The organism is Arthrobacter sp. SLBN-100 (assembly GCF_006715305.1).
In the GTDB taxonomy this organism is placed as follows: Bacteria; Actinomycetota; Actinomycetes; order Actinomycetales; family Micrococcaceae; genus Arthrobacter.
Genome location: NZ_VFMY01000002.1, coordinates 1 through 115,343, shown reverse-complemented (window position 1 = coordinate 115,343; position 115,343 = coordinate 1). Strand labels below are relative to the sequence as shown.

Here is a 115,343-nt window from a genome sequence, read left to right as displayed (position 1 = left end):
CGTTTTCCGAAGCGGCCATGAAGGAAGCCGTAAAGGTCTGACTTATAGTTGCAAGTGTGAACAAGCGCCTTCAGGAAATTGCGGAGTACACGGGACTCAGCGAGTCGACCGTTAGCCGGGTGCTTAACGACCGCAAAGGAGTGGCAACGGCCACTCGCGACGCAGTGCTTACCGCCGTTGATGTCCTGGGGTATGAGAGGCCTACCCAACTGCGGGCCCAAGAAGCAAGGCTGGTCGGTGTCATCATGCCTCAATTCGGAAACCCCATTTTTCCGGCCTTTGCGGAGGCAATTGGCGGGCACCTTACCCAGAGGGGGTATACCCCCCTTTTTGGTGTGACGGAAACGGGGGGGCCTTCCGAAGCGGAGTATGTTCAGACCATGCTTGGCAGGCAGGTAGCGGGCATGATCTTCATAAGCTGCCTGCATGCAGTAGGCCATTACGACCATGGCCACTACCAATTACTACTGGACCGAAAGTTGCCGGTCGTGGCCGTGGACGGCCTTGCACCCGACCTGGAACTTTCGTGTGTTTCCACCGACGACGTCCAGGCAGTGGAGCTGGCAGTCCGACACCTCGTGGACCTGGGTCATCGCAAAATCGGCCTGGCAATTTCAGATCAGGATCACGTCCCGGGCGCCCGCAAGGTAGCCGCCTTCAATGACTGTGTTGCCGGGATCAAAGGAGTTGAAGGGGTTGTGGATCAGTCGATCTACACCCTGGAAGGCGGTTCATCGGCTGCCGCACACCTGATTGGGTCGGGTGTAACCGGCATCGTATGTGCCAGTGACGTCATGGCTTTAGGGGCAGTCAAAGCAGCCCGGAGAATGGGGCTTAGGGTACCGGAGGACATTTCCGTTATTGGTTACGACGACTCCACCATGATGCCTCTGGTGGATCCCCCAATGACAACTGTTCGTCAGCCCGTGGAGGCGCTGAGCAAGGCAGCTGTCGGCCTGCTCATTTCCCAGATCGCCGGGCGCGGGAACCGTGCCGGGGAGATCTTTTTCGAACCGGAGCTTGTCGTGCGCAGCAGTACCGGGCCAGCACTTTCCTAACTCCAATCGTCGCGCCTGGGGCATCGCCTAATCGCTTCCTCGTGCGGCAGTGCCGCGTCAACTCTATCGCCACGCCCTTGAGCGCGCCCAGGTCGCATCTGCATAAATCTACGTCCTGCCCAATGTGCCAACCCTCCCCGGAGCGGGGCAAGAAAGGCACCCGTCTTCGTGGTGATCTGACTCCTTAGAGGCTAAGTTCCCCTTCAAGTTCAGACTCTGAAGGCCATCCCAAATGTTCGCCTTTGAGGAATCATCATGCCCGCTTCGAGGGCTGCCTCTATTTTGCAGGCCGCACGCGCGTTTCTTGCAAGGAGTGATTGACTTCACGTCATTAAGGGCGTACTTTTTTTCCAGCGGAAGTAGTGGCTTCTTCCAGGGACGGGCGAAAGCACGCTGTAGGCGCGGCTTTGCCTACCTGATTTCCAGCTGCCAGGACTGACATGCTTCCCGCCCGGGATTGCAGCCGTCCTTCCTTTTCAGGGAACGCCGTCACCAGTTCGAACACTTCGCGCCGACGCGAAGGAAAGGATCAACAATGAGGTATCCACGTTGGGCGGCAGTCTGCATCACTGCAGCTCTTGCCGCGCCTTTGATGGCCGCGTGCACCAGCGGCCAGCCACAGGGAGGCGGAGAAGCCAAGACAGAGATCGCTCTCTGGACCCCGCAAGCTGGCTCCCCCAAGGTCGAAGTCGAAAACATGCAGCGCATGATTGATGAGTTCACCGAGAAAAACCCCCAGTATTCCTTCACCTACAAGACCTACCCGTTCGATTCCTACGCAACATCGGTTCAGGGAGCCGCAGCGGCGGGGCAGCTGCCCTGCATGCTCGCCGTTGACGCTCCTGTTGCACCGAACTGGGCTTGGGCCCAGTACCTGCAGCCTCTGGATTTGCCCTCCAGCGTGACGGACCAGCTCATTCCCGGCGCCAAAGGCACGTACCGGGACAAGATCTATTCCGCAGGCTACTGGGATGCAGGGCTGTCCATATTTGCCAGGAAGTCTGTCCTGGAGAAGAACGGCATCCGCATCCCCACCGTGGACAAGCCGTGGACCGGCGAGGAATTCAACGCCGTACTCGAGACACTAAAGGGCAAGGACGGGTTCAAGTACCCGTTCTCCGTGGGAAACCCGACGGGCAGCGGCGCTTCCTATGCACTGTCCCCGTACTTGTGGAGCTTCGGAGGCGACCTGATCGACCGCAGCACACACCTCTCGGCAAAGGACAAGCTCAACGGACCGGAAGCTGTAAAATTCGGCAAATGGCTCCAGGGCCTTCGGGCTGACGGCCTGACTAATCCTGACGCAGCTGACGGTTCCCTCTTCGCCCAGGGCGCAGTTCCCCTTCAATGGGACGGCAACTGGGCCGCACAGGACAGCATCGACAAATACGGCGATGATGTGGTCTTCCTGCCGCCGCCGGACTTCGGAAATGGCATCAAGGTTGGAGCGGGCAGCTTCGGCTATGGCGCTTCGTCCTCCTGCACGCCAGAGCAAAAAAAGGGCGTGGAGGCATTCCTGCAGGACTCCCTCACCACTGAGAACATCGCCAAGATCAGCACCACGCAGAACGTCATCCCGGCATCAGCCGAGGCAGCAGCGAAGACCAAGGACTACGCCGCGGGCGGTCGCTTGGAAAACCTCGCCAAGCTCGAAGCGGAACATTCGGAGATCCGTCCTGCGACGCCCGCCTTCACGGTCATTGACAACATCTTCAATAAGGCCGTCGGCGACATCTTCGCCGGTGCCGACGTACAGAAGACCCTGGATCAGGCGGTCCAGGAAATCGACGCCAACATTGCCGCCAACGACGGCTACGGCTTCAAAAAATAACTAATCCGCTTTCTCCGGGGCGCCTCCCGCGCCCCGGAGAAAGCCGGAGGGTCGAGAGGACCAATAAGTGACACGCGTGGCAACGGCGAAGAAGCCGGAGAAGCTTCTGAGGCAGGCTGTGAACCGGCCGGCCGCCCCTTCAGCCGGGGACAGCAAAAGGACAGCCCGGAGATCAGGAATGTTGAGACGTGAAGGACGGACTGCCTGGCTGATGGCCAGCCCGGCCTTGATTCTGCTCATCATTTTCATGATCGTGCCCACCATTCTCGGGTTCGTGCTGGGCTTCACCAATGCGCGACTCGTTTCCCCGACTGCACCTCAGTTCATCGGACTGGAGAACTTTGTCCGGGCATTCACCCGGGACCCGGTCCTTCCCAAGTCCCTTATTAACACCCTGTACTTCGCCGGTGTCGTGGTTCCCATCCATTCAGCGCTTGCCCTTGCCCTGGCACTGCTGGTCAACACCAAACTTCGCGGCAGGAACCTGTTCCGCACCATTTACTTCATCCCTGTGGTCACCTCCATGGTGGCGGTGGCCGTGCTGTGGCGGTTCATGTATCAGCAGGAAGGCCTCTTCAACTCACTGCTGAGTACCTTCACCGGCTCCGCGATCCAAGGCATGGCCTGGCTGAACGAGCCCGGAACAGCCATGCCGGCCATCATGCTGATGTCCATCTGGCAGGCCGTCGGGTTCCACATGGTGGTGTGGCTCTCTGGTCTGCAGACAATCCCCGGGGAACTCTACGAGGCCGCCACCGTTGACGGCGCGAACGCGTGGCAGAAATTCCGCAACGTCACCTGGCCGGGCCTGCGCCCCACCCTGATCGTGGTGGTGGTCACCGAAACCATCGGCGCCCTAGGGGTGTTCGCACAGGTGAACGTCATGACCAACGGAGGGCCCCTGGACTCCACTTCAACCATCATCTTCCAGGCCGTCCGGGCCAGTGTGAAGCAGCAGGATGTAGGCTACGGAGCCGCGCTGTCACTGCTGTTCTTCCTCATGGTCCTGGTGATCTCTCTGATACAAAGCCGCTGGACCCGAGAAAAGAACTAGCAGACATGACTACCCAAACCACCCTCCCGGGCAAAGCCGCCACCGCGGCCCGCAAGCAGCCACGAACACAGCTTTCCGAAAAGTGGCTGTATGTCCCCATGGTCCTGCTGGCCCTCTTCTTCCTGTTCCCCATCGTTTTCATGCTGGTCTCCAGCTTTAAAACAGACGCCCAGATCTTCAGCGACATGCGCGGCGGCATCAGTGCCTTCTTGCCCACGGGGCCCTTGTCGCTGGAGAACTATGCGCAGGTTTTCCAAAAAGTCCCCGTGGGACGGTTCCTGCTTAACAGCCTTGTGGTTTCCACCGCCACGGTGGTGCTGGGTCTGGTGGTGAACAGCATGCTGGGATTCGCCCTGGCCCGGATGAGGTGGAAGGGCAAAGGATTCGTGTTCGCTGTCATCTTGGCAACGCTGATTGTTCCCTTTGACGCCATCGCGATCCCGCTGCTGTTCGAAGCGACTAAGCTGCCCAAGCTTGAGTTCCATGGCATGATGCCGGTCATCACCCTGAACTGGCTGAACACCTACTACGTGCAGATCATCCCGTTCATCGTTAACGCCTTCTCCGTGTTCCTTTTCCGACAGTACTTCTCCTCCATCCCGGCGGAACTGGACGAGGCTGCCCGCGTGGACGGGGCTAGCTGGTTCACCATCTACCGCAAGATTGCGATCCCCCTGGCAGGCCCGGCCTTCGCCACCGTGGCGATCCTGACATTCCTTCCCGCCTGGAACCAGTATCTCTGGCCGCTGATGGCCGTACAGTCCGAGGAACTTCGGCCCCTGAATGTCGGCATGGACTACTTCTTCCAGCTCAAGACGTCGTGGGGGCAGGTCATGGCCTACGCCTCCATCATCGTCACTCCGGTTGTACTGGTTTTCCTCTCTTTCCAGCGGGCCTTCGTCAGCAGCATCGCCTCGGCAGGAGTAAAAGGATGACCGCCCAAACGGATACATCACTGCTCACCACCGAGCCTGCCGAATGGTGGCGTTCCGCGGTGGTTTACCAGATCTACCCCCGGAGTTTCGCTGACTCCGACGGTGACGGCATCGGGGATCTCCGCGGCATCATCAATCACCTCGACCACATCGCCAACCTGGGCGTGGACGTTGTTTGGTTGTGCCCTATCTATTCCTCCCCGCAGGATGACAACGGCTATGACATCAGCGACTACACGGCGATCGATCCGATCTTCGGCAACCTTGAGGACTTCGACGAGCTGTTGGCCGGCCTCCATGCCCGGGGCATCAGATTGATTATGGACCTGGTGGTCAACCACACCTCGGATGAACATCCCTGGTTCGTGGAATCCCGTTCCAGTCGGGAGAACCCCAAGCGCGACTGGTACATCTGGCGGGACCCGAAAGACGGTAAGGAACCGAACAACTGGGGCTCGTTTTTCTCCGGCCCGGCATGGGAATACGACGAGGGCACCGGCCAGTACTACCTGCACCTTTTCTCCCGGAAGCAGCCTGACCTGAACTGGGACAACCCCGAGGTCCGGGACGCCGTCTACGGTGTCATGAACTGGTGGTTGGACCGGGGTGTGGATGGCTTCCGGATGGACGTCATCAACTTCATCTCCAAGGACCCGGCCTTTCCCGACGCAGCACCGGGTCCCACCGGCTTTGGCGATGGAATGTCTCACTTTTCCTATGGACCCCGGGTGCACGAGTACCTGGCGGAAATGCAGGCCCGTGTTTTCGCTGCCCGCACCGGTACTTACCTCACCGTCGGCGAGATGCCCGGTGTCACCGTCGAACAGGCCAGCCGTTTCACCGACAAAGACAGCGGCCAGCTGAACATGGTCTTCCAGTTCGAGCACATGGACCTTGACCACGTCGGCATCAGGTGGCACCCCCGGGAACTGCCACTGACCGATCTGAAGGCATCATTGGGACGCTGGCAGCAAGGCCTGCAGGCGTCGGGATGGAATAGCTTGTACTGGAACAACCACGACCAGCCCCGCGTGGTCTCCCGCTTCGGCAACGACTCGGAGTACCACTACGAATCAGCCACAGCCCTGGCGACGCTTCTGCACCTGCACCGCGGAACGCCGTTCATCTACCAAGGCGAAGAGCTGGGCATGACCAACGTCCCCTTCGATGACATCTCCGACTTCCGGGACATCGAAACCCTGAACTACTACCGCGAAGCCGTGGAACAAAACGGGAACCCGGCAGGACCGGTGCTGGAGGCATTCAGACGCAAGAGCCGGGACAACGCCCGCTCGCCGATGCAATGGAGCGCAGCCCCGCAAGCCGGGTTCACCACCGGCGAGCCTTGGATGCCGGTCAACCCGAACCACACCCGCATCAACGCCGAAGCCGAACGGGACAACCCCGCCTCCGTCTACGCCTACTACCAACAGCTGATCGCCTTCAGGCACGACGAACCGGTAGTTGTCCACGGCGACTTCACCCTGCTCGTCCCGGACGACCCACATCTCTATGCGTTCATCCGGCGTCTGGAATCTCAGTCCCTGCTCGTCGTGGTCAACGTCTCAGACAACGCGATCGAATGCCCGTCCGCCCTTCAGGCCGACACCGGCCACCAGGTCCTTGGCAACTACCCGCAGCAAAGTACCGTGCGAGGACAACTCCGTCCCTGGGAAGCCCTCGTCTACAAACTGGGCGAGGACTAACCGCCAGGCAAGAGGAAGCCGGCAGGGCCGCGGGGGCAGCAACCCGCTGTCCCCGCGGCCCTCGCTAAGCACTGTCATTTTTATGCAGCTAGGAAATCCCCCGCCCACAAACCAGCTCAAAAAACTCAAAAGGACCCGTGATGGACAAAGTCGTCCGTATTTTAGTGGCACTCGGTGCTCTGATTGCCGGCTTCATCGTCTGCTCCGCTCCCGCCCAAGGAGCAGACCCCGGATACATGGATGAGACATACCGGCCGCAGTACCACTACACGGCAGAGAAAAACATGATCAACGACCCCAACGGACTGGTCTATCTGGACGGTGAATATCACCTGTTCCATCAGTACAATCTGCACGACGCCTCCGTCGAATGGGGTCACGCCGTCAGCACCGACCTAGTGCACTGGACCCGCCTGAAGCCCGCACTGTTCCCCGATGCGATCGGGCAGATCTTCTCGGGCGCTGTCGTCATCGACGACAACAACACCTCGGGGTTTCAGACCGGTACGAACAAGGTCATGGTGGCCATGTTCAGTTATGGAGAGCACAACGGAGGTCCGCAATCGCAGGGACTGGCGTACTCCAATGACAAGGGCCGCACCTGGACGATGTATTCCGGCAACCCGATCATTCCGAATACCGGCCAGGCCGACTTCCGCGACCCGAAGGTTTTCTGGTACGCACCAACGAGCAAGTGGGTGATGGTGCTCACCGTCGGTAAGACCCTCAACGTCTACAACTCCACCGATCTGAAGACCTGGACGCTGGCATCAAACTGGGGAAGCACTGAAACCCACCCAGGCAATTTCGAATGCCCCGACATCTTCCCGATGACCATCGCCGGGACGAGCACAACCAAGTGGGTGCTCTCGGTCAGCCAAGATCAGGGCGCACCGAACGGCGGAGTCGGCATGCGCTACTTCACCGGCTCCTTCGACGGCACCACATTCACCAACGACAACGTCGGCGGCGCCGCGGTCTGGCAGAACTACGGCAAGGACTTCTACGCCGGGGTGACCTGGAACAATGTGTCCTCCACCGACGGCCGGCGTCTCATGATCGCCTGGAACGACAACTGGCAATACCGGTTCGACGCACCAACGACACCTTTCAACGGGCAACTCTCCCTGATCCGTGAACTTAAACTGCAGCAGTTCACTGACGGGCTGCGCCTGACCGAGAATCCGATCAGCGAATATCAGAATTTGCGCGGAACCCCGAGCTTGTGGGGAGCACAGACCCTCACCCCCGGGACGAACCTGCTCTCCGGAACCAGCGGCGAGGCCCTGGAGATCATTGCCAGCTACGACACCACGGGAGCTACGGCCACCGACTTCGGTATCAAAGTCCGCAAAGGACTGAATGAATCCACGCCCGTCGGCTACAACCTCGCCACGCACCAGATGTATGTCGACCGCACCAACTCCGGGGTCACACCAAATCCCACCGGCACGAACCCCAATCCGAACTGGGCCGGCCTCCACACGGCACCGCTGGATCCGGCTGGCAACACGGTGGCCCTCCACATCTATGTGGACCGCTCCAGCGTTGAGGCGTTCGGTAACGACAGGCAGCAGATATCCGATTTGATTTTCCCCGACCAATCCAGTCTCGGGCTGGAAACGTACGCCGTCGGCGGCAACATCAAGTTGAACTCACTCACCGTCTATCCCGTCGGCCGTGCCTGGCCAACGGCTTCGCCCATCCTCTCGAACATCGCAGGCTGGTCCACAGTCACCGGCGAATGGGCGGACACGCAAGACGGCCGCGAAGGATCTGCCACCGGACTCGGCGTCACGCTCAGCTCTTCCACGGGCAGTGACTTCACCTACTCCGCGGAGGCCACCATCCAGGGCGTGCTGCCCGGAAACCCGAAGCCCATCCTGCAGGAAGCCGCCGCAGGCCTCATCTTCCGCTCCGATGCGACAGCAACCCACGGGTATGTTGCCCTCCTGAACGCCAAAACCGATAGCGTCGACCTTCTGCGGATCGACGGCGATCAAACCACCACCCTTGCGAGCACCCCCATGTCGCTTGCCACGAATACGGGCTACACAATCGGTGTCGGGGCCAACGGGGGCACGTTGACCGTGTCCGTCAACGGAGCACAAAAGATCTCCGCTGTCGATAACACCTACCGGAGCGGTTTCGCCGGTCTTGCCCTGAAAGATTCCGACTCCTACCTGCAGGACATCACCTTCACACCGAGCACCAACTTCGCCACGAATGCGATCGGATGGGCCCCCACCAGCGGCACCTGGACGTACGGAGCGAACGGGCTCAGCGGCGCCGCCGCCGGCGACGGATACATGATGTCTAACGAAATCGTCGGCGACGCCACCTACCAGGGCGACATCACCGTCAACGCAACCGGAGGCGGCCGCGCCGGAACCCTCGTCTTCCGCGCCAACGACAACGCCACCCAGGGATACGGCCTAAACATCGACGCCGGCACCGACGTCGTCACCTTCTTCCGCTGGGGGAGCCCTGGCGCGACGATCGCCACCTACCCGACCACGATTAATACCGGGACGAAATACACGCTCAAAGTCGATGCTGTCGGCAACACCTTCACCATCTCGCTCAACGGAACGGTCCTCGGCGCTCCTACGGACAGCACCTACAGCAGTGGCAAACTCGGCCTCGACGTGTACAACGCATCAGCGGTGTTCCAGAACGTCACCGTCACCCGACACCCGGCAACGTGGGCCCCAACTGCCGGAAACTGGACCCCGGTCGCCGGCGGATGGCAGGGAACGAGCACTGGAGATGGATTCCTCCTCTCCAGCCAGCCCGCAACGAACTTCACCTACACCGCGAACGTCACCGTTTCCGCCACCGCCGGCGGGACGGCAGCAGCAGCGCTGATTTTCCGTGCAAACCCGACCGGGACCGCAGGCTACGTCGCCAACGTTGACGCCCTCAACAACGCTGTCACCTTGTTCCGGTTCAACGGCGATGGCAGTTCAACAACCATTGCCAGGTACGCGTACTCGATCGACGCCGCCCGCACCTACCAGCTCACCGCCCAGGCGATTGACAATCACCTCAGCGTCTACCTCGACGGACGCCGCGTGATCAACACCACCGACAACACTTTCACCAGCGGTGCTCTGGGGCTGAACACCTGGAACTCCAGCTCCACCTTCACCGGGGTTACTTGGACCCCGGATGCCAACCTTGTCACCAACAGCGGGTACGAGCGCGGCGACATCGGCAGCTGGACCGAATGGCGTCCCGCCGGGCAGGCTGCCGCCTATGGCGTCGACGGGAACGATGCCTACGCGGGCAAGGACAAGCTCTACTTCTACGCCGGCAACGCCTACCAGGAGTCCGTGCACCAGCTCATCACCGGCCTGCCGAACGGCACCTACCTCGCACGAGCGTGGGTGAAGCTCAACCAGGCAGCCACGATCGCCCGCATGGAAATCAGCAACAACGGCAACCCCGTGAACGTAAACATCAACCCCGGTACCAGCTATCAACAGATCAACACCCCGGTGACGATCACCAATGGTCAAGTGGACATCGGCTTCTACGTCAACGGGCCGGCGAACACGTCCTTACAGATCGACAACATCTCCCTAACGAAATCCTGACCCCCACAACCCATACCTATCTACCCAGAAGATGAGAACCATGACTTACACCATCCCGGCCACTGACCCGGCGACGCACGACCTGGCGCTGGATCCCGGTTACATGGACGAGCCGTTCCGGCCCCAGTACCACTACACGGCCGAGAAAAACATGATCAACGACCCGAACGGGCTGCTCTGGTACGACGGCGAGTACCACCTTTTTCACCAGTACAACCTGCACGACGCCATCCACTGGGGACACGCCGTCAGCACCGACCTGGTCCATTGGACGCACCTTCCGCCGGCCATCTTCCCGGACAGGATTGGCCAGATCTACTCAGGCACCGCCGTGGTTGATACAGCCAACACCAGCGGCTTCCAGCAGGGTGAGGAAGCGGTAATGGTGGCAGCCTTCACCTATGCCGAACACCAGGGTCCCCAGTCCCAGGGCATCGCCTACAGCAACGACCGCGGCCGCACGTGGACCATGTACGAAGGCAACCCGGTAATCCCCAACCCCGGCAAACCGGACTTCCGTGACCCGAAAATCCTGTGGCATGAACCCACCGACCGCTGGATCATGGTCCTCACTGCGGGCACCCACTTGGACTTCTACACCTCCCCGGACCTGAAGACCTGGACATTCAGCAGCGAATGGGGCCGTCTGGACGGATCACATGGCGGGGAATGGGAATGCCCGGACCTCTTCGAACTGCAAGTGGAGGGCACCGATGAGACACGGTGGGTGCTCTCGGTCAGCATCGGCCGCGGCGCCCCGGCTGGCGGCTCCGGCATGCAATATTTCGTGGGCCACTTTGACGGCGTGACGTTCCGCAACAGCAACACCCCGGACCTGGCACTCTGGCAAAACTATGGGCAGGACTACTACGCCGGCATCACCTGGGCCAATGTCCCTCCCTCCGACGGGCGCCGACTCATGATCGCGTGGGCTGACAACTGGATGTACCGCTTCGACGTGCCCACCACCCCCTTTAACGGCCAACTCTCGCTGGTACACGAACTGACGCTGAAGACCTTTCCGGAAGGAATCCGGCTGGTCCACAGCCCGGTGGCCGAACAGGACCTTCTGCGGGATCCCGGGTTCACGTGGGAGAACATTGGCGTTCCCGAAGGCAGGTCGGCGCTGCCCGGGCCGCAAGGGGAATGCCTGGAAATCATCGCCGAATTCGATCTGGCCGCCACCAGCGCACATCTCTTCGGCATCGACGTCCGTACGGGCTCGAGCCAGCTGACACGGATAGGTTTCGACGCCAACACCCGGGAGGTATTTGTTGACCGGCACCTTTCGGGGACCAAACCCAGTATGTACTGGATCGGTCGCAACAGCGTCCCTTTCCAGCCGGCAGCCGACACTCTGACGCTGCGAATCTTCGTGGACCGCTCCTCCGTGGAGGTCTTCGTAGACGGGCGCGAAGTAATCAGCCTGCTCATCCTTCCGGACGCCGGCAGCACCGGGACGGGCAGTTACTCCGAGGGCGGTACGGCCCTCCTGAAATCCCTGCAGGTCCATCCAGTCAGGCGGATCTGGCCCGAACGAAGCCCGGCCCAAACCCCAACAGCAGCCTGGTCAACCTTCTCCGGAGAATGGGCCGAAACCTGTGCCGGACGCCAGGGTTCGTCGCGAAGCACCGGCATGTGTCTCCGGATGGACGGGCGCAGCGCAGCCATCGAGACCAAAGTGACCATCATCGGGGCCAGGGACGGAAACCCGCAGTCCATCCTGGGGCAGCACGCCGCGGGCCTGATCGTTCGCGCGGACGAACAGGCCGGCACGGGCTACGCGGCAGTGATCAATGTGCGCGACAGCATACTGGAACTCCTCAAGATCAACTCCTCCGCCAGCACAGAGATCCTCGCCTCCGCCCGTATCAACGCAACCACCAATGAACCCGTGCATCTCCAGCTCACAACAACCGGCACAAAGATCGTTGCCGCCACCAACAACACCGTCATCACGGCCCAGGACACCAGCTTCGCCAGCGGCCGCAGTGGGCTCTATGTCCAAGACGCGGAAGCTCTTTACACTGCAGTGAAAACGTCATAAGTATGCAAACACAAATCCTGTTCTTGCAAGAAATGACGTAGATCTTGCAAGAACCGGTTGACTTAACGTCACAGGGCTGAATACGGTAGGTGGCAGACCACGTGTCCGACGGCGAACGAGCGGACACGTGGTCTTTCTTATGCCCCCGCACCCACAGGAGACATGCGTGAAAAGCGTGACCATGAACAGACGAGGAGGGCGAGGCGCTTTGGCAGCTCTTGCAGCAGCAGGCCTTGCCCTGACCCTCTCAGCCCCGGCCAATGCCGCGCCGGCAGCCCCTCAACCGGCGCCGGCCCAGGACCAGCAGTACAAGCCCACCGATAACTTCACCGCCAAGTGGACCCGGGCCGACGCGCTGAAAGTCCAAGCCAACGCCACCAACACCATCCCGGCGATCCCCCAGTCCGGCACACCGGTAACCAGTGATGAAGTGTTCCTCGGTGATGCATGGCCACTGACCAATCTGAACGGTGACGTGGTGAAGGTGGGCGAATGGAACGTCATGTTCTCCCTCACGAACACCAAGGCTCTGCCTTTCCATCACCCTGACGCCTGGGCGCACATCGGCTACTACTACTCCAAGGACGCCAAGAACTGGACCTACGGTGGCAACCTCTTCCCGGAGGGCACCTCGCTGGGATCCAGGACGTGGTCCGGCTCCACCACCATTGAGGGCACCAACGACATCACCGCCTACTACACCGCGGTGGGCGCAACCGGGGCCGCCCCGGACCACGCCGACGGCCAACAGCGCCTGGCCTCCGCGAAGGGCAAAATTCACGCGGACAAGGACGGTGTCCGCTTCACCGGGTTCGGTAAGAATGACCACCAGATCCTGGCGCAGCCGGACGGCGTGATGTACCAGACCTGGGACCAGTACAAAGCGGGCCAACCCAAGACGCAGTTCCCCGGTTTCCGTGACCCGTGGGTGTTCAAGGACCCCAAGGACGGCAACACCTACATGCTGTTCCACGGCAGCAAGGGTGGAAACCCTGACGCCAACACCTGCTCCAAGGAAGACATCGGGGACGTTCCGGCCGGACACGAGGTCCCCGAGGATTCGAAGTACTTCGTCGGTTCCGTAGGCATCGCCAAGGCAAAGAACAAGCAGCTGACCGAGTGGGAACTCCTTCCCCCGCTGCTGAGCGCCAACTGCGTGTCCCAGGAGCTCGAGCGTCCGCACTTCATCTTCAAGGACGGCAAGTACTACCTCTTCGTTGACGAGCACCGCCACAAGTTCGCCCCGGGTCTGACCGGGCCCGACGGCCTTTACGGCTTCGTCGGTTCATCCCTGCGCAGCGACTACAAGGGCCTGAACGGCAGCAGCCTGGTCCTGGCCAACCCGGCGGAGGCCAACAACCAGTCCTTCGCCTGGAACATCACCCCCAACGGGCTGGTGCAGAGCTTCCTCTTCGACCGTCCAGGTGGGGAGCCGGGCGGCAGCTTTGCCCCCACGGTGAAATTCGACATCACCGGCAACACCACTAAGTACGCCGGTGAACTCGACTATGGGTACGTGCCCGAGACCACCGCCCTGTCCCTGCACCCGCGGGCAGGGCAGCCCACCCCTTAACACACCCAGCGCGGCGTGTGGTTGCAGACAGACCAGCCCGCGCAAACAGTGAGAGGCTGCCCGCCACCTGCAGGCAGCCTCTCACTCGTACCGGGCTTGCATAAGTCCGACGGCAAGACCTAAGGAACCCCATGACACCAAATCCTGCACGTCGATCGGTCCTCCTCGCCGGGGCGGCACTCCTCACCGGCTGCTCCGTAGCCACGCCTTCCGATACAAAGGCTCCGCCCGCGCCGGCTGCGGCCCCTACCGCGCTGTTACGCGGCGATGAGGAGTTCCGGCCCCAGTATCACTACACGTCCGAGCTGCACCAGATCAACGATCCCAACGGCCTGCTCTGGTATGCCGGCGAGTACCACCTCTTCCACCAGTACAACATCGACGGCGCCGTGCACTGGGGCCACGCCATCAGCACTGACTTCCTCCACTGGGAACGGCTGGAACCAGCGCTGTACCCAGACGAGATCGGAAATATCTGGTCCGGATCCGCAGTCGTGGACGAGCGCAACACCAGCGGACTGCAGGACGGCGACGAAAAAGTGCTGGTAGCGATCTTCACATACAGCCAGCACCCCAACGGGAAGCAGTCCCAAGGCCTGGCCTACAGCAATGACAAGGGCCGCACCTGGACCAAGCACCCTGCCAACCCCATCGTGCCGAACACCGGACAAAAGGACTTCCGGGACCCTAAAGTGTTCTGGCACGAGGGCACGAGCAAGTGGATCATGGTGGTGTCCATGGGCGACCACCTGGAATTCCACACATCATCCAACCTGATCAATTGGACGCCGGCCGGCACCTTCGGCCGCGACCACGGCGCCCACGGCGGTGCCTGGGAATGCCCCGATCTCTTCGAACTCCCCGTGCAAGGCACACAGGAGCGCCGATGGGTTCTCAGCGTCAGCGTCACGGACGGCGCCCCCGCCGGCGGCAGCGGAATGCAGTACTTCATCGGCGATTTCGATGGACACACCTTCCACAACGAGAACAGCCCCGACACCACCCTGTGGCAGAACTTCGGGAAGGACTACTACGCCGGCGTAACCTGGGGTGACAGGCCCTTCCCCGACAACCGTCGCCTCATGATCGCCTGGACCGATAACTGGCAATACCGGGAAGTTGTCCCCACGGAACCCTTCAACGGCCAACTCTCACTTGTCCGCGAACTGCAGCTGCGCCGCTACAACGACGGGATCCGGCTGGTCCAGAACCCGGCCGCTGAATACACCCAGCTGCGTCAATGGCTGGGCACCTGGTCCGCTGAAACCGTCACCAAGGACAACAACCTCCTGCAACATATCAACGGCGACTGCCTAGAGATTTCAATGACAGTTGACGTTCGCAGCAGTACCTGTTCTGAAGTGGGGATCGATCTGCGAACGGGACCAGGTCAACGGACCCGGGTTGGATACAACGTCACAACAGAAAAGATGTTCGTCGACCGCGCCGAATCCGGCAAAGTACCTGAACGGGACGGCAAAGACATCGGCGGCACCTGGGACAACACCTACGAAGCCCCCCTTGCACCCGAGAACGGCAGGGTAACCCTCCGCATCCTGCTGGACCGCTCCAGCCTGGAACTATTCGGCAACGAGCGGGAACAGATTTCCGCCCTCATCCTCCCCTCCCGCGAAAACACAGGCCTCGCCACCTACACCGACGGCGAAGCGAAAATCGAACAACTCACCCTGCACAGGATGACCACCATCTTCCATAGCTAGCCCAAGCAAAGGAAAGAAAATGACCGAAGCCACTGATGCTTCCTACCTCCTGGAAGTCAGGGGGGACAAGCCACTTCAACTTCGCGAAGACCTGGACAAAGCAGTGGATAAAGCCATAGCTCATGCTGTAAAAATTGGTCGTCACGGAGTGCTGGTAACCCAATACAGCTACAGCTACTACACCGTCGCTCTCACCGAGGATGTCCCTTATGGGCAAATCCAAGAACGGCGACTTGCGTCAGCAGATACCGGGTCGTCGTCATCTCGCACGGCTTCAACTAGTCAATCAGATTGAAGTAACCCCAACCTGACGAAACGGAAACCCTTATGGGTACCTGCCGCCATGAAGCAGCTGGAGGCGAGGAAGTCCGTTGGACTGATGAGAGGGGCGATGAGCTTCCATTCACGGATGCCCAAAAAGCTGATGCCCGCGATTTGGCTTTGCTTTCGTTAGGAAAAACGCAGGTAGTCACCACCTCTCGACTGCCATCATTTTCGGATGCCAGAACCCCGTGATTTACACGTCCCTGCCGAAGGAATCAAGGAAGCTTCATCACGGTATGTCTTTCGAAGTCTTCGACTGGAACGGGATCAGACCCGGCGATGAAATTGAGGTGATCGATGACGGCCTAGTCATTGCACGTGGAGTAATCGATCACCTGTCTTCGGATCAAAGCGTCATCCGGCTCAAGCTCTCCTATGGGAGAGGTGGACGAACGTGCCGCCGGGAGGACGGTTGGCAGGTTCGTTCTATCCACCGGGCATCGTGACCCCAGCCGTGACGAAGCCATTAAGGGTGACGCACACCCAAACCTGACTGAGTGAGGGTTGGAGGTGCGGGCGGCTGGACACCGGATCGGGTACGTGCGCGTGTGCGTGAGCACGCTGGACCAGAACGATAAACGCCGGCTCGAGGGTCATATCCTGGACGGGGTCCTCACCGACAATGCCTCCGGCAGGGATGCAGCAGGCCACAGCTCACTGAACTGCTGCGGTTCGCCCGGAGGGGACACTGTGGTTGTGCACAGCATGGACCGGCTCGCCCGTAACCTCGATGACCTGCGTGCTCTCGTCCGGGGCCTCACCCACAAGGGTGGGCGAGTGGAGTTCGTCAAAGAGAGCCTGGTCAAAGGGAAGGCATTGCTTTGGCCAAGCAGCGCGGCGCCTATAAGGCGCATATAGAGGGCGGAAAAGACGCTCACCCCGGAACGGGCGACCAAGTGATTCAGCGCGCGGGCAGTCAAGGGATGGCACCCTGCCTGCACCGCTAGTGGATCAGCATCCCAATCGAGTCGGCTCGCACCGCGGCTTCGAGAGCGATGTCTTGGCAGAGGCCCACGTGGTTGAGCGGGTCGAGTAGGCCCTCAATTTCCAGCTGTGTTAGGTGGGCACTGACGGTCGGGTTCGCCCCTAGGACTTCTCCGAACTGCCGATGTGTCCTGATCGCCTCTTGAGCTGAATCGTAGACGACGTCATGCGCGTGCTGCCTGCCGATGGCGTGACCGAGGGAGAGCATGACAGCTTCGGAGGAAACGAGTCCGTGGGTGATTTCCAGGTTGGTCCGCATACGGTTCTCGTCAATTTCGAGCCCGGTGAGAATTAGTGTCAGCCGTGCCAGCAGGTCCCCGCTGAGGATGATGGCCCGGCTTAGGGCGTCGTCCATCATCGCGGTGTTAGCGCCGTTGACTTCCTGATCGTGCAGCATTGCTTCCATTGCCTGTGGTAGAAGGCTGCGGATTTGGGCGGAGATAGTGGTGCAGTCTTGGGAGAGCTGTGGATTTTGCTTGTGCGGCATGGTGGAACTGCCGACAGTACCTTGCGGGGAGGCTTCCCGGACTTCACCGATTTCGGGGCGCATGAGAGTGTATATTTCGCCTGCAATGCGGCCGCCGGTAGCGGCCAGCAAAGCCAGGACTGCTACGTATTCGGCAAACTGGTCTGCGATTCCTCGCGAGGGTATGCGCATACTGCCAAGTCCCAAATCCTGGGCGAGGAGCTGCTGGACTTCCGGGCCGTCATTGCCAAGTGATGCGAAGCTGCCAACGGCGCCGCCGGCCATTGCGTTGAACATCCGGGACTCCAGTTGTCGGAGCCGCTCGTGGTGACGGAGGAGCTCATCGATCCATACCGCAACTTTGAAGCCGAAGGTGATGGGAACCGCCTGCTGGCTATGTGTCCGGCCAGCCATCACTGCGGAGGCCCCACGCCGGGCGAGATGGGCGGCTGCAGCGAGGGTCTTTTCCAGCTGATCCAGCAGTATGAGGTGGGCCTTTTTGATCTGGAGGAGATCGCCGGTCTGAGTGATGTTCTGAGTGGTAGCTCCCCAGTGCACCCAGCCGCCGTGCTCCTCCCCGGTGGTTTGGCTCAGTTCGGTGATCAGCGCCATAAGGGGGTGGCTGGTGGCTGCGATGCCGCGGTGTATAGCCGGGATGTCAAGGGCCGCCAGCGTCGATTTGGCTGTAATGGCTTCTGCTGCTTCGGCTGGGAGGATGCCGAGCTTGGCTTGGGCGCGTGCGAGGGCAGCTTCTACCTGAAGCCAGCTTTCCCATCGGGCTTCGAGGTCAAAGAGGCTGCGGATTCCCGGGTCCGGGACCCTGTAATCGGTGAAGCGCAACGGGATCGGTGCTCCTGAGGGAGCCGTTCTTGCCTGGCCTGCGGTGTTGGTCATTTTTCGGATCCTGCGGTGAGGCCTTCTGCGAGGAGGCGTTCGCTGCCGAAGAACAGCAGAATGATGGGCAGCGTGAGGATGACTGAGCCGGCCATCAGGATTGTGGTGGGAACTTCGAGGCTCCCGGACAGTTGGGCCAGGCCCAGTGAGACGGTCCAGTTGTCTCGCTCTTCTACCAGGAACAACAGGGCGAAGAGGAATTCGTTCCAGGCGATCATGAACACGAACAGGGCGTTGGACATGATGGCGGGTCCTGCCAGGGGAAGGCTGATGCGCCACATGATGCCGAACCTGCCCAGCCCGTCCAGGGCCGCTGCCTCCTCGAGGCTTTCCGGAATGGTTTGAAAGTAGTTGCGCAGCATGAAGATGGAAACGGCGATGGTCTGGGAGACGTAGACGACCAGCAGCACACCGACGGCTCCGCGCAATCCCAGCCTGGTGAAGAAGACGAACAGGGGCACAGCAAGCAGGATGCTGGGGAACAGGTACACGGCCAGGAACAGTGCGCTGATCTGGCGGCGGCCGAAGAACTGGAGCCTGCTGACGGCGTAGGCTCCGGGAACGGCGATCAGGAGGGTCAGGACCACGGTACCGAGGGCAACCAGGCCACTGGTTAGGATGAACCCCGCGAATCCCTGGCCGCCGTCGGCGACGGAGGCGAGAACGTTGCTGTAGGTGTCGAAGCTGATCTCGGACAGGTTGGGCCAGACCCTGGCAGGGTCGGCAATGAGCGAACCGATATCCCTGACGGACAGCGTGACCATGTAATAGAAGGGGAAGACGGTGACGAGCAACAGTACGGCGATGACTACCCAGCGCAGCACGCGCAGCGTTTTGGTTTCAGCCGTGTCGCGTGACCATGTGCGGGGCCGCCGTTCCGGTGCTGTGTTCCGGGACCGGACGTCGTTCAGGGTTGTCATTACGCTACTTCCTCGTCCTTGACGGCGAATTTCATGTAGACCAGGACCATGACGGTCAGGATGGCTGCCAGCACCAGGGCCTGCGCGGAGGCCGAGCCGATGTCTCCACGTCCGATCAGGTAGTTGAAGACGCCTACGCTGACGACTTCGGTTCCGGCGCCGCCGCCGGTGAGCAGGTAGACGTCATCGAAGTTGTTGAAGGTCCAGATGAACCGCAGCACGCTGAGGACGGCGATGGTCGGCAGGAGCTGGGGCAGGAGGATGTGGCGGAACATCTGGGTGGGGACCGCACCGTCCATCCGGGCCGCTTCTTCGATCGATTTCGGTACGGCCTGCAGCCGTGCGGTGATGAACAGGAAGACGAAGGGGAACGTCCGCCAGATCTCAAAGGCAATGACTGTGAACAGGGCCGTCGGCACGGGGACCGTCAGGCCAAGGACCGACCAGTCGGTGGTTCGGGTGGTGAGGAAGGATATGGGCTGGTCCCAGCCGAGGAAGCCGGTGCCCCAGGCGTTGACCACCCCGAACTGGGGGTTGAGCATGGTCTTCCAGACGAACGCCGATGCGACGACAGGGGCCACATAGGGAAGCAGCATGGCGGCCCGGATCAAGGTGCGGCCCCGGAAGGCGTTCCGCAGTGCCAGTGCGGCGGCGAGACCGACAATGATGGCTCCCAACGTCCCTAGGACCGAGTACGCAAGTGTTGTTCCAAGGGATGACCACAGGGCTTCGGAGGTCAGGACGCCGATGAAGTTATCCAGCGTGTAGTTGCCGAAGAGGTTTGCCCGGCGGATCTGGATGAGCCGCACATCTTGGAAGGCCAGCATCACGGTCCACAGGATGGGCAGGACCACCAGGAACAGCACGATGATGAGGCTGGGTGAAACGAGGGCCAGTCCTGCCCGTGCTTGGCGCCGGCTGACGCCTCCGCCGGTGCGGAGACCTGACGGGGACGAATTGGTTTTCCTGGTGCGGGGGGTTTTTCCCAGGGTGGTGGTCATGGTTCCTCCGGTGACCTGAGTGTGGGGTATCGGGTGTTCACAGTGGGTCAGCCGGTCACTTCAGGGTGGACTGGATGGTCCGTACGGAGTCGGTCGCTGATTTGGCTGCGTCCTGCCCTGACGTTCCACCGGTGATCATCGAGTTGATGGCCTTCGCCACGGGCTTCTCAGCGAGCAGCGCGCCAGCCAGTGCGCCCTGGCCCTGTGGCACAGCCCAAAGGCTCATCTTCTCCGGTGAGGTGGACAGCTGCTCAATGACGGAATGCGGGTAGAAGTCGGACAGCGGTGCCTTGGTGCTGGTGCCCGAAGGCATGGCCTTCCAGGCATCGACGTATGCGGTCGGGTTGTCCTTGGTGCCCTGGCGTGAGGGGACCTTGCCCTCGGGAGCAAATGCAAGCCAACGCTCGTAACCGTCACTCATCATGTACTTGACGAAATCAGAGGCCGGGGAAGCGGCTTCCACCGGGATGGCCCAGTTCACCTGGGAGCCGAACTGTGCGGGTTCGGATCCGTCAGGGCCCTTGATCGCGGTAACCACTCCGCTGTTCTTCGCCAGGTAGGAGGGGTCGCCGGCGCACTCAGCGCAGGAGGGCAGCATGTCGCTGCGGAGCCCGGCCATCTCATCGAGGATGAATGAGGAGAACATGACCATGGCCGCCCGGCCGGAGAGGTAGTTGGACCGCGCCGTGTTGGTGTCCTGCTCGCCGGGTACCGAGTACTTGGTCATCAGCTCTTGGTAGAAGTTGAAGGCCGTGCTGCATTCGGGGCTGTCCAGGGTGATCTCCTTGGAGTCGCTGACCAGCTGGCAGCCGTTGCCCAGCGCCAGGTGCTCAAAAGTTTCCTGGTTGGTAGTAAATCCGGAGAATCCGACCTGGTTGCCTGTGGTCAGAGTCTGGGCGGCTTTGAGGATGTCGTCATAGGTCTCAGGGGCCTTCAGGCCCGCCTTATCGAACAGATCCTTGCGGTAGACGAGCAAGGATGCCCAGGAATCACTCGGGACGGCCAGCTGCTTCCCATGGATGCTGGCCAACTCAAGGGACCGCGGGGCGAAGGTGTCCTTTCCCAGCTCGTTCACCACACGTGAGGCCGCGTCGCCGTCGAGCAGGTCGTTGGCCTGGAGGGCGCCCACTCCAGGCAGCCCAAGCCCGCCGATCACATCGGGAAGTTCACCGGAGGCCGCAGATGACACGAGCAGCTGGTTGTACTGCGCTTCGTCCACGGCCACGATCTCGACATCAACGCCGGACTGCTTCGTGAAGTCAGCAGCAATCTGCTTTTGGATTTCGACCCGGTCAGGCTGGCGTTCAAGAGTCCAGACAGTCAGGGACTCGTCCTGGGCAGTCTCTTCACCCCCGGGGCTGCAGGAAGTAAGTGCCATGGCGCCGGCGAGGGCCACTGCAGCCGCAATCGTCCGCTTCTTTGCGTTCATTTAGATCTCCTGGGTAGATGTCTTGCTTAATCGATCTAGCAAAATGTAAGCACGTGCTCTGAATCACTGTCAAGCAGCAGCCGGTAGAGGATGGCGGGATCCTATGCGCTGTAGGCGTGGTAGAAGTGGACTTCGTGTGTTGAATGGTCCTTCAGTGATAGATCGGTATATCATTATTCCAGCAGCGGTCACTCTTGGTTACCCTGTGATGTGAACGATAGGGCTGGGAGGCTTGCATGTCCGGGACGGTAACCCTGCAGGATGTCGCCGACCACGCAGGCGTTTCCCGCGCTACGGCGTCGCTCGTGCTGCGGGAAACAGGACGGGTGTCGCAGCAAACCCGCCAACGGGTCGCCGAGTCCATGCAAAAGCTCGGATACGTCTACAACCGGGGTGCCGCATCTCTACGCACCCAGACGGCGAATACCATCGGCGTTGTTGTTACCAATATTGCAAGTCCCTTCTTCGGTGAGCTGATCCACGGCCTGGAGACCGGTCTAACCGACTCCGGGTACCTCCCGCTGCTCGTCAACACAGGTGACAATCCTGACCGTCAGCACGAGGCCATCCGGAAACTTCGGGAGCACCAGGTGGCCGGACTGGCACTCGTGCCCGCGACCGGAACCAGCCCATCCCTCGTCGACGAACTCAGAACGTGGGGGCTTGAGCACGTTCTGATGACCCGTTACATAAAAAATGTCGACGCGCCATACGTCGGCGCGGACGACGTCGTTGGCGGCCGGCTCGCTGCAACGCACCTGATAGAGGCTCACGGGTGCGAAACTATTGCCTACCTCGGCGGACTGCCCGCTATCCTGTCCCGCACGGACCGAACAAAGGGTGTGAAAGAGGCCCTCAAACGAAACGGACTTGACGGGTCTTCACTGATTGACATCCCAGGCGCCGTCAACAGCGTCAGCGGCCTCGACCTTGGTCAGCGGCTCATCGAAGCCGGACCCCTCCCCGACGGCATCATTTGCCATAGCGACAGCATTGCCTTCGGACTTTACCGGGCACTCCGCATCCACGGCCTAGGGACTTCCACCAGAGTCATCGGCTACGACAACATCGGCGGAGCAGCCCTCTGGGAACCACCCCTTACCAGCGTCGACACCAAAGGCGAAGCCCTCGGACGCCGCGCGGCGCGCATGCTGCTCGAGCGGATTCAAGAACCTGGCTCACCTGCCTCTATCGACAAAACCATCCCGCAGCTAGCTGTCAGACAATCCTGCGGCTGCGAGTAGGGCCAGCCGGCGCTACCGCTCCTCGTTCTGCCCCATGCTGCGACATGAAGCGCTGCAAATTTGCCGCCACTTATCGCCACTATTCACTGACCTGGCGCGCGGCGAGAGTCCGTCTAATTGGTGCACACCCCAGCCTGACGTCAGAAGGGCTTTGAAAAAACGTCAGGTTAGAGTCCACTTCGCCTTTTGGGCAGTCCCCCGCCAGGCAGTCTAAGATTCCAGTCTGACGGAGGCTCAAGTTCCTAACAAAGGTTGCTCTACAACCCAACGCTAATAGTTGGGGCTACCTAAAGCGTCTCGGTGTGTGGCCGAAGCGCTCCTGCGCAGTTCGAGCGGACGTGCCGAGGGCGGCGCCGATAACCTCCCAGGAGTCTCCGTTCGCGCGGGCGGCGGTAACGGCGGCTTCCAACTCGGCCTCTGCCTTCGCGGCAGCCGTACGGGCAGCCGTGATCCGGCGGAAGTCGAGGGCGTCCCTGTCAGTGTGAGGCGCCGGGCTCAGGCGAAGGAGCGTACCATCCACCCGCAACGGCGCGGCTAGGTGATCGATGTGCAGGACGTAACCTGCTTCTTCGGGCCCGCGCTGTACGTAGACGGTGAGGACGGTCTTTCCCTCGCCGTCCTCAAAGTCCACTTTCCCATAGCTCTCACTCGGGCCAACAGGCCATGGACGCGACCTCAACCGCCCCGAAGCTTCGTACTGCGCCAGCTCACTCTCCCCGACCCTATTCTCGGGAGCTTGTGCTTCGCGTGGGGTCATCCTGCGCACGAGTACTTGTACTCGATCCTCCCCGCCCTAGGCACAGTCCGGGACCTGGTCGACGAGGATATGGTCACAGGCGCATCTACGCTGGAGTCCTGCAGCGCCGACGCAGCTGATGTAGACGTCCGGGAGAACTTTGGAGACGCTGTTACTGGCGTGTGTCACCGATAAATGGCCCGGGAACTGTCGCCGAACACGATCCGCAACGGGCCGGAGCCTGATGGATGCCGAAACCGAGCGGGATGATGCCGTGGCGCCGTCCGGGCCGACGTCTCTTGGACAGAGTCGGAAGGGCGGCGCTTGGCATCAGCCGACAGATGACCCGAGAATGGCACTCGCTTCGAACCGCCTCCGGAACAAAGAGAACATTCCACGAACGGGTTGAACAGGTTGCCCGAAAAATTGCCCGATCGGGCGAGTCAACTATGGCGCTGGCAGACCAAGGGATTCGACCATCCGTTGCCGGGGGCGTATACCAGATCGTTCTGCTCAACGAGCTTGCGAGATACAATACGCCCGACTGACCGGACGCGCTCCGGGTTTCCATGCCTCTCCCTCAGAAAAGGGTGAGCTGTCCTTCGGAGACATCCCGCCAGTGCGCCGGCCGGTCACGTGCCACCCAGGCGCACTCGATGGAGCAGAACTTCCGACCCTTCGCTCCTTTCCCTCCCGGCAGCGTGAAGGTCTTCGCGCAGAGCGGGTTCAGGCAAACCTTGTCGACCGTCGTGCTAATGCGCGATTTGAACACACACTCCTGCGAGCAGTACTTACGCGTCCGAGCCACGTGGGCTCTGATCAAATCCGTTTTTCCGCACTGCGGACAGGTCCAATGGACCCGCGGCTGGCGCTCGGTAACCTCGTCGCGGGCGCTGCCTTCACGTGGTGAGGGATGCCGGAAGTTGGCCCGAAGCGACTCGGCCGGCAACGGCCAGGCGCCTCGTTTCGTCGTGTTGCACCTCTTGCAGATGGGGCGAAGGTTGGACAGGCAGTGGGACCCGCCCTTGGAGATGGGTTTGACGTGATCCTCTTCGGTGGCGTCGGCGATTCCGCACATCCAGCAGTGTCCGCCCCAGAGTGCGAACCGTGCTTCTTTCTGGGCTGGCGTGAAGTCGATCATGATCCCACCGGGCGCCGCCTGGTACTGGTAGCGGCGCCGCTGATAAGCGCCCTTGTTTTCCTCGTAGTAGGCCCGGCTGCAGTCCTTGCAGTCGTGGGAAAGCCCGTTGCGGTGCTTGCGTTCCTTGGTAAACCGCTCGGCCGGCAGAATGTGTTTACACCTGCGGCAGACCGCGAAAAGCTCACCGGTCTCGCGGGCGAGCTCCTCCAGTTGGGTGGTCAGCGCACACCGGTCCGAACAATGAGTGTCCCCCGCCATTCTGCGTTCTTCCGGCCGGATTTTCGAGCAAACCGCGCAGCCCCACTCTGCGAACATGCACTTGCGGCTGCAGAAGTGGCGGTCCGCTGCTTCGCTGGCTTTCCTGCTGAAAACCATTCCGCAGTGTTTGCAGGTGACGTCCCGGCGGCCGGATGCGGACCGACAGGCAACCGAGCAGAACCGCGCCTTCTTCTGCCGCGCCACGGTCTGGCGCCCCTTCATGGTGAACTGCTCGTTGCAGTGCTCACATGCCTTGTAGATGTATGTGTGCGCCATGGCCGCCCCTCCCCCTGGATTGAAAGAAACTACCACCTGTCAAATGTCTGACGGCACCCCCTCACAGGAGCTGAATTCCAACGGCTGCATCCCCCGCCAGTATTACCTTTCACAATCAGCCCGGGCCTACATCACGGCTTGGCTTTGAGGGTGCTTCTCAGCTCAGGGTGGATAAGTTCGAGGATTCGACGGGTTCCACTTTGAAGTTCTGCTTCGCACTCATCAAGGTCCTCGGAATCCAGGACACCTGAAAGCTCAAGCTTTGCCGTATAGCCTATTGCAAGCCCGGCCCTGTCAATCGCTTCCTGTAGCCCTCCCAGCACCGTATCTCGCACCAGGATCTGGAAACGGGCGAATTGAATCGCCCGCCAGGCCTTCTCTGGGTCAAGCATCCCCTCGGAGAAGGTGTTACGCCCTGCCCAGCCGATGGCTCTGGTTCGCATCAGCACGTGATCGTTGATCAGCTCACCATGTGCTTTGTAGTCGAATCCGGAATTGCGTCCGTGCTCCCCCGTAAGGAAATCAGTTGCCACGCTTATTTGACTGCCTACCTCACGCAGCAGGGAAACCATTCTCGATGAACGTCTTGCCCAAGGAGACGGAAGCGATACAACTACGAGATTCTTCGAATTAAGTGGCGCTGTAGACCTTTGCGCTGGTTCATCTAGAACTTCTGAATCGATGGCATAGGCCTGGCGATACTTCCCAAATATTTTGGAGACCGAGTCTCGGGGCAAGATGTGAATTTTGAAGGCAATTGGCTTACCGTCTTCTACACCGTCCTTGTAGAAGTATTCGATTTCCAAGTAGAGCTTTCCCCCGACGATGTCGAACGTTGCAGGAACGAGGAATTCACGGAAGGCTTCGGCCAGCCTTGCGTGCCCATAAAGATGGGCCGGTAACGCGTTGACGACAAGTTCTTGGACCGCAGGGTTCGCGGGTACTAGGGCTAATTGGAAACCCTCATCAAATCCCCGCCCATACGGCACCGACTTGGCCACATCTTCAAGAAACCAGTTCACATACATGCCCTCCTCGGGCACTGATCGTCTCCCAGTAAGTCGTGATCCGGAGACTGCATCAATGGGTGCCCCGCGGGGTGGCCGTGCACTTGTTAGGCCTTCGAAAAAATCATCCCCGTACATTGGACTGTCCTGGTTCCGGTTCTGAGCGCCGAGTGCTCTCCGAGCGATACCGACCGATTTGCTTTTGTAGTGATTCAACCCTGTGCCCGATGTCGGTTCCTTCAGGTAGGTGGCCAACTAGATACTCGGCGATAAAAAGGGTGTGAAGATCGTCGTGTATCCCGTAGGCAGATGGAACCAGGGCAGAGACGATCGGGCTTGGATGCGGCGGTTCACGCTTTCCAGCAAAGTTGTCCCAGCCATCCTTTCGGATCCCCCGCTGCTCGAACAGATCGTTCAAAACCGCTGATCTCCGGCTTCGCTCTAGTCCTCCGGCTGTCATAGCGAACGATTCGTCAATAAGGCTGGCCGCGGCCATGAGCATCTCGGGGGCCTGCTCGTTAGTGGCAAAGAGGTTATCCCAGCCTTGCTTGATAACCGGCCATATTCCTCTGCCATCAACCTCCTGCATCAGTAGTGCATAACCAGAGAGTTCCATGCACCCGATAAGTGGTTCAGCGGAATAGGTAACTCGAGACTGTGTATTTAGATTCTTTAAGTCCGATATCAGTCGTCTACGGGCATGCTCCATCTCCAAGAAGCATGCCTCATAAAGGGCAATGGCAGCCTCATCTTGACCCTCAAGTATCGCGTCGAAGGCGCCATTGAAGACGAATTGGTACGCCTGGCCGTAGAGGTCGGGCTCCTGCGAATCGAATTGATTACGGCGAAGAGCAGGTATCGCTATGGCTAGTTCTCGCAGTATGCGGCGGCGGTCCGAGGCAGGGTCAAGGGAATTCACCGTTTGCTCAGGCCACTGTTCGTTATCGGTATTGAGGTTCCGGTAGCTCGCCAGCTTTTGCTCTGCCGCTCGGACTGCTCCTCGATGAACCTCGATTTTGTGGAGCAGCTCCAGTGAAGCCATTCCGACTACAGCAGCAAGGTCTTCACGGCCTTCAGAGCGAAATTGCGCCAGCCGGTCGAAGGTCCGCGAATGAACCGCGTCGAGCAAGGCGGTCTCAGTTTGCAGCAGTGCTTCCGTCATGCTTCGGGCTGCGTAATGGCTTGTCCACCAACCCGGAGTTACGACGCGACCTTCTACGCGTTTCTCGCGTGCAATAGCAGCAGCGAACTGTTCAAGTAGGTGGCGAGTGGCCGTTGGGAGTTGTCCCTTGTAAAGGGCAGAAGGATCATCAAGCGCCAAGCTCCACTCATGAGGCAGGTCGCGCTGCTGCAGAGCTTCGGCCGCGTGGACGAGGCCAAGCCACATGTGAATTAGCGGAAGCACCAAGCGCTCAGCAGCTGCCATCTGGTTAAGCTTGACTGTCGATCCCGAGATGGCATCGCTGCCGGCCTCCTGCGAAGTAGCGATGCTAGCCACAGCTTTGCTCCAAGCGACTTCGACAGCCAAGGCCTCCTCGACTTGCAACCGAGCAGTTAGGTTTACGACAAGGGAAAGAACGGAGTCAGCCGTGGCAAGGGCATCCGCTCCACCTCTGGCACGGAAAGCAGCCCCCAGCGTAACCTGCAATAACTCCGCAATCTTTTTCTCGAGCCATAGATAATCGGGCTCAGTTTCAGGATCAAACCCGGTGGAAGTCCGGATAGCTATATCAAGTCTGGTGGGATCCATAGTGAGCCAGTTGTGATGCTTAGGCACTTGATTCCACCACTTGCTGTCAGTAGGAATGGCATCCTTAGTCACGGAGTACGCGGTCAGGATTGCTAGCAGTTGCTGTGTTATGGCCAAGGGAGCTCGAGCGTCTCGGAGGGTGGAACCTTCGATTAGATGCACGATGTCCACATATGTTGCCGGGCTCGTCTTTGCCTCGTACTGGGCACGGGTCTGGCGGACGTCATTGCCCCGTGATTTGGGGTCAGAAGCGGTACGCATCGCGTGCAGTAACTGACCAGATAGAGCACGACTGAGAAGTGAGGGATCGAAAAAGCCAAACAGCCGCTGACCAAGAATCATCAGCCACACGGACGTCATGACGGCCAATGCAGCCATGCCGAGTAGCGTCAATCCCGTGGCGTTGTAGCCGAGCGCACGCATCACCAGGAGGACAAGCCCGCCAGCGAGGGTGAGTACGAGCGAGCGTATATAGATTTCGCCATTTCGCTCCCTGACGAAGAGATCTCGTACTTCGCCAGAGACGTCCCGATAGATGGTCGAGGCCACAACGCCGACCGTTGCATAGTAGAGGCCAAGCAGAGTAGCGGCAATCGCAACGCCGGCCCCTACGAACGCCGATACGTTTCCGTCGCTCGATGAATCAAGGGCACTAAGGATTGGAAGTTTCTGATCCCCTACGACGTTACGAACGACACTTGCAGTGACTTCGAGTAAAGCGATCCCGCCGCCTACCAGCAGGAGCGATCCTAAGCTCGATACGAAGAGATGCCGTACAGCGGTGAAGGCCTTTTTTCGATCGGCCACCCGGTGCACAAACTCCGTCCAATAAATGGCCCTTCGACGTTTTCGACCGATTCGTCGTGCCCGTCGCGACCAAAATGCTGGAGTGTTGAAGCGCCGTGGACTTACTAGTCGGCGTATTTTCATTCTGCCCATTCCAAGGCTGCCACAATGTGTCCTTCATCGGGGAGGGCCTGCTGTTCCTCTGCGGGGAGCTTGTCGTAGGTGTATGCAGCGATTGCCATGGGTGACGTGGAGCGTCCGAGGCTGTACCTTACGCTGCGGTCGTTTTTCGTGCCGCAGATGAGAATGCCGATGGTTTCGTTGTGGTGTTCGCGGCGGAGGACGTCGTCGACGAGGGCGACGTAGAAGTTGAGTTTGCCGGCGTATTCAGGTTGGAACTTGCCGGTCTTCAGTTCGATGACGACATAGCGGGATTGTTCGATGTGGAAGAAGAGCAGGTCGACGTAGAAATCGTCACCGTCGACATCGAAGTGGACTTGCCTGCCGACGAAGGCGAAGCCCGGGCCCAGCTCGCGGAGGGTTTCGGTGATTCTGCTGGTGAGGGCGTTTTCAAGATCCCGCTCGGCCACTTCGCCTGAGAGACCGAGGAATTCAAAGCTGTAGGGGTCCTTGGCTACCTGCTGGGCGAGCTCTGAGTCCGGTCCAACAAGGCGTTGGACAAAGTTTGAGGGCGCGGCACCTGTGCGTTCCAGAGTCTTGTTCATGATCATGTTCATGAGGACGTTGCGGGACCAGCCATGCTCCACGGCAGCGGCGGCGTACGAGTCCCTTGCCTCCTCGTCGAGCCCTTTGTCGAGGATGGTGCGGATGTGGCCCCACGGCAAATGTCCCACAGGCTGTGGGACATTTGGATCGAATGCCGGCCAGGCGTCGGCGAAGCTGCGCATGTACTGCAGGTTCGACCGTGACAGGCCCTTCATGTCGGGAAACTCAGCTCCCAGGTCTTCGGCCAGTCTGCCGATGACCCCACTCCCCCACCCTTCAACAGCTTGCCGCTCAAGGATCGTTTTCCCGATGGACCAGTACAGTGCAATGAGCTGGGTGTTGACGGTGCGGATCGCCTGGGTACGGGCAGCCCGCACCCGCTTCTTGAGCTCGCTGAGGAGGTCGGTGTAGCCGTTGGGCAGGGCGAGGTCGCCGGCATCAGTCATGAGTTCGATCCTATCGACGGGCACCGACATGGCCCGGCCGTTCCCTCTCAGAGCCGGCTTAGCGACCGGGGCCGCCTTTACCTCGTTCTGCCCCCATCGATGCTCCCGCTCGGGCCTTCCTGGCTTTGGCTGCGCCTTTGCCCATGGTCACGGCTCCGCTGGGGTGTGTGCCCTCGCTGCGCTCTGCAGCGGCGCGGCCCCGGACCTGGGTTTCATTGGCGCCGGTAGTGGCCAGGGACGCGGCAAATGCTTCTTGGCGCTCCGCTGAGCCATAGTCCGCGGCCGATGTGCTTTCAGCCTTCAAACCCTGATCCTTGAGCCGGTTGGAATCGTTGGCGGTCACGCGATTCTCGATCTCACGGCCGACCCCTTCAAGGCGGGCAAAGAGTTCTTTCTCGGCCCGTTCGTACCGCTGCTCCAGCGACATCCATTGAGAGCCCTTGAAGCCCCCCTCGGCGAGGAGCTTCGCTTCATGCATCTCCTTGGCGGCCTTGACGAACTCGGGATCTTCGAAGTGGGACTCGTTGGCGCCGTTGACGCTGGCTGTGGTTTCGTTTCGCAGCTGGTCAAGGTCGGGACCGTTAATGCCGTCCTTGCCGATCAGGAACATCCGTTCCTTGATGTCCTCGTCGGCAGCGGCCACTGCCTTCGGGGTTTTCGCGTTGTGTGCCCTCCGCAGCGCCTGCGCCAGCTCAGTGTTGGCCAGGTACTCCACTGGCACCTGGTAGCGCTCCATTTCCGCGGCCAGTTTCTCTGCCTGAACGCGGAGTTCTTCAACCCGGGCCGCTGCGAGGAGCTGCATGGCCTTCTCGTGTTCGGCGGCTGCCTTGCGCGTCTCTTCCTGGCTCAGTGCCAGCGCCTCCAGCCGGGCCCTTTCTGCAGTGATGGTCTGGATACCAGACTCCAGGTAGGCGGCGTCGGCGCCGACGTCGTGGGTGTCGATTCCGTAGCGGCTCAGGACTTCGTGCCGGATTCGCTCCGCGGCCCCCAACGCGACCGGGTCATGGTCTTTCCACCCTTCCGCCACAGCATGGACGGTAGCAATGTCATGGGGCTGCGCTTTGTCCCACCACTGATCCTTCTCCACCGGCGACAGAGCTGCCTGTACGGCGCTGCGTTGGGCAGCAAGTTGTGCCCGCGCTTCATGCGCTGCCTGGGCATCCTGCTGTTCCTGTTGCCGCAGCAATTCCTGCCGCCGGCGGGCCAGGGTTTCGGCAATCCGCGAGGCGATCAACAGCGACTGGCGCATTCCGCCGTCCAGGACATCATCAATTCCATCTGATTCACTCATGGTATTCCCCCTTGCACTTGCTGTGATTCTTTATCGGTCGAGCACAGGGCCGGATTCGCCCCCCGTGGGTTGGTGAGTTTTCGCCGGTGTCGGAGTGGTCGGTACTGCAGAACCTGGGCGGATGGGGGCCATACCGCGGAGACCAAGTTCCACGGACTTCGGCACCGGCGTCTGTTCTGGTGCGGCTTGTTCCGGCGCGCCCACACCGACCGGCTTGGGCATTGTCGCCGCGAAGGATTTCAGTTGTTCGGTCACCACGGCGCGGATCCGCTGCGCCTCCCGTGTCCGTCCGGATTGTTGGTGCATCTCGTGGATGGCAAAAGCGGTGTTCACCAGCTGCAGCATCAGGGCGGCTTGGGCAGCTGTCTTGTTCTCGCTTGACGCCGCCATGAACAACATCGCTGTCCCGGCAATAGACGGGAGTGCTACGGGTTTGCTGTACTGGCGTGGTGCGCGCAGCTGTGCGGTCCGGGATAACTCGGCAGCGGTCGCTGCCAATGGTCCGGGCGCGGGTTCCAGCCGATGTGACCATGCCGCGAATGCCCCTGATACTTCCCGCGCTGCCTTCGCCCAGGTCGCGTGGTCATCCCGCGGCAGGACGCGCAGCTTTTCAACCAGCGCCGTTGCGTTGCGCGTGTACTCCACCCACACATCTTCTGACGGCGTTGCGTTCTCGGGACCGGTCTTGGAAACCTTGCGCTTGTTACGCGCGGCGGCGTTCCATTCCGCCGCAGCCTCGGTAGCAAGGTGCGGAGAATCCAGCCATTCCTCACGCAACACACCAAGCTTCAAGTCAGACGCCAGTGTGCCGCCGCCGAACCAGATCGGGCGGTCTCCCGGTCTGGGGCGCTCCGCGACGGAATAGCCGACGATGACGTCGGTGGTGTTCCTCGCGTAGCGCGGCCGGACCAGCAGCCCGGTGTCCCGGGCACGTCGAACGAACTCCGCTTCTGTCGCCGACGCGCTGGCGCTGGCACGCACCTTGCGGGCCAGCGATGCCCGGTGCATTTCGCGGTCGTCCCGGACGGCGGTGGCCCTCTCGGCCTGATCGTAGCCGCGGGTTGCGTGCACGCTGGAGAGCTCTTCGAGGCCGTACTTGGTTTCCAGTTCCCGGCAGCTCAGTTGGGCCTTCTTGTAGTCGCCGTGGGTGGAGGCTTTGGTACCGTCCTCGCGGACGAGGGACACGGCGATGTGGATGTGGTGGTTCCCGTTCTCACTGGTCCCGTGGTTGATCGCCACCCACCGGCACTGCGCCTTTCCGCTGGCCTCGGTGAAACCCATGGCATCGACGAAGTCGTTCGCGATGTCACCCCACTGCTGATCAGTCAGGGCGCCTTCCTCAGCACGGAGGCTCAGGGAGCAGTGCCACACATCGGCCTGCTTATGCCCGTTCGGCACCCGTTCCTTCTTGACCGGGTCCCAACGGAAATCCTTCTGCAGCACCTCCACGCCGAAGGCCTTGCGGGGCTGGTCCAAATGCTTCGCGATAGCCACCGCATCGTCCTTGTCCAGGACACCGTCGTCGTACCACGCCATAATCGCCGCGTCCCCCGCCACCAGGTGCGGGTCGGTGTGGGCATTCTTCGTCTTACCCGTATCCGTGGAGGCCAGGTACAGCATGAGCCCGGACATCCGGGAGCCGCGGGTGATGTTCGGAATCATCCCTACATCAACCCCTCGATCGTCCAGTCAATACGCATCGCAACCTCACGCACATACGCAAGCGCCGCCTTGGCATCCTGAGGGAACTCATCGCCCGCGTTCGCATGCCGGGCGATCTGGTTCACGTTGTTCGATACCCGCGCCAACAACGTATGGATCGCCATCAGTTCAGCCATCGCCGCCTTGCGCTCCGTCGGCGTCTCCGACGACTCCGACAAAGCAGCGGTCAGCAGCAGGTTCGGGACCGTGACCTTCTCCCTCGCAGCCCGTGCGACCAGGGCTGCTTCCTCTTCGGCGGTCACCCACACATCGCGGCGCTTCTTCGTCCCCGCCGGGGAATTCGCACGCCGCCGCTTCGCAAGACGGGACCGCGGCAGCTCATCTCCTTCAGACACGCGCTCCCCCCATCCCTCAAACGGCCCAGCGCAGCGACCCCGAAACCGGGGACCACACGAACAGTGTGCCAAGCAAACAACCACAGGGCCGGAAGCGACACGCCATTTACACCCGTGTAAATGTATAGCTTGCTCCGCTTCGGTTGCCTTACCCCTTCACCTGCGGAAAGTCGTCTCACGGAAGGGACGACGCGCTGGATTGCTTACCCAGCGCTCCAGCGTAGGACGCCTAGGCTGGAGACTTCAGAAGCGAAATGCCTAGGGGGAACCATGACGCATCAGGACTCAACCAACAACACACTGCGCGAAGGTCACGTGACCTACCAGCCCTCTCCCGAGGGCGGCGGTGGCCGCATAGTTGTTGACTTCAAAGTCGACCAGGGAGACCGCCGCGAGCGACTGCTCAACGACACCACAGAGCAACTCGGCGGCGACATCTACGACGCTGCCGCCAGCATCGATGCAATAGCGACCCGCCACCTACAAGAACTCACTCACACCAAGGCCCAGCTCGTGTGGGACGGAGACGTGGTCCGCATCGCCGTCGATGTGCCCAGTTCAACCGCCGACCAGCTGCAGCCGCTCACGCCGGCCCAAACATCCTTAATCCCCGACCTGGCGTCCACCATCGCCAAGGTGCTCCCTGCACAGAAACAGCACCATGCCCACGAACTGGCGCGGCAGGTCGCCGCGCAAATGCCCACCCCCGCGCAAGCCACCGCCGCTTATGGACGAACGACACTTAGCCAAGCCCTGGGCTACGCCCAGAACGGGACAGGGCCCTTCGTCGAACCGAGCCTCCCGCCGTCACTCAGAACAGCAGGGCTGTCCTTCCCAAGCCACGCCTCAGCAGCCCTCCAGAACAACCCGGCCCAACCACACACCCCACAACCAGCGCCTCCGATCTCATCGGCGAAGACCGCCAACACGATTGACCGCTAAACCACTCACCTGAAAGGCACCAGCCCACATGGCGAACCTCAACATCGAAGCCACAAAGAACCAGGCCCGCGCGCTTCTGGACTCGCGCATCAAGTCCGTCGAACAACTCGTCCAGTCACGCCAGCGCGTGACCGATCTGAAGGAGCAGCTTGCCGCCGCCGAGCGCGACGACAAGCGCGCATACGTCAAAGCCACCCGCGACGGCTGGAGCCCCGACGAACTCAAAAAACTCGGCCTGGAACCAGCCGCAGCCGGCCGCCGCCGCAAAGCCCAGGCCAAGCCCTCAGACACCCCCAGCCTGGCGCAAGCAAACGACGCCCAGGAGAACTAAGCCCCTCGCACAAATGGGCACGGCACAAGCTAAATCCTCCGGGCTTTTCCCGCACACATGTGCACGACGGGACCCAGCTGACCGGCTGCACACAGACGCCAGGTCACCGCAGGCAGGAACCTCACCACCGGGGACCGGCGAATGTGCGCAGCCTGGAAAGTAGCAGCGCAACAGCGGCAGCTTTCCCCATGGTCCAAGACCTGCGCTGCCGTGGCACCTGAAGGGACGGCTGGGTTTTCTTCAGCAGGGACGACACAGGACTACCCAGCGGGGCATTCTTGGGTGCATACTGAACCGCTCACTTGGTCTGGCTTTTATGGCACAGGGGGGCTTGCAGGGCCGGTACAGGGCGGTGACAACCACAAGCTGCAGGGCGGCGCTAACCGCCACCACCTTCCGCCGGCCCGCGTGATCCAAGCAATGGCACCAGCCGCAGCAAGAGGCTTCACAAGAAGTTGGTTGGGATAGAAACAGAGGAAGGGCGGCACCCGTCATAGGCGCCGCCCTTCCCTACCTCAAACGCGCGCGGGTTAGTCCTCCGCCTGAGCGTCGCCCTCGGGGAGTTGGCCCGAGGCAATCTGCTCCGCTGTCTTCGCGTAAGCGGCATCTATGTACGCGGCCAGGTCATCTTCCCGAATGCGCCAAATCCCGCGGGGCCCAAACTTTGCCGCCCTCAACTCGCCGCTTCGCACAAGCGCGTAGACCATCGGTTTACCGAGGTTCAGAATCTCCTGAACCTCGTCCATCGTCAGCATCTTCGGGAACGGCAGGGACGTCCGGACCCCGGTCTTGTTCGCTTCTTCAGTCCACTGACCCATCGCCTAAGCTTCCTCGTTTCGGTGCTGCATTTCATCCATCGTCCTCTGCCCCCGCCGCAGCTCCCCGGCCTGCACCGGAGGCCACGGCTTACCGCCGTTGTACTTGCGCTGCAGACGCTTCACCTCACGCATGGTCGCCCGCACGATAAAGTCCGAAACGCTCGCGTCGCCCTCCTGCAGGCCAGCTGCCTTGAACGCCGCCCGGACCTGCCCCGCCTGGTCCTCGGTGTAGTACGGCGTGAACGCGGGAAGCTTCTTTGCTTTCGCCATCAACGTGCTTTGCCTTAGACGGCACGCGACGCCAGCGGCCAAGGGTGCAGGCTGTCCAGGTGGCCCTTCCCCCGGGACATCGTTCCGTCCTCGTTGAAGCGGATATCCGAGTGCTGGTGACTGCCGCCGGCATGCGCGATCGCGGCCAGGGAGGCAGCCAGCATCAGGAAGCGGCGCTCCCCGCCCGAGAGCGGGCCGGCCTCTTCCTGGATCGCGGCGAAGTCAATCCAGGCGTGTTCCCGGTAACCCTCCTCGCTGGTGGTTGCGGCATGAACCCATGGATTACCGACCTCTGCGAAACGGCCTCCGAAGGCCTTCAGCAACAGCTCCGTTGCCGCCTCCGTGGTGTACGAACCTCTTGCCCAGGCACGGAGGTCATCTGCGTGCGTCATCGTTGTTTCCTTTGTTCGTGGTCTTGGGTTAGTAGCCGGCCCTGGCGGCCCGGTCGAGGGCTGCCTTTGCATCGCGGATGGCGCGGCGCGCGTCCCGCAGAGGTCAGCCTGCTCATGGTTCGGGCCAGCTCCCGGACGCCAGTCCGAGCGGAGTTCATCTTCGACGTCGCCCAGGAGTGCGAACGCCCGTGTACGCATATCTTCGAAGGTGGGCAAGTGCTCGGCCATTCTGGATCCCATCGTGGAAGTTAATGGGGGTGCCTGTCGGGGCCAGCGTATCTGCTGACCCCGACGGTTGTACTGCTTAGAAGGGGGGTTCGGAGTCGGGTCCGTTGCCCCATCCGCCGGCGGCGTTGCTGTTGGCCGGCACGGCCCAGGGATCATCCTGCGGGCCGGTCTGTGGCTGGTTGTTGCCGGTGCCCTGGAAGCCGTTCCCCTGGCCACCCTGGGTGCTGCGCTGCGTGCGGTTGACCTTGGCGTTGGCGTAGCGGAGTGAGGGGCCGATCTCGTCCACTTCGAGCTCGATCACGGTGCGCTTCTCGCCTTCCTTGGTTTCGTAGGACCGGGACTTCAGCCGCCCGGTGACGATGACGCGCATGCCCTTGGTCAGGGACTCTGCCACGTTCTCCGCTGCTTCCCGCCACACACTGGCCCGGAGGAAAAGAGTCTCGCCGTCCTTCCACTCATTAGACTGACGGTCGAAAGTCCTGGGCGTTGAAGCGATGGTGAAGTTCGCTACGGCCGACCCACTCGGAGTGAAGCGCAGCTCTGGATCTGATGTCAGGTTTCCAATGACAGTAATCGTGGTTTCGCCGGCCATGATGATTCCTTTTCCTCGTGTGCTGGTGATGTTCTCGGTGTCTGTTGTGGGTTCGCTCTGAGGTTCGGTCCCACCCGGCTCTTCGTGGGTGAGGTCGTTGAGTTGGTACTGGTTCGCAGTGTGTGCGTCCCAGAGCCCGCCTTCCCCGAGCGGGGCGCGGTTGATCGCCTCAAGGTACCGGTCATCCCCTGCCTTGTCTGGGACGGCGTAGAAGCCCTCGTACAGGTCCTCAATGCAGGGTTCCACGATGGCGGGTTTTACAACATAGGGTTCCACAATGTCGGGGTAGATCCTGCCGCTGGGGTTGACCTGCCGGAACAGGTCCACCTCCAACGGGATCCGTGGGCTGAGTTTGAACCCGATGACCGGGCGAAGTGTCGTCACGGTTCTCACGCCGCCTTGTGACTCATGGCCGCGTGGACGAGTTTGTCGCGGCGCAGGCCTGACCAGTGGTCCTGGTCGTCGGAGTTGTTCACGACGACGGGAGCCTGGGAGTAGCCGAGTTCGGCGGTGATGTACTCCAGCGCTGCCGGCACTTCGGTGATGTCCACGGTCGTGTAGGTGATGCCCTTGGAGTCGAAGTAGTCCTTCGTCTTCTCGCAGTTCGGGCAGTCGGGCTTGGTGTAGACCGTGTAAGCGGTGGGTGACGCAGTCATTTTCAGCACCTGGTTTCGTATCAAATGAGTTTCGTTCGTCTGGGTGACTTGCTACCTCAATTTTAGCAGTCATTCAACTGAATGAATAGGATTTTTACCCGCCCATTTAGGGGTTTTCATAAATGTTCTCCGAGTTTTTGATCAAGACAATTGTGCGCTCTATTCGCAAGACCTAGCGTCAGTCTCGGGGCCTTCCAAAAGGGTTGCAGCCACTCGTTCGCCGTTCGCATTACAAGAGAACAGGAGCTACTAGGTGACCCCATTCATCAAGACCGGGCTGAAGGTGGCAGGCGCCGTCGGCGCTCTGGTGCTGACGTTCGGCATCGGCGCCCAATCCACCTCCGCCAAGACCGTTGAGATCGAGAAGGTGGTGGAGAAGCCTGTCGATAGGGTCGTCACCAAGACCGTCGAGAAGGAGGTCACCCCTCAGACATGCCTTGACTTCATCCGACTGGCCGACGAGGCGTTTGGCTACGCCAGTGATGCGGAGGGCTACGGCAGGGAAGCCATCCAGGCAGCAGGGAAGCGGGACACGGCCGGCCTGCAGGCCTACATCGACCGCATGGACATCCTGACACCGAAGCTCACGGCGCTGGTTGGCCCCATCAATACCAACAGAATCGCGTGCAAATTAGGAGTCAAGTAAGTGACCGACACCGTCAAGACCCGGCAAACCCCCGCCGGAATGCAGTAGACGCTAAGACGAGTGACGCCGCCGGCGACTGTGGTCATTCCAGCAGGTTCGCCAGGATCTCAGCCCCCTGTGCCTTAGAAGCCAGCCCCCGAGAGTGGTTCCGTATTGGACCCAGCGGTGCCCCGCTGTGCATTCCTGTGTCGTCCCTGCTGAAGGAATGTCGACCATAGCGGTCCGGGTGCCGGCAGTGCATGGCGTGGACTATGGGAAAGGTGCCCGCACCGGGTTCTAGCGGTTCGTGATTTGAAAAGTAAGCAGGCTTGCTATTAGTTTGGTGTCAGCTTCTCCGCCTGCCCCCATCGGGCGGAGGGTGTCAGGAAGGCCTCGCGGTTCCAAGTGCTGCGGGGCTTTTCGCTATCCGCAGTTGCGCAGTAGATCCGAACGGCAGAGGGAGTGTGCAGTGGCTCAGGGCGATATCGAGACGTACTACGAAGACGGTTCATGGAAGAACAAGCGCGAGGGTACTGACCGCGCGTTCGGTGCCGGCTACGGCACCAAGGATGATGCGGTGACTGCCGGTCGGGCAGCGGCCCAGGCCGACAAGGTCGAGCACGTCATCAAGAACCAGGACGGCCAGATCAGCTCCAAGAACAGCTATGGCAACGATCCGAGGAATGTCCCGGGCTGAATTGACGCGGGGACTCGGGTTCCTGGTTAACCCGGAAAGGAGCCGGCATGTGCCGGCTCCTTTCGGGTTTCTCTGCAAGAAATCTGTGGTCAGTCTAGCTGACGTGGTGGCCGCGTTCCTGCACAGCGTCGTTGCTGCAGCGCGGCTCCTGTCCTAAATCCTGGGTGTTGCGATCACGGCGGTCCGCCGCTGGTGAGTGGGTACTGTGGTTCGCCCTGGGCGGCGGACCGCCCGACTTCTGGAAGGTTCCTGGCCTTCCTGTGGTGATCGGGTTGGGGCCTGTGCCGGGCGGGGTTCGGGAACCGCCACCCGGCACAGGCGCCGTGGTCTAACCGACCGACTCGGTCTTTTCGCCGCTGTCGATGATGATCTGCTCGACCTCGCTTGCCGTGTATCCCCAGAGGACCAGCTGGTTCAGGTAGTCCCGGTGGGTTTGGCTGGGTGAGCGCCACGAGTCTTTTTGGATGGTCTTTTCGTACCCGGCGCAGATCAGGGCAATCAGTGCGAAATCGGGTCGTGCGGTGGTTTTGGCAACGTGGTCTCTGAGCGGGTTCCATGCCCATTGGTTGGAGTCTTCGACCTTCACTCCGGCCATCTCGGCGGCGACCTTGCCCTCGTATCCGCTGGCGGTTTCGGCGTGGTGGGTGATCGCGTGAACGGTGAAGTACTGCCAGCCCTTGGGTGCCTGCTTCTTTGCCAGCAGGTTCTTGACCCATTCGCGGCGGACCACGGTAGCGGACTGCATCAGCTTGTTGTTCTCGATCAGGGTCTTCCGTTCGGCCTTCTGTTCCTCGGTCATGGGGCCTTTGGGAGCCGATGAGGTGCCGTAGCCGCTGTAATAGCGGAGCGTGAACCCGAGGTCTTTCCAGCCGGTGACGACGGCGACGGCGGAGTGCTCGCCGCGATAGTCCGTCTCGATGCAGACGGCGTTGCCGTCCTCGTCGGTGGCCGGTTCCCCGTCTGCCCTTTTCAGGGACGTGACGCGGAGTGTTTCGCTGTCCTCCCCGTACCCGCATTCGGGAACAACGATGGTTCCGGCTGCTTCGAGCTCGGCGGTGAGGGCGGCCAGTGCGGCGGCGCGGTCGCGCTTGTCGCGCAGCTGCTGGGTGACGTGCAGGAGCATGTCGGGTTCGTCCATGATGACGGACTCGAGCTCGGCAGTGGCTTCCTCGTCTGACTCAAATTCGGCCAGAATCAGGGCTTCTTCGATGGTGTATCCCTTGCCCAGGGCGGCGGCTCCGGTCTCGGTGGACTTGGCTTTCAGGGCGCTTTCGACAGTGGTCTTGGTCCGTCCGGTCTTCTTGGCGATCGCAGCCGCCGAGACGCCGATCAGGGACAGCTGGTGGTAGGCGTCGGCCTCGTCGGCTTCGGTCAGTTCGGCGCGCTGGATGTTCTCCACCACCTGCGTGACGATGCGTTCTGCTTCCTCGGGTGAGTCGATGATCATCACCGGGATCAGGGTCCGCTCTGCTTCGACGGCGGCCCGGGTTCGGCGCTGGCCCATCAGGACGTGCACGGTTCCGTCGTCCTTGCGGTGGGCGATCACGGGTTCCATCACGCCGTGTTCCTTGATGCTGGCGATGAAATCAGCAGTCAGGGCCGCGTCCTTGCGGACGTTGATATCGACGGTCAGGGTGGCGGGGTCGAGCATTTCGAGCGTGGGTGTTGCGGTCATGGTTTTTGTCCTTGCAGAGACGTGGGGGTGTCGGGGCGGCTCAGGTGACCGGCCAGCTTCCCTCTCCCCCCGTTGTTTTTTGGCTGCTGGCGAAGCTTGCGGAGCTGTGCCCGTGCAGGCCCGTCTACCCGTAAGGGCAAGACACGGAAAATCTTCGGAGGAAATCAGCGACGAAGGAGCGCCGGAGAAGACTTTTCCGGGGCGCAGGCCCCGGGAGGAACGACAGGGGCTAGAGGGGCCGGAACGGGCACGTACAATCCGAAGGACAGCAGCCAAAAAACGTCGTAGACACACAGGGCCGGGGGGTCCGGAGCTCTGCGACAGCACGCCCTGGACCCAACAGCCGGCCGCGCCAGCGGACGCCCGTCAACTGGTGGGAGCGCAGCGAAAACCAGGGCGAGCCCTGCGAGCATGCACTTCACTCCCTGGTCCACGGACAACCCAACCCGGCTCCCGCCCAGGCTTGCCGCCGGCGGCCGCCGCCGGGCACCTGGCCGTTGCGGGATTGGCGGTCCGCCGCCGGCAATCACCGACCCGGGCCAGCCACCTGCGGCGGACCGCCCGCCCACTCGAGGCGAACAGCACACCGCTACTTATGCGGCGCTGTCGGTCATTGCCAGGATCGCGCGGGTGGCTTCTTCCGTCTGTCGTTGCAGCTCCTTGATTTCCTGGTCTGCCGGGGCGGTTTCGCTCTTTTCGAACTGGACCTGCCATGTGTCCAGCGCTGAGAGCAGTTCGGGCGTGAAGGTCGAGTCTGCCCGGCCCTGCAGGCCGAAGTAGTAGATGGCATCCGTCATTCCCGGGCAGCCGATCGACGCTGCGGTGTCGGCCGCTTTGTCGCGTTGGCCTGCCTCGTAGTGGGCTTCGTAGTCGAAATCGCCGTCAGCATCCCAAAAATCAGTCATGGTCCTGTTTCCTTCTTCAAAAGCTGGGGCGGTGGCCGGGACGTTGGTCCCGGCCACCGGGTTGGGTCAGCTGGCGAGCAGTTCGGTCAGTTCGGCCGCGTCGGTGACCAGTGCCGCGCCTCCTTCTTTCAGGAGCCGGTGGCATCCTGCCGAGTTGGCGCTGTGGACGCTGCCGGGGACGGCGGCGACGTGCCGGGCAATGGTTTCGGCGTGGTGGGCCGTGTTCAGTGCCCCGGAGCGCCAGCGTGCTTCCACTACGCAGGTCACTCCGGCCAGCGCGGCGATGATGCGGTTTCTTTGGAGGAAGCGGTACCGGGTGGGTGCCGTTCCCGGGGGCAGCTCGGAGAGTGTGAGTCCGTTGGCGCGGATCGCGGCCGCGAGGTCTGCGTTCCCGGACGGGTAATCTCGGTCCAGTCCCCCCGCCAGGACGGCGATGGTGGCCGGACCGTTGCCGGCGCTTCCGGCCAGTGCCGCGCGGTGGGCGTGGGCATCGATGCCGTAGGCGAGTCCGGCGATGACGCAGATTCCACGCTGGGCGAGGCTGTAGGCGATGTCACCGGTGACGGCGGCGCCGTAGCTCGTGCAGTCCCGCGAGCCTGCCAGTGCCGCGCAGCTGGACGGGGCGGGGATCCCGTTGCCGATGTTGCCGCGGTACCAGAGGCCCAGGGGCGCGTCCGGGAGGTCATCCAGGCCGGTGGGCCAGTGCTCATCGCCGGGGATCAGGAAACCGCCGCCCAGGCGTTCGATGGTGGCCAGCTCCTTTTCCGGGTCCAGCTCCGGCACGCGGGGTGCCCAGTGCTTCAGCGCGTCGCCCAGTTCCTCAGGCGTCACGTCCGGGAGGGTGTGGTCGGGTTGGGCGCCGGTGGCGAGCCGCAGCGCGGCGTACGCGCCGAGCCTGCCGACAAGGCTCCGCCCAACCGTGTCGTTTGGTTCGAACAGGCGGGTCAGGGCTGCGCGTGCAATGCGATCGTTCATGGTTTTTGTCCTTGCAGAGACGTGGGGGGTGTCGGGGCGATCATGGTGACCGGCCAGCTTCCCTCTCCCCCGTTGTTTTTTGGCTGCTGGCGAAGCTTGCGGAGCTGTGCCCGTGGAGTCCCGTCTACCCGTAAGGGCAAGACACGGAAAATCTTCGGAGGAAATCAGCGACGCAGGAGCGCCGGAGAAGACTTTCCCGGGGCGCAGGCCCCGGGAGGAACGACAGGGGCTAGACGGGCCGGAACGGGCACGTACAATCCGAAGGACAGCAGCCAAAAAACGTCGAAGACGTAGAAAACAGGTGATGACGGGCAGGAGCTCTGCGACGGACCGGCAGCACCCAACAGCCGGCCGCGCCAGCGGACGCCCGATCTCATCTTTGGTGCTTTAGGCTGACTCTATGGATGACACCGGAAGAGCAACGCTCCTTTGGTCGCTGGGGGCCGCTGTTTTCTCTCTCATCGGCGTCTACACCGCACTGAGCTACAGCGGAGCCTGGTACTCCATCGTTTCGACCGTCCTGCTACTTCTTGCCGGCGCCGCCTTCGCTGCCCGGGCTGTTGTATCCCTGCGCGCCTCGGACACGTAGCTCGCCCGGAACATCAGAGGACCACCCATGAAGATCCTGGCCGTGGTGTTCACGGTTGCCGCCTGGGATCGCTGATGCTGGTTGCTGCGGACCTGCTCGTCGGGCGCCCGGCTGCCGGCGATGGTTTCATCGCCGTTCTTAACGGCTTTGTTGCCGTGATCCTATGGCGCCGGTTGTCGAAACAATCGCCGACATGACGAAGGGCCGGCCGCGTGCACGCCGCACGTGGCCGGCCCTTCCCTTGGTTTTGCCTCTGCAAAAGGAAGCTTGGCGCAGCGCCGGCGCTGCCGGTGTTTAGAAGTTGTGGTGTTCCTGGGCCCACTCAGTGTCCACAGGCCCGGTACTTTCGGGGCCCGCGGTGAGCAGGCTCAACTCGATGATGTCTTCGGCCAGGCTGGCGTTGGGGCCGGGCTTATCGTCCTCGGTCAGGATGTAGTCGGTTCCCATGATCGCGCTCCCCGGTCGGTGCCAGTGTTCTTGGTTTTCACTGTAACCGTGGTTTCTGCGCGTTCGCTGGGTTTGCTGGCTGCGCCCGCGCCAGCGTTAATGGGCGGCCGGGGGAGCGCAGCGGAGGAGGCCGCCCCGCCACAAGCGAAGGGGCCGGGCCGGGATCGTTTGGTGACCCGGCCCGGCCCCTTCCGCTGTTAGATAATACGGCGCCTGTAGGAGGTTTCGGCGTCGCGGACGACCTCGGCGACGGAGCCGCGGTTGATCAGTTCCCGGAGCAGCACAGCCAGCCGGAAACCGGGGACGTCCGCGGCCGCGTGCTTGAGGTAGCGGTCCGCCCGGGTGCCGTTGCCTTTGAGCCATTCCAGCCAGCCCATCAGGGTCAGCATCGGTGCGCGCTGCCCTGTCGGGACGACTTTCATCAACTCGAAGGCCAGGGCCTCGGCCCGGTCCACGCGGTTCCAGTCAGGCCGGGCGGTGAACTTGCCCAGCAGCACGTCGGCGAAGTTGCCGTTGTGGGTGGTGATGGTTTCGCGGAACAGGAAGTCCCGGACCATCTTGTGCTGGAACGCCGCCGCGATCTCCCGGGCCGTTTCCTGGTCAGGGTTTCCGGTGGAATCCAGCACCGTGGCCCACGCCGCGCACGCGGCCTCGATGTCCTCCTCGCTGCCTTCCGGCGCCTGGACCCGCAAGACCCAGGTGCCGAGCAGGGCGGGGTTGTAGACGTCGACGTCGGTGGCGGAACCGAAGTAGGTCAATGTTGCGTTGGCTTGGCTATCGGTGATCTGCGCCAGGGGGTTCTGCTCGTCGGTGCCGAACTCTGCCCAGTAGCCGGAGCTCACCAGCCAGACGTTGCGCACCGGCATCCGGGCGGCGGCCAACTCGTTCACCAGCGCCGCGACGTGCGCGGCGTAGGGGTAGCCGTAGCCCAGATCTTCGTCGGTGTAGACGATGACGTAGGCCGCGGTGGCCAGCTCATCGTTTGCGTGGCTGGTCAACCTCTGGGCGTAGGTGCCCGGCTCGACGTGTTCCGGTGCGTCCACCCGCAAGGTGGCGCCGAGGGACCCGGCGCGAGCGGTGAGGACCACGAACGATTCGACGGGCTTGACTCCGAGCAGGTGCGGGACGGTGGCGAGCAGGTCGGCGGGACCGGTGATGGTCAGTTTTTCAGTCATGGTTTTTGTCCTTGCAGAGACGTAGGGGTGTCGGGGCGATCATGGTGACCGGCCAGCTTCCCTCTCCCCCCGTTGTTTTTTGGCTGCTGGCGAAGCTTGCGGAGCTGTGCCCGTGCAGGCCCGTCTACCCGTAAGGGCAAGACACGGAAAATCTTCGGAGGAAATCAGCGACGAAGGAGCGCCGGAGAAGACTTTTCCGGGGCGCAGGCCCCGGGAGGAACGACAGGGGCTAGAGGGGCCGGAACGGGCACGTACAATCCGAAGGACAGCAGCCAAAAAACGTCGTAGACAAGAAGGGCCAGGGGGTCCGGAGCTCTGCGACGGCACGCCCTGGACCCAACAGCCGGCCGCGCCAGCGGACGCCCTTATCGGTGTGAGCCCTGGCGAACACCCTCCTCCCCCGCCACGAACAACCCAACGCGACTGCCAGCCAGGCTTGCCGCCGGCGGCCGCCGCCGCGCACCTGCTCCTGGCGCATGGCGGTCCGCCGCAGACGACCAGCAGTACGAGCCGGCCACGACGGCGGACCGCCCGCGATGACCGGCCCCGAAAGACCGGCCACCCCCGACCCTATTCGCGGCGGTCGTGGAGCGGGACGGCTCCGTAGTGTCCGGCTGCGCGGCGGAACCGGGCGTCACTGCTGAAGATGAACGTGCCGCCGAACATGTACCACGGGGCGGGTTCACCTGCCGCGGTGACCGGCTCGGCGTGGACCACGGTCTCACGATGGAAATGCTCATTTTTGACGAGTCGGACGGCGGGCCGTTCCTCGGTGGCCTCGAAAACCGGGTCGATGCCCTCGCCAATGACAGTTACTTCCATGACGCGGGCGGAGATGCCCAGGTTGGAGAAGTCCGTACCCAGGGCGTCGCGGTAGATCAGGGCGGTGATGCCCTTGGGGGCGGTGGTGTCGTTGCTCATGTGCTGGCTCCTTTGAAGTCGTTTGGGCTGTACTGCCCGGCTCGAGCCGGGCAGTACAGCGGTTGTCAGTGCTGGTTAGGCGGCATCCCGCACGACGTAGGGCATCCGGTACCGGCTGGGCAGTTCGGCGGCGGCCTCCGGCAGGTCTGCCGGGCCTCGGGCCTGCCCGTTCTTCCAGTGGAAGAATGCTTGCTCGGAGATCGCGTCCCACAGGCGGGCTTTCGTCCGGTAATAGGTGCATCTCACGTCACCCTCGCAGTAGGTGGCGATGCCGAACAGGTTGCCAATGCTGTCAGCGGTGCGGGTAACGGCGACCATGACGTAGGGCCACTGGCCCAGATCCCAGCCGTCACAGCCCCAGCTGGAGAGCACGGCCCAGCCGTGCTCTCCGATCAGTTCCATCCAGTCGTAGCCGCCGTTCATGTGGTAATCGCCCAGCACGGTCACGCCCTCGATGGTTTCCCCGGTGTCCGCGAGGATCACGGTCTTCTTGCTTACTGCGGTCATGGTTTTTGTCCTTGCAGAGACGTGGGGGTGTCGGGGCGGCTCAGGTGACCGGCCAGCTTCCCTTCTCCCCGTTGTTTTTTGGCTGCTGGCGAAGCTTGCGGAGCTGTGCCCGTGAAGTCCCGTCTACCCGTAAGGGCAAGACACGGAAAATCTTCGGAGGAAATCAGCGACGAAGGAGCGCCGGAAAAGACTTTTCCGGGACGCAGGCCCCGGGAGGAACGACAGGGGCTAGAGGGGCCGGAACGGGCACGTACAATCCGAAGGACAGCAGCCAAAAAACGTCGTAGACAAGATAGGGCCAGGGGGTCCGGAGCTCTGCGACAGCACGCCCTGGACCCAACAGCCGGCCGCGCCAGCGGACGCCCGTCAACTGGTGGGAGCGCAGCGGAAACCAGGGCGAGCCCTGCGAGCCTGCCTTCGTCCAGCAGGAGAGCTGCCTCTCGCGTAGGCTACGGCCTAGGCAATTTTTGGGGGAATCAATGAACGTCGGGCCGAGCTTTGGCATCCTGGCCGTGCTCTACATCATCGTGATGGCCGTGCTGATCGGTTTGGCGATCTACGTCCTGATTTTGGTCATCACGTTTCTCCGGCTGCGGATCGCGGAGCTGAAGCGGACCGCGCCGCCGAAGGGATCCTCAGGAGAACTATGACTGAGGCCCGGCGCGCAGCACCCGACCCGGGGTTTGTCCGGCAGTACCGGCAAGGTACGCCGGCATCGAAGATCGCGACCGCGGCCGGCGTCGCGGAAACTACTGTCCGTTACCACCTGCAGATCGCCGCGAGGGAAGATCCGCGCATCCGGGACGAACACCAGGCGGCGTTGGCCCCTGCAACCCCTCGGACAACCGAAGCTGGCCTGCGAAACCTGGCCGATGTGCTTGAGTTCCATGAGGCCCACGGCCGGCTGCCGGTCAGTCACGGGAAGACGGCGCGGGAGCGTGCGCTGGCGGCGTGGCTGGCAAACCGCCGCCGGCAGTCTGCCGAGGGAGGCCTCTCCCGCACCTACCGTGATGCCCTGGCGGTGATTCCCGGATGGGACAAGCCCTCGACCCGCAAGGCAGAGGACGATGAGCGGTGGCAGCAGCGGTTGGAGGAGCTCCAAAAGGTCAGGGCCGCCGGCGGTGACTGGCCCCGGCACCAGAAGACGGAGGACCCCCACGAACGCACGCTGGGTGTGTGGCTGCACGGGCAGCGCATCGACTACCGCGCCGGCAGGATGGACCCGGCCAAAGAGCAGAAGCTGAACAATCTCCTGCCCGGCTGGCGGGAAGGCAGAGGGCACCGAGGTGGCCGGAGACGGATACATCCCCAAACATAGGCCTGTCCAGTTCCCTGCGATCTAAGCGCCGGCTACAGGTAGATGACCCCGAAGGCAACGATCAGCGGTCTTGTATGGAGAGCAACCCAGCCACATGTAGGGCAGGAAAAGTCTCTTACAGGCCGCAGCGAAGCGCAGGACAGGTTCCTGGTTAATGGCGCTTTGTCCTGACCGTGCTGATTCGATCGGCACCGCAGTTGTTCCTGCGGCGGGTGTGGGATGATCGAAGCTGTAAGCAGCAGGATGTTTACATCCAGAGGGTCCGCGTTCTTTGAACGAGGGCCCTCTGCTGCTTCCCGAGCGTGTCTGAGAAACCCCTTTCCCGGCGTGGTGTCTAGGGTCGAGGCATGGAAAGGGACGTATCCGGGGAGCTGAAAGGGCAGACGTCGATCAACGAGCTGCTCGACGAGCCCGTGGGCGATGTCCCCGTCCAGCTTGCGCTGCCCATTCTGGTTCAGGTGAGGCCGGGCCACTTCCGGCGCGTGTCCTGATTCCGCTGCCCCGCCAGGACCGGCTGCCGTCTGTTTCGGAACCGGACCGGCCTACCCGCAGGTGGCCAGGATGCCCGCGATCGCGTCGTGCTCGGCCTGGGTGACCCACAGGTTGTACTTGGCTTTAACACCCACTTGCTTGGTGACGTATTCGCAGCGGAACGTCTTGTTCGGGGGCAGCCATGTGGCGGCGTCCTTATCCCCCTTGGCGCTGTTGGTTGCCCCGTCGGCGGCCATGAGGTTCAGGGGGTCGTTGGCGAGTTCTTTGCGCTGGTCAGCGCTGAATTGCTGGGCGCCCTTTTGCCAGGCGTCGGACAAAGGGACGATGTGGTCGATCTGCACCCCGGAGCTGGTGTCCTGGCCACGGACGAACTTGATGGTCGTCCCGGTGTACTTGTCAGCCAACGTGCCTGTAGTGACGGCGCAGTTGTTGGTGCCGGGCTTGAAGGTCTCGCCGATGAGGTCCCGAGCGAGGATGTCGTTGCGGGTGTCGCAGCCGTTGTGGTCCGTGTCGGACCAGGCCGGTCCGAACTCGTCCCGGCTGTAGCCGGTCTTCGGCGCCCGGCCCTTGACCGGGATGCTGCCCAGCACAGCGATGGCCTTTGCGGCGTCACCGGCAGCAACCGGGTCGGCCGGGCCAGGAGATCCGGACGCAATGCCGGGACCAGACTCCATGGCCTCAAGAGCCTGGGCGGCAGCGTCGCAGCCAGCCACGGATCCTGCCAGCAGCAGGGCGGTAACGGCGGCCAGGGTCTTGGTGGCAGTGTGAGTGATCTTCATGGTCCTTCATCGATACGTCGGTGAAGATTCACGCTACCGGCGCCTACCGACAGACAAGGGAAGCCACCGTGATGGTGCCTGTCACACCCTGCTGCCGCACGGCACGCACGTTCTGAGATGGCCGCCTGCGACATCAGCGGTTCACCGCAGTTGCCTTTCCTGCACCGTCTCGTTTTCGAATGGGCGGCTCCCCCGCTGCCCCGCACACAAGTCGCCCTTGGCCGCTGTCCATGATTGGGGGCAATTCGGGTTATCCACGGCTGGAAATGTTGGGAGCCAGTCGGGAAGCTCCCTTCGGCAGCCGTAGCGGTGGATAACGCGAACAGAATTGTCCCCGGTTGTGGGCAGCGGCCCCGCCCGAGACCTCCCGGTCATCCTGCGGCCAGTGCGACATGGTGGGAAATCCCATTGTCAGCCCTGACGCGTACACTGAACTAATCGAACATATTTTCGAATAAAGGTGTGTTGTGGGCATTATCGTGGGTCCCCGTGTGATAGATGCGGGCGTTTCATTGTTGTCGGTTCTGGTCTCTCCGGTGCCGGTCGCGGCGGGCTTCCCGTCGCCGGCACAGGACTACTTTGATGGCCGAATCGACCTCAACGCGCACCTGATCAAGGACGTCACCAGCACCTACGTCGTGCGGGTGTCCGGAGAGTCCATGGAGGGCGCCGGGATCAGCGACGGCGACGAGCTCATTGTGAACCGGGCGCTGGAACCGCACGACGGGTGTGTGGTCGTCGCGGTCCTGGACGGGGAACTGACCATCAAGCGGCTGCGCATCACCACCACGGGGGTGGTGCTGCAGGCGGAGAACCCCGCGTACCCGGACCTCGAAGTGCCGGCCCTGTCCGACCTGGTCATTTGGGGCGTCGCAACGCGATGCCTCCACCACGTTTAGGGCCAGCGATGTCTAAACCGGCGTTAATGCGGCACATGCCGCAGATCGCGCCACGTGGACGTGAACTGTTTCTACGCCTCCGCGGAGCGGGCGTTCAACCCTTCCCTGGAAGGCAAGCCCGTGATCGTGCTGTCCAACAACGACGGCTGCGCGGTCACCCGCTCCCCCGAAGCCAAAGCCCTCGGCATCGCGATGGGTGAATCCTGGTTCAAGCTCGCCCTCAGGGCCAAGGAATGGGGCCTCGTCGCACTCTCCAGCAACTACGAGCTCTACGGGGACATCAGCGCCCGAGTGATGGAGCTGCTGGGCCGGTACTCGGCCTGGCTGGAGGTCTACAGCATCGACGAAGCCTTCCTCGGCGTCAAAGGAACCCCTGCCGAGCTTTTAGCGCTGGGCCGGTCCATGAAATCCGCCGTCCGGCGGAACGTCGGCGTGCCGGTCTGTGTCGGGATCGCGCCGACGAAGACCCTGGCGAAGCTGGCCAACAAGTGGGCGAAGAACAACAAGGCCTTCGCTGGGGTGTGCCACTGGGACTCCATCCCCGCATCGGAGCGGGAGGCATTGCTGGGCCGGCTTTCCGTCGAGGAGGTGTGGGGCATCGCCGGACGGCTGACCAGGCGGCTGAACGTGATGGGCATCTTCACCATCGCCGATCTGGTCCGGGCCGACCCGGTCGCGATCCGCGACAAGTTCTCAGTCGTGCTGATGCGAACCGTCCTGGAACTGCAGGGAACCCCCTGCATCCCCATGGAAGAAGAACGGATCGGGCGGGACCAGTTGATTTTCTCCCGCTCGTTCGCCAAACCCATCACCACGGCCGCGGGGATCCGGCAGGTGATGAGCGTCTACGGGCAGCAGGCATCAGCACGTCTGGCCAAACGCGGGCTGCAGGCCAAGGTCCTCACCGCGTTCGCCGGCACCTCGCACTTCAATCCCAAAGACACCTCCTACCCCTCCGTCTGTGTGCCGTTGCCGATGCCGACCGCTGACCCGGTGATTCTCACCAAAGCCGGCCATGCTCTCCTGCCCCGGATTGTCGAGGGCGTCCGGTACGCCCGGGCCGGGATCATGGTCACCGACCTGCGCCCCACCGGGAACCAGGCACCCCTGTCCCTGTTCGAAAACCCGCACGAGGAACGCCACATCGGAACCCTGCTGGAGGACGTCACCCGACGGTACGGGCGTGGCTCCATCGGCCTGGGCCACGGCGGGATCCGGGGCGGGCCGGACTGGACCATGAAACGGGACATGCTCTCCCCCAGATACACCACCCACTGGGACGAACTCCCCCTCGTCAAAGCCGCCTAACCACCACACCCCAGCACCACCAGAAAGAATCACCTGCGATGACCGTCACCACTGAAGCCCCTACCCTCAACACCCCGGTTGACGTCCGGTTCGCCAAGGCCGGCACTCCCCTGGCCGTCCGCTACGACGGACGTATCTGGGCCGTCACCGAAGAACCGGTCCACTGGTTCGCCAGGGACTCATGGTGGGAAACCCGCCGAAGCGTCCCCGTAGGCGTCGGGAACGTCGTTGACATCGAACACTGGCGTGTTCAGGTTCGCCTGGGCGGGTCAGACTCGCCCCTGCGGACCTTTGAACTGCGCCGCGAACCCCTCGCTGAGCAGTGGCTGCTGGAGTCCATCAATGACGGCTCCTAAAGGCCCTGCTCCCGTCCTCCAGGACAGCCGTGCACTGTTGCGGCGGGCCTTGGACGGCTTGGGCCAAGCGGTAGGCGCCAGCCAGGTTCCCTGGCGGACACTCCCTCGTGGTGACCGCTTATTGCTCTTCCTGGGCTTGTGGCCGGCGTTCCTGGGTCTTCACCTCGCGGGCTTGGCTCAGTTCAGCGCGCAGCTGGTCGATTTGGTGGCTGTAGGTCTCGTGAAGGTCCTTGACGCGTTGTTCACCATGGGCGCGCTCACGCTCGACGTCGGCTCTGGCGGCCTCCCGCTCCGCCGTCAGGGTCGCCACGGTGCTGCGCATATCGGCTGCAGCTTCGCGGGTGGCCTCAAGGTCGGCGCGGACTGCCGCCAGCTGACGCCGGGCCTCTTCGGCTGCAGATTCCTCGCGGTCAGCGCGTGCCCGCTCCGCCTCGGTGCGGCTCTCGGCTATTCCGGTACGTTGCTCTGCCTCAATCCGGGCCCGTTCCTCTGTCGCGGCCCGTTCTGCGGCTGCGTCACGTGCCTGTTCAGCCAAAGTCAGTTGCCCACGGAGTGCTTCAAGGTCGGCCCGCAGCCCGGCATTCTCCGCTTGCGCCAGTTCCCGATCGCTGGCGGCCGAGGCATGGGCCTGCGCGAGTTCATCGGTGAGTTGCTGAGCCTGGGACAGGGCGGCGTCCAGATCCTGCTGGCGACCTGACAGCTCCAGGGCGAGGTCCTCGCTCGTTCGCGTTGCTTCTTCAGCTGCCGCGTCGGCTTCGGCTTTCTCGGCCTCGGCCCGGCGCTGAGCCTGCTCAGCACGGGTAGCTCTCGCGTTCGCGGCTGCAACCCGCTCGGCGGCTTCGCTGGCTACTGACTCAATCTGAGCTTCTGCCGCCTCGGGATCCCCCACGGTGCGAAGTTCCTCAAGAAGTGTCGCGAGCTGCCCGCCCAGGTGCTCGATCATCCCGCTAACCTGGCCCGTGATCTCACTGGCACGCTGACGCGCAGAGTCGACAGGGCGAGCCTCAACGCCCCGGGCAGCGTCCCCGTTGGGGCGCTGCCGTGCGCGCCAGGCCGAGGCGCGGTTATGCGCGGGGTCATCACAGTATTCGGGCGGCCGGCCTGTGCCGGCCTCCGCTGCCATGGCGGGCCGCTGGCAGCCCGGGTAGCGGCAAGTGCGTGCGTCCACTTCAACAATGCTGTCGCTCATAGCGTCATCTTATCGTCTTTCGTTCCTTTTAGGAAGACGTAACGAAAATACATAACGTAACTAAATACGGAACCGCTGCACGCCGGGCTCGATAGGTCTCCTGCAGCCCTCTGACGCGTAGCGTGGAGGTCATGGGACGCGTCCGCGACGAAGGCTGGAAGGGGCCTCGATGACGGTTAACAGGTCACTGGCTGGAGCCGGCCTGCCAGCGGGACTGGCGCCTCCGGTAACAGTGGCCTTGGCCCGGGCTGTCACAAAGATGCCGCGGGTCGGCGCAATCCCCGGGACTTTGCTCTATGAACCCAAGTGGGACGGCTATATTCACTGCACTCTGTCAATCGGCACGTCTAAGCGGAGCTGTCGCGGTGAGGGACCCCTCATTGGGACTGCGTTGAGGATTCCGGAACGATAACAGTGGTGCGACCGGGTAGTCGTATGGCGGAGCGTTCAATACTATGAGGCGTGGCCGCGCCAATTAAAGGTTCAGACTTGTGCAGGACCTTGACGGTTGTCCTGCTGGGTTTCTCTCTCTTTGCTACGTCGTGCGCCACCTCAGGGTCTACAGTCGCTGGAGGTGAAGGTGCCCCTGTCTCCAAAGAGCCGATACCCACTGCGGACTCACCGGTCACCCCTGAGATTTCGCCTGCGGACGGGGCGATTGCCTTTACGGCCAGCACGCTGAGTCAGGAGCTGGCAGGGAATTCTCGGTTTGCCTCGGTCGAAGTGAAGGAGGGAACCCGGATCATCGTTCATTGGCACGGTCCGACAGATTCGATGCAAAGGGACCTACGGGCCCGGTTTCCGAACGTCAACATTCAGGTCGAGTCCGCGACCTGCTCTCCTGGGAGACTTAGGGATTTTGCCAGCGAACTGCAGGCCTCAGACCCCGCCGTGAATATCACTTCGGTATCCCCTGATGGATCCCACTTGGCACTCACGCTCGACGAATCAATTGCGGCAACGGCGGACATTGCCGGACTCGAGCGCAAGTACTCGGCGGCAGCCGGCTGCCCGGTCAAAGTGCAGTTTGGGGACATCGCCCCTGCGGCGGGCTGATCCGTCTCATTGAAGGTTCCTCAAACGCGGCGTAGAAGCGTCGCGGCCAGCCACCGACTAACGGGACGGGTTGCGGGCGGGCCTCTTTCGGGATGTGCTCATGGCCGTCCCTCCGGCCCATCACAGTTTTCGGCGGCGCGTAGGATCCGCTGAAGGCGCGTCAGAACCATTTACAGTCTCCAGGAGGTAACGTTCTTGGCTAACTCCTTGCAGAAGACGGGCTGTGCTGTTTGTCTGGTACTCATCTGATTGATGGATGGGGGTCCAAGGTGGAAGCGTCAAAATTGTCAACGGCGACGATGCGTACCGGGATAGGTCTGGCTGTAATCGCTGCCTTATTGGTAGTGATGAGCCCGCTCATCATTGGTAATTTCGGCACCACTACATTCGTGGGGGACGCACCCGTGGCAATACTGGTCACGACGATTTACCTGCTAGCCCCAGTCGTGTGCCTCCTATTCTCTGCGGTCTTAGTTGCAGCTTCTCTCATCATGCGCCACGCTGAAGCGCTGAAAACAGACTCTCTAACTGGGCGTTAGAAGCGCGGTGAGGGATCATCACCGGTTGCAGCGGTGGAGCCGCGTTAGCAATTTACGGCGCCGTGACCGGTCCCCTCGTGGTACGTACTAAGAGTCCTAATCGTTCTATTCGGCGCGATCGCGTTGTGGACTGCAAGGTAAGAGAACTGAGCATAAAAAGGCGAAGCGCGTCCCTTCAAGCGTTGGGTCCGCATGTATCTAGAGTGTGCACTCACGGCTGGCGTCCCGTTCAGCGTTCCCCGAACAGGACGTCCCGCTGAAAAGCCCGAAGGCTCTCTGTTGGTAGGCACTAGTGCTGCGACAATGAGCAATCAGTTGGGAGGCACCGGGATCGCTGGGAGTCCCGTCTCTACTGGCGACAAACCGGGGCAAGGCCATGCCTCACCGGGACCGAGTGTCGCCGGAACTCCCGCGCATTCCCCAGGCGGCTCTCCAGAGATCCCGGAGGCCCCGCCGCCAGCGCTGATAACAAATTCGCCGACAACTGTCTTTCCGGTTGCGTCGTAGACGGGAATGACGAACGTTTTGCCCTTGATTGATTCCTGCCAGGCGAGAGCATCGGCTGGGCTCTTGAACGTCTTGCTGGCGGTGGTTCCATTAGCGTCATCGAGGTCGGTCCGATAGGCGTAGCCCTGTGTTCCGTTGGTTGCTATCACGGCGACCAGATCGGGGCTTCCGTTGTCGTTTTCTGCGCCGTAGGTATCTCCGTTGGCGTTTACTCCCCAGTCGGTGGTTTTGGCGTCAACGTATTGGGCTGTTAGTTTCCAGCGGGCCTCGGGGCTGGTGGTGATCGTGATGCTCTCATCTCCGGCCTTGAGAGGAATCGTATAGCCGCTCCAGTCCTGGCGTGTTCCCACGTCAGCTTGGCTGCAGATGATGTTGGCGCCGTCCTCAAGGGTGAAGCGCCCAGGGCTGAGGCAGTTCAGCTGCACATCGATGCCCGTAGCACCTTCCGGGGCCGGACCGAGCTGAACAGTGGCCGTTCCCGTGCGAGTCTCCGTCACAGGTGACGCCAACGGGGTTACCTGAGTTGAACCCGGAATGGAGAAGAGGCCTCCGGCGGTGGCGCCTACCCCGCCCAAGACACCGATGCCGGCGAAGACGGCAGCGCCGGCCCAGAGGCGGGTGCGTTTCCGTGTACGGGCGGGGGCAGCCTTTTCGACACGTGTCAGCAGTTCGGCCCGCAGTGCATCGCTGAAAACGTCGTCAACGTGGAGTTGCTTCATGGCCGTTCTCCTTCCAGAACCGGGGTTGGAGCGGTGGGCGGTTTAGTAGATGTGTCGCCGTCGAGGGCGGCTCTTAAGCGTTGACGAGCCCTGTGCATCCGTGATTTTGCTGCCGCAGGAGTGAGGTTCAGGACGGCGGCTGCCGCAGCAACCGTCCGCTCTTCGAAGACGATCAGGCTCACCAAATGCAGGTCTTCTGCCGTGAGTGTATTCAGCGCGGTTGTGAGGCCCTGATCGAGCTGGTTCTGGTATTTCCGATATGGATCTGCAGCGGGGTCGTTGGCCTCCTGGCTACGGGGAAGGGAATTCAGAAGCCGCTGGTAGCGGAGGGCAGCACGGACGCGGTTGCGTGCCATGTTCGTGGTCGTGACCAGCAGCCAAGGAAGAATGGATCCTTCCACGACCCGGACCTGCTCTCGGCGGCGCCAGAGTTCAAGGAACGAGGCTGCCATGATGTCTTCAGCATCGTGGTGGTTGCCGCACAACCGGTACGCGTGGCGGAAAACCCTGTCTCGGTGCCGGTCATAGAGGATGCCAAAGGCGTCGCCCTGGCCTAGTAGGCTTCGGTGCCACAGCTCCTCTTCCCCGCTTTCGTTGTTCCCCATGCCCCTTAGTGTCCGGCAAAGCCCAAAAGGTTTCACTGAAGCGGAGAAACTTCAAATTTTTCGGAAAAGACGGCGGCCGCTTCCCCGCAGAGCCAGGCGAGCTCTCAGGTCGGCTAGCGCTCTTGCATGTTGTGTGTCCCGAAAGGGTTCCTCAAACGGGACTTCGAATCCCAGGCGCAGTGCATCCGTTGCGTTCCTGTTGTCCGACCGGCTAACGGATGCACTGCCTCTGCATACGCTCTAGGCCCGGCCTTCCGGGCGATGTCGGCGTAACAAGGCACGATGCTTGTATGAGCAAGTTGAACCATGAATGGGCGATCAAAGAAATTGACCAGTTCCTACGCGTGACCGACCAAGTCGGCTACGACAATAGTGGCGGTGGAGTCGTAGTCCTTGGAACACACCTGCGCGGATCACAGACTGAAGCATCACAGCGTGCGCACGTGGTGGAGCAGATTCTTGATCGTGTTCTGCCTGGTTGGGGACAGGATCGGCCAGAGAAGGATATGAAATTTGTTTGGCTCCGGGACCAAGCCTCAAGAGCCAAGGCTGCGATGCAAAGGGCGGCGGAGCTTGCTGAGAATCTAGGGGATAACGCCCCAGATATGGATGCGGCCAATCTTCACCCCTGGGCTTGGGAAAACGGGCGATCCTACTGGAACACAGGGCATTATCATCAGGCCGTAATGCAGGCCGCTATCCGCGTCAACGCCGAGACGCAAGCGAAGCTGGAGCGCATGGATGTATCTGAGACAGCGCTTTTCAATGAGGCCTTCTCAATGGATGAGCCGAAGGAAGGTGCGCCGCGACTCAGGCTGACAGAAGACGACGGGGGCAAGACATATCAGAACCATCATCGGGGCGCTCGATCATTTGCGGATGGGCTTTATACAGCGATCCGCAATCCTGGCATGCATAAGCCGCAGGAAAGTCGCGGAGGCGAGGAGCAGCTTGCCCTAGAACAACTGGCAGCCTTCAGCTTGCTGGCCCGTTGGATCGACCAGGCCAAAGTCCACCGGATATAAGTTTCAGATCGCGATCCCCTTACGGACAGCAAGACCATCGCATAAGCCGACTTGATGTGGCTCCAAACCTCACTGCGGCGAGTTCAGGTTGTGAGACTCCACTCCAATCCGAGCAATTACACGTCACAAACAAATTGAGCGGCGCTCAGGTTCATCAGGGCAACCCTTTGAAATAGATTGCATCCTCACAAAGAGGCCTATTCTGAGGGCATGGCAGAGCCCAGTGAGGTGATTCCTCCGTCGCTTCACCCGCCGCTGGAGGTGGTCTTGGCGAAGGCTGTGAAGGGCGTTCCTCCGCCTGCAGCGTTGCCTGGCCAGATGCTTTTCGAGCCGAAGTTCGACGGCTACCGGGTCCTAATTTTTCGGGACCGCGACCAGGTGAGCATTTGGTCTCGCCAAGGCAAAGAGCTGACACGGTATTTTCCGGATCTAGCGGAGGCGGCAGCGTCCATGGTTCCGCCTGGTTGTGTGGTCGATGGCGAAGCTGTGGTGTGGTCCGACGGGAGGTTGAATTTTGAAGCCCTCCAGCGGAGGTTGTCCGCAGGTAGGGAGAGACTGCAGTCCATGGCCGCAGAGCGGCCGGCCCATTTTGTCGGCTTCGACATTCTCGGTGTAGCCGGGCAAGAGGTCAGGGACCTGGCGCTTGCGGATCGTCGGACCCTGTTGGAGGAGCTGGCAACGGTCTGGGCTCCCCCGCTCTCGTTATCCCCTCAAACGACTGACCGGGACCTCGCCCGGCAGTGGTTCGAAGGTCTTGCCGGGGTTGGTATGGAAGGACTGCTGGCGAAGAGCAGCAGTCAGGCTTATATGGGCGGGAAGCGAATCTGGCTTAAGGCCAAGCATGTCTCAGAGGTGGACGTCATTTGCGCTGCCGTCATCGGCCCCCTGGAGCGACCGACCGAGATCGTGGCCGGGCTGCCTATCGATGGCGAGTTGCGTATCGTCGGCCGCAGCTCCTCGTTGAAAGCTGCTGACAGCAGGGCACTTGCTCCCTGGTTGCGGCCGCCCGCAGGGACCCACCCCTGGCCATCGGTGGTGAAGGGCACGACCCTGGACCGTTTCAATCGTGACGCGTCGCCGACCGAGCTGACGCTCGTTGATCCCGTCGTCGTTGAGGTGCTTGCCGACGCTGCTTGGTCTGGCCAGTCGTTCCGGCATTCCCTGAGGTTCCGCAGGGTCCGTCCCGAGATCGACCCAGCAGACGTCGGCGTTCCGTCACGACTGAACGTCAGAAACACGGGCCGGTGAAGGTGAAGCTGCCACTTCATTGCGTCGGCGGCGAAGGTGCACGAGGCTTTCCTCCAGGGCTTTGACCTCTCCCAGCCACTGGTGCTTCCGGGCTTCGTCCAGGCGCGCTTCCGCATTCGCGGTCATATCCTCTATTCGCCCTGTCTCTGCGGGGTCGACCTGCAGGAACCGGCATTTGATGCAGGCGTGTTCGTGCACGCAGGGGGTGGCGTAGGGGCGATGACAGGTCCCCAGTGCGACCCGTCGTAGGAGAAAGTGCTGTTCAAACTCTTGCCATTCCTCGGACGATGCCGGGCGGAGTTCATGGCTGGGACGGGTATGCCGGCGGCGTTCAATAAAGGCGTGGTGGGCCTGGATGACGTGTTCGGGGAACACTGCTGTGTACCCGCGGGTGGTTTCCAGGTTCAGGTGTCCGAGGAGGGTCGAGACAATGTGCAGGGGTAATCCGGAACCAACGAGCTCGGTGGCGAAGAGTCTCCGGAAGTCGTGGGGTGTAAACGTCACGGGTATACCGCCGTCGCTGAGGCCTGCATAGGAAGCTATGCCGATGAGCAGCTTCCGAACGTAGTGGTAGGACAAGACGTTTTGGGTTGGCCCGACCAGACGGGCGAACAGGTGAGGCAACGGTTCGCTGAAGGTCTTGTCGTTGGGATCGTACCGGGTTGAAAGTGGCACCGCTTTGCCGGTCCCGCGGGCGCGCCGCTGGACTTCAACGAGGACTTTGACGAGTTCCGGAGACATCGGGATCAGGCGTTCCTGGTCGTTCTTGGACGGCACGATATGCAGGAGCGGCACGATGGTGTTGGTTGTGGGGGCCACATAGTGGCGAAGGGACAGCTGGGTCAGCTCCAGCAGTTCTTCTATTCGGACCCCCGTTTCCTTGAGGGTCGCTGCCACCGCCCAGCCCCAGAAGCAGTCAGCTTCGAATGCCGTGATGTCGGCCCGCTTTCCGACGGAAACAGGCGGCGTGGCATCTTCATCCGCTGCTATCACTTCAGCCCAAATTCGGGCGCGGGTGTTCGCCTTGGCGCGTACGGGCGGGTCGTGGCGCCGGTACGTGACCCCCTCGACGGTGTAGGTCTCCGTGTGGGCGGCGGCCAAGGTGCGTTCGAGCAGGGCGCTGCCCTTTTCCTTCAATGCCTCAGCGGAGCGCATGAACGCCGGCAGCAGAGGTGTCAGGGATCGGGTGCGTTGCTGCATCCGTGCAACGACCTGGCGGCGGCGCTTGGAAGAGGCCTTGGATTCGGCGCGTGGAAGTGGGATGGGCGCGACCCAGACGCCCCAGCGTTCGGGTTGCTCGTGCGACCACTCCGCGATGTCCCGGTAAAGGGCCCGGACGGCGAAAAAGGTTGATGCCGTTTCAGTGCGGGGCATGCCTCCAAGCGTCATCTTGACACGCTCGCGCCACTGAGCTGCAACCTCCGGGGCAAGGTGAAGGTTCTGCTGCGCAGGGTTAATGTCGAGCACCTCGGCCCAGAACAAACGGATCAGCCGGTAGGAAAGACTCTCGAGCGAGCTGTAGTCCATGTTGGGTTTGAGCTCTTCAAGGTAATCGATCAGCAGATCCCTGACTCCTGACTGCGGGATGCCGTAGCGCCGGACCAGGGTTTCGACAGTGTGCCGACGGTTGACTACGTTGGCGTGCCAGGCGGCCCGCAGCGTTGGAGGCTCTCCGGCCAACGGGCCAAGGGCGACAAGAAGTTCCCATGCCAGATGCTCCTTAGCGTGCCGCATGTTTATACGAGCGGTATGTGAGTACGCGAGAAGGTCTTCCCCGCTCAGCTGCCCCAGCCGTTTTCCTGTTCTCACCATTACCCTGGCGATAGCGTTCTCAGCATTCCGGCGCACGAGCTCATGCGCTGCCTGATATTGAGGAAGCCTGCGCATACGCGGCGTTTCCTCCGGTTCGGCAGCATCCAGGAACGTGACGGCCCCACGGCTGTTGTTCCACTGCTTCGACGAAAACATCCATTCATAGGAAGGTCGAACGAGCCGGGCACGGACAATGCTCGTCATACCCAGGCTGATCTCCCGCATCGGTCGTGCCAGTCGTGCGCTAAGTTCAGTGCGTCCCGTTCTCGGCGCCTGATCCAGACCAGACGCGAACCATCGTTCATCCCACGTCTCCCCCGGAAAACGCAACAACCATCCAAGGACGTCGCGTGTAGCGAGGCTGGTGCATTTTTGGCGTTCTCCGCTCCTTCCGTAGGCTCCATTACTGCGCTCAACCCATGCGAAGGCATCCTCTGCTCCAAGCCACTGAAGATGCCGAAACTCCCAGTGCTGGTCCTGGGGACCTAAAATTCCGGCGTCAAAAGCTTGCCGGGGCATTGCCTTATTGGCTGCAGTGACAGGACTGTCGGCCTGCAGCCGCAACTCCCTTGCACGGATATATGTTTGGGCCGCGGCGACCTGTGCCGCCAGCCGGAGATCCTGAATGGTAGTTTCACCCGTCATTCGCCCAGCCCCAGCAGTTCGCGCAGCGCCGCATCATCGTACTCTGGCTCGATTCCCGGCGCCTCCCGAGGAGGTCTGGCGTAGTGCTCCAGGACTTTCTGCAATACATCCTCCATGCGGGGCTGTGTGTAGATCGTTGTGGTCGTGACGTTGACGTGCCGCAACACCGTTTGCACGTCAACAAGGGTGAAAGCCGGGTCGGCGATCATCCGCTCTGCGGCCGTGTGCCGCAAATCGTGCAGGGTCCAATTAGAGCCGAGCTCTTTTTGGGCTCTGGCAAACATCTGACGCGCGGCCGGATACCCGAGTGGCCGGCGGTTTTTCTGGTGCAGGGTCCACCACACCCGGTCACCAGGCGAGGCCGGCTGGCCCTCACGCATGTACAGCGCCAACCACACGAAAGCATCAGGGCTGGCAGGCACGAGATCGCGGTTACGGGTTCCTTTGCTAGTCACGACGAGTGTGTGTTCACCGAAGTCGTAGTCCCCATGCCGTAGTCCAAGCAGTTCTTCCGCCCGGGCCCCGCTGCTAAGCCAAAAGGACAACAAGGCCCTATCGCGATGGTTCGTCAAGCCATTGAAGATAGCCGCCATGGCCGAGTCCGGGATCCCCCGCCACGCCGGCTTTGGAACACGTTGCCGGTAGGTCCCCCGCCGTGGCGGCCGAAACTGTTCCATCGGGTTGTGGTGGGCGTATGCCCGTGTCCCGACGCCCCGCTGCCGGGGCACCGGGTTCACTAGCGGACCCAGGTTCATCTCAAGCGCGAAATCGTAAAAGCTGGACAGAACCGTGAGCTGATGATTGATGGAATTGGCTGAAAACGTGGTTCCCAATCCTCGCTTACGAGTCACCGTGTTGACCGCGGTGACCTGGTCGCTCCCTTTCCGCAGGGTATTTGCAGTTGGGGATGCACGCATGTGTTCTACCAGAGCCCTGACATCCAGCCGCTCAGCACGCTCCCAGGGCACAAACCTCCCGTGCAGGAAGCGGAACCAGCGCAACATGTCGTAGGCGTAACTACGCAACGTGGCCGGCGAACAATCCGAGGCGGCAAGGTCACGCAGGAACGATGACACCACCACGTGTTCCGCCTCCGGGAAGATGAGGCGATACGGAAGACCAGTATTAGCTTTCAGGACCCTGCCGACGTTGCCAGTCACAGTCCCATCCTTCCAGCTGGTATTTCCCAAAAGACCAACTCAAGGTGCAGTTAACATGCCGGGCCGTCTGCATCCGTGACGATAACGGCGCCACGTTGTGGTCCCGGCAGCAGAAGGAATTGACGGGGTACTTCCCGGAACTCGTTGCAGCGATCGCCGCGGCCGTGCCACCGGGATGTGTGATCGACGGCGAAGCCGTGATCTGGAGCCAGGGACGATTGAACTTCACCGCCCTGCAGCAGCGCCTGAGTGCTGGGCCAAAGACTCTTCCCGGGCTGGTTGCTGCAACGCCGGCCAGCTACGCTGCGTTCGACGTCCTTGCCGTCGCCGGGCATGACGCCAGGAACCTGCCGCTGACCGACCGCCGGGCGCTCCTTGAAGAACTCGCCAGCAGCTGGGACCCGCCTCTGTCCCTCTCCCCCGCCACCACTGACCGGGAGGTAGCCGAAAAGTGGTTCGAAGACCTGCCACCCACAGGGATTGAAGGGCTGGTCATCAAAGATTTGAATCAGCCCTACACCCCGGGTGCACGCTCGTGGCTGAAGCTCAAACACAGAGAAACCGTAGACATCATCTGCGGCGCAGTGATTGGGCCGATCACCCAACCATCTGAAGTTGTTGCCGGCCTCGTCCTGGATGGGAAGCTGCGGATCGTGGGCCGGTCCACGCCACTGAAGGCGAGGGATAGTAGGGAGCTGGCGAGATGGCTTCACCCGCCTGTGGGTGAGCATCCCTGGCCAACCAGTGTGAAAGGTACGGCCCTGGACAGGTTCAACCGGGACAAGGAACCCGTGGCGCTGACGCTCGTGGAGCCCCTGGTTATTGAGGTCTCCGCAGATACCGCATGGTCAGGAAGATCCTTCCGGCACCCCTTGCGGATACTCCGGGCCAGGCCGGAGCTATCACCTGCCGACGTGACGTTGCCGGACCGGCTTCATGCGGGTTAGCGATCCGTGCGGATCACTAGGAGGTTTTGACCCTCTTCCAGAAGCGCGTAGAGGTTTTCCCGCGCTTCTTCATAGGTGTCGCCCTCGGCCTCGATGTGGTTGGAGCTGCCGTCCGGGTTAGTGATAGTGCCGCGAGTATCACCGCCTGAGTCTATCTATTTGCCTGCGGGCTCGGCGGGCTCGATGAGCTCCGGCCCGTTGTTGCGGACACTGTTGACCCGGGGGCTGACAATCCTTGGTGTCAGAGTCGGTTCTGGCAGGGAGTCCAGCAGGTGCTGGATGTCGTTCTTGTCGGTCAGGTCCGGGTCGAGCCATTCCGCGAAACGGTCCCGCGGGATGATCACCGGGGCGGTCATGGACGTGGCCCAGGGCGTCCTGGGTGGCTGGATATCTACTTGCGAAGGCAATTCTTGATCCCTGTGGAATCATCGCGTGACCCCCGTTGCGCGCGTACGACCGGACCTGGTACCCCGCAGACGTCCAGGTACATGACAAGACCCCCGCCATGTGAGCGAGGGCCTTGCCGTTCGGGACTCTTGGCTACCAACCTGAATGAACCGAAACACCAATCTACCTGCCCTCACTCAGCAACAGCTCAAGATTGGCTATCAGATACCCCAAGTATGTATGACACCCACGTGGCATCGTCCACGGGAAATTATGCGGACTGCGGAAACCCGGCGAACATGCGACGTCACAGTTCCAGTCGCGTCAGTTTTGGGCCGCCCCGCTTCGCGAGCTGCGCCCACCTTGGGGCGAGACTCCATCAGCGCCTCGTGGCAACCAGAGGTCTTGACCGGCGTGTGGCATGCTTCCAGCTATGGACGACTCGCAGGTCTGGGAGACGCTCGGATTGGCCCAAGCCGCCTATATTGCAGCTACCTCGCCGGCATACGACCAAGTGCTCACCGACGTCGCTGACCGAATTCAGGCGACCGGCAGCATCGGCAAGGCCGATATCGGGGCGTTGCTCTTCTGGAAGCGCCTCCGCGCGGATACGAGATGGGTTCCACGGCTGATGACCTTGGAAGAACCGGAAGTTCGGGCAGTAACGACGAATGCGGTAAAGGCCGTAACAGATGGATCGCTGACCGTACCGGAGGCGGCTTATGCGGGGCGGGGTGCGCTGACGCCGTTGCCTGGTTTCAGAACGGGAGATGCACTCGCGTCAGCTCTCCTGCTGGCAGCAGCGCCCGAACGCATGGCCGTATACGACCGACGAGCCCGAGCCGGATTGATGACTTTGGGCCGTACGCTCTCCGCGGCGCCCGGTAGGTACGGACGCTACATGGCGTTGGTGGAAGAACTGCGATTGTTGGCGCAGCGGAACGGGCACGTTTGGTCTGCGAGAAATGTCGACGTGGCGCTCTACTGTCTCGGTGGCCCGAACCAGCTGTCTGCATAGGGCGGGCTAAGGACGCGCCCGGGAACCAGCGGCATGTCGGATCTTTCTGTCGATGATCGGCAGCTGGCTGTCCACCGAGGATGGCCATACCCTCTCGGCATTTCCTCTCTAACGCAATGCGTACCTCACGTAGCGCTCAAGTAGTAAACGTTGACGATCCAGTTCCAACGCTTCGACGGGTATGCCAAAGAAGGAATCAACTTCCTTATCCAAGGCGAGGTGGGCTGCCAGCAAATCCTCTGGCATGGCGCTCGGGTCGTAGAGGCTCTCGAGTGAAGCCCCTGGGTGTTTGGCTCGCGCGGCCAGCACCCTTGAGCCGGCGTCAACTATTACTTTGCGTGGTCCAGGATCTGTATGTCCAAGGGGAAAGTTGTTCCAAACGATGGTGTTCGAGAAACGATAGTCGGATTTGAGCCTTCCTCCGACCAGGCGTTGCCAATCCATGAATATTGAGGACGAAATTAGTGCGAATAGGAAGCCATCCTCGTCCGGTGCGGTAAAAGCCAGGTTGCTCGTAATAACCTCTGGCTTCATGCGGGCCGTCGTCAAGTACGCTCGGTTCTCGCTGACGACAGACGGAATGCATAGGTAGGGACGTTTCGGCTGGCGTATCTCACTGAAAATGTGCGGAGTTGCTGCCTGAGTTCGGGTTGCGGCTTTGGTACTCGCAAGACGCATCTGTCGAACGCGTTCGACTCGTTCCAGGAGAATAGGTGAGGCCTCAATATCTGCCTCTGTTGCATCCACGAGCCATAGACACCATCGGTCAGTCCCACCGATCAGCTCATCGGCCCCGATGAACGAACGCAAATATTTGGCCGCGATGGGATCGGCCACCACATGGTCATATTCCGGCTTCTTGACCACCAGAAATCCACCATCCACTGGCTTAGATCCATAGTTCACCTCAGGCAACGAAGGCGTGAGTGGTTTGGATCGCTTCCGGACCAGGACGTTTGGACCGTCAACGAGGTAAGCGTTGATGAACGGAACTTCGTTGTGCTGGACTGCTCCCTTGCCTCCGCTGTAATCCCACAGCTGCGGCCGGGGGCCGCCCCTGTCGAAGCCAACGATCACACAATGGACAGCAGCTTTGCCCGAAGCCTCCGATTCCCAGGGGAACGTCCGGTGAGCGAACCGAATTCTCCATCCGTCCCTGAAGATCGGCCCAAAGAGGGCTGGAACTGGTTGCCCCTGGGCAATGGAGTTCGTCGTGACGTAGGCGAATCTGGCTCCCGTCGTCGAAGATAAGAAGGTAATGGCTTTAGCGTGCCATCCAGTGACGTAGTCCAGATACCCGTCATAGTCGTTACCCCAGGCGAGCTGCAGATCCGCAGTCTGCTCATCTGTCCGTAGTGACTGGCCTGCGTAGGGCGGATTGCCTGCAACGATCGTGTCGTCGTCGGGGCGAAAGAGGTCGGACCATTCGAACCGAAGGCTGTTTCCACGGCCTAGATTGTCTTCCGTTGCTGTAACGATGGTCGCTTGCCGCTGAATCGGCAACCTTTCAGGCGCATAGCCCAAGCGTTCGATCATTTGGAGATCGCATTGTCGGTCCATGAGGAACATGGCCGTCTCCGCAATCTTGGCCGGCCATTCGTCGATTTCGATTCCAAAGAAGTTGTCTAGGACAACCTTGGGGTCCAGAAACGTTGTCTTCCCGCGTCCCTGCCTGTTGTCCGCTGTTCCAATTGCAATTTCGAGTTGGCTGGCATCTACCTTGCTGTTGCGTTGGGATTCCTTGAGTTTGAGCCGTTCCAGGATCGCGATTTCAAGCAACCGCAGTTCTCGATAAGCGATGATAATGAAGTTCCCGCAGCCGCATGCCGGGTCCAGGAATCGGATGCGCGCCAGTCGCTCCCGTAGCTTGGTCAAAAGGGCAGTTTCTTCCCGATGATCGACCGCCTTGGCATACTCTTCCCGAAGCTCATCGAGGAATAGAGGGTTAAGGGTCCTGAGAATGTCCTTTTCCGACGTGTAGTGTTCGCCGAATTCACGCCGTGTCTTCGCATCGCGCACGGATTGGAACATCGAGCCGAAAATGGCTGGAGATATATCCGACCAGTCAGACGAAGTGGCGTCTAGGATCGCGGTACGCAGTTCCGGTCCAATCGGAGGAAGCGTAATCCGTTCTCGGAAGAGACCCCCGTTGACGTACTTAAACCCTGCGAGGTGCTTTGGCGTTGCGTCCCGGTCTTCCGGAGTGTCCAGGTAAATGAAAAGTTCGTTGAGACGATCAGCAAGATCTGAACCGTCCGGGCGCGTGTGATCAATGATGAATTTCTGGAACAGGTCCTTGTCCCACATGTCGGTGTCGTCTCCGAACATGAGGAACAGAGTGCGTGCGAGGGTTACGGAGATCCCGTGTTCGGGTGTTCCTGCTTTTTTTAGGGCGTCGAACATGGATGCCATGAGCTTGGAGGCCCGTTTGGTTTCCTTCTCCGTCTCTACGTCGAAGGCCCTCTTGACGCGTTCGATGACATCAGTTGCACTCAGGCTCTCCGTGATGCCCAGAGTGATCGCTTGAAGCCGCCTTAGCAGCTTGGGGTTTTCCATGCCTGTGACGTGCACGTGAGAAGTGAGTCTCGTAGTGACGCTACCGGCCTTAAGAGTTCGGACCGGCCAGCGCCAGACCTGCTTCGTTTCATCGTGAAAAATGAGCAGACGGTCCGTTGACGTCTTAGCAATGGCGCGGTCAACTGCGGCCTGGTCAGATGAGTTTGGCAGCTCGGGACAGACCCAGACGCGAAGCCCTTTATAACTGGACACATTGGCTATGTGATATTTTCCTCTGCCGTCCAGCGGCACGGTTATAGGTTGCTGGTCCGGCCTAGACCATCGCAGGTGCTCGAGGAAGAGTTTCTGGTAGTCATGTTTGTCAACGAGTCCGAGCAGTGTGGCAGCCATTAGTCCTGGATTCCTAGTGAGCAGACGACCCGTAGGGGGTCCTTGTCTATGGATTTGATGACGAGTTTGTCGTCGTCATGCAGCTGATTGAGGATAGCGACAAGGTCGTCGTCAGAGACCCGGATCCGCAGGGCGGCCCGGAGTTTCACTTCTGCTGCTTTCTGCAGGGGTCGTTCGTGCAAAGCGTTGAGGGCGTCTTCGCCACCGCGCATGAAGAGGGTGCCTGTAAATCGTTCCCAGATTCGTTTGCGAACGCCCTTTAGGTTGCCGGTAGCAACGCTGTCACTGGAAAGAGGGCCATGGACAAGATGCTGCAGCCTTTCGAAGTGGTCGTCTCTAAGCTGGGCGGTAGGGGTTTCCGGCTCAGCATGAAAGAGCTTGAACGCCTCGTAGGGGGTGATGAGTCTCTCCCGTTCCCGCAGACCAGCTTCTCCGCCGGTCGAGACAGCGAAAGCGTCTACACCGGAGGTTGTGTTGACGTAACAGACAACACAGCTCCGGGATTCGTTGATGAACCGGTTCCGGGTCGACTGGACCATGTCCGGCATGGCCAGAACGCGCTTGGCGATGTGTGGATGCTTTTCCAAGGCGTGCGACCAAACGAGCCAGGCCTCGCTGACCACGTCCGCTTCCTCATCCACAACCGAGTCGTCTTCCAGTGTTCCGTCGTAGAAGTTGTCGAGAATTCTGATTTCGTCATCACTGCCGAAGAACTGCTCGTCCGAGCCGAAAGCTTGTGCGGAGGACTCGAGCCGTTGCTTAATGCGCAGGCGCAGGCTGATCTGCTGCTCGACCTTTTCGTGTGAGATTAGGTAGACGTAGACGGTAAGTGACTTCTGGCCGATGCGATCCACTCGCCCGGCGCGCTGGATGAGTCGAATGATTGCCCAGGGCAGGTCGTAGTTGACGACAATGTGTGAGTCCTGGAGGTTCTGTCCTTCTGAAAGAACGTCAGTGGCAACCAACACATCGATGGGATCTGTAACTGCTGCGTCATCTGCTTTGGTCCCGGGGAGCTTATTGGAGGTTGGGGAGAAGCGGCGGGCGACGGACCCAAGATTGTCGGTGTTACCGGTAGCCAGACCGACGTTTTCGATGCCGGACTCCTGCAAGGCCTTGGCTATGTACTCGGCCGTGTCCTTGTACTCAGTGAAAACCAGAACCTTGTCTCCAGGATGGTTTTTGGTCAGCAGGTCGACGAGAGCGTTAATTTTCGAGTCCTTGGAAGGATCCCAGGTTCCGTACCTGTCTAGCAGCCAGGTGAGAGTGTCGTTGTCGCGCTCTAGGTCTGCCCTAAGTGCGTCCGTGAAGATGGTCGTGTTGAGCCACTTCGTGGATGCTGGGAGGTGCCCCCGGAGGTATTCATAACGGGAAGCGGAAGTTCCGTGTGTTCCTTCTGTCTCCTCAATGTCTTCGTCGGTCACCGCTCCGAACTGTTTATCGGCGAAGTTTCCTAACGGCACTGGAAGGCGGTTCTCGATAGCGTAAAGGTACAAGTCGTTCCGGGCCCGCTGACGCTGCAGCGACTGGATAAAGGAGTACCCGGAGGATGACAGCCGTTTGAACAGGCCGGTCCGCACAAATCCTGCAACGTTTCCGCGGCCCGTCCTGATGTCGTCGAGGATTTTTTTATCCTCTTCTGTATGCCGGTGTTTCAGAGAGTCGTAGGAAGCCAGAACATACCTCGGAAGCAGTAGAGACTTGATGGCATCCAAGGTTTCATCGTCCTCCATGAGCCGGGCCGGGTCGTCGGCGCCGAAATCATGGCTGACAGGCCGTGACACTCGGACTGGAAAGAAGAATGGTGTCCCGTCCGAGAACTCCAGGTATTCGCGCTCTACGGTTCGCCCGTCGGCCAGCATGACCGGTTTCTTCTTGGCTGTCCTCTTGATGAACGAACGCGTGCGGCGGACCAGGTGATCGCTCATCAGCCGCTTCCAGTCCTCCGATTCCTCCGAGAACCGAAACGCCGCCAGCGTATTCGTTTTCCCATCCACCTTGTCGGCCAGCGCCGGGTTCAACGCCAAGGCTGCCATTGGCTCAATACCCAGATCATCATCTTCGTCAAGGTACAGACCAATCTGATTTGCGACGTCCTCAAAGGCAAGGTTGTATGGCGTAGCGGTCAACAACAGGACCTTCGAGTCGTTCCCACGTACGTACTCTCTGATGGCCTCGTAGTCTTTTCGCGTGTTGGTGCGCAGGTTATGGGACTCGTCGCAGATCACCAGTTGGAAGCGTTTCAGCTCCGGAAGGACCTTGGCGGCCATCGAGTAAGGAACAACGCGGCCAGGGATGTCGTAGGCGTCTAGGTGTTTTTGCCACATCTCCTCAAGGTTCTTCGGGCACAGGACAAGAGTGGAGTAGTCCTCCGCGGCCTGCAGCAGCATGGCCGTGGCCACAGCGGTAAGGGTCTTGCCCAGGCCGACCACGTCCCCAAGCATTGTGCCGCCCCTACGGACTATCCGCCGCGCCAGGATTCGTACGGCGCTCTCTTGATAATCAAGGAGCAACTGATGCATTGAGGGGGGAAGTACGTAGCCGTAGCCGTCTCGGACGTCCTGGGACATGGAATGGCAGACCTTCAGGAATACCTCGAAAGGGGTGGGCTGTTCTTCTGCTGCCCAGGATTCCTCAATCAGTTCAATGATCTGTTCGGTGATCGGCAGCGAGAACGTGTCATTCCAATGGGTTATAAACCAATCGTCCAGCTTGTGCGCAGCGTCCTGTTCCAAGACGTCGACGTTAAGCTCGAGATTCCTATACAGTCCCGCCGCCGTCAGATTGGACGACCCGAGGTAGCCCATGATGGGCAGGGCATAGTGTCCTGGGTTGTGCAGGACGTAGGCTTTGCCGTGCAGAGGGCGCCGTGTGAAAACCTTGATTTCAACCAAACCAGACCGGAGCTGTCGCTTCAGTGCACGAAGCGAAGTCTGGCCTTCCTTAGTGGAAAGGCCTCTCATGAGCTGTTCCCGCAGGTGGTTTACCAGCTGGGCCTGCCGATTACGGGCAGACTCGAAATCGGCAATCCCTGCATGCGGGTCTGGCGGCTGAACCTGCTCCTGAAGATCATGCAACACGGATTCAGCGGCCGAGGGCGCAACCATCCCCACAAGGACTCGGGCAACCGGATCACCCGGGTGCCCCTCCGCTGGGTGCTTCATATCAACCAGATCGGAAAAGGTCCCCCAACCTCGCAGATCAAAGTATCCCGTTGCCACGTCTATCCGTTTATGCTCCGGGAACGTTTTGAGGAGGCTTCCTCCAAGAGTATTGGTCTCAGAGTTGTCGAAAATCGTTGGCATTTCCCCCCGCTATTTGGTCTTTTCCGGATCCGCAGACAAGTGGCTGCGCAATCGTGCAGATCATCAGTGCAATCCTAGGGCTCTCCCTAAGCCCTAGGCAGCAAATCTAGCGCGAGCCAGCTGGGTATGCGCCCCTCCTAAGTGGGATGGCCAAGCACGGTCGCCAGGCACCGGCGCTCTCGGTGGAGCCCCTGCCGAGCTGGGTCTTCGCTGGGCCATTTGTCAGCCAGCGTTTGGCATTATCTACGTCCTGGGAATGGTGGCCGAGTTTGAAGCGGACCTGATCCGGATGCGAACTCGCGAGAGCATGGCAGTCGCAAAAGCGAAGGGGAGGCTTAAAGGCAAGCACCATGCCCAGGCGCCGCAGCTCCATCGCGCCGATGACCATTTCAGCCGTCTTCCCGGCACCGACCTGGTGGAATAGGCCGACGGCAGGTTCGGACAGCATCCGTGCCACGGCGGAGCGCTGGTGGAGCCGGGGCGCGAAGTCCTTGGGCATGCCCGGCAGGGTGAGCCTGTCCCCTTCGGTGCTGTAGTCACGCAGGACGATGGAGTTGAAGCGCGGGTTGTACTCATCGATCAGACGTGTGGCTCGTTCGGGTTCCTCCCAGACCCACTCGCGGGCAGCGTCGTACTCGGAGATGGACAGCAGGCTGCGCAGGTGCTGGCGGTCAGGTTCGTACTCTTCCCTGCCCTCGTCGAAGATTTGAAAGACGCCCTGGGCTCCCCAACTCCCCCACCGACCAATCCGTGGCGTTGCCGTCTCCCCCGCCGTCGTGGCCGGGTTTCTTTCAGCCGGGACGACACACATCTACTATGCGGGGCCGGGTCTGGCAGGCACAGGAACCCTGAGCCAGTGAGGAGGTTCTAAGGCACTTGGGGGCTCCCAGCCGGTTACGCGCGATGACAACCAGAAGCTGCAGGGCGGCGACCAATCACCACACAAGAAAAGACACCCAAACACAACACCAAGCAGGACAACCCGCGCTGTTAGCATCATGAAATGGTCAATTTTGAGGCGGAGGTTAGGTCTCCGTCGGCGCTGCGGCAGTTTCTTCTTCTACTGAACATCAAGCAGTTGGCGGACGAGAACCGGCACCGTTCAGCGGAGATAACAGGGCTGTACGAGGAAGCGGAGAAGTTTGGCCTCGATTGGCGCGCTTTTCACGGCGATCTTGAGGCGCTCCTGGACAAGGAGTGGATCTTCTACGAGAAGGCCTCCGGACGAACAAACGATGTCACCATCACTCACCAGGGCGTCGACGCCGCCGACGATTTCCGGTCCTTCATAACTGACCCTCGGAAACGTAATATGGCCGCTCGCGATGCGGTGCTCCAATGGCTCTACGATGAGCACCTGCACGGGCGGTCATCGCCCAACATCGCCAGATTTACTATCAGTAAGTACGGCAAGTTCTATGGTGATGACTTCACCGAGACTGAGATAAGCCAAGCGACCCGTTTCCTCCGGGAACGGCAGTTCATCCGTGGTAAAGCTGCCATGGGCGGTGCCGTCATTCGGCCCGAAATCACAGCGTTGGGCATACAGAAGATCGAAGACCAAGACATGCCGCCAGCTGTGGCAGCAAGCGAAAGGGCACCAGTGATCCACATCAACAATTCGGGCAGCATGAACCTCACCACTGGGGGCAGCAACGTCTCTCAGTCGATCACACTGACGTCTAATCAAGTTGATGATGTTCGCAAGGTCGCCGCGGCACTCAGGGAGATGCTTCCCATCCTTGGTATCCCCGCCGAACGTCAGGCAGAAGTCGTAGAAGTTGCCACTGAGCTCGAACAGGAAACGAACGCTCCTGCACCAGCGCCGAGTCGGCTGAAGTCACTCCTTACCCGGATGATGGAAGTGCTCGCTCTCGGCACCGCTGAGAACGCCGTAGAAGCCCTGAACGGCTTGGCGGAGAAAGCACTTGAAAGCCTCTAGAAGGCTTCCCGTCTTTCTAGAGGACGGGAAGCCGAAACGACGTCGTGACGGCTGCGAATAGACAGGTGACATATGACCCGTTTACTAGAAGCTCTGGGACCAGTGAGCCATGGGGTCCGTGCTGCTCCCTGTGTAGCTTATTGCCTCGTCGTGTCGACGCAACACCTGGTCCACGTGTACCGATCTGTTCGTTCCGCTGACGGGTAGCTCGAGAGCCAAATGCAACAAGTCGGCATGAAAGATCTGCTTATGCTTCTCCCAGTCGAGGAACTCCGATCTGAACCGGACCCTCATCGTCCCAGGTCCGCTAACGATGAACCCATCAGTCCGCTCAACGACCCCTTCGTGACCAGGTATCACCTTTTGCTCGGGGATTCCCCATGGTGGAGAGCTAATTTTGAGGGCCATCGCGAGCGGCTCGATTTCCCCTGTGATGCGGTGACGAGGGAACATCACGCTTGACCTGCTGAAGGTGTGTTCAACGAAGATGTCAGCCCAACCGGTGAAATAAATGCCGCCATTATAGTCCGAATCTGGATCGGCGTCGCCATGATCTTCTTCTAAAGTGGCGCCGATCTTTAGAACGTCAACGTTGGGAATCTGTATGGCTGGAACGAGCATACGCAGTATTTCGTCTCTGGCAGCAGGGCGGGTGCCCGTTGCTTCACGAATCAGGATTTCTCTAGTTTGTCCAACCTTCAAAATGTAGGGGGCCCTGTCAGAGGATATTGCCAATGCGCGAATGGACTTACCACCTGCGATAACCATCGATCGATCGCGGACCAACTCAGGTAAGGCCTGATCAAAGTGCTTCTGGACGCTGGCCCACCAAGTACTCACCTCACGGCCGGTCCAAGGGAAGTGTTCCCCAGTCTTCTCGTCGACCCCAATGACCAACACGATGGTCTCTCCCGCAGCACGATTGAGGCTTCCCGCGAGCTGACGGACGAATCTCTCCTTGTCCGGTTCAGGCCACTCAGCCTTGAACTCGACCATGTCGTCCTCCCCCAGCCGGTGCTGCTTGATCGCTTCAATGGCGGCCAGCACGCGCATCTCTAGCTCTATGGACTGCATTTGGAAATGCCCTTCAGTCAGTGAACGCGCACAACAATATGGACAGCGAGGGACATCCCGACACTGAACGCTAACCCATAACGCCTCCAGGCGAACTGTTCCAATTCCTTGGAACTAGGACACCTCCGCGTGTACTCCCATGGTCGTCAGGGCTTGGCCTGCCCGCCGGCATCCCTTACGAGCACTCGGAGCCAGGGCGCCTGCCGGAGAGGCTTCAGCCAGGCTAGTCCTTGCGGATAGCTATGAGGTTTTTGCCGTCTTCCAGAAGCGCGTAGAGGTTTTCCCGCGCTTCCTCATAGGTGTTGCCTTCGGCCTCAATGTGGCCGTAACTGCCGTCCGGGTTAGTGATGGTCCCGATGAGTATCACCGCCTGGGCCTATGGGGCAGCAGGCTCGGCGGGCTCAATGAGCTCCGGGCCATTGTTGCGCACGCTGTTCACCCGGGGGCTGACGATCCGCGGTGTCAGGGTCGGTTCCGGCAAAGAGTCCAGCAGGTGCTGGATGCCGTCCTTGTCGGTCAGGTCCGGGTCCAGCCACTCAGCAAACCGGTCCCGCGGGATGATCACTGGGGAACGGTCATGGACGTGCCCCAAGGCGTCCTGCGTTGTGGTGGTAAGAACGGTGCAGGTGAGCAGCCAGCGACCAGGGTCGCCCTCGGGCAGCGACGGATCAGCCCACCACTCGTACAGACCGGCGAAACCCAGCAAAGGCTCGTTCTCGGAGTACAGATAGTTCGGGATCTTTTTCCCGTCCTCAGTCTTCTGCCACTCGTAATAACCCTCCGCAGGGACGATCGCACGCCGCTTCACCGCGGCCTTCCGGAAGGACGGCTTCTCCAAAATGCTCTCGCTGCGGGCGTTAATAAGCTTGGAGCCGATCTTGATGTCCTTCGCCCATGACGGCACCAGGCCCCAGCGGGCAATAAGCAGATGCCGGTCGATGGTGCCCTCATCCAAACGTTCGGCAACAATCGGCACACTTTGAGTGGGTGCCACATTCCAGCTCGGCGGGGGCGGACTCCCCTCAATCTCTTTAGCCTCAAAGTGACTCAAAAGGTCGCCGGTGGCCTTGGACATCACATATCTACCGCACATGAGGCCATTCTGCCCTGCAGCCGCGGCAGAAGTGCTTTAGGGTGCTTTACCCGAGGCTGCTAAACGCTCGGGCAGCGTGTCATTCAGCGAGAAGGGTCCCCATGCGGCCCCGCTCGGGCAAGGTCTCGTCGATTTCATGCCATCGCTCCGCCGCTTGGCCGCGTGACCCCGAGAAAAGAGTCGGCCATTTAGGCCGGCCCTCTGCTGGGTCCGTTGCTCTCGCGCCGATAGTCCCTGTTGATCACTTACCACTGAAAAATCGCATTAGATTCACTGCCGCCACGACTACGAGAAACCAGGCAAAGAACGTCAAGGCGTGCCCCAACGCGGTTGGCTCCTCACCCACGTAGTGAATCAGAGCGTCAGGACCGTTCTTGTCCCTTGTTACCGTCTGAGTCCCCGCGATCGTCAAACACACGGTGGCAAGTACCAGCCCCAAGCCAACCTGCCATAAGCGCGCCATTGTTCCCCCAACTAATAGGAGCACAGCTTATCCACGGACAAAGCCACCGGCACAGACCGGCAATGTGCCGTTAGTCCGTCCTCGTTTCCAGCACGGCCAGCACTTGCCTGGCCGCGTCCAGATGTTGCACCACCACGCCCACAGCGCTCCTACGAGCGCCGTCTCAGGAAACGATCCTTTATCAAGACTGGAGGCTCGCCCGTCCTCGGCTTGTCGATGTTTGGAATTGCAGTGTCTTCCCGGACATTGCTTCGTCCTATTAATGTGTCTCACACGCGTGATTCTCAACAAAAGCAAATTAAGCCTTTGATGAGCATTCGACATCTGGGCCGCCAATAACTGGTAAAACCAACCTCCGGGCGATCCCCGCTATCCTCTCCGCGCCCAGCGCGACCCTGGTCACCTCGAACACACGCGACATCGTGGACGGCACCGCGGCGTCCGGGCTGTTGAGGGCCCGGCGTGGGACTTTAATCCGCAAGCCGTCGGCTTGGAAGAACCTTCTTGGTGGTGGAACCCGCTGTCCTACGTCACCGACGAACCCGGCCACCCGCCTCGCTGACCCCTTCACCTCCGGCTCACGTGGGCCGGGAGCCCAGACAGACGCGTACTTCGACCCTGTCGGGCAGGGACCTGCTGGGGCCGGCCTGCTGCTCGCGGCCGCCCTGGCTGACCTTCCCATCACACAGGTGCACACTTGGCTGACTGACCCGACCGACGACGCGGCCGTGCCGATTCTCATGGACCACGGCTTCACCCAGACCGGCAAGGCGGTCAACCTCCCCCGCCCTCTCCCCCAGCGGTCTGCCGACGCCCTCACCGGTTAACTGGCGCGACTGTGTTAATTTAACCCCGGGCGATGGTGATCTCTGCGCCAGGCGCCCCGGTTAGCATGGTTGCAGAGCCGGCGGTCCCAGCCATGCTCCTTGCTGCACCATAGGTTATGGAATCCATGGCGCGACCAGCTATGGTTCATGCCATAAGTAATGCCATATCTCCCGTTTGACGATCAGCCAGAAGTCTCGTTAGAACACTGCCTAGGACTCCAGCCATTCGACGCGTGCAGCGTCTCACCTCTGGACAAGCAGACCGCCCAATACGTGACCAAATAGCCGGCCAGGCCTCACATAACGTTCTACGGCAGGTAGGCGTACAAGCTGTACGATCCATAGGAACAACCATCAGTCAAACAGTGAGGTCTCGTACAGGAAAAACGGCTACAACTCCAATGTGAGGCCATGTTTAAGCGCCAATGGGACATGTGGCTTGAGGACGCATAGGGAAGCGGGCACCATACCCAGCCGTATCTACTGCATTGCATGCCATGTACCGCCCTGCGCCGTGCACTGTTATACCTCCTATGCGTGTCACTACAAACAATCCCAGGGGACTGCACATAGCCTTAGCAGCAGGACAACATGCAACCCAGCAAGTAGGAGAGTCGCCGGCTAATGGCACGATCACTGGAAACCCCCGTACCCCCGAAACCCAAAGCAACACGGGCCATTGACCGTGTCATCTCTCTGGCGAACGGCAAAGGCGGAGTCGGCAAGACCACCACTGCAGCCAACGTTGGCGGGTACGTGGCGCTGGCCGGCTCCCGTGTGCTGCTGATCGACCTTGACCCTCAGGGCGATCTGGCCCGCGACCTCGGATACGAGCGGCAGACAGGGAAGGAATTCTTTCAGGCTCTGATCGCCGGTACACCACCGATGATCCTGCGCGACGTTCGGGAAAACCTTGACGTAATCCCGGGCGGCCAGGACCTCGAAGACATCCAAGGCCTCATGGTGTCCCGCTCCAGCCGCTCCGACGCCGGCGACTTCGGCGACATGCTCTATGCAGTCCTGGCCCCGTTGGCAGACGAGTACGACTTGATCCTGATCGACACCCCGCCAGGGGAGCGGATCCTCGTAGAAGGCGCCTTCGCGATCTCCAGTGCAGTCGTCGTTCCTACCCGATCCGATGATGCGAGCATTGACGGTGTCGAACGCATTGCACGCCGCTTCATGGCTGTACGTGACCGGAACCCGTCCCTGCAGTTGGCAGGCATTGTCTTGTTCGGTGTAGGACCGCGCTCCATGCGCCTGGAACGCAGCGTCCGAGACACCTTGGAACAAATGCTCGGCACAGTCGCCCCGGTTTTCGGAACCCGCATCAGGAACCTCGAGAGCGCAAGCGCGGACGCCCGCCGCAAGGGCCTGCTCTTCCACGAACTTGAAGGTGCCGTTACCGAAGCTCAGAAGAACCGCCTAAAGGCGCTCCGGGCGGGGGAGAAGCCGACGGACGGCTTCTTCTCGCGAAACGCCGGGGGACTCGCTGAAGAGTACGAGCAGCTGACCGGCGAGATCCTCGCCCGACTTAACGAGATCGAAAGCGGGAACGAAGCGTGAGCGGCCGACAGAGCCTTGCGGGCGCATTCGCACCTGTAGCGCCTGCCCGCGGTGCAGCACTCCAAGGACTGCTGGCTCCGAAGCGGGGGAGGAGCGCCCCTGCACCGGAACCCAAAGCCGGAGAGTCGGTGGAGGCGCCGGCCCAGGAACTTGTACAGGTCCAGCCAGCAGCAGCACCCGGTCCCGCACAGGCACCTACTGAGCAACCGCAGGCGGATGAGCGGCCAGCTGAACAGGCACCTGTTGAGGAGGCACCTCTTGAGGCGGCAGGAGAGCAGGAGGAGCCCGCGCCTACAGCCGTTAAGGCCCCAAAGGCCACCAGTCAGCGTCAACCTGCTGCCAAGAAGGCAGCTAACGTCACCAAAGCCTCCGAGCTGGTTCCCGGGGCACTGCGCAACGTCGGGGTGTACCTGCCGCCGGCGCTCCTGGCCCAGGTCAAGGATACGGTCTACCAGGAGCGGACCACATACGCGGACCTGTTAATTGACGCCTTCGAAGCCGTCGACGACATTCAGATCGCCAAGGAGTTCACTCCCGAAACCACCCTGACCCGCTCCGGCATTCCCCGCCGTGCACCGCGAAAACGCGGCGAGGCCGGCATCCAGATCCAGCTACGCCTCGACGGGCTGCAGGTCGCTTGGCTGGATGAAAAAGTCAACGAGTTCGACGCACCTTCACGCAGCGCGCTCGTCTCGGCCGTATTCAAGCTTCATATCCAGGCGGGGCCGACTGCGAAAGAGTGATCCAGAAGCTCCTTGAACTAGCATGGCTTGTCTTCCAGTAGTGCTTATGGCATGGCTTATGGCATGAGCACAAGACTGCCATAGCTACGCCGGGGAAGTGGATGCGGTGGCCGGCCGCATCGACACCCGTCAAGGTGTACAGGTCTGGGAAAAGCTCACAACTGACACGCCTTTGGCGCTGATCCTCATCCTGTTCTGTAGAAGGCCATGTCGGAGAGTAGCCATTCATCGGGTGGCCCCTCGAACATCTCCCAGGGATAGTCTTCGTCGGGGGAGAGCAGCTCCGGGACGGTATTGACGTTCTTGGCGAGCCATTCCCGCCAAATGATCCGGTCGTTGCGGTAGCGCTGTAACTGTGCGGCCACTGCCTCCAGAACGCCGAACTGTTCCGCGAGTTGCTTCAGGGACGTTGTGCTCACCACCGACCACGCCCGCCCGGCATCACGGGCAATAAGATTCCACGCCGCGAGGACTTCAAGAGCCTCATAGACTGCCGACCGGGAAAGCCTCGTAACTCGCACAATGTCTGACGTTTGCAGGGCGGGGGAGTGCTCCAACGCCTCATAGACAAACGCCGCCGGCAATCCGAGTTCGCGGAACACCGGCCGCAGGGCATGGATTTTCCCCTTCTGCCAGGTCGCATCCTCAGCCGCCGACTTCAACTCTTCAGGAACGGTCAGCATATAGAGATCACCCTTGGTTCCCCTAGCTTCTTCCACCAGCGTGACCAAGGGATCTTTTTCCGCCCGCAGTTCTCTTAGATGAAGACCGACCGTGGTGTGGTCCAGGCCAGTGGCCACGGCGATCGACCGGACGCCGAACTCAATGAAACGCGACGCCGTCATATGGGCCGCCTCCCCTATCGCCCTAAGCACCATTCGACGTGCCATGCCTGCCCTGGACTCCTGGTACTGGACCTCTCTGATCCTGATAGCACTGCGCCACGTGCGGATGTGCCGATGCTCTGCATCGGGATTTGAAATTGGATTTATAACCTTTGTCCCTCCCGCCTGTGTAATTGGCTGGCTTGTGGGGGAACTGCGGACGTTGTCATTCGGGTCGGTTTTGGTGGGCTTTTTGCTTAAGTAGCTGAGGGCGCTCATCCAGTCACGGCGCAAGGACGGAAGGCGGTGGCGGGCTGCGTAGCGGGCGTAGAAGGAAGCCAGCCCGGGCCAGGTTCCCTGGAGTATCCGGCGTTCAACATCCACCAGCTGCAGGCCCGCGGCCGCGGCACTGAGGATGACGGCCTGGCGGGCGTCCGAGTCTGAGGCGTACCTGTTGGAGTCGTACAAACCGGTCTGAGCCAGCACCTGCATCGTGCGCGACATGCGTCCGGCCGGCAGCTCGACCGCCGGCATATCCCCGGTCACCGGGGTGAAAGTTTCCTCGAGACGGAGCGCACGGACAGCCTTGATCTCCGCCGCCAGATCCTTGGTCATGGCATTCCACACTGTTGGAGTGTTGGGCCTGCGGGCCACGTCGTAGGCCATGGACAGGCTCATCGCCAGTTCCTGATGGCCGCCGCGCTTGTGCGGGGATCCTGGTGTTCGCATGCAGCCGTGGAGCAGGTTCTGGTGCGGGGTCTTGTCCAAGGTCCGGTATCGGGTGCCCAGCGCCTCGACAAGATCACGCGCTTCGGAGAAGGTGACCCGCCGTGCCAGCGGGACGTAAACGTGGCGGCCGCCGTTGGGGGAATAGTCCTCAATCCAGCGAGCTCCGACCGAGTGCAGCCAGGTCTGGACGGCTCGGACATCGGCCTGGACCCAGTCCAGATCCGCCACTGATGAGTCAAAGTCAAGGAAGATCGCCGCGCAGGTGCCGTCCTTACCGAAAATTCTCACGGCCGCGGGGAGCGAGGGGAGTGCTTTGGTCAGGTTCCGTTCGTGCTTCTGCGGGTACGTTTTACCTGCATCACGAGAGAGGCGAATTCTGGGCTGACCGGCTAGCAAGGGAGCTAGAGCTGACCAAACGGTTGCTGGGTCGTCTGGCTGCGTTGACACGCCAACAGCGGGGCGTGCTGGCAGCACGGAGACGTGCTGATGTACGATGTGGGTAATCCTTTCGGGGATTGAGGTACGAAAAAGGGCCGATCCTGCCAGATCGGTTTCATAGCAACACAAAGGATGGCCTGTTCAGGCTCTCCACGACTTACAATCTGATCCGCCGGCAAGCAATCCAGAGGGTAAGTCTCAAGCTTCGAAGGCCCGCCTAGTGCGGGCCTTCTTTTTGTTATGAGGCAATGCGGATGGGCAGCTCCTGCTGGTAGTCATCCTGGTCGAGTGCGGCCAGGTCCTCTTGCAGCTTTGGCTCTACAACGGACAGAACGTATTCAGTGACGGTTAGACCCTTGTGGGCGGCCACCTTGGCGATCCCGTCAGCGGTGTGTTCCTGTGTGCGGAAACCAATGAACTTACGCAGGCCTTTACTGGGGCGCCCGCCGCCTCGATTTACTGCTACTGCCGTCATGTGCTGTGTCCTTTGAATTTTGTAACCGCTAGAGCGGTTACAGCTTCATCGTTGTATTGCCTGCCGCTCAAACTGACTGGGTTGTCATTGCGACTGCTCTGAAGCTATCACCGGGCAATTGAAGGCCCGGGGATTTGTTTTCAGAAAACGGTAGCGTGTCGCGTTTGTGACTTTGGGCTCGCTCTTCGACTCTGAGGGGGACTGGGTTCCCAGCAGCGACCACTCAGCGCTAGGGGCGGCCCCAATGACTGGTCTGGCCCAAGGTTGACGATCGGTCACGTACCGGGCCGAAACCTTTAGTCCTCTCAACGTGTTCAGCACTCCAACTTCGCCCTCTCCTATGACAGGCAGCCCTGTCGATTTGATGCTAGAGCCACCCTTCATGCCATCTTTTAGTAGGAACTTGGAGGAGCAACGATAGAACACAGTCTAGTCACACATGCGTGACGCACGAGTGACGCATGCGTGTGTTTTCGTCAGTTTGGGAGAAAATGTCACCGATCATGATTGAGCACAGCGCAAACGGGAGCGGTCGTATAACACCTCGGAATGCCGTCTCCATGCTCGCTCTACCAAGGCACGTAACCTTCGAAGCCCTTCTTCAAGCCGTATCTTCAGCTCATGGTAAGCCGATATCTATTCGCGAGGTTCCTGGTCATGGGCTGTCTGGAGTGTCCGGGCTTTGGGTTGAATCTGCCAAACGTTCACTCGTGCTCGTTCGAAGCGGACTCTCAGAGCTACACAGGATGCATGTGATCTGCCACGAATTCGGCCATATCCTTCTCCGGCACCAAGGTTGTGAAGGGTTGGCTGCCTCTATGTCCTCCGTTTTCCATCATGTCGGCCAGGCACAAGGCCTCAGACGCATACTTGCGCGATCGCCACAGTGGAGTGACATGGAAAAGGCTGCCGAGGAAGTTGCGTACTTGCTTTCGTCCGCTACGCGGGAAAAGCCGTCGGTGCCAGCCAGTGACTTCGAAAAGGTCTTTGAATGAGACTCGTACAGCTACTGCCAGCTTTAATCCTCTGGGCCGTCGTCTTGGTACGGATTGTAGGATTGAGGTTCGGCTGGAAACAGGGCATTCTCAGGGCGATGCTCCTCGTGTCGATAGGCACAACGCTGAATATAGATCCCGTCTACCTAACCGTTGATGCTTGGATTGGTGACCGGAATCTGCTCAATCTCGTCGTCCATGTGGTCTTGGGTCTTGGCATGACGGAACTGAGTAGGCTGGTTGTGGCCGCCACCAATGCATCCACCGTGAGGTGGCGTCTTCTGGTTACGGTCGGCCTTGGCCTGGCGGCCGCTCAGGCAGCCCTATTGTTTTCGACGGCGACACCTGGATCAGCCACCAACTTCACGGACGTATTTGCCGGTATTCCCGCTATTGCCCTGTACCAGGGCCTCTTCTTCGCCTGGATTGGCATCATCACCGCCTACACCGGGTACGAATGCGTGCGCAGGAAACGAGCAGAGGAAACGGTTTCGTTCCGTATTGGCTTCGACATCATCGCAGGCGCTTGCTTGTCCGGAGTTACGGCAGTTGTTACCAAACTGCATCTGGTGATTCAAGAAGCCCAGGGAGTGGAGAGCCGGTCTACGGAAGTGGCCTATCTGGTCTATCGCGGGTTGATCGCTATTACTTTGCTTGGTTTTGCCGTGGGATTCGCACTTCCTGCGTTCAGCCGAGGCTTGCAACAATGGATTGACTGGAAGGCGCGTCGGGAGTCGCTGGTTAGCCTTCAGCCGATTGTGGAGAGGCTTCTTCAAACCGATGCCGGCGAACGGGCGCGCGAGGCTGCAGCGCTAAGCCTGCGGCGCTTTTCCAAAGATCAGCTCTACCGTTGGGTGATTTTTGTCGACGATATTCGTATTGAGAATCCGAACCTTTTGTCGACTGATGACATTGAGGTACTAGACAAAATTGAGGCGAGACTTGCACACAACGGCCCGAACCGCGCCCACCACTCTTCTTCCGCTGGCGGGTAACTTCTCCAAACTACTTATGCCAGCCGGCCTCCTGCTTGTCGTCATTGTTTTGGCAGGCGTCAAAGCTGGCTTGGGCTTCTGGGGCGTTGCGGTCTTAGCCGCCGGCATTGTCATTCTTCCGGGATTGGCGTACAAGAAATTTGCCGGGATTGCCCGAAAGTTCGGTTTGCCGAGCAGTGGGCGAACGATGGCTGTCACAACACTCACTATTGCTGGAGCATTAGCTTGTGTTCTTCTCAGTGTGCCGGCCCCAGTTCCCGCGACCGTGCTGGGCTTCGTAGCAGGAAATGCTCTACTGGCGCTGGCCAGACGCCGGATGAACGCTTCGGCTCACGTATCTGTCACGACATTCGCCGTACTTTGGGTGACTGATGTATTCGGATCGGTTCTTATTTGGCTGTTGGTACTATCACCGATGATGATGCTGAGCCGAACGGCACTGAGGGAGCATACTTGGCGAGAGGCAGTGGCAGGGGCATTGCTAGGCATCATCACTTATTGCTGTTTCGTTGGAACTAAAAATTGGAGCTGGATCAGTTGAGTGATTTTGATCTTTCGCCGCAGCGCGCGGCCGGGGCCTTGCGGGCGGAAACGCTCGCGCGGAAGATCAATCTCCTACTGGATGTGCTCGTCTCTGAGACTGGCAAACCCTTCGACTATCCGGCCATGCGCGATGGAGCCCAAAAGGCTGGCTACTACCTGTCTCGGACTCGATGGACACTACTAAAGGCAGGGAAGGAACAAGTCGTTCCTGACGAAGCCCTACGGGCAATAGCCACCGTATTCGACGTGGATCCCGAATACCTCCTCCAGGAGGGCGGTAAACTTCCGGAACGAGTCGAGGCGGAGTTGGAACTCATTCGAAGCATGAGGCGTGCGGAGGTTCGCAATTTTGCGACCCGTGCACTCGGCCCAGTTGATCCCGAGACGCTGAAGGCCATCGCCAAGATTTTGGATGAGGGCGTCTAGCCACCCCCAAGGCTCTCCTTCCGGTAGCCCTCGGTGGGGTTTGACAAGCTTCGTCACACTGCTATCGTCTTTTGTGTACTCACTCATGCGTGACGCGTGCGTGACTCTGCGTGGAAGCCAGCAAGTGAACGGAATGATGAACCGGTGATTAAGGCATGATCAACAGGAGCAGAGAAGACCTCCCGGCGCTTCCCAAGGCGTCAGCCTTAATTTCCCTCGACGTAGTCAAGGTACGTGCGCGCCAGACTTCGAATCCTTCTTGGTTGCACCGTATAAGTAACATCCCGGCCTTGGCGCACACCGCGCGGAGGATCCGTTTCGATCAGACCATCATCTTCAAGAGTTTCCAGATGCCGGTTCAGGCTCGGTCTGCCTATGTCCAGCTCGGCCTGGAGTTGCCCGATCGTCGAGGGACCAAGAATGGCCAACTGCCTCAAGACGTTCGCTTGAGCCCTGTTGCCCATGAATCTCACTGCGGCCTCGACATCTGGAGGAAGATTCGGTCGGATCAGTCGGGGCATGCGTCTATATTGCCCGACTTTCCATTGAATCATCACAATTTTCCATGCCTCACTCTATTGCTAAATAAAAGAGTCCGTGCCGCGGCTCTCTTCATGTGGAGTCGTGAAGTCAGCTGCCCGCAGCGTCTTGGCCTCATCTCCGATACCTTTTGCGCTTCCACCACTGACCTGGCGACGAAAACGGACGCCGCGGGCCTGTTGTTAGTCGGACCATACGGGGGTCTGCGCTGATGCAAGGCAGGTCATTTGCTCTGGTTACGCTCGCCGCCACCCCGGTACTGTTTTTTGGCCTGATATTCAGCATGCTCGTGCTGCTCACCCCTTCGAAATCTACCGCGGCCACCTGCGGCTCGTCCGTCTCTGTTGTCATCAAGGCCGATACGAAGGCCGAGGGTTACACCGAGGAGCAGTTGAAAAACGCCGCTGCGATCATGGGTGCCGGTAAGGCCCTGGACCTGTCCGTGAAGGGTCAGATGATCAGCGTCATGGTTTCCCTGGGGGAGTCGGGCCTGCGGGTCCTGGACCACGGCGACGGATCCGGAGCTGACTCCCGCGGGCTGTTCCAGCAACGCGACAATGGAGCGTGGGGCTCCTACGCGGACCGCATGGACCCGACCATCAGCACCACGAACTTCATCAAGGCCCTGCAGAAGGTCGAAGGTTGGGAGCTGTTGGAACCGACCATCGCCGGCAATAAAGCCCAGCGCAACGCGGACCCGTACCACTACCAGAAGTACTGGCCCGAGGCCGTCAAGCTCGTCCAGGCACTCTCGGACGGGAAGTTTTCACTGGGACGCAGTGACTGCGCCATTCCGGGGAAGTCCGGTGCCGGGGATGACTACCCGTGGAAAGACTCTCCTACCTGGATGCAGGTCGGGGCCGGAGCAGCCGCCGCGTCGCCGCTGGGCATGTTTCACCGCGAATGCGTGGACTTTGCCCTGTGGCGGGTGAACCAGCAGACGGGCTCCACGGGTGAACCGTTCAAATTCCTCAACGGCAACTTCCGCCCGGACGGGCAGGGCCTGGGATCGGCCCTTACGTGGAAGGCCGGCTGGGACGCCAAAGGCTGGCCCACCGGGTCCGTTCCCCGGGTTGGTGCGGTTGTCTGGTACGCACCAGGGGTCGGGGGAGCGGACCCGACCTTCGGTCACGTCGCCGTGGTGAAGGAAGTCAAAGACGACGGGACCTACGTCGAAGAGGGCTACAACGGCTACCTGCCCCCGGATGACCACAACTACTACACCCGGACCGTCAGCAGCGATGTCCCCTCAGCGTTCCTGTACCTGCCCACCCAAGAGGAGAAGTAATGAAAAAGCCCTGTGCCCTCATCGCAGTAGCCCTGCTCTGCACCGCGTGCGCACCGGCAGCAAACACCACGCCTGCCCCGGCAGAAACCACGACCGCCACGCCCTCCGCTCCCGTCTCGCTGAGCGCCAGCAGCGGCCCGCAGGCGCCCGGGGGAACGGTGCCGGCCACGATCGGTATCACCTGGGATCAGGCCAGCAAGGACGCGGCCATAGACGTGGCTGGGAAGGCCACGACTGATTTCGCCCGCCCGGCGGTGGAGGAAAAGCAGTGGGCCAACGATCTAGCCCGCTGGCTCACGCCACAGGCCACTGCCGACTACTCGGCTGTGGACCCGGCCAACATTCCCGCCAGCCGCGTCACCGGCCCGGCCACGCTAAGCGTCGATGAGACCAACGGCTACGGCGTGATGGCAGCAGTGCCCACCGACGCCGGAACCTACACGCTCCAGCTGCTCCGCACGGGCAAGGAAGCCCCGTGGAAGGTCAACCGCTTCACACCACCCTCGTCCTAAGCGCCGGAACTCCCCAACTCACACACCTAAGGAAGAAGCCCATGAGCACCACATCAACCGAGGTCCTCGCCTTTCCAAACATCAGTGCCATCGTCCGTGACAACGGGACCGCCGAGGTCATCGTCGCCGGTAACTCCCGCATCGTCCCGGCCGGGGAGTCCCTGCAGGATCTTCGCAACAACGCCCTGGCCCTCGTCTTGGGCGAGGCCCAGACCTTGAACCGTCCCGTCAGGGCCCAGATCGAGGATCCCGAGGGACACGGGGAACTGATCGTGCACCCGGACAACACGATCGAATCCGTCTCCTACGAGGTACGCCCCGCCCGCCGTCGGGCCGAAGCACCGAAACCCACACCTGAGGCCGTAGCTCCGGCCGTCATTGATACCGTCCCGGCTCCTGCGCCTGAGTCTGTGGATGCTCGGTTAGAGCCCACGGCTGCCGCCGTCGCCGCGGTGGACCGCCAGCCGTGGCCGCCCAATCCCGTCGCACCAGAGACGACAGCGCCGGCAGTTGCCACGGAGGAAACACCGCCGACCCGGCGCAGCTTGAAGGAAACCTCATTCCTGGTCAGCGCCCCGGTCCTGGAGCCGGCCACCCAGGGGTGGCGGGGTGCGCTCACACGCCTTGGCTTCCGGATGGACCCCTCCGCCGAAGAACTCTCAGAACGTGAGGATGTCCGCACGGTCAGCCAGCACTGGCCCGGTCCCCGGACCATTGCCGTGGTCAACCGCAAGGGCGGGGCGAACAAGACCCCCACGGTGGTCATGCTCTCGGCCATCCTCGCCCGCTACAGCGGTGCCGCGACCGTCGCCTGGGACAACAACGAGTCCCAAGGCACCCTGGGCTGGCGGACCGAAAAGGGAGCTCACGACCGGAGCGTCCTGGACCTGATTGATTCCTCGACCGAACTGCTTTCCCCGTCAACGAACGCCGCCGAGATTGCCAAGTTCGTCCACCACCAGACCGCAGATAAATTCGATGTCCTCCGATCGGACGAGAACGAAGAAGGCGACCACGAGGTCACGGCTGAGGAAGTCGACATCGCCCACCAGGTCCTTACCCGGTACTACCGGCTGGTGGTCATGGACTCGGGCAACACCGCCCGGGCAGCGAACTGGCGCAGGATGATCCACCACACGAACCAGCTCGTCGTGCCGGTGACGGCCATTGAGGACCGCGCCGAAGCTGCCCGGCTGGCGCTGCAGACCCTCGAATCCCGTGGTGGCCATGACGCCGAGCTGGCCCGCAACGCGGTCGTGATCGTCTCTGAATCCACCGATGCCAAGCGGGCCATGTCGGGGGATGCCTTGAAGCGGGCCAAGGACGAGGCCCAGCGGATCGCGGATGGTTTTGAACCGTTCGTCCGGGCCGTCGTCCGGATTCCCTACGACCCGGCCCTGGTCAACGGCCCCATTCGCTATCAAGCCCTCCAGCCCGCCACCCAGCGGGCATGGCTGGCGGCCGCAGCCGCCGTCGCGAAGGGCTTCTAAAACCACCTACCAACGGACTTTCGAAAGGAGGAACCATGCAACAGTCCCTGAACCCTTGGATCACCAGCCCCACCACCGACACCGCGGAGGTGGAAACACTGGATACGTACATGCCGCCGGCGGCAGTCATCAGTGCCCCTCTGAAGGGAATGGTTGAACCCGACACAGCCGACCGCCTGCCCAGCAGCACCATGACCGGTTCCGCCGCGCTATGGATCATCGGCGCTCACGGGGGAGCGGGCGAAAACAGAATCGCGGACCTCCTCGGTGCACGTGCCACCAATCACTGCTGGCCCGTCCTCCGGGACGGAAGCAACCCCCGGATCCTGCTGGTCTGCCGCGCCGACATGCGCGGCCTGACAGCCGCCAGAAGCGCGCTGACCCAATGGGCGTCAGGAGCCACACCGGAAGTAGACCTACTCGGCCTCGCCATCCTGGCGGACGCACGGGGGAAAACTCCCAAAGCGCTGCGTGACTTCGCCGCCATCGTCGGTGGGGGAGCGCCCCGGCTCTGGACCCTGCCCTGGGTAGAAGCTTGGCGACATGGGGACACGACGGCCCCGGTGTCCCGCGAATTTCAACGCTTCATCGCTGACATAGCCACCTTAGCTACCAACACCACATCAACCACCCACCGAAAGGCCTCACCATGAACTACTCCTCCGCACTTGCAACAGGCGTCATCCCCAACCCCACTCCGACCATCCCTGCAGAAGCAGACGGGCTGCTCCTGGTCCTGAACTGGGCCTCTGGCATCGGCCTGGTCCTCGGCGTCCTTGGCGTCATCATCGTTGGCATCGGCATGGTGATCCAACTCCAGCGCGGCGAAGGCGCACAGGCTATCGGCAAACTCGGCTGGGTCCTTCTGGGCTGCATCATCATCACCGGTGCCGCCGGCATCGTCCGCGCCTTCGTCTAAGCCAGCACCAACAACGGGAGGTTCACCATGAGCCAGTCAACAGAGAGCACCACCGCAAGCAATCCGTTCACCAAGCCCGGGTTCATCATTGCTGCCGCGCTGGTGGTCGCGCTGATCGCAGCAACCGTCATCATTTTTCTCCTCCCCAAGGGACAGGGAAACGCGCAGCCGGCCCCTGCCCCGGAAGAAACCAGCGGTTCAGCCACTGTCAGCCCCAGTGCTTCAGCTGGGGCGGACAAGAGCGTCTGCGGGCTTCCCGGTAGCAGCGAAACTGCGCTTGGAACCGCGCCTCATTCAAAGTGGGAGCTGCTAGGAACCATGGCTGTTCCCGCAGATCCGTCAACGGCAGGCCCTGGAACGGTTGCCCCGGACGGTCTGAGGTCATGCTTTGCCCAGTCCCCGACAGGAGCCCTCTACGCGACGGCGAACATCTGGGCATCGTCGTTCAATGGCTATGCCAAAGAGGTCTACCTGGACCTATCTGCGGACAGCCCGTCGCGGGACAAGGCTGTGCAGGCCATCCAGGAAGGCAAGGACGTCAGTGGAGGCACCTCACTGAAAGTTCAAATTGCCGGCTTCATCATCCATTCGTACACTCCTGATGCAGCAGTCGTTGAGCTGGCTTTCAAGACGAAAGATGGCGGATACGGCGCTCTCTCAACGTCACTGCTGTGGGAGGACGGTGACTGGAAAATGGATTTCCCAGCCGCCGGCGGCGGCGCAGTTCGGGAACTGAGTGATCTAAGCTCCTTTATCCCTTGGGCTGGCGTCTGACATGGCAGAAAAGGGATGCGAAGTTTGGAACGTCGTCTGTATGGGCGAACAGCGCCTCGGCAACGTTGCGGCAGGGATCGCGGACGACGCAATCAACAATCTGGCTAAAGCCATCACGGAGGGTATGAGCCAGATGGTGACGACTCTGTCTACCTTCTGGATTTCAATGCCCACGGTGAATCTGGCTAGCGAGGACGGCAGCACACCCAGCCCTGTTGTCTCTGCGGTCAACAGCGAATTGATGCCCTGGACGCTGACGCTGGCGGTTCTCGCCGTTATCCTCGGCGGTATTCGGATGATCTGGGAACAGCGCGGAGCGCCGCTGAAAGACCTGCTCCGTTCGTTGCTCACGCTGACTCTGGTTTCCGGCCTTGGACTGGGTGTTATCTCGATTCTGGTGATCGCGGCGGATGCGTTCTCGGCCGCCATCATTGAGCGTTCCACGGACGGTAAGGGCTTTGCACAGTCGCTGAGCGTCCTCGTGATGACTGGCCAGACGGGGGTCGCCAGGTTCATCCTCATCGTCCTGGGCCTGATCGGGCTGATCGCTTCACTGGTCCAGATCGTCCTGATGGTGGTCAGGAGCGGCATGTTGGTAATCCTGGCGGGCATTCTGCCCACCACTGCCGCGTTCACGAACACCGAGATGGGCAGGCAGTGGTTCCAGAAAGCAGTTGGCTGGACCATTGCTTTCATTCTTTACAAGCCTGCGGCGGCCATCGTGTACTCGGTCGCCTTCCTCTTGATGGGCAACAGCAGCGGGCAGGACGCCTTGGTCGGCTCGATCACGGGTTTCACGTTGATGATCGTTGCCCTATTCGCACTTCCGGCATTGATGCGGTTCGTCACGCCGATGGTTGGTGCCGTCGCCGCGGGCAGCGGTGCTGCAGCTGGGGCTGCCGTTGGTGCGGTGGCGACGGGTGCAGTGTCCCTGGGCCGCGGCGGCAGCGGAAGAGGCAATGCCGCGCCAATCCCCGCGACCACGAGCAGCGCCGCCAGTACACAGAGCTCTCATGTCGGTAGTTCGCCGAAGGGCAGCAATGGAACACCTGGCCCTCGGGGCGGGGGAGGACAGCCGACCCCCGGTGTTACGGGTCCGGGCGGAGCCGCTGGCGCTGCAACCGCAGGCAAAGCAGGCACCGCAGGAGCAGCGGCAGGGGCAAGCGGCGGGGCAGCAGCAGCTGGCCCGGCTGGCATGGCTCTAGCCGCCGGCGCGCAAGTGGCTACCAAGACGTCGCAGGCAATTGAAAAGACCGCGCAGGATTCAACCGGGGAGGGCCCCAGTGGCAGCAATTAACACCGAACACAAGGAAAGGTCTTACGGCAACTGGCGGGTGCCGAAGTCAGCGGGCCTGGCAAGTCTCAGTGCCATCAACACCGGCATAGCCTTCAGCGGTCTGCTGCTGACCATTATCAGCTTCATGATCTGGGGCCTCTGGATTGGCTTGGCTGTTTTCGTGGTCACCGGAATCCTGGTCCTGGCGCTTTCCCTCAAGGACAAACACGGCCAGTCCGCTATCGACCGGTTCGCTACCAAAATGACCTTCCGGATGTCCCGCTCGTCCGGAACGAACCTTTACCGTTCAGGCCCCTTGGGTGTGACCGAGTGGGGCATGTACCAGCTCCCGGGCTTGGCGGCCCAGTCCGCGCTGTACGAGTTCACTGACTCCTACAAGCGCCCTTTCGCCATGTTGCATGTGCCGGCCACCAGCCACTTCACCGTGATCTTCTCCACCGAACCCGACGGGGCCTCCCTGGTGGACCCTGAGCAGGTCGACGCGTGGGTCGCGAACTGGGGTGGCTGGCTCGCCGGCCTGGCCGACGAGGCTGGGCTGGACGCCGCGGCCGTTACCGTGGAGACCGCCCCGGACTCCGGGTACCGGCTGCGGAACGAAGTCGAGATGAATATCGACCCGAATGCACCCGAATTCGCTCAGGCCATCCTGCGCGAGGTCGTGGACACCTACCCGGAAGGATCAGCCACGGTCCGCGCCTGGGTGTCCCTGACCTTCAACTCATCCCTGCGGTCCGGGTCAAAGAAGCACACGCCCGAAGACGTGGCCCGCGACCTCGCCTCCCGGATCCCCGGCCTGTCCGCCCGCCTACAGTCCACAGGCGCCGGGATCGCGCGGCCCATGTCCGCACAGGAACTCTGCGAGGTCGTCCGCATCGCCTACGACCCGCCTGCAGCGTTGATCATCGACGAAGCCCACGCCGCCGGTTCCCCAGTCTCCCTGACTTGGGGTGAGGTCGGCCCCACCGCAACCCAGGCAAGCTGGGATGAGTACCGCCATGATTCAGCGTTCTCCGTCTCCTGGACCATGACCGGCGCACCCCGCGGCTCGGTGAACTCTTCGGTTCTGTCCCGGCTGCTGGCCCCGCACGGGGACATTGACCGCAAACGGGTATCCCTGCTCTACCGCCCGATGGACTCCGCGACGGCCGCAACCGTCGTCGAGCGGGACCAGAACAACGCCAACGTCGCCATCACCTCCGACACCCGGCCCAGCGCACGCGCCCTGGTCGATGCCCGCTCCGCCGTGCAGACCGCCCAGGAAGAAGCCCGCGGCGCCGGCCTGGTGAACTTCGGCATGGTCGTCACCGCCACCGTCACCGACCGGGACCGGCTGCCCGATGCCGTGGCCGCCATCGAACAGACCTCCGGCACAGCCCGGGTCCTCCTGCGCCGCGCGTACGGCGCACAGGACACCGCCTTCGCGGCGTCACTGCCGCTGGGACTCGTCCTGCCCAAGCACAGCATGGTGCCCTCGGAAATCAAGGCCGCTCTCTGATGGCCCTCAAAGACCTTTTGACGTCAATGACAGCAAAGACAGTAAAGCCAGCAAAAGCGGCAGCGCAGAACGCTGGTAAGAAGCATCGTCGTGGGGCAGTGCCGGGTGCCCGTGGCTGGTCTGGACGTGGCGGCGGCATGGCCCAGCTTGTCCCGTCGGTGAAGGAGTACAGGGGAACTACGGTCCAGGTCTGCGGCCTGTGGCCGTTCTCCTCCGGTGCCTCCTCGCCCATGATCGGCGTCCCACTCGGCCGGCACGAGGAAACCCAGGCCACGGTCTGCTGTGACCCGATCAGCTGGTTCCAGCGTGCACGGCTCATCTCCAACCCTTCCGCCTTCATCCTCGGCAAACCCGGTCTCGGAAAGTCCACCCTGGTCCGCCGCATGTTCCTGGGCCTTGCCGGCCAGGGCGTCAACCCGCTGGTTCTCGGTGACCTGAAAGGCGAGCACGTCAAAGCCGTCGAAGCCCTCGGCGGGCAGGTCATCAAGCTCGGCCGCGGAGTCGGATACCTGAACATTCTCGATCCCGGCCAGGCCGTTGAGGTCGCCCAGCTCCTCGAGGACCACGGCCACCACGAAGCAGCCACCCGGGTCCGGGCCGATGCGCACGGCCGCCGCCTGAACATGGTCGTCTCCCTGATCACCATCAGCCGCAATAAGCCGCCCACCGATCAGGAACAAACCATTCTGGACCGGGCACTGCGGGTCCTCGATGACCGGTTCGACGGTATCCCCGTATTGGAGGACCTCCTGGACGTCATCATCTCCGCGCCCGATGAGCTGCGCCAAGTCGCACTGGACCGTGGTGAAATGACCGTCTATCTGCAGGAGACCCGGGCGCTGGAAGCGACCCTGCTGGGTCTGACCGGGGGAGGGAAGCTGGGAGAAATCTTCTCCAGGCAGACCACCAACCCCATGAGACGGGACCGCGCCGTTGTCTTCGACGTCTCCAGCATCGACGAAACCGAAACTGACCTGCAGGCTGCCGTGCTGCTCGCCTGCTGGTCCTACGGCTTCGGCACAGTGAACGTCGCCAACGCCCTCGCCGACGCTGGTCTGGAACCGCGCCGGAACTACTTCGTGGTCCTTGATGAGCTGTGGCGTGCGCTGCGCTCCGGCAAGGGCATGGTGGACCGGGTGGATGCCCTGACCCGCCTGAACCGGTCCGTGGGCGTAGGGCAGATCATGATTTCCCACACCATGTCCGATCTGCTGGCACTGCCGGCAGAAGAGGACCGGATGAAGGCCCGCGGCTTCGTCGAACGCTCCGGCATGGTGATCTGCGGCGGCCTGCCCGCCTCAGAAATGCCGCTGCTGACCTCAGCGATTCCCCTCTCCCGGCAGGAACAACAGAAACTCAACTCCTGGCAGGACCCGCCCGCCTGGGACTCACGCGGCGTCGACGTCGAACCCCCGGGCCGGGGCAAGTTCCTGATCAAGGTCGGCGGCCGTCCCGGCATCCCCGTTCAGATCGGTCTGACCTCCATCGAAAAGAACGACGGACTGAACGACACCGACACCCGCTGGCACCCACCAGCCGAACCGCTCATGGACCCTGCAGCACCTACGCTGCCGACAGAAGGAGGCGCGCTGTGAGTGCACCAAACCGCAAAGGAATGGGCCTCGAAGATGCCCTGCTGGTCTGGCTCGCCATCGGCGCCATCGTCATCTTCGGCGGCGGCACCTACGCTGCCGTCCACCTCGGGTCCTGGATGGCAGGAATCGACGCACCCCCTGCCCACCCGATTGATTTGGTCGCCGGGCTCATCAAGGGCAAGGTGCCTTGGCCAACCCAAGCCAGGGTCGCGGCGAGCCTCATGGCCGGCGTGATCCTGGTGCTGGCTATTGTCGTGCTCGTGGCGTGGCGGAAGGGCGCGTCCAAGCGTGCCCGGGTCGACAAGGCCGCCCGCTACCTGGGCCGCGGCAAGTCCCTCGAAGCGTTCTCCGAAAAGGGCGCACGGGCCAAAGCCGAACGTCTCGGTATCAAGGACAACCCCGGCATCGTCGTCGGCAAGGTAGTCTCCACCGGCCAGAAATTCGTCCAGTCCTGGGAAGACCTCAGCCTCGACATCTGGGGACCCCGAACGGGTAAGTCCACGTCCCGCGTGATGCCCGCGATCCTGGACGCGCCCGGGGCCGTCGTCTCGACGTCGAACAAGCGAGACGTCGTGGACGGCACCCGCGGCGTCCGCGAGAACGTGGCCCCCGTGTGGATCTTCGATCCGCAGAAGATCGCCCAAGAGGAACCGAACTGGTGGTGGAACCCGCTGTCCTACGTCACCGACGAAGAAAAGGCCTACAAGCTCACCCAGCATTTCTCGGTTGGTTCCCGGGTCCCGGGATCCAAACCGGACGCCTACTTCGACCCCAAAGCCGAAGACATCCTGTCCTCGTACTTCCTCGCGGCCGCACTCGGCGGCCTGCCCATCACTGAGGTCTATCTATGGGTGACCGAGCAGGTCAACCGTCAACCGATCAACATCCTCAAACAGCACGACTACGAGCTGCAGTACAAGGGCCTGGAGTCCACGCTGGAACTGGCCGACAAACAGCGCGACGGCATCTTTGGCACCGCCGAGAAGATGATCCAGTGCCTCAAGAGCCGCAACACGCTCCGCTGGGTCGCACCCACGGGCGGCGCCAGCGTAGCCAGTGATACCCGCAGGCAGTTCAACCCACATGCCTTCGCCGCCTCACAGGAGACCATCTACATCCTCTCCAAGGAAGGCGCCGGCTCAGCCGCCCCGCTCACCACGGCGCTAACCGTCGCGATTGCAGAGGCGATGGAGGAACGGGCAGAGCGCAGCGGCGGCCGACTGCCCAGGCCCGCGCTGTTTGCCCTGGACGAGCTGGCCAACGTGGTCCGCTGGGCCGGCCTGCCGGACCAGTTCAGCCACTACGGCTCCAAAGGCCTGATCGTGATGGGCATCCTGCAGTCCTGGTCCCAGGGCGTGGAACTCTGGGGAGAGGCAAACATGCGGAAAATCTGGTCCGCCGCGAACGTCAAGGTCTACGGCGGCGGCGTGGCCGAAGAAGGGTTCCTCCGCGCCCTCTCCGACTTGATCGGGGACTACAGCTACATCAACGTCTCCATCTCCTCGGGAAAGTCAGGGTCCAGCCGCTCCCGCCAGGAGTCCAAGGAACGGATCTTCGATGTCTCCAACCTGGCGGAGCTGGACCGCGGCCGCGCCGTCGTCCTCTCCTCCGGCGCCCCCGCCACGCTGGTCCGCACCATGCCCTGGTACACCGGCCCGCACGAAGAAGCTGTTGAAGCATCCATCAAGACGTACAGCCCACAGCCCGAGGAAGAGGCGGTGCCGGTCGCGGCCGCACCTGTCGATAATCCCTGGGTCACGAAGTAAGAAGGCTGCTGCCATGACAGACGATTTTGGGCTGTTCGATACGGACACTCCGCCGACCAGCGCCGGCGGAAGCGAAGACGAAAGAGCCGAGAAAAAGCCAGAGCTCGTCTACGGCTCGCCCGAGGAGTTCCTTCATGAGCAGTTGCTGCCCACATATGTCCGCAGCGTGACCGGGAAGTCCGCGAAGTGGTGCATCGAGTGGTACTTCCACCCCGAAGCCGTGTCGCGTGTTGCTGCCATGTGGCGGGCCTGGGAGCACCTGCGCCTCGACGCTGCCACCGGCATGAGCGTCTGGTGGCGGGACCACGCTGACCACCACATGCGAGTCCTTTTGGACCCACAAGGCCCCTTCTACAACTGCGACATGAAAGAACACCGCGACCCCGAACACCTCGAACCCAGAAAAGCCCCGGCGGGATGGTTCCCGGACGTTCGGACTATTCCGGGCTGACAGGGTTAGCTACCGGACGGCATTCCACTTAAAGAGAAATCAGGGCTGGAACACTTTTATGTTTCAGCCCTGATTTTGCTTTTTCTAGTGAGCGGCTTCGTACTTCTCCACGACGTCCGCTTGGATACGACCGCGCGTGTTCACTTGGATGCCATTCTCGGCCGCCCACAGACGTACCGCCTTGGCATCCGGGCCACCACCCGAGGACTTTGTACGGGCTACGGCACGGCCACGTCCGCCGGATACTTTGCGGCCGGCGTTGGTGAAGCGTGCCAGGGCTTCACGGAGTTCGCTGGCGTGGTTCTCGTTGAGGTCAATTTCGTATTCACTGCCGTCGAGGGCGAAAGATAAAGTTTCGGTCGCTTTCGAGCCGTCAATATCATCTTCCAACACCACAACTGTCTTTTTTGCCATGAATTAAGGCTAGCAGCCCATTGTGCAACCGGATTCTCCAATTAGGAGGCGACGGTGAGCCACCTAATCCGCCGGACAATGAAAGCTTTTAGATCCGAACTGGGTTGGGCAACACCGAAGGGGAAGCGCGCGGGTGTGAGCAGTCCATGGTTGGGGTCAATCCGGGTTATCCACGGCTGGGATTTGGGAGCCAGTGGGGTAGCTCCCTTAGCAGCAGTAGCGGTGGATAACCCATCAGGATTGTCCCCGGCTGTGGGCAGCGGAACTGATCACCCAGACGGTAACTCCACGATTGCGCAACAGGCCGTTGCACAATTGCCGGACCTCCCCGCAAGCTGCTCAGCTCGCCCGGCTGTCAGGTTTGAATCTAGGACCGGCGGCTTTGGGAGTGTCAGAACCGTCCCAAGTACCCTATTCTGACGCTCTTTTGGTTACTGCCTGACGTCAGGTTGGGGTGTTGGTCACACTGACGGGTGAACGAGCGCCTGACCAATGAACTCTAATGGCAAAGTCTTCGGACCCGAAGCTTGCGGCAGTCTGCGTCCCTTGAGCCATACCGGCAGGAAGTCAGGAAGTAGAGTCCAAAACGACTTCACTGCGAGCCAGTTGGGCGGAAATTAGTGTTGTTCGAGGCGAAAACCGAGCTTGATGGTGACCTGCCAGTCAGCGATTTTGCCCTCTTCCAGGTGCCCCCGGATTTCCTTGACCTCAAACCAGTCAAGGTTGCGGAGGGTCTGGGATGCCTTGGCGATTCCGTTCCGGACGGCGTCGTCCACTCCCTGATTCGACGTGCCGACAATTTCAGAAATGCTGTACGTGTGGTTGGACAACTTGGCTCCTCGTGATTTCCTTGGGGCTCCCGGTTGCGGGCCGTCCTTGAAGAGTAGTAGCACTCCAAGAGCGTTGACCAGCCCACGTCCCGACGTTCTGCTCAGAACCGTCACATTGGATGATCTGACATTCCGAGGCGATTTGCCCCTAGGAAACGAGCTCGCTAACCCAGCGGCGCAGTTGAAGAAACTGCTCAAAGAGCAGTTCTCGACCCCGAAGCGGCGCAGTATTCGGCCATGGTGCCATCGCACCAGCGGACCGCGCATGGATGGGCCGTCACCCACTAACGTCCTCTGCTCAAAGCGACATGGCGGGGGAAATGCTTAGCTTTTACACTCGATGCAGTATGAGTGGCCGTTGCTCTGACGCTCCATTATGAGGGGGCGTCGAATTCGGCAAAAGCTCCATGACGGAAAGCGTGAGGTTAGCCATCGAGGAGTCCTCACCAGTAAAGGCTAGGCTCTCTTTGACGAACCCACCCCGCCAGCCGCCCCTAACAAGCACATGAGCAGGTTTCGGGTAACATCGGGACCAGCCAAGCCGAAGCCCGGCGTTAAGCAGCAGTGCCCGGCGCACGTTTGCGCCGGGCACTTTGGAAGGCTGGTTACGCGGCGGGCTGCGCAGCGGTGAGGGCGTCGAATACGCCCTTGATCTGCTCCACGACCTCTGCGTCATCCTTCGGGTGCAGTTCGGCGAAGCGCACCAGGGAACCCGGAACGGCGAGTTTGGCGTCCTCAATGATCTGGGCGCCGGCGATTCCTGCTGCCTTGCGGGCCTCGTCTTGCGCCCAGACGCCGCCGAACTGGCCAAAGGCGGTGCCGACGACGGCGGTGGGCTTGCCGGCGAGGGCGCCGGCACCGTAGGGGCGGGACAGCCAGTCGATGGCGTTCTTCAGCGCTGCGGGGACGGTGCCGTTGTGCTCGGGGGTAACCAGGAGGAGGGTGTCCGCGTCGTTGGCTGCGGCGCGCAGGGCGGCAGCAGCAGCCGGAACCTGGCCTTCGACGTCGATGTCCTCGTTGTAGAACGGGATGTTTCCCAGGTTCTCGTGGATAACAACCTCCACATGCTCCGGTGCATTCAACTGCATGGCTTCGGCCAGCTTCTGGTTGGTGGACTCGGCGCGGAGGCTGCCGACGAGGGTTAGTACGGTGCTCTTGGTCATGTGGACTCCTGGGGTAGGGGCGGCGGGAGGGGGCCGCCGCCCGGTGACAGCTGAGGCTTGTTTGCCTTCATGGTTCTAAACGGACTACGGTCCGCTTCTTATTCCCGGGTCAGAATTTGGAATTTGAATTCATCCCGATGCGCCCCGCGACAGCGCCACCACCCTTCTAGCGGTGACTGCATTTCAGCCCGCGACGGTTTCCGCTGCAATCAGAAGCGCCAGCCCGCTACCCACAGATGGGGACAATTTTCGACGGTTATCCACCGCTACGATGGCCAGGAGCTACCCGTATGGCTCCCCGATATCAGCCGTGGATACCTAAATTGGCCCCAACTGTGAACACTCTCCAGCAGCCAGGGCACCGTGTAGCCGACGGACCCTTTAAAGGCTGCAAACCCGTCAGCGGAGGCCACGCCACAAACAAGCTCAAACCCCTCCCATTGTGATCCTCCCCCCGAAGGGCGCTTCCGAAGCAGCAAGGGGCTGAAGAACTCTGACTATGTCCAACTCAAGGGCGTCCTACGAGCTGTCCACACCTGGGGTCAATACCGGTTATCCACGCCTGATATCGGGGAGCCGTTGGGTAGCTCCCCCCAGCAGCAGAAACGGCGGATAACTCAAGGATTGTCCCCGGCCGTGGGCAACGGGCCCTAACCTTTCCCAATGAACTCGTCATTCCCTTTGAGCTCGGCAGCAGCCAAAGCGGGTTTGCCGCCCGGTGTGTGGGGTTGTCCGTCAACCACACAACCCGGCGTAACAGTCTTCGACAGGGCCAGGCCAACACTCCTTGCCCTAAGCGGCTGCAACACGAACGAGAAAAATCCGACCCGACGCTTGACAAAGAACTAGGGACACCCCCAGCGGCGTCGAAACCGAGCCAGACGATCACGCCCTGGGCCCGGTCCCGGGGCGGGTGAACCACCTAGACGCACCTTGCCTGCGAGCAGGCCCGCAAGCCGCTGTCGATCGTGGTCATCGCCGAACAGCGCGGGGACAGTCCGCAGTTCACCGCGGTGCCCGCCGGCATCAAAGTCCCGCAACCCGTTTGTTGCCGACCGCGGACCCGTCCGGACCGGGTGCTTGCCGCCAAGGCATGCAGCAGCGCGGCGAACCGCGCTCACCTGGTCACCGCGGTGTCCGGGCACGGTCCCGGTCAAGGCCGACGAGGCGGTTTACCGCAAGCGCAAGGGATCGGCCGTTGCCGCTCAGCAACCTTCGCCCACGAATCCTACAAGCAACGTCACGCCGTCGAGTGCGGGATCAAGTTGCTCAAGCAGAACCGCGCCGTGGCCACCGGATACGGCAAGCCGTCTGTTACACCGCCACCATCCGCATCGCCGCGATCAACCTGTGGTCGCGAAGTGACCACTTTTGAAACACGCCGTAGCTAGCCACGTGTCCAAATTTCCGGCACCACCTTACCTCGCTCTACTTTGACGGCATACCGGCGGGCGAACGCTGTCCCTGCTCGAGAGTTGGTACCCGGAGCCCACCCTCGATGCGCGCCCTCCATCTGCATCAGCGCGCCAAGTAGCCACCATCGACCGGCAGGCTGACCCCGTTGATGTACGATGAATGATTTGACAGGAGCCAGCGGCAGGCTTCGGCGATGTCGATCGGCTGCCCGTGCCGGTCGATCGTGTGGCGAGCCGCGATATTTGCGACCTGTGGCCCGAAGGAAGGGTCATCCAACAAGCTCTCGATCAGCGGTGTGACGGTTAGCCCCGGCAGAACCGCGTTGACGCGAACGCGAGATTCACGATACTCCGTTGACGCCGACTTAGTGAGGCCGATCACGCCGTGCTTCGACGCATTATAGTCAGCCGCGTCAGGCCGTTCGATCAGCCCGTCAGCCGACGATATGTTGACGATGGCGCCGCCCCCAGTCTTCGTCATCGCACGGGATGCATACTTGGTGCAGAGGTATACGCCCGGTTAGGTTGACCCCGATGACGTGGTTCCAGCCTTCGAGCGGCAGTTCGCTGATCGGCGCACCGGTCATGGCGACGCCCGCGTTGTTCACGGCACCGTCGATCCGACCAAAGGCCTCGATGGTCTTGTCCACCATTGCAATGACGTCAGCCTCGACCGACATGTCGCCGCCAACGGCGCGCACATCACCACCCTTTGCGCGTATTTCGGCCGCGGTGGCTTCCGCATTGTCAAGCGACAGGTCATTTATCATGATCTTCGCGCCATCGTTTGCAAACAGTTCCGCGCAGGCTTTTCCGATCCCGCGTGCGCCGCCGGTGACGATGATTACTTTACCTTGAAGCATGCTGCCCTCCTTTGTTGCCCTTTATTCTCTTTACCAACAAAATCGCTCAATCCCTGCCCAGGACCAGCAATCCCTGCCGAAGCAGAATCGCCACCATTGCCGAGCCGCGTCGGCGGATCGAGGATTAGACAGCTCCTGTGAAAAATGGAGTTGAACTGTAGGAATGCCACGCTCGCTCATTCGCGAGCCGTTGTCTTGGCGTTACACGGTGTCCCGTTGCCTCCCGTTACCGGGGGTGTGCATCCTAGGGGGCACCAGCCGATGTTCGCTTGACCCAGCCTCGAGAACCACAAGCGCCACGCTAGTCAACTGTGGTCGAGCGGATAACGCTCCGACGCAGGCGAGCTCACCTGACCCTGACGAGAAACTTGGGTTGGCTCGCATCAGACCGACTCGCCGCGTTTGGGTGCTGTGTTGTCGACCGCGCTGTTGCGTCACGTCCGCTCATGCCGCCGGAGTGAGTCGTCGCGATCCCCCCAATGCAATCGAACTTGAGTCGTTAAGCTCGGCCCTGCACTTCGTTATGGGCTTCTCCTGATCAATCAGCGGTTGGGGAGGGGGTTCGCGAGCCGATCCAGCGCTAGCAGTTCCGCGTGGTCCCTGCTCGGCGCTGCTACTCGACAGGAACGAGCCCGAAGTCCTTATTGGCGGACTGCTCCATGTAGATCAGCTCGACGCTGAATCCGTCGGGATCGTCGACGTAGTTGGTGGCCGCAACCTCCGTCAGTGGAAGCTCGAGGTGGACCTTCGTACCTTCCGCGGCAGCGACGCGCCTACGGGTGTGCTCCCACGGCACCCGCTCACGAGCACCGAGAGCGATGTTGAGAACGCCTTGGTCGCTGAGTTGGTGGTCATCGGGTCGCACCGGCTTTCAAGAGACGAGCCAGGGTTCCGTCGAAGTCCCGCACGTGGACGAAGACCAGCGAGTACCCAATGTCACTGGGCCGAGCATCCTTGCGCTTGCTGCGCATGGTGGGGTAAAGGTACTGGATCGTGATGGGCTTCGGGCATTCGCAAGCCTTTGGCGCGCAACGGCGTTCTGGATGATTACGAGGAGAAAGCATCAGCATAAAACGACATCGAGTTTGTGCATCATTGACGCGGAATCTGCTTTAGCGCCTACTGCATGCAGCACTCCTGATGTGGGTGGCGTCGATATGTCGACTGCGGAAGCAACGATTGACGTCAACAAGGCGATCGTTGCCACAATTCTCGCGACCTTCCTTATCGCAGTCGCGAAGGCTGGCCTGGACGGGGAGACGTCTGCAGTGTTCAGCACCCAGTACTCGCATGAGGACTGCTACCAGCGGCTCGGCTCCGCGTTCTCACCGACGCGATTATGGACCGGATCATCTACAACACGATCTGGGCCGAGACAGGCAATTGCAACAGGCGCGAACACACAGCACTAGCAACCGCCTAGCAACTTTCACGGAGGGCGCCAGCGGCGCCAGGCCGCGCGACCGCTGGTGCTCTCTCGCACGACCCCCGGCGCTGAACCGCACGAACAGGGGGCGCTCATAGCTTCAAATACTTAGCTCGCAACTGCAGGTCGTCCACTCCCTACCAACAGGAATATCGAAACTGTCTACGCCAGGGCCACGGGGCTGAGCTCCGAATCGACCTTGGCGGCCAGGATGCCGGAACGGGACGTGGTGATGGAATTGCTGGCCGCGCAGATTTGTTCACCGTCCTCGAAGCTGGTTATCAGGTCTTGGTTCGCCGACACCACTCTCGGCCACGAATTGGGGCACATGAGTAGCGACGGCCGCTACCGAGCTCTATGCTCTCGGTGTGCGGGCAGGCCCGGCTCGAAAGATTGCTCGCCGACATTATCCCAAGGCTCCTCCGACCTGTTGGCCATGCCCACACCGAGACAGCACCAAGCCGTAGCTTTCGCCCACGACCCCATCAAAAATCCCAAAAAGCAGCCAGACACCGACATCAAAAGACAGGAAGATCCCGGAAACCCGGGGATTTTCCTGTCTCAACTCACGTAAGTTCCGATGAGGTTCCTTGCTGACGTGCGGATCCCGACAACGAAGATGAACCGGCAGCGGAAACCGGCAAGACTGCGGACACCGCCACCGCGAAAGTTTCAGCCGGCAGGGCAGGCCCTACCGGTTTTCTGTATCAGTGAAAGTACCGGATGATAACTTCTGCGACGCAGACAGGCTTGGTCCCGCCAGTACGCTCAATGATGACATTGACCGTGGCTTCCGCCCCGGCGGTGGTGGCCGCCACCGACCCGAGGGTGCCCTTGGCAGACAGCTCGGAACCGGTGGGGACCGCCGAGGGGAAACGCACCTTGTTCAGCCCGTAGTTGACGGCGGAGGACACCCCCTCGACTTCCAGCAAATCCTCGAGGAACGGGGCAACCAGCGAAAGCGTATAGAACCCGTGCGCAATGGTCGTGCCGAATGGCCCCTCCGCAGCGCGTTCCTGGTCTGTGTGTATCCATTGCCGATCCTCTGTGATGTCCGCGAAAGTATCGACACGGGGTTGGTCAAGGATGATAGTCCTTGAGCTGCCCAGATCCGATCCGGCCGCCGCCAACAGTTCCTCGAGGTTTCTGAATTTAGTCACGAAAACTCCTTCGTTTTTTAGGGTTGGCATCACGATCTAGACGAATCTGTTGGCCCGTCGACTGACAGGTCATAGCCAGTGATATAGGCGGATGGGGGGCACTACGGGTGTTGAGCTGGTTCTTCGCCCTTTTTCGCGGAATGTCCCCACCCATTTGTATAACTTCAACTAAAGCCTTCCGGGCTTAGAAAATCCGTACTCTACACACACTGCATCCGCAGAGGTACCAGTAAGGGCCAAAGAAGCCAGAAAATACCCCTCGGCAGACGGCTACCGGTAGCTGTAAGGCATCTAATTCCTTTCGGAGCTGAACGCTATGAGGAGACCATCAGTCGCTACTTGCATGGTCAGAAGTCTTTACTGTCTTGGCTGGTGTTTGTCGTGCGGTTTCCGCCGGCGCCTCCAGACAGACGCCAACGGATACTCCAAGGAGCCTCACTCCTGGCCGTGCTGCACCAACAGCTCGTGCCAGTGTTGGAGCAGGAACTCATGGCGGAAGTGGAGGCCGACCCCGGGGGATGCGCACAGGTCGTCGATGGTGATGGCCTGCCGGGCTGTCGGTGTTCCTCTGCGCGAGGAGCCCGCTCCAGCACGCCCGGGCACCTTGCCTTCTGGCCGATGTTATCGGTGACAACTCGGCGTCTCAGCATGGTCTGTTCTCTCGTTAAAACGCTTTGAGGATGTCTTCGACGCGGGCTTTGGCGTCGCCGAAGAGCATGTGTGAGTTCTCGCGGTAGAAGAGGGGGTTTTGGACACCGGCGTAGCCTGCGGCCATGGAGCGTTTGAAGACGATGACGTTGTCTGCTTCCCAGACTTTGAGGACTGGCATACCGGCGATGGGGCTGGAGGGGTCCTCGGCGGCGGCGGGGTTGACGGTGTCGTTCGCCCCGATCACTAGGACCACGGAGGTCCCGTCGAGGTCGTCGTTGATTTCGTCCATTTCCAGAACGATGTCGTACGGGACTTTAGCTTCGGCGAGGAGCACGTTCATGTGCCCGGGCAGCCGGCCGGCGACGGGGTGGATGCCGAAGCGCACGTCAACGCCGCGTTCGCGGAGCTGGTTAGCGAGTTCAGCGACGGGGTACTGGGCCTGGGCCACTGCCATCCCGTAGCCGGGGGTGATGACAACGGTGGAAGCGCTGGCCAGCATTTCCGCGGTGGCTTCGGCCGTGATTTCCCGGTGCTCGCCCTGGTTCGCGTCTCCCCCGGTAGTGGGGGCTGAGATGCCGAAGCCGCCGGCAATTACGGAGATGAAGGACCGGTTCATGGCTTTGCACATGATGTAGGACAGGTACGCACCCGAAGAACCGACCAGGGCGCCGGTGATGATGAGCAGGTCGTTGTTCAGCAGGAAGCCCGCCGCGGCGGCGGCCCAACCAGAGTAGCTGTTGAGCATGGACACGACCACGGGCATGTCGCCGCCGCCGATCGAGGCCACCAGGTGCCAGCCCAAACCCAGCGCCAGGACGGTAACCACGGCGAGGAGCCAGAGCTGGGAGTCGTTGACGTACCAGACGGTGAGCGCGATGAACCCCGCGAGGGCGCCGACGTTGATGCCGTTCTTGCCCGGCAGCATCAGGGGTGAGGATTTCATCTTCGCCGAGAGTTTCAGGAACGCCACGATCGAGCCGGTGAAAGTTACCGCGCCGATGAACACGCCGATGAACACCTCGGCATGGTGGACGGCCATCAAATCCGGGGCCAGGGCCGGGGCTTCAAGGTGGCCGTTCCAGCCGACCAGGACCGCTGCGAAGCCCACAAAGGAATGCAGCAGTGCGATGAGTTCGGGCATTCCGGTCATTTCGACGACGCGGGCGCGCCAGAGCCCGATCGCGCCGCCGACCAGGACAGCCATCACGAGCAGGACCAGGCCGGTCAGGGCGTGGCCGGTGCCCCAGACACCCTGCACGGTCAGCCAGACCGTAGCCGCGAGGGCGATGACCATGCCCGTGATGCCGTAGATGACCCCGGCCCGGGCCTTCTCGTGCCTGCTCAGCCCGGCGAGGGACAGGATGAACAGCAGGCCCGCGACAATGTACGCCGCCCCCGCGATGGAATCAGCGGTCAACGGACCGGAAACGGTGTCAGACACAGTCAAGCTCCTAGTAATCAATGCTGCTTCGGTGACAGTGACGGTACTCATTTACGTGCCCCGCTTCCGCGGGAGAACATCGCGAGCATCCGCCGGGTCACGGCGAACCCGCCGAAAATGTTAATGCTGGCCAGCAGCACCGCGACCGCGGCCAGGACCTGCATCACGGGGTTCTCCGAGGTGACCTGCAGCAGGGCACCGACGACGATGATCCCGGAGATCGCGTTCGTGACCGACATCAGAGGTGTGTGAAGGGCGTGATGGACTTTCCCGATGACGTAAAAGCCGACAACAACCGACAGCATCAGCACCGTGAAGTGCTGCGGCAACGGCGCCGGAGCCACCGTGTTAATCCCAAAAAGAACAGCGATACCCGCAGCAATGAGTCCGGCTTTCCCGGCAGGGCTCAGGCCAGTCTTCTTTGCTGCCTTTTCGGCGGAGCGCTCCCCGGTGCCGGTGGCGTCCGCCTGGGCTGCTGGGGGCACGGCCGAGACTTGAACAGGTGGCGGCGGCCAGGTCTTCTCACCGTCCCGCACCACGGTCACCGACCGCTGCACGACGTCCTCAAAGTCGATCCTGAGCTGGCCGTCCTTGTACGGGGTCAGGAGCTTAAGCAAGTTCAGAAGGTTCGTCCCATACAGCTGGGACGCCTGGGCCGGCAACCGGGCCGGCAGGTCGGTATAGCCGAGGATGACCACGCCGTTATCTGTCACGACCCGTTCTCCGGCCACCGAGCCTTCCACGTTGCCACCCTGGCCGGCAGCCATATCAACAATCACACTGCCCGGCTTCATTTCGGCGACGTCCTCGGCCGTCAGCAGCTTCGGCGCTGGGCGTCCCGGAATCAGTGCCGTGGTGATGATGATGTCCACGTCGCGCGCCTGTTCGGTGTAAATTTCTGCCGCGCGCCGGTTGTAGGCCTCGGAAGTGGCCTTGGCATATCCGTCGGAGGACTTCATCTCCTCCTCGACTTCAACCTTGAGGTAGGTCCCACCAATGGACTTCACCTGATCCGCTACTTCCGGTCTCGGGTCCGTGGCCCGCACGATCGCGCCCAGGCTGGACGCGGCCCCGATCGCCGCCAGGCCCGCCACGCCGGCACCGGCCACCAAGACCTTCGCCGGCGGTACCTTGCCTGCCGCGGTCACCTGGCCGGTAAAAAATCGGCCAAACTCGTGGGCGGCCTCAATCACGGCCCGGTACCCTGCAATGTTGGCCATGGAGCTGAGCACGTCCATGGCCTGCGCACGCGAGATCCGCGGCACCGCATCCAACGCCAGCGCCGTAATCGGACGCGTCGCCAAAGCCTCCACCAGCTCCGGCCGCAAGCTGGGGGCCAGCATTCCGATCAGCGTTGCGCCATACGCGAGTCGGCCGATCTCGTCCTCAGTAGGCGGATTGATCCGCAAGACGACTTCACTGCCCCAGGCCTCGTCCGCGCCCACGATCAGCGCACCCGCCTCGGCATATGCCTCATCACGGAAGGACGCGGCCTCCCCGGCACCCTTTTCGACCACAACGTCGTAGCCCAAATCCGCCAACTGCCTGACGGTGACGGGTGTAGCCGCCACCCTCGTCTCGCGGCCTAACTCGGCCACAATGCCAATACGTGTCACGTTCACTCTCTTTCATCCAACCAACCAAACCGGGCAACACCCTTGCCCGGCGCACCAGTATCGATTCATTCTTCAAAAACCAACCAGCAAGATGCTGGGCCACCGGCGTGACATCTAGTTGATATCTCCTGAGAAGTTGGGCCGCTTATAGTCTCCGCGCCCTGCCCATAAACCTGCCCCTGGTTCAGCTTTGCCTGAACTCGGGCTGGCGCTTCTCGGTGAAGGCCGCCATGCACTCCTTTGGTCCTCGGTGGCGAACAGCGAGTGGAACAGGCGGCGTTCGAACAGCACGCCCTGCGCCACGCCGGTTTCGAAGGCGGCGTTCACGGCTTACTTCGCCAGCATCGCCACCGGCTTCGACTTGGACTCGATCACCGCGGTGGCCTTGAGCGCCTCCTCGACGGCGTCCGCGGCCAGCACCACGCGGGAGGCCAGCTTCGTCACAGGTTCCCCCTGTCGTACCGGGGAACCTAAGGCGGCACGTTTCGGAAAGCCCTCCGCACTGCCTCTTCTAGCGGCGGGTTCACCGACTCCACGTGCGTGAACCCGCAGGGGAAACGCTCGGTGAGCGCGACCGCAAAATGTCCTGCGCTGATCTCCGTGGCCAGAATTCCGTGCGTGCGGATTCGCATTCCCTGCAGCTGCAACCTGCCCTCTGCCGCGTTAAGTTGTTCCTGGGCGTCCCAAGCGTTCCGGGCACGCACATAAATCGTAGACATCCGTTCCTTACTTCCTTGATGCGCCATCTGGCCGGGCCGTCAGTCGGCTCTTCCCTCCGGCCGAACAGCTCGCCGCGAGCTTTGTTAGTTGCAGCGATGCTCTGGTCGGCGCCCCTGCCGATTTACGGGGCCTTCCATCCATCGACCGTCCGTTCTGGCTAGCCCAGGGGTTATGAAACCCGGCGGAAGAGGGCGGCGAGGGCCTGGCCCCCGCCGATGCACATGGTGACGATGCCGAGTTCCAGGTCGCGGCGGGCCAGGTCCTTGGCCACACGCAAAGACAGGATCGCCCCGGTGGCCCCGACCGGGTGGCCCAGTGCGATGGCACCGCCGTAGGGATTGGTTTTTTCCGGGTCCAGCTTCGCGTCCCGGATCACGGCGACGGCCTGGGCGGCGAATGCCTCGTTGAGTTCGATCACATCGATGTCGGCGGCGGTGGTGCCGGTCTGCTGAAACAGCTTGTGCAGGGCGAGGACGGGCGCGTAGCCCATCAGCTCTGGTTCCATCGCAGCCGTGGCGACGGCCTCCAGGGTAACTAGCCCAGTCAGCCCGCGCTCGGCGGCGACGGACTCGCGGGCGAGCACGACGGCCGCGGCGCCATCGTTGATGCCCGAGGAGTTGCCCGCGGTGACGGTCCCACCGTCTTCGAAGGCCGCGCGCAGCTTGCCGAGGGCCTCCAAAGTCGTGCCGGGCTTGGGGTGCTCGTCCACATCCACAGTGACCGGTTTGCGTCCACCGGTCTGCGCCGCGGTAATTTCCTCGGCGAAGGCTGCGCGCGCAACGTCACTGGCTGCGCGGCGCTGGGACTCGAGGGCAAATTCATCCTGTGCCTGGCGGGAGACGTTGTACTTCCGGGCCACGTTCTCGGCCGTAACACCCATGTGGCTGCCGCTGAAGGGGTCGGTCAGGATCGCGACGGTCCCGTCGACCAGTTTACGGTCGCCGAGCCTGTATCCGTCGCGGGCGCCGAAGTCGTAGAACGGCATGCGCGTCATGGACTCGTTGCCGCCGGCCAGGGCGAAGTCCACACCGCCCCAGCGCATCTGCATGGCCGCGGACCAGATGGCCTGCAGCCCGGACCCGCAGAGCCGGTTGACGGTGTACGCCGGGGTATTCTTCGGCAGCCCGGCCGCAATGGCCACGCGGCGGGCATTATAGGCATCCGGGCCGACCTGCCCGATGCAGCCCATAACGACCTCTTCAATATCCCCGGCCGCAACCTTCGAGCGTTCCAGGGCCACCTTGGCCGCCACGGCTCCGAGCTCATACCCTGGGACATCCTTGAAGACACCGCCGAAACTGCCGATCGGCGTGCGCGCCCCATCGAGAAGGACTATTTTTTCACTGCTGCGCATTCTAACGCCCGTCTGCTTGTAGAAACAGGGAAACCGAATCCCGAAGGATGGTGCTCTCTCTCAATTTACTAGGACTCCCTAGTAAATGCTAGGGCTTCCAAGTAAGTTGTCCATGTAGGGCATGCCTCTTCGGACCAAAGCCCGCAATGGAGGCCAGTGCGGACGCACTCGGCCCGTAGTGCACCATCGCAGAAGGAAATGACGGACAAACTATGGAAATCACCAACAGGACAGCACTGGTGACCGGCGGAGCATCCGGCCTCGGCCTGGCAACGGTTCGCCGCATCGTGGAAGCGGGGGGATCGGCCGTGATCGCCGATCTCCCCTCGTCCAATGGCGAGGTCATCGCCAAGGAACTCGGGGCACGCGTCAGGTTCTCCCCGGTGGATGTCACCGATGAGAATGACGTCCAGGCGGCCGTTGACGCCGCGACGGAGCTCGGCGGCCTGAATATCGTAGTGAACTGTGCTGGCGTCGCCAGCGCCGTCCGCGTCGTCGGCAAGAAGGGTCCGCACCCGCTAGCGGACTTCCGCAGGGTAATCGAAATCAACCTCATTGGCACCTTCAATGTCATCCGTCTGGCGGCTGCCCGTATGATTGAGGACCCGACGGAGGCCGAGGAGCGGGGCGTTATCATCAACACCGCCTCGGTCGCGGCGTTTGACGGGCAAATCGGGCAGGCGGCCTACGCGGCGTCCAAGGCAGGCGTCACCGGCATGACGCTGCCGATTGCCCGCGACTTGGCCCAGCACAAGATCCGGGTCATGACCATTGCCCCCGGGCTGTTCCATACGCCGATGTTCGAGTCATTGCCGGAGGAGGCCATTGCTTCCCTAGGTTCCCAGACACCTCATCCGTCCCGGCTGGGAACACCGGCGGAATACGCGGCCCTCGCCGCCCACATCATCGAAAACCCGATGCTCAACGGGGAGACGATCCGACTCGACGGGGCCATCCGAATGGCCCCGCGCTAACCACTTGACTGTACGGAAGTAGAACTGTTGATTTCGACAATCTAAGGTTCAGCCTGACGGAGCACTCAAGTGGAATGAACGGGCGAGACTTCGTTGATGAAACCCCACGCGGACATGCTAGCCCCCAGGGCGGCAACCACGGGGTGTGGACGTGCTGGCTCAATGAATTAGCCGGACTGCTCCGTTATTGAGCGCTCCCACGCACCTGGATTTCACCGTCCAGCGGAGCGCACCAGGGCAGCGACAGACGGACGACAATCGTCGGTGATGCCTGCTGCAGTGGGATGGGAAGAAACGGCGATGAAGTGCTCCCTAATTCCGATGGGCGGAAATCCCCCTCTAAATGGGCGTGGGGCGCGAAACTCATTTCGATGCCTGGCCCCTAGCCTTCATTGGAAATTAGACTCGCATGACAGCGAAATGCAAGCGCCGATACGAGCGGTGCCGCCAAACTAGACACCGTTAATTGGACCACCCTGCATCCGCAGGACCGGGTTGTCCTGCAGCACGACTCGGGCCTAAAGGAGTCCGTAGAGGTTGACGAGGTCTCGGACAAGGGTGATCTGGTGTGGGTCCGATTTGCAAAGCCTTGCAGGCGGAAGCTTCACATGTCCGAAGCCGCCCCCGCGTGATGCGATTCTGACGGATATTTGTACGAGCGCGTCGCCGCGCCCGTACGACCGGCCAGCGTCTTAGCCGATCCCGTATTCCCCGCGCTGTGGGCTGGTATTGCAAACCGGGTGGCCCGCGTGTGTCTTCGCTTTTTAGCGGATGCTAGAAGTTCAACCAAGCCCGCAGGCCCATATTCATCGATCCGCCGGACTGCGCAGGAACCGGCTTCAGCAAACTTATTTGGTCAATTGGGTTGACTGTACCCGGCGGGAGTGGATACCGTTCTTACTGACGCGCAGCCCGGCGCGCGAGCCCTGATGCGCTCAACCCTCGGCTCCTCCTGGGGCTGAGCGCACCGACCAACCTTAAAAGAACAGGAGAATCGTGTGAGCTACTACGCAGTCGTCCACCACGCCATCGAGGACCCCAAGCGCTACGGCGAGGACTACATCCCCGGCGCCGTGGAGATCATCACCAGGCATGGCGGAGAGGTCGCTGCGGCAGCCGAAGCCGCCCCGATCGAGGGAAAGCCGCCCGCTCCGGGCGTGGTGATCCTCAAGTTCCCGTCCGAAGAGGCGTTCCGCAGCTTCTACGACGACCCGGATTACCAACCGCTGAAGAAGCTTCGACACTCGCTGACGCGAGGCGGCAGCATGGTGGGAACGCCCTCCTTCGGTGCCTGAGGGGAACTGCTGGAGCTGAATCGGCTCGCGAAGCTCCTCCCCGGCCGCTGGTTGAGCAGGAGAAAGGTTACTACGAAGTTCAAGGCCGAGCTCAGTGACTCAAGTTCGGTCGTGCTGGCGTCCGCGACGACCCATCGTCGGGTGCTTCCGGAAATGATAAGGTCCACCGCTGCTGCGCCCATTAACCCGAACGCGCGCCAGTCTCCCACCCGTCATCGCGGGAGGTATCCAGGGCAGGACTCGGGCTCCGACAGTGGGCATGGATGACCGGCCCCGAGACTCCCGGCCCGCGGGTTTCGTCTTCTAGGGGATCGGATTCCCCGTCTGGATCGGTAGCGCGGCACAGTTTCATCACCGGCTACCCCGGCGGCGTCAGCCCTTTCGTGATGCAAACCGGAGGAACGGCACGGGCCACGGTTCGCATCCCGCCACGGATTCTCGAGCGTGCGCGGCAAGAGGTGGATTCCGTCGAAATACGCTCCACAGCGAAGAGCACCAATCGTTCCCCCTATCCTTCCGGACGTTCCTAGATCGAGGAGCCGCCGTAAGTCGCGCCAGATTATCGCCGAGAAGGGGAAGATCCGACACATGGCAACCCAACCATCACAGCTAGGAGTTCCACATGCAAATTGCAGAGCCCACTATCACCGTTCTTGGTGGCACAGACGCGCAGGGACGCGGCCTGGCGCGCCGCTTGGCCCAGGTCGGCACGGCGTGGGCCACTGCCCGCCACGCGCCTGAGACGGGCAGGGCACACGCTCCGGACAGGGAGCAGAGAGCATGACGGGGAGGACCGTCGTGTCGTCCACACGCCACAACGAGCTGATTCCGCCCGCGCCACTGCCTGCGCGCCCGATGGAACTGGACAATGGTCCGGCGTGGCCCAACCGGCTGGTGCTAGCTCCGCTCACCAACCAGCAGAGCAACCAAGACGGCACACTCCACGAGGACGAGTTGCGCTGGCTCGGGCGCCGCGCGATCGGCGGTTTCGGCATGGTGATGACCTGCGCCGCGTACGTCGCTCCGGAGGGTAAGGCCTTCCCGGGTCAGCTCGGCGTATGGGACGACCGGTGCCTGCCCGGACTTACCCAGTTGGCGACCGCCCTTCGAACGGGTGGGGCAGTTTCCTGCGTCCAACTCCACCATGGCGGCAGGCGGGCCAATCCTGCTGTCTCCGGCGTTCCTGCCGTCGCTCCGTGGGACGATACGGAACACGGGGCCAGGGCGCTGACCACTGCCGAGATCAAGGGCGTCGTGGCGAACTTCGCGCGAGCGGCACGCCGTGTACAGGAGGCGGGCTTCGACGGCGTTGAGATCCACGCAGGGCACGGATACCTCCTCGCGCAGTTCCTCGATGCCACAAGGAACACCCGCAACGACGAATATGGCGGCCACCTCACTAACCGCTCACGGATCCTCCTCGAGGTTCTCGAGGCGGTGCGCGGCGCCACTGAGCCTGGCTTCCAGGTCGGGATCCGGCTGAGCCCGTGGCGCTACGGCATCGTTTTGGACGAGTCATTGGTCGTCGCCGAGCAGATCATGGCCAGCGGTCTCGTCGACTACCTGGACATGTCGCTGTGGGACGTGAAGTCGCGACCGGAGGAGGCACAGTACGGTGGTCAGACGCTGACCGAGCTCTTCTCCGCGCTGCCCCGACACGGCACCCGCCTCGGCGTGGCGGGGAAGATCACCTCAGCTGCAGCGGTCCAATGGTGCCTCGACGAGGGCGCCGACTTCGTCATGGTCGGCACCGGCGCGATCTTGCATCACGATTTCGCTAACCGGGTGCTTGCAGACCCCAAGTTCGTGAGCATCGACCAGCCCGTCTCTCGACGCCACCTCGAGGCGGAGGATGTGGGCCCCCGGTTCATCGATTACATCACGAGCATGTGGGACGACTTCGTCCGATAGCTCCCGAACCATCAACCTACCCACTGACTGGGCCTTGGAAGAGTTCGAGGTTGGCCTCGAACAAGCCGAACATCCCATTCGGCGCACCCATCGCGCATGGCTGCTCGGCTTGTCGGTCGCCAAGGGTCTGGCCTCAGGTATCGATGTCTTCGGAGCCAGTTCCGCGGCGTGGCCCGGGGTCGACCAGTGGCGGTACATGTCACAACAACGGTGGTGGTCGGAGTGCGCGCGACGTTACTCGAAGACCCCGAACTTATCCCTCTCTGGGTCGCGGGATGGTGGCCGAGGACCCGCAACTCCTTCGCTTGCTTCGCCCGACCTCGTTGTTGGCGACGGTGATGGACTGTTGAGTCCCACTAGCTGTAAACTGGCCGGCCAACGGCAACAGCGGCTTGGGATGGATTGACGGCAGACTGGTGCCAAAGCAGCGTCCAAGAATTAGCCGGCAATGTGAAAAACCGCGAAGGACTCAACGGGGGAGTGGCCAGTGGGGGCAATTATCACCGAATGCAAAGAACCGTCCTACTGCTGGTCCTGGCCGGGGCCAGCGCCCTGACGGTGCAGGACACGCACGGCCAGTCTGTTGTTAACCGCTTCGGAACACGGATGGCCTTCCGGCTCTCCAAGTACTCCGGAACGAACCTCTACCGTTCAGCCCCCCTTGAGCTTGACGCCGTGGGGCCTGTACAGCTGCCAAAGCGGGCCCCGAAATCGACCCGTGTACGAGTTCACCGACTCCTTCAAGCGCCCGTTCGCCCTCCTGTGTGTCCCGACCACCGGCCACTTCACGCGGGTCTTCTCCACTGAGCCCGACGGAGCCTCCCGAGTGGACCCGGATCAGGTCGACGCGTGGGCGGCGAGCAGGGGGCCGCTGGCTCGCCGGGCTCGCTGATGACGCCGGGCTGGACATCGCAGTGGTTTTGATGAGACCGCCCGCACCGGGAGAATCACAGGATGACTGACCTGCCCCTGCATCATGGACGCCGACGCCGGCTTCGGTGAGCCCACGAACGTCGTCCGCAGCGCCTAGGAGCTCGAGCTCGAAAACCTCGGAATGGGCGGCTGCCTCGTCGAGGACCAGCTAGGTCCCAAGCACTGCAGACCCCTGGACGCCAAGAACGTAGTGGACCTCGACACCGCCTCCAAGCGGGGTCCGCGCGACGGCCGACGCGCAGGGGACCCGAACTTCCTGATCATCGCCCATATCCACATCCGGGACATCGACGGCCTGGCGGCCACCAGGACCGTGACAGGGCGTTCATGGAGGCCGGCGCCGACGCCATCTTCACCAGGGCCATGAAGGAACTGTCCGAGTTCCAGGCCATCGGCGACGCCGTCGACGTCCCGATCCTGGCCAACATGACCGAGTTCGGCCAGAGCGCACCGTTCACGGTGGAGGAGCTGGCCGGCCCGGAGTCAACATACACGTGCGAGTGCCGGAAATGCTCACCAGAGCCCGCCCCTATGACCTCGTGAATTATGAAGGCATACAACAGATTCGATTCCGGCGTCTTCAAGACATCAAAAAGGGCCTCACCGGGTCATGGTGAACTACATCGCGGTGTCCCAGGTCGAACCGGACACGAATTCGCTGCTCTATCGCTCGCTGCTATCCCGTCCAAGAACTCACCGTCCGGTGCAGCTTCGAGGAGACGGGCCCTGGATGCGATCATCCGGCAGGAAATTGACGCCTTGCCGACGACCTAGCACCCGATGGACGTCTGCCGCCCGGCCGCCTCCGTCCTGGACGCCCGGCGCCCACTAGCTGAGGACTCCACCAACGCGGCCCTGTCCAGGACGTCCACCACGCGCGACCTCGTGACGCAGGTTTCGCCGTGGGCAAGGGCCCGTGCAGTGTCAGTTCCTGTCCTGGATGCAGGACGGCGGAGAGGGGGAAGTCACCGAACCGGCTTAGACGGCCGTCAAAGGAACTAAGGACGACGGCAAAGGTGGGAGGATTTTTTGGTCTACCCCTTGGGAGTTTTCGGTCGTGAACTCCACCTCGTCCCAGGGTCCGTGGCACCACGGCGCGGACTCCGAGTGCATAGGAGATGGCTTGCGTGGAGTCCCAAAACCGCTCTCTAGCAGTCCATTCCTGGCCGATAGTGTCCAGACTTAGTGTCATAGTTCTAGTTCCATTCACAGGTCGCGGATTTTAGGTCCGGTTCCTCAGACACTGAAGCCAGTTCTGCATGGAATTTTCCGGCAGGAAAATATGAACATGCGGGTCTCCCAGACGCGAGCAGAGCAGGGTGACTGCATGGAGGAAATACGGAAACGACTGGTGCCTGCGTCGACAATTTTGATCACCTATGTGGCGGCTCGCCGGAAGAGACGGGTATTTCTGATCCATTCGTCAACGAAAGGCTACTGCGGCAGGGGGTCTCGACGTCGGCCGAGACCACCTGCCGCAAAGTTTCAGACCCCAGCGCCTTCTGACTGCATGGGGGTCTTGGCGGCGTGGACCACCGACGCGGGTGGCTCGAAGCGTTCCCCGTATTTCTTGGCGAGCTGACGGGCACGGTCCACGAAGGCGTGGACGCCACCGGGGTACCCCACCACGAATTGCGCGGCGCCGCCGGTCCATGTCGGAAACCCGATACCGAGTAGGGACCCTACGTTGG

The 115,343-nt window shown here is 61.5% G+C and carries 101 protein-coding genes and 4 pseudogenes; 52 read left to right on the top strand and 53 right to left on the bottom strand.

Features of this window, described 5'->3' with window-relative positions; all coding sequences use genetic code 11:
- Window positions 1–56: 56 nt before the first annotated feature.
- The 11 genes from FBY31_RS21745 to FBY31_RS21695 all read left to right on the top strand — a co-directional run bounded on the left by FBY31_RS21745 (window position 57) and on the right by FBY31_RS21695 (window position 16,706).
- Entirely contained in the window at window positions 57–1,058 is a 1,002-nt protein-coding gene (locus FBY31_RS21745; RefSeq protein ID WP_142045817.1) for a LacI family DNA-binding transcriptional regulator, read from the top strand.
- 535 nt (window positions 1,059–1,593) lie between these two features.
- A complete protein-coding gene (locus FBY31_RS21740; protein WP_142045814.1) occupies window positions 1,594–2,889 on the top strand; it encodes an ABC transporter substrate-binding protein in 1,296 nt (431 codons plus the stop codon).
- A 178-nt stretch (window positions 2,890–3,067) separates the two neighbouring features.
- The gene (locus tag FBY31_RS21735; RefSeq protein ID WP_235013245.1) at window positions 3,068–3,943 is read left to right on the top strand and encodes a carbohydrate ABC transporter permease; all 876 of its coding nucleotides are present in this window, start codon (window positions 3,068–3,070) and stop codon (window positions 3,941–3,943) included.
- A 5-nt stretch (window positions 3,944–3,948) separates the two neighbouring features.
- A complete protein-coding gene (locus FBY31_RS21730; protein ID WP_200833495.1) occupies window positions 3,949–4,878 on the top strand; it encodes a carbohydrate ABC transporter permease in 930 nt (309 codons plus the stop codon).
- Window positions 4,875–6,584, top strand: coding sequence for a glycoside hydrolase family 13 protein (locus tag FBY31_RS21725; RefSeq protein ID WP_142045812.1), 1,710 nt, complete (start codon window positions 4,875–4,877; stop codon window positions 6,582–6,584). The genes FBY31_RS21730 and FBY31_RS21725 overlap by 4 nt, the downstream gene beginning before the upstream one ends.
- 140 nt (window positions 6,585–6,724) lie before the next feature.
- Window positions 6,725–10,183: a glycoside hydrolase family 32 protein gene (locus FBY31_RS21720; RefSeq protein ID WP_142045810.1), complete on the top strand. Its 3,459-nt coding sequence runs from the start codon at window positions 6,725–6,727 to the stop codon at window positions 10,181–10,183.
- A gap of 40 nt (window positions 10,184–10,223) precedes the next feature.
- Window positions 10,224–12,230 (top strand): glycoside hydrolase family 32 protein, encoded by a 2,007-nt coding sequence (locus FBY31_RS21715; RefSeq protein WP_160142505.1) that lies wholly within the window; start codon window positions 10,224–10,226, stop codon window positions 12,228–12,230.
- Window positions 12,231–12,438: 208 nt separating this feature from the next.
- The gene (locus tag FBY31_RS21710; RefSeq protein WP_160142504.1) at window positions 12,439–13,803 is read left to right on the top strand and encodes a glycoside hydrolase family 68 protein; all 1,365 of its coding nucleotides are present in this window, start codon (window positions 12,439–12,441) and stop codon (window positions 13,801–13,803) included.
- Window positions 13,804–13,934: 131 nt separating this feature from the next.
- Window positions 13,935–15,524 (top strand): glycoside hydrolase family 32 protein, encoded by a 1,590-nt coding sequence (locus FBY31_RS21705; protein ID WP_142045803.1) that lies wholly within the window; start codon window positions 13,935–13,937, stop codon window positions 15,522–15,524.
- A gap of 19 nt (window positions 15,525–15,543) precedes the next feature.
- Window positions 15,544–15,819 carry a hypothetical protein gene (locus FBY31_RS21700; RefSeq protein ID WP_142045801.1) on the top strand — a complete coding sequence of 92 codons (276 nt, stop codon included), beginning with the start codon at window positions 15,544–15,546 and terminating at the stop codon, window positions 15,817–15,819.
- A 539-nt stretch (window positions 15,820–16,358) separates the two neighbouring features.
- Window positions 16,359–16,706, top strand: coding sequence for a recombinase family protein (locus FBY31_RS21695; RefSeq protein ID WP_200833494.1), 348 nt, complete (start codon window positions 16,359–16,361; stop codon window positions 16,704–16,706).
- 85 nt (window positions 16,707–16,791) lie between these two features.
- Here the strand turns inward: FBY31_RS21695 and FBY31_RS21690 are convergent, their stop codons facing one another.
- The 4 genes from FBY31_RS21690 to FBY31_RS21675 are packed head-to-tail and all read right to left on the bottom strand — an operon-like array spanning window position 16,792 to window position 21,542.
- Window positions 16,792–18,192 carry a class-II fumarase/aspartase family protein gene (locus FBY31_RS21690; RefSeq protein WP_200833493.1) on the bottom strand — a complete coding sequence of 467 codons (1,401 nt, stop codon included), beginning with the start codon at window positions 18,190–18,192 and terminating at the stop codon, window positions 16,792–16,794.
- Entirely contained in the window at window positions 18,189–19,112 is a 924-nt protein-coding gene (locus FBY31_RS21685; protein WP_142045799.1) for a carbohydrate ABC transporter permease, read from the bottom strand. Before FBY31_RS21685 ends, FBY31_RS21690 begins: the two co-directional genes overlap by 4 nt.
- Window positions 19,112–20,113, bottom strand: coding sequence for a carbohydrate ABC transporter permease (locus FBY31_RS21680; protein ID WP_142045797.1), 1,002 nt, complete (start codon window positions 20,111–20,113; stop codon window positions 19,112–19,114). Before FBY31_RS21680 ends, FBY31_RS21685 begins: the two co-directional genes overlap by 1 nt.
- Before the next feature lie 55 nt (window positions 20,114–20,168).
- Window positions 20,169–21,542 carry an ABC transporter substrate-binding protein gene (locus FBY31_RS21675; RefSeq protein ID WP_142045795.1) on the bottom strand — a complete coding sequence of 458 codons (1,374 nt, stop codon included), beginning with the start codon at window positions 21,540–21,542 and terminating at the stop codon, window positions 20,169–20,171.
- A gap of 236 nt (window positions 21,543–21,778) precedes the next feature.
- Between FBY31_RS21675 and FBY31_RS21670 the strand changes: the two genes are divergently transcribed.
- Complete coding sequence (locus tag FBY31_RS21670; RefSeq protein ID WP_142045793.1) at window positions 21,779–22,786, top strand: LacI family DNA-binding transcriptional regulator; 1,008 nt, start codon at window positions 21,779–21,781, stop codon at window positions 22,784–22,786.
- Between the two features lie 283 nt (window positions 22,787–23,069).
- Here FBY31_RS21670 and FBY31_RS21665 read toward each other — a convergent pair whose 3' ends face one another.
- The 8 genes from FBY31_RS21665 to FBY31_RS21630 all read right to left on the bottom strand — a co-directional run bounded on the left by FBY31_RS21665 (window position 23,070) and on the right by FBY31_RS21630 (window position 33,260).
- Window positions 23,070–23,417: a hypothetical protein gene (locus FBY31_RS21665; RefSeq protein WP_235013244.1), complete on the bottom strand. Its 348-nt coding sequence runs from the start codon at window positions 23,415–23,417 to the stop codon at window positions 23,070–23,072.
- A gap of 685 nt (window positions 23,418–24,102) precedes the next feature.
- Window positions 24,103–25,125 (bottom strand): HNH endonuclease, encoded by a 1,023-nt coding sequence (locus FBY31_RS21660; protein WP_160142503.1) that lies wholly within the window; start codon window positions 25,123–25,125, stop codon window positions 24,103–24,105.
- 203 nt (window positions 25,126–25,328) lie between these two features.
- Window positions 25,329–26,219, bottom strand: coding sequence for a hypothetical protein (locus FBY31_RS21655; protein ID WP_142045787.1), 891 nt, complete (start codon window positions 26,217–26,219; stop codon window positions 25,329–25,331).
- A gap of 109 nt (window positions 26,220–26,328) precedes the next feature.
- On the bottom strand, window positions 26,329–28,761 hold the full coding sequence (locus tag FBY31_RS21650; RefSeq protein ID WP_142045785.1) for a hypothetical protein: 2,433 nt from the start codon (window positions 28,759–28,761) through the stop codon (window positions 26,329–26,331).
- Between the two features lie 119 nt (window positions 28,762–28,880).
- Window positions 28,881–29,912, bottom strand: coding sequence for a PDDEXK nuclease domain-containing protein (locus FBY31_RS21645; protein WP_142045783.1), 1,032 nt, complete (start codon window positions 29,910–29,912; stop codon window positions 28,881–28,883).
- A 58-nt stretch (window positions 29,913–29,970) separates the two neighbouring features.
- Window positions 29,971–31,203, bottom strand: a complete 1,233-nt coding sequence (locus FBY31_RS21640) for a hypothetical protein (protein ID WP_142045781.1) — start codon at window positions 31,201–31,203, stop codon at window positions 29,971–29,973.
- A 30-nt stretch (window positions 31,204–31,233) separates the two neighbouring features.
- On the bottom strand, window positions 31,234–32,865 hold the full coding sequence (locus FBY31_RS21635) for a relaxase/mobilization nuclease domain-containing protein (protein ID WP_142045779.1): 1,632 nt from the start codon (window positions 32,863–32,865) through the stop codon (window positions 31,234–31,236).
- Window positions 32,866–32,867: 2 nt separating this feature from the next.
- A complete protein-coding gene (locus FBY31_RS21630; RefSeq protein ID WP_235013243.1) occupies window positions 32,868–33,260 on the bottom strand; it encodes a MobC family plasmid mobilization relaxosome protein in 393 nt (130 codons plus the stop codon).
- 270 nt (window positions 33,261–33,530) lie between these two features.
- Between FBY31_RS21630 and FBY31_RS21625 the strand changes: the two genes are divergently transcribed.
- Both FBY31_RS21625 and FBY31_RS21620 read left to right on the top strand, forming a co-directional pair.
- Window positions 33,531–34,202, top strand: a complete 672-nt coding sequence (locus FBY31_RS21625) for a hypothetical protein (RefSeq protein ID WP_142045777.1) — start codon at window positions 33,531–33,533, stop codon at window positions 34,200–34,202.
- A gap of 28 nt (window positions 34,203–34,230) precedes the next feature.
- The gene (locus FBY31_RS21620; protein WP_142045775.1) at window positions 34,231–34,533 is read left to right on the top strand and encodes a hypothetical protein; all 303 of its coding nucleotides are present in this window, start codon (window positions 34,231–34,233) and stop codon (window positions 34,531–34,533) included.
- A gap of 530 nt (window positions 34,534–35,063) precedes the next feature.
- On the opposite strand, the gene FBY31_RS21615 is transcribed toward FBY31_RS21620, so the two are convergent.
- The 5 genes from FBY31_RS21615 to FBY31_RS21595 all read right to left on the bottom strand — a co-directional run bounded on the left by FBY31_RS21615 (window position 35,064) and on the right by FBY31_RS21595 (window position 37,489).
- Complete coding sequence (locus FBY31_RS21615; RefSeq protein ID WP_142045773.1) at window positions 35,064–35,351, bottom strand: helix-turn-helix domain-containing protein; 288 nt, start codon at window positions 35,349–35,351, stop codon at window positions 35,064–35,066.
- Window positions 35,352–35,354: 3 nt separating this feature from the next.
- On the bottom strand, window positions 35,355–35,621 hold the full coding sequence (locus FBY31_RS21610; RefSeq protein WP_142045771.1) for a ParB family protein: 267 nt from the start codon (window positions 35,619–35,621) through the stop codon (window positions 35,355–35,357).
- 14 nt (window positions 35,622–35,635) lie between these two features.
- The gene (locus tag FBY31_RS21605; RefSeq protein WP_142045769.1) at window positions 35,636–36,013 is read right to left on the bottom strand and encodes a hypothetical protein; all 378 of its coding nucleotides are present in this window, start codon (window positions 36,011–36,013) and stop codon (window positions 35,636–35,638) included.
- Between the two features lie 304 nt (window positions 36,014–36,317).
- Entirely contained in the window at window positions 36,318–37,217 is a 900-nt protein-coding gene (locus FBY31_RS23500) for a single-stranded DNA-binding protein (RefSeq protein ID WP_235013242.1), read from the bottom strand.
- Between the two features lie 5 nt (window positions 37,218–37,222).
- Entirely contained in the window at window positions 37,223–37,489 is a 267-nt protein-coding gene (locus FBY31_RS21595) for a glutaredoxin family protein (RefSeq protein ID WP_142045767.1), read from the bottom strand.
- A 253-nt stretch (window positions 37,490–37,742) separates the two neighbouring features.
- Between FBY31_RS21595 and FBY31_RS21590 the strand changes: the two genes are divergently transcribed.
- Together FBY31_RS21590 and FBY31_RS21585 are read left to right on the top strand one after the other, a co-directional pair.
- Window positions 37,743–38,135: a hypothetical protein gene (locus FBY31_RS21590; RefSeq protein WP_142045765.1), complete on the top strand. Its 393-nt coding sequence runs from the start codon at window positions 37,743–37,745 to the stop codon at window positions 38,133–38,135.
- 448 nt (window positions 38,136–38,583) lie between these two features.
- On the top strand, window positions 38,584–38,811 hold the full coding sequence (locus tag FBY31_RS21585; protein ID WP_142045763.1) for a DUF2188 domain-containing protein: 228 nt from the start codon (window positions 38,584–38,586) through the stop codon (window positions 38,809–38,811).
- Between the two features lie 328 nt (window positions 38,812–39,139).
- Here the strand turns inward: FBY31_RS21585 and FBY31_RS21580 are convergent, their stop codons facing one another.
- From FBY31_RS21580 to dprA, 3 genes are all read right to left on the bottom strand, one after another.
- Entirely contained in the window at window positions 39,140–40,486 is a 1,347-nt protein-coding gene (locus tag FBY31_RS21580) for a ParB/RepB/Spo0J family partition protein (RefSeq protein ID WP_142045761.1), read from the bottom strand.
- A gap of 593 nt (window positions 40,487–41,079) precedes the next feature.
- Window positions 41,080–41,391 (bottom strand): hypothetical protein, encoded by a 312-nt coding sequence (locus FBY31_RS21575; protein ID WP_142045759.1) that lies wholly within the window; start codon window positions 41,389–41,391, stop codon window positions 41,080–41,082.
- Between the two features lie 66 nt (window positions 41,392–41,457).
- On the bottom strand, window positions 41,458–42,366 hold the full coding sequence (gene dprA, locus FBY31_RS21570) for a DNA-processing protein DprA (protein ID WP_142045757.1): 909 nt from the start codon (window positions 42,364–42,366) through the stop codon (window positions 41,458–41,460).
- Window positions 42,367–42,766: 400 nt separating this feature from the next.
- Between dprA and FBY31_RS21565 the strand changes: the two genes are divergently transcribed.
- Window positions 42,767–42,955 (top strand): hypothetical protein, encoded by a 189-nt coding sequence (locus FBY31_RS21565; protein ID WP_142045755.1) that lies wholly within the window; start codon window positions 42,767–42,769, stop codon window positions 42,953–42,955.
- Window positions 42,956–43,249: 294 nt separating this feature from the next.
- Here the strand turns inward: FBY31_RS21565 and FBY31_RS23135 are convergent, their stop codons facing one another.
- The 4 genes from FBY31_RS23135 to FBY31_RS21545 all read right to left on the bottom strand — a co-directional run bounded on the left by FBY31_RS23135 (window position 43,250) and on the right by FBY31_RS21545 (window position 46,005).
- Window positions 43,250–43,402 carry a hypothetical protein gene (locus FBY31_RS23135; RefSeq protein WP_200833492.1) on the bottom strand — a complete coding sequence of 51 codons (153 nt, stop codon included), beginning with the start codon at window positions 43,400–43,402 and terminating at the stop codon, window positions 43,250–43,252.
- Window positions 43,403–43,599: 197 nt separating this feature from the next.
- On the bottom strand, window positions 43,600–44,577 hold the full coding sequence (locus FBY31_RS21555) for a DUF4192 domain-containing protein (protein WP_142045753.1): 978 nt from the start codon (window positions 44,575–44,577) through the stop codon (window positions 43,600–43,602).
- Window positions 44,578–45,147: 570 nt separating this feature from the next.
- Window positions 45,148–45,498: a hypothetical protein gene (locus FBY31_RS21550; protein ID WP_142045751.1), complete on the bottom strand. Its 351-nt coding sequence runs from the start codon at window positions 45,496–45,498 to the stop codon at window positions 45,148–45,150.
- Window positions 45,499–45,573: 75 nt separating this feature from the next.
- On the bottom strand, window positions 45,574–46,005 hold the full coding sequence (locus tag FBY31_RS21545; RefSeq protein ID WP_142045749.1) for a hypothetical protein: 432 nt from the start codon (window positions 46,003–46,005) through the stop codon (window positions 45,574–45,576).
- Window positions 46,006–46,484: 479 nt separating this feature from the next.
- Between FBY31_RS21545 and FBY31_RS23130 the strand changes: the two genes are divergently transcribed.
- The 3 genes from FBY31_RS23130 to FBY31_RS22905 all read left to right on the top strand — a co-directional run bounded on the left by FBY31_RS23130 (window position 46,485) and on the right by FBY31_RS22905 (window position 47,814).
- Window positions 46,485–46,655, top strand: coding sequence for a hypothetical protein (locus tag FBY31_RS23130; RefSeq protein ID WP_200833491.1), 171 nt, complete (start codon window positions 46,485–46,487; stop codon window positions 46,653–46,655).
- Window positions 46,652–47,323 carry a helicase associated domain-containing protein gene (locus tag FBY31_RS21540; RefSeq protein ID WP_142045747.1) on the top strand — a complete coding sequence of 224 codons (672 nt, stop codon included), beginning with the start codon at window positions 46,652–46,654 and terminating at the stop codon, window positions 47,321–47,323. Before FBY31_RS23130 ends, FBY31_RS21540 begins: the two co-directional genes overlap by 4 nt.
- 347 nt (window positions 47,324–47,670) lie before the next feature.
- Window positions 47,671–47,814: a hypothetical protein gene (locus tag FBY31_RS22905; RefSeq protein WP_160142501.1), complete on the top strand. Its 144-nt coding sequence runs from the start codon at window positions 47,671–47,673 to the stop codon at window positions 47,812–47,814.
- A 51-nt stretch (window positions 47,815–47,865) separates the two neighbouring features.
- On the opposite strand, the gene FBY31_RS21535 is transcribed toward FBY31_RS22905, so the two are convergent.
- Window positions 47,866–48,594 carry an HNH endonuclease family protein gene (locus FBY31_RS21535; protein WP_200833490.1) on the bottom strand — a complete coding sequence of 243 codons (729 nt, stop codon included), beginning with the start codon at window positions 48,592–48,594 and terminating at the stop codon, window positions 47,866–47,868.
- Between the two features lie 467 nt (window positions 48,595–49,061).
- Between FBY31_RS21535 and FBY31_RS21530 the strand changes: the two genes are divergently transcribed.
- From FBY31_RS21530 to FBY31_RS21520, 3 genes and pseudogenes are all read left to right on the top strand, one after another.
- Window positions 49,062–49,493 carry a LexA family protein gene (locus FBY31_RS21530; RefSeq protein WP_142045746.1) on the top strand — a complete coding sequence of 144 codons (432 nt, stop codon included), beginning with the start codon at window positions 49,062–49,064 and terminating at the stop codon, window positions 49,491–49,493.
- Window positions 49,494–49,501: 8 nt separating this feature from the next.
- Window positions 49,502–50,801, top strand: a pseudogene (locus FBY31_RS21525) (Y-family DNA polymerase).
- Window positions 50,802–50,839: 38 nt separating this feature from the next.
- Window positions 50,840–51,157, top strand: coding sequence for a hypothetical protein (locus tag FBY31_RS21520; protein ID WP_142045742.1), 318 nt, complete (start codon window positions 50,840–50,842; stop codon window positions 51,155–51,157).
- Window positions 51,158–51,275: 118 nt separating this feature from the next.
- Here FBY31_RS21520 and FBY31_RS21515 read toward each other — a convergent pair whose 3' ends face one another.
- Complete coding sequence (locus FBY31_RS21515) at window positions 51,276–52,346, bottom strand: hypothetical protein (protein WP_235013241.1); 1,071 nt, start codon at window positions 52,344–52,346, stop codon at window positions 51,276–51,278.
- Between the two features lie 927 nt (window positions 52,347–53,273).
- Between FBY31_RS21515 and FBY31_RS23585 the strand changes: the two genes are divergently transcribed.
- Entirely contained in the window at window positions 53,274–53,402 is a 129-nt protein-coding gene (locus tag FBY31_RS23585) for a hypothetical protein (RefSeq protein ID WP_268815660.1), read from the top strand.
- Window positions 53,403–54,252: 850 nt separating this feature from the next.
- On the opposite strand, the gene FBY31_RS21505 is transcribed toward FBY31_RS23585, so the two are convergent.
- Together FBY31_RS21505 and FBY31_RS21500 are read right to left on the bottom strand one after the other, a co-directional pair.
- On the bottom strand, window positions 54,253–55,167 hold the full coding sequence (locus FBY31_RS21505) for a peptidase M56 family protein (protein ID WP_200833489.1): 915 nt from the start codon (window positions 55,165–55,167) through the stop codon (window positions 54,253–54,255).
- On the bottom strand, window positions 55,164–55,772 hold the full coding sequence (locus FBY31_RS21500) for an RNA polymerase sigma factor (protein ID WP_142045735.1): 609 nt from the start codon (window positions 55,770–55,772) through the stop codon (window positions 55,164–55,166). Before FBY31_RS21500 ends, FBY31_RS21505 begins: the two co-directional genes overlap by 4 nt.
- Before the next feature lie 290 nt (window positions 55,773–56,062).
- Between FBY31_RS21500 and FBY31_RS21495 the strand changes: the two genes are divergently transcribed.
- Window positions 56,063–56,797 (top strand): TIGR02391 family protein, encoded by a 735-nt coding sequence (locus FBY31_RS21495; RefSeq protein WP_160142500.1) that lies wholly within the window; start codon window positions 56,063–56,065, stop codon window positions 56,795–56,797.
- 210 nt (window positions 56,798–57,007) lie between these two features.
- A complete protein-coding gene (locus tag FBY31_RS21490) occupies window positions 57,008–58,045 on the top strand; it encodes an ATP-dependent DNA ligase (protein ID WP_142045731.1) in 1,038 nt (345 codons plus the stop codon).
- Here the strand turns inward: FBY31_RS21490 and FBY31_RS21485 are convergent.
- Complete coding sequence (locus FBY31_RS21485; RefSeq protein WP_160142499.1) at window positions 58,013–60,061, bottom strand: tyrosine-type recombinase/integrase; 2,049 nt, start codon at window positions 60,059–60,061, stop codon at window positions 58,013–58,015. The two genes, FBY31_RS21490 and FBY31_RS21485, sit on opposite strands and share 33 nt — an antisense overlap.
- A gap of 437 nt (window positions 60,062–60,498) precedes the next feature.
- Window positions 60,499–61,662: a tyrosine-type recombinase/integrase gene (locus tag FBY31_RS21480; RefSeq protein WP_142045725.1), complete on the bottom strand. Its 1,164-nt coding sequence runs from the start codon at window positions 61,660–61,662 to the stop codon at window positions 60,499–60,501.
- Window positions 61,663–61,706: 44 nt separating this feature from the next.
- Between FBY31_RS21480 and FBY31_RS21475 the strand changes: the two genes are divergently transcribed.
- On the top strand, window positions 61,707–62,609 hold the full coding sequence (locus tag FBY31_RS21475; protein ID WP_142045723.1) for an ATP-dependent DNA ligase: 903 nt from the start codon (window positions 61,707–61,709) through the stop codon (window positions 62,607–62,609).
- A gap of 155 nt (window positions 62,610–62,764) precedes the next feature.
- Here FBY31_RS21475 and FBY31_RS21470 read toward each other — a convergent pair whose 3' ends face one another.
- The gene (locus FBY31_RS21470) at window positions 62,765–63,016 is read right to left on the bottom strand and encodes an SOS response-associated peptidase family protein (RefSeq protein WP_327436942.1); all 252 of its coding nucleotides are present in this window, start codon (window positions 63,014–63,016) and stop codon (window positions 62,765–62,767) included.
- Between the two features lie 413 nt (window positions 63,017–63,429).
- Between FBY31_RS21470 and FBY31_RS21465 the strand changes: the two genes are divergently transcribed.
- Window positions 63,430–64,014, top strand: coding sequence for a hypothetical protein (locus FBY31_RS21465; RefSeq protein WP_235013240.1), 585 nt, complete (start codon window positions 63,430–63,432; stop codon window positions 64,012–64,014).
- 108 nt (window positions 64,015–64,122) lie between these two features.
- Here the strand turns inward: FBY31_RS21465 and FBY31_RS21460 are convergent, their stop codons facing one another.
- Window positions 64,123–66,921 carry a class I SAM-dependent DNA methyltransferase gene (locus FBY31_RS21460; RefSeq protein WP_142045721.1) on the bottom strand — a complete coding sequence of 933 codons (2,799 nt, stop codon included), beginning with the start codon at window positions 66,919–66,921 and terminating at the stop codon, window positions 64,123–64,125.
- A complete protein-coding gene (locus tag FBY31_RS21455; protein WP_142045719.1) occupies window positions 66,921–70,226 on the bottom strand; it encodes a helicase-related protein in 3,306 nt (1,101 codons plus the stop codon). Before FBY31_RS21455 ends, FBY31_RS21460 begins: the two co-directional genes overlap by 1 nt.
- A 247-nt stretch (window positions 70,227–70,473) precedes the next feature.
- Here FBY31_RS21455 and FBY31_RS23495 point away from each other — a divergent pair.
- Together FBY31_RS23495 and FBY31_RS21440 are read left to right on the top strand one after the other, a co-directional pair.
- Window positions 70,474–70,614, top strand: a pseudogene (locus FBY31_RS23495) (recombinase family protein); the annotation flags it as partial.
- Window positions 70,615–71,229: 615 nt separating this feature from the next.
- On the top strand, window positions 71,230–72,168 hold the full coding sequence (locus tag FBY31_RS21440) for a hypothetical protein (protein ID WP_142045717.1): 939 nt from the start codon (window positions 71,230–71,232) through the stop codon (window positions 72,166–72,168).
- 84 nt (window positions 72,169–72,252) lie between these two features.
- Here FBY31_RS21440 and FBY31_RS21435 read toward each other — a convergent pair whose 3' ends face one another.
- From FBY31_RS21435 to FBY31_RS21430, 3 genes are all read right to left on the bottom strand, one after another.
- Window positions 72,253–73,242 carry a hypothetical protein gene (locus FBY31_RS21435; protein ID WP_142045715.1) on the bottom strand — a complete coding sequence of 330 codons (990 nt, stop codon included), beginning with the start codon at window positions 73,240–73,242 and terminating at the stop codon, window positions 72,253–72,255.
- Window positions 73,243–73,465: 223 nt separating this feature from the next.
- The gene (locus FBY31_RS22900; RefSeq protein ID WP_160142498.1) at window positions 73,466–73,609 is read right to left on the bottom strand and encodes a hypothetical protein; all 144 of its coding nucleotides are present in this window, start codon (window positions 73,607–73,609) and stop codon (window positions 73,466–73,468) included.
- 9 nt (window positions 73,610–73,618) lie between these two features.
- The gene (locus tag FBY31_RS21430; RefSeq protein WP_142045713.1) at window positions 73,619–74,335 is read right to left on the bottom strand and encodes an SOS response-associated peptidase; all 717 of its coding nucleotides are present in this window, start codon (window positions 74,333–74,335) and stop codon (window positions 73,619–73,621) included.
- A gap of 885 nt (window positions 74,336–75,220) precedes the next feature.
- On the opposite strand from FBY31_RS21430, the gene FBY31_RS21425 reads away from it, so the two are divergent.
- From FBY31_RS21425 to FBY31_RS21415, 3 genes are all read left to right on the top strand, one after another.
- Complete coding sequence (locus FBY31_RS21425; protein ID WP_235013239.1) at window positions 75,221–75,625, top strand: hypothetical protein; 405 nt, start codon at window positions 75,221–75,223, stop codon at window positions 75,623–75,625.
- A gap of 624 nt (window positions 75,626–76,249) precedes the next feature.
- Window positions 76,250–77,191: a ParA family protein gene (locus FBY31_RS21420; protein WP_142045711.1), complete on the top strand. Its 942-nt coding sequence runs from the start codon at window positions 76,250–76,252 to the stop codon at window positions 77,189–77,191.
- Complete coding sequence (locus tag FBY31_RS21415; RefSeq protein ID WP_142045709.1) at window positions 77,188–77,934, top strand: hypothetical protein; 747 nt, start codon at window positions 77,188–77,190, stop codon at window positions 77,932–77,934. The genes FBY31_RS21420 and FBY31_RS21415 overlap by 4 nt, the downstream gene beginning before the upstream one ends.
- A gap of 185 nt (window positions 77,935–78,119) precedes the next feature.
- Here the strand turns inward: FBY31_RS21415 and FBY31_RS21410 are convergent, their stop codons facing one another.
- Together FBY31_RS21410 and FBY31_RS21405 are read right to left on the bottom strand one after the other, a co-directional pair.
- A complete protein-coding gene (locus FBY31_RS21410) occupies window positions 78,120–79,961 on the bottom strand; it encodes a MarR family transcriptional regulator (RefSeq protein ID WP_142045707.1) in 1,842 nt (613 codons plus the stop codon).
- Window positions 79,962–80,163: 202 nt separating this feature from the next.
- A complete protein-coding gene (locus FBY31_RS21405) occupies window positions 80,164–80,400 on the bottom strand; it encodes a hypothetical protein (protein ID WP_028272859.1) in 237 nt (78 codons plus the stop codon).
- Window positions 80,401–81,391: 991 nt separating this feature from the next.
- On the opposite strand from FBY31_RS21405, the gene FBY31_RS21400 reads away from it, so the two are divergent.
- Genes FBY31_RS21400 through FBY31_RS23490 form a run of 3 tightly spaced genes read left to right on the top strand, consistent with a single transcriptional unit; the run spans window position 81,392 to window position 83,359 of the window.
- The gene (locus tag FBY31_RS21400) at window positions 81,392–82,390 is read left to right on the top strand and encodes a hypothetical protein (RefSeq protein WP_142045705.1); all 999 of its coding nucleotides are present in this window, start codon (window positions 81,392–81,394) and stop codon (window positions 82,388–82,390) included.
- A 16-nt stretch (window positions 82,391–82,406) separates the two neighbouring features.
- Complete coding sequence (locus FBY31_RS21395) at window positions 82,407–82,931, top strand: hypothetical protein (RefSeq protein WP_160142497.1); 525 nt, start codon at window positions 82,407–82,409, stop codon at window positions 82,929–82,931.
- Window positions 82,913–83,359 carry a hypothetical protein gene (locus tag FBY31_RS23490; RefSeq protein WP_235013238.1) on the top strand — a complete coding sequence of 149 codons (447 nt, stop codon included), beginning with the start codon at window positions 82,913–82,915 and terminating at the stop codon, window positions 83,357–83,359. The genes FBY31_RS21395 and FBY31_RS23490 overlap by 19 nt, the downstream gene beginning before the upstream one ends.
- Window positions 83,360–83,565: 206 nt before the next feature.
- Here the strand turns inward: FBY31_RS23490 and FBY31_RS23870 are convergent, their stop codons facing one another.
- Entirely contained in the window at window positions 83,566–83,823 is a 258-nt protein-coding gene (locus FBY31_RS23870) for an ArsR/SmtB family transcription factor (protein WP_442858223.1), read from the bottom strand.
- A gap of 287 nt (window positions 83,824–84,110) precedes the next feature.
- On the opposite strand from FBY31_RS23870, the gene FBY31_RS21380 reads away from it, so the two are divergent.
- From FBY31_RS21380 to FBY31_RS21320, 11 genes are all read left to right on the top strand, one after another.
- Window positions 84,111–85,187, top strand: coding sequence for a CHAP domain-containing protein (locus FBY31_RS21380; RefSeq protein WP_142045699.1), 1,077 nt, complete (start codon window positions 84,111–84,113; stop codon window positions 85,185–85,187).
- On the top strand, window positions 85,187–85,699 hold the full coding sequence (locus FBY31_RS21375; RefSeq protein ID WP_142045697.1) for a hypothetical protein: 513 nt from the start codon (window positions 85,187–85,189) through the stop codon (window positions 85,697–85,699). Before FBY31_RS21380 ends, FBY31_RS21375 begins: the two co-directional genes overlap by 1 nt.
- Before the next feature lie 41 nt (window positions 85,700–85,740).
- On the top strand, window positions 85,741–87,189 hold the full coding sequence (locus tag FBY31_RS21370) for a chromosome partitioning protein ParA (RefSeq protein ID WP_142045695.1): 1,449 nt from the start codon (window positions 85,741–85,743) through the stop codon (window positions 87,187–87,189).
- 35 nt (window positions 87,190–87,224) lie between these two features.
- Window positions 87,225–87,842 (top strand): DUF6668 family protein, encoded by a 618-nt coding sequence (locus FBY31_RS21365; protein ID WP_142045693.1) that lies wholly within the window; start codon window positions 87,225–87,227, stop codon window positions 87,840–87,842.
- A complete protein-coding gene (locus FBY31_RS21360) occupies window positions 87,839–88,108 on the top strand; it encodes a hypothetical protein (protein ID WP_142045691.1) in 270 nt (89 codons plus the stop codon). Before FBY31_RS21365 ends, FBY31_RS21360 begins: the two co-directional genes overlap by 4 nt.
- A gap of 27 nt (window positions 88,109–88,135) precedes the next feature.
- A complete protein-coding gene (locus FBY31_RS21355) occupies window positions 88,136–88,882 on the top strand; it encodes a hypothetical protein (RefSeq protein WP_142045689.1) in 747 nt (248 codons plus the stop codon).
- Window positions 88,883–88,922: 40 nt separating this feature from the next.
- Entirely contained in the window at window positions 88,923–90,179 is a 1,257-nt protein-coding gene (locus FBY31_RS22895) for a hypothetical protein (RefSeq protein WP_160142496.1), read from the top strand.
- A complete protein-coding gene (locus FBY31_RS21335) occupies window positions 90,166–91,674 on the top strand; it encodes an SCO6880 family protein (RefSeq protein ID WP_142045681.1) in 1,509 nt (502 codons plus the stop codon). Before FBY31_RS22895 ends, FBY31_RS21335 begins: the two co-directional genes overlap by 14 nt.
- A gap of 137 nt (window positions 91,675–91,811) precedes the next feature.
- On the top strand, window positions 91,812–93,269 hold the full coding sequence (locus tag FBY31_RS21330) for a helicase HerA domain-containing protein (RefSeq protein ID WP_235013237.1): 1,458 nt from the start codon (window positions 91,812–91,814) through the stop codon (window positions 93,267–93,269).
- Window positions 93,266–95,035, top strand: coding sequence for a type IV secretory system conjugative DNA transfer family protein (locus tag FBY31_RS21325; RefSeq protein WP_142045676.1), 1,770 nt, complete (start codon window positions 93,266–93,268; stop codon window positions 95,033–95,035). The genes FBY31_RS21330 and FBY31_RS21325 overlap by 4 nt, the downstream gene beginning before the upstream one ends.
- Before the next feature lie 13 nt (window positions 95,036–95,048).
- Window positions 95,049–95,486, top strand: coding sequence for a DUF4913 domain-containing protein (locus FBY31_RS21320; RefSeq protein WP_142045674.1), 438 nt, complete (start codon window positions 95,049–95,051; stop codon window positions 95,484–95,486).
- Window positions 95,487–95,570: 84 nt separating this feature from the next.
- Here the strand turns inward: FBY31_RS21320 and FBY31_RS21315 are convergent, their stop codons facing one another.
- The 13 genes and pseudogenes from FBY31_RS21315 to FBY31_RS21255 form a co-directional block, all read right to left on the bottom strand.
- Window positions 95,571–95,900 carry a histone-like nucleoid-structuring protein Lsr2 gene (locus FBY31_RS21315; RefSeq protein ID WP_142045672.1) on the bottom strand — a complete coding sequence of 110 codons (330 nt, stop codon included), beginning with the start codon at window positions 95,898–95,900 and terminating at the stop codon, window positions 95,571–95,573.
- Window positions 95,901–96,517: 617 nt separating this feature from the next.
- Entirely contained in the window at window positions 96,518–96,730 is a 213-nt protein-coding gene (locus FBY31_RS21310) for a dodecin (RefSeq protein WP_142045670.1), read from the bottom strand.
- 605 nt (window positions 96,731–97,335) lie between these two features.
- On the bottom strand, window positions 97,336–97,893 hold the full coding sequence (locus FBY31_RS21300; protein ID WP_142045668.1) for an NAD(P)H-dependent oxidoreductase: 558 nt from the start codon (window positions 97,891–97,893) through the stop codon (window positions 97,336–97,338).
- A 1,518-nt stretch (window positions 97,894–99,411) separates the two neighbouring features.
- A complete protein-coding gene (locus FBY31_RS23580; protein WP_142045667.1) occupies window positions 99,412–99,789 on the bottom strand; it encodes an SDR family NAD(P)-dependent oxidoreductase in 378 nt (125 codons plus the stop codon).
- A complete protein-coding gene (locus tag FBY31_RS23575) occupies window positions 99,743–100,171 on the bottom strand; it encodes an SDR family NAD(P)-dependent oxidoreductase (protein WP_142045665.1) in 429 nt (142 codons plus the stop codon). Before FBY31_RS23575 ends, FBY31_RS23580 begins: the two co-directional genes overlap by 47 nt.
- A gap of 613 nt (window positions 100,172–100,784) precedes the next feature.
- Complete coding sequence (locus FBY31_RS21285; RefSeq protein ID WP_142045663.1) at window positions 100,785–101,036, bottom strand: hypothetical protein; 252 nt, start codon at window positions 101,034–101,036, stop codon at window positions 100,785–100,787.
- A 723-nt stretch (window positions 101,037–101,759) separates the two neighbouring features.
- Window positions 101,760–101,900 carry a hypothetical protein gene (locus tag FBY31_RS22890; RefSeq protein ID WP_160142495.1) on the bottom strand — a complete coding sequence of 47 codons (141 nt, stop codon included), beginning with the start codon at window positions 101,898–101,900 and terminating at the stop codon, window positions 101,760–101,762.
- 404 nt (window positions 101,901–102,304) lie between these two features.
- Window positions 102,305–102,757 (bottom strand): MaoC family dehydratase, encoded by a 453-nt coding sequence (locus FBY31_RS21280; RefSeq protein WP_200833486.1) that lies wholly within the window; start codon window positions 102,755–102,757, stop codon window positions 102,305–102,307.
- A gap of 664 nt (window positions 102,758–103,421) precedes the next feature.
- Window positions 103,422–104,849, bottom strand: coding sequence for a Re/Si-specific NAD(P)(+) transhydrogenase subunit beta (gene pntB, locus FBY31_RS21275; RefSeq protein ID WP_200833485.1), 1,428 nt, complete (start codon window positions 104,847–104,849; stop codon window positions 103,422–103,424).
- A 47-nt stretch (window positions 104,850–104,896) separates the two neighbouring features.
- A complete protein-coding gene (locus FBY31_RS21270) occupies window positions 104,897–106,465 on the bottom strand; it encodes a Re/Si-specific NAD(P)(+) transhydrogenase subunit alpha (protein ID WP_142045661.1) in 1,569 nt (522 codons plus the stop codon).
- A 184-nt stretch (window positions 106,466–106,649) separates the two neighbouring features.
- Window positions 106,650–106,900, bottom strand: a pseudogene (locus FBY31_RS21265) (enoyl-CoA hydratase-related protein); the annotation flags it as partial.
- Between the two features lie 35 nt (window positions 106,901–106,935).
- Window positions 106,936–107,184, bottom strand: a complete 249-nt coding sequence (locus FBY31_RS21260) for a hypothetical protein (RefSeq protein WP_142045659.1) — start codon at window positions 107,182–107,184, stop codon at window positions 106,936–106,938.
- A gap of 170 nt (window positions 107,185–107,354) precedes the next feature.
- Entirely contained in the window at window positions 107,355–108,539 is a 1,185-nt protein-coding gene (locus tag FBY31_RS21255; RefSeq protein WP_142045656.1) for a thiolase family protein, read from the bottom strand.
- A gap of 212 nt (window positions 108,540–108,751) precedes the next feature.
- Between FBY31_RS21255 and FBY31_RS21250 the strand changes: the two genes are divergently transcribed.
- The 5 genes and pseudogenes from FBY31_RS21250 to FBY31_RS23865 form a co-directional block, all read left to right on the top strand.
- Window positions 108,752–109,513: a 3-hydroxyacyl-CoA dehydrogenase gene (locus FBY31_RS21250; RefSeq protein WP_142045654.1), complete on the top strand. Its 762-nt coding sequence runs from the start codon at window positions 108,752–108,754 to the stop codon at window positions 109,511–109,513.
- 998 nt (window positions 109,514–110,511) lie between these two features.
- Complete coding sequence (locus FBY31_RS21245) at window positions 110,512–110,808, top strand: DUF1330 domain-containing protein (protein ID WP_142045652.1); 297 nt, start codon at window positions 110,512–110,514, stop codon at window positions 110,806–110,808.
- Window positions 110,809–111,430: 622 nt separating this feature from the next.
- Window positions 111,431–111,592 (top strand): hypothetical protein, encoded by a 162-nt coding sequence (locus tag FBY31_RS23480; protein WP_235013236.1) that lies wholly within the window; start codon window positions 111,431–111,433, stop codon window positions 111,590–111,592.
- Window positions 111,593–111,606: 14 nt separating this feature from the next.
- Window positions 111,607–112,719, top strand: coding sequence for an NADH:flavin oxidoreductase (locus FBY31_RS21240; RefSeq protein WP_235013235.1), 1,113 nt, complete (start codon window positions 111,607–111,609; stop codon window positions 112,717–112,719).
- 951 nt (window positions 112,720–113,670) lie between these two features.
- Window positions 113,671–114,234, top strand: a pseudogene (locus tag FBY31_RS23865) (isocitrate lyase/phosphoenolpyruvate mutase family protein); the annotation flags it as partial.
- A 903-nt stretch (window positions 114,235–115,137) separates the two neighbouring features.
- Here FBY31_RS23865 and FBY31_RS21225 read toward each other — a convergent pair.
- Window positions 115,138–115,343, bottom strand: a 206-nt coding sequence (locus tag FBY31_RS21225) for a hypothetical protein (protein ID WP_142045648.1), incomplete at its 5' end; no start/stop codon positions are given.

Excerpts from the sequence above, each read along its gene's own strand:
- FBY31_RS21740 (WP_142045814.1), top strand. The coding sequence starts at position 1,594 with ATGAGGTATCCACGTTGGGCGGCAGTCTGCATCACTGCAGCTCTTGCC.
- FBY31_RS21735 (WP_235013245.1), top strand. The coding sequence starts at position 3,068 with ATGTTGAGACGTGAAGGACGGACTGCCTGGCTGATGGCCAGCCCGGCC.
- FBY31_RS21730 (WP_200833495.1), top strand. The coding sequence starts at position 3,949 with ATGACTACCCAAACCACCCTCCCGGGCAAAGCCGCCACCGCGGCCCGC.
- FBY31_RS21725 (WP_142045812.1), top strand. The coding sequence starts at position 4,875 with ATGACCGCCCAAACGGATACATCACTGCTCACCACCGAGCCTGCCGAA.
- FBY31_RS21720 (WP_142045810.1), top strand. The coding sequence starts at position 6,725 with ATGGACAAAGTCGTCCGTATTTTAGTGGCACTCGGTGCTCTGATTGCC.
- FBY31_RS21715 (WP_160142505.1), top strand. The coding sequence starts at position 10,224 with ATGACTTACACCATCCCGGCCACTGACCCGGCGACGCACGACCTGGCG.
- FBY31_RS21705 (WP_142045803.1), top strand. The coding sequence starts at position 13,935 with ATGACACCAAATCCTGCACGTCGATCGGTCCTCCTCGCCGGGGCGGCA.
- FBY31_RS21700 (WP_142045801.1), top strand. The coding sequence starts at position 15,544 with ATGACCGAAGCCACTGATGCTTCCTACCTCCTGGAAGTCAGGGGGGAC.
- FBY31_RS21690 (WP_200833493.1), bottom strand. The coding sequence starts at position 18,192 with ATGACCAACACCGCAGGCCAGGCAAGAACGGCTCCCTCAGGAGCACCG.
- FBY31_RS21685 (WP_142045799.1), bottom strand. The coding sequence starts at position 19,112 with ATGACAACCCTGAACGACGTCCGGTCCCGGAACACAGCACCGGAACGG.
- FBY31_RS21680 (WP_142045797.1), bottom strand. The coding sequence starts at position 20,113 with ATGACCACCACCCTGGGAAAAACCCCCCGCACCAGGAAAACCAATTCG.
- FBY31_RS21675 (WP_142045795.1), bottom strand. The coding sequence starts at position 21,542 with ATGAACGCAAAGAAGCGGACGATTGCGGCTGCAGTGGCCCTCGCCGGC.
- FBY31_RS21670 (WP_142045793.1), top strand. The coding sequence starts at position 21,779 with ATGTCCGGGACGGTAACCCTGCAGGATGTCGCCGACCACGCAGGCGTT.
- FBY31_RS21645 (WP_142045783.1), bottom strand. The coding sequence starts at position 29,912 with ATGACTGATGCCGGCGACCTCGCCCTGCCCAACGGCTACACCGACCTC.
- FBY31_RS21640 (WP_142045781.1), bottom strand. The coding sequence starts at position 31,203 with ATGAGTGAATCAGATGGAATTGATGATGTCCTGGACGGCGGAATGCGC.
- FBY31_RS21635 (WP_142045779.1), bottom strand. The coding sequence starts at position 32,865 with ATGATTCCGAACATCACCCGCGGCTCCCGGATGTCCGGGCTCATGCTG.
- FBY31_RS21625 (WP_142045777.1), top strand. The coding sequence starts at position 33,531 with ATGACGCATCAGGACTCAACCAACAACACACTGCGCGAAGGTCACGTG.
- FBY31_RS21620 (WP_142045775.1), top strand. The coding sequence starts at position 34,231 with ATGGCGAACCTCAACATCGAAGCCACAAAGAACCAGGCCCGCGCGCTT.
- FBY31_RS21615 (WP_142045773.1), bottom strand. The coding sequence starts at position 35,351 with ATGGGTCAGTGGACTGAAGAAGCGAACAAGACCGGGGTCCGGACGTCC.
- FBY31_RS21610 (WP_142045771.1), bottom strand. The coding sequence starts at position 35,621 with ATGGCGAAAGCAAAGAAGCTTCCCGCGTTCACGCCGTACTACACCGAG.
- FBY31_RS21605 (WP_142045769.1), bottom strand. The coding sequence starts at position 36,013 with ATGACGCACGCAGATGACCTCCGTGCCTGGGCAAGAGGTTCGTACACC.
- FBY31_RS21595 (WP_142045767.1), bottom strand. The coding sequence starts at position 37,489 with ATGACTGCGTCACCCACCGCTTACACGGTCTACACCAAGCCCGACTGC.
- FBY31_RS21580 (WP_142045761.1), bottom strand. The coding sequence starts at position 40,486 with ATGACCGCAACACCCACGCTCGAAATGCTCGACCCCGCCACCCTGACC.
- FBY31_RS21575 (WP_142045759.1), bottom strand. The coding sequence starts at position 41,391 with ATGACTGATTTTTGGGATGCTGACGGCGATTTCGACTACGAAGCCCAC.
- dprA (WP_142045757.1), bottom strand. The coding sequence starts at position 42,366 with ATGAACGATCGCATTGCACGCGCAGCCCTGACCCGCCTGTTCGAACCA.
- FBY31_RS21565 (WP_142045755.1), top strand. The coding sequence starts at position 42,767 with ATGGATGACACCGGAAGAGCAACGCTCCTTTGGTCGCTGGGGGCCGCT.
- FBY31_RS23135 (WP_200833492.1), bottom strand. The coding sequence starts at position 43,402 with ATGGGAACCGACTACATCCTGACCGAGGACGATAAGCCCGGCCCCAAC.
- FBY31_RS21555 (WP_142045753.1), bottom strand. The coding sequence starts at position 44,577 with ATGACTGAAAAACTGACCATCACCGGTCCCGCCGACCTGCTCGCCACC.
- FBY31_RS21550 (WP_142045751.1), bottom strand. The coding sequence starts at position 45,498 with ATGAGCAACGACACCACCGCCCCCAAGGGCATCACCGCCCTGATCTAC.
- FBY31_RS21545 (WP_142045749.1), bottom strand. The coding sequence starts at position 46,005 with ATGACCGCAGTAAGCAAGAAGACCGTGATCCTCGCGGACACCGGGGAA.
- FBY31_RS23130 (WP_200833491.1), top strand. The coding sequence starts at position 46,485 with ATGAACGTCGGGCCGAGCTTTGGCATCCTGGCCGTGCTCTACATCATC.
- FBY31_RS21540 (WP_142045747.1), top strand. The coding sequence starts at position 46,652 with ATGACTGAGGCCCGGCGCGCAGCACCCGACCCGGGGTTTGTCCGGCAG.
- FBY31_RS22905 (WP_160142501.1), top strand. The coding sequence starts at position 47,671 with ATGGAAAGGGACGTATCCGGGGAGCTGAAAGGGCAGACGTCGATCAAC.
- FBY31_RS21535 (WP_200833490.1), bottom strand. The coding sequence starts at position 48,594 with ATGAAGATCACTCACACTGCCACCAAGACCCTGGCCGCCGTTACCGCC.
- FBY31_RS21520 (WP_142045742.1), top strand. The coding sequence starts at position 50,840 with ATGACCGTCACCACTGAAGCCCCTACCCTCAACACCCCGGTTGACGTC.
- FBY31_RS21515 (WP_235013241.1), bottom strand. The coding sequence starts at position 52,346 with ATGAGCGACAGCATTGTTGAAGTGGACGCACGCACTTGCCGCTACCCG.
- FBY31_RS21505 (WP_200833489.1), bottom strand. The coding sequence starts at position 55,167 with ATGAAGCAACTCCACGTTGACGACGTTTTCAGCGATGCACTGCGGGCC.
- FBY31_RS21500 (WP_142045735.1), bottom strand. The coding sequence starts at position 55,772 with ATGGGGAACAACGAAAGCGGGGAAGAGGAGCTGTGGCACCGAAGCCTA.
- FBY31_RS21495 (WP_160142500.1), top strand. The coding sequence starts at position 56,063 with ATGAGCAAGTTGAACCATGAATGGGCGATCAAAGAAATTGACCAGTTC.
- FBY31_RS21490 (WP_142045731.1), top strand. The coding sequence starts at position 57,008 with ATGGCAGAGCCCAGTGAGGTGATTCCTCCGTCGCTTCACCCGCCGCTG.
- FBY31_RS21485 (WP_160142499.1), bottom strand. The coding sequence starts at position 60,061 with ATGACGAGCATTGTCCGTGCCCGGCTCGTTCGACCTTCCTATGAATGG.
- FBY31_RS21465 (WP_235013240.1), top strand. The coding sequence starts at position 63,430 with ATGGACGACTCGCAGGTCTGGGAGACGCTCGGATTGGCCCAAGCCGCC.
- FBY31_RS21460 (WP_142045721.1), bottom strand. The coding sequence starts at position 66,921 with ATGGCTGCCACACTGCTCGGACTCGTTGACAAACATGACTACCAGAAA.
- FBY31_RS21455 (WP_142045719.1), bottom strand. The coding sequence starts at position 70,226 with ATGCCAACGATTTTCGACAACTCTGAGACCAATACTCTTGGAGGAAGC.
- FBY31_RS21440 (WP_142045717.1), top strand. The coding sequence starts at position 71,230 with ATGGTCAATTTTGAGGCGGAGGTTAGGTCTCCGTCGGCGCTGCGGCAG.
- FBY31_RS21435 (WP_142045715.1), bottom strand. The coding sequence starts at position 73,242 with ATGCAGTCCATAGAGCTAGAGATGCGCGTGCTGGCCGCCATTGAAGCG.
- FBY31_RS21430 (WP_142045713.1), bottom strand. The coding sequence starts at position 74,335 with ATGTGCGGTAGATATGTGATGTCCAAGGCCACCGGCGACCTTTTGAGT.
- FBY31_RS21420 (WP_142045711.1), top strand. The coding sequence starts at position 76,250 with ATGGCACGATCACTGGAAACCCCCGTACCCCCGAAACCCAAAGCAACA.
- FBY31_RS21405 (WP_028272859.1), bottom strand. The coding sequence starts at position 80,400 with ATGACGGCAGTAGCAGTAAATCGAGGCGGCGGGCGCCCCAGTAAAGGC.
- FBY31_RS21400 (WP_142045705.1), top strand. The coding sequence starts at position 81,392 with ATGAGACTCGTACAGCTACTGCCAGCTTTAATCCTCTGGGCCGTCGTC.
- FBY31_RS21395 (WP_160142497.1), top strand. The coding sequence starts at position 82,407 with ATGCCAGCCGGCCTCCTGCTTGTCGTCATTGTTTTGGCAGGCGTCAAA.
- FBY31_RS23870 (WP_442858223.1), bottom strand. The coding sequence starts at position 83,823 with ATGGGCAACAGGGCTCAAGCGAACGTCTTGAGGCAGTTGGCCATTCTT.
- FBY31_RS21380 (WP_142045699.1), top strand. The coding sequence starts at position 84,111 with ATGCAAGGCAGGTCATTTGCTCTGGTTACGCTCGCCGCCACCCCGGTA.
- FBY31_RS21375 (WP_142045697.1), top strand. The coding sequence starts at position 85,187 with ATGAAAAAGCCCTGTGCCCTCATCGCAGTAGCCCTGCTCTGCACCGCG.
- FBY31_RS21370 (WP_142045695.1), top strand. The coding sequence starts at position 85,741 with ATGAGCACCACATCAACCGAGGTCCTCGCCTTTCCAAACATCAGTGCC.
- FBY31_RS21365 (WP_142045693.1), top strand. The coding sequence starts at position 87,225 with ATGCAACAGTCCCTGAACCCTTGGATCACCAGCCCCACCACCGACACC.
- FBY31_RS21360 (WP_142045691.1), top strand. The coding sequence starts at position 87,839 with ATGAACTACTCCTCCGCACTTGCAACAGGCGTCATCCCCAACCCCACT.
- FBY31_RS21355 (WP_142045689.1), top strand. The coding sequence starts at position 88,136 with ATGAGCCAGTCAACAGAGAGCACCACCGCAAGCAATCCGTTCACCAAG.
- FBY31_RS22895 (WP_160142496.1), top strand. The coding sequence starts at position 88,923 with ATGGGCGAACAGCGCCTCGGCAACGTTGCGGCAGGGATCGCGGACGAC.
- FBY31_RS21330 (WP_235013237.1), top strand. The coding sequence starts at position 91,812 with ATGGCCCAGCTTGTCCCGTCGGTGAAGGAGTACAGGGGAACTACGGTC.
- FBY31_RS21320 (WP_142045674.1), top strand. The coding sequence starts at position 95,049 with ATGACAGACGATTTTGGGCTGTTCGATACGGACACTCCGCCGACCAGC.
- FBY31_RS21315 (WP_142045672.1), bottom strand. The coding sequence starts at position 95,900 with ATGGCAAAAAAGACAGTTGTGGTGTTGGAAGATGATATTGACGGCTCG.
- FBY31_RS21300 (WP_142045668.1), bottom strand. The coding sequence starts at position 97,893 with ATGACCAAGAGCACCGTACTAACCCTCGTCGGCAGCCTCCGCGCCGAG.
- FBY31_RS23580 (WP_142045667.1), bottom strand. The coding sequence starts at position 99,789 with ATGACGAAGACTGGGGGCGGCGCCATCGTCAACATATCGTCGGCTGAC.
- FBY31_RS23575 (WP_142045665.1), bottom strand. The coding sequence starts at position 100,171 with ATGCTTCAAGGTAAAGTAATCATCGTCACCGGCGGCGCACGCGGGATC.
- FBY31_RS21260 (WP_142045659.1), bottom strand. The coding sequence starts at position 107,184 with ATGTCTACGATTTATGTGCGTGCCCGGAACGCTTGGGACGCCCAGGAA.
- FBY31_RS21255 (WP_142045656.1), bottom strand. The coding sequence starts at position 108,539 with ATGCGCAGCAGTGAAAAAATAGTCCTTCTCGATGGGGCGCGCACGCCG.
- FBY31_RS21250 (WP_142045654.1), top strand. The coding sequence starts at position 108,752 with ATGGAAATCACCAACAGGACAGCACTGGTGACCGGCGGAGCATCCGGC.
- FBY31_RS23480 (WP_235013236.1), top strand. The coding sequence starts at position 111,431 with ATGCAAATTGCAGAGCCCACTATCACCGTTCTTGGTGGCACAGACGCG.